General features: G+C 40.0%; 79 protein-coding genes, 1 tRNA gene and 1 pseudogene (1 of these 81 running past the window's edge). 40 read left to right on the top strand and 41 right to left on the bottom strand.

Features of this window, described 5'->3' with window-relative positions:
• The 5 genes from KSX81_RS00405 to KSX81_RS00385 form a co-directional block, all read left to right on the top strand.
• On the top strand, nucleotides 1-179 hold the 3' portion of the coding sequence (locus tag KSX81_RS00405; protein ID WP_060451175.1) for an RNA polymerase sigma factor. It extends 361 nt beyond the left edge of the window; only the last 179 of its 540 coding nucleotides appear in the window; its start codon lies off the left edge, out of view; the stop codon is at nucleotides 177-179.
• Nucleotides 180-183: 4 nt separating this feature from the next.
• Nucleotides 184-528, top strand: a complete 345-nt coding sequence (locus KSX81_RS00400; RefSeq protein ID WP_004316888.1) for a hypothetical protein — start codon at nucleotides 184-186, stop codon at nucleotides 526-528.
• A gap of 33 nt (nucleotides 529-561) precedes the next feature.
• Complete coding sequence (locus tag KSX81_RS00395) at nucleotides 562-1,119, top strand: hypothetical protein (RefSeq protein WP_004319869.1); 558 nt, start codon at nucleotides 562-564, stop codon at nucleotides 1,117-1,119.
• Between the two features lie 48 nt (nucleotides 1,120-1,167).
• The gene (locus KSX81_RS00390; RefSeq protein ID WP_004319867.1) at nucleotides 1,168-3,924 is read left to right on the top strand and encodes an outer membrane beta-barrel protein; all 2,757 of its coding nucleotides are present in this window, start codon (nucleotides 1,168-1,170) and stop codon (nucleotides 3,922-3,924) included.
• A gap of 90 nt (nucleotides 3,925-4,014) precedes the next feature.
• Nucleotides 4,015-5,586 carry a ClC family H(+)/Cl(-) exchange transporter gene (locus tag KSX81_RS00385; protein ID WP_004319865.1) on the top strand — a complete coding sequence of 524 codons (1,572 nt, stop codon included), beginning with the start codon at nucleotides 4,015-4,017 and terminating at the stop codon, nucleotides 5,584-5,586.
• An 85-nt stretch (nucleotides 5,587-5,671) separates the two neighbouring features.
• Here the strand turns inward: KSX81_RS00385 and KSX81_RS00380 are convergent, their stop codons facing one another.
• The 15 genes and pseudogenes from KSX81_RS00380 to KSX81_RS00310 all read right to left on the bottom strand — a co-directional run bounded on the left by KSX81_RS00380 (nucleotide 5,672) and on the right by KSX81_RS00310 (nucleotide 36,473).
• Nucleotides 5,672-7,624 (bottom strand): LruC domain-containing protein, encoded by a 1,953-nt coding sequence (locus KSX81_RS00380; RefSeq protein ID WP_004312484.1) that lies wholly within the window; start codon nucleotides 7,622-7,624, stop codon nucleotides 5,672-5,674.
• Nucleotides 7,625-7,811: 187 nt separating this feature from the next.
• Nucleotides 7,812-8,645, bottom strand: a complete 834-nt coding sequence (gene nfo / locus KSX81_RS00375) for a deoxyribonuclease IV (RefSeq protein ID WP_004312483.1) — start codon at nucleotides 8,643-8,645, stop codon at nucleotides 7,812-7,814.
• 200 nt (nucleotides 8,646-8,845) lie between these two features.
• A complete protein-coding gene (locus KSX81_RS00370; protein WP_004312482.1) occupies nucleotides 8,846-11,470 on the bottom strand; it encodes a DUF4962 domain-containing protein in 2,625 nt (874 codons plus the stop codon).
• 41 nt (nucleotides 11,471-11,511) lie between these two features.
• Nucleotides 11,512-12,780, bottom strand: a complete 1,269-nt coding sequence (locus KSX81_RS00365) for a sugar MFS transporter (protein WP_004319860.1) — start codon at nucleotides 12,778-12,780, stop codon at nucleotides 11,512-11,514.
• Nucleotides 12,777-13,748: an ROK family protein gene (locus tag KSX81_RS00360; RefSeq protein ID WP_004312480.1), complete on the bottom strand. Its 972-nt coding sequence runs from the start codon at nucleotides 13,746-13,748 to the stop codon at nucleotides 12,777-12,779. Before KSX81_RS00360 ends, KSX81_RS00365 begins: the two co-directional genes overlap by 4 nt.
• Nucleotides 13,749-13,790: 42 nt before the next feature.
• Nucleotides 13,791-15,419 (bottom strand): Tat pathway signal sequence, encoded by a 1,629-nt coding sequence (locus KSX81_RS00355; protein ID WP_004312479.1) that lies wholly within the window; start codon nucleotides 15,417-15,419, stop codon nucleotides 13,791-13,793.
• A gap of 156 nt (nucleotides 15,420-15,575) precedes the next feature.
• Complete coding sequence (locus KSX81_RS00350; RefSeq protein ID WP_217725661.1) at nucleotides 15,576-17,192, bottom strand: sulfatase; 1,617 nt, start codon at nucleotides 17,190-17,192, stop codon at nucleotides 15,576-15,578.
• Between the two features lie 101 nt (nucleotides 17,193-17,293).
• The gene (gene hepC / locus KSX81_RS00345) at nucleotides 17,294-19,294 is read right to left on the bottom strand and encodes a heparin-sulfate lyase HepC (protein ID WP_217725660.1); all 2,001 of its coding nucleotides are present in this window, start codon (nucleotides 19,292-19,294) and stop codon (nucleotides 17,294-17,296) included.
• 59 nt (nucleotides 19,295-19,353) lie between these two features.
• Nucleotides 19,354-20,658, bottom strand: coding sequence for a DUF4995 domain-containing protein (locus KSX81_RS00340; RefSeq protein ID WP_195646863.1), 1,305 nt, complete (start codon nucleotides 20,656-20,658; stop codon nucleotides 19,354-19,356).
• A 180-nt stretch (nucleotides 20,659-20,838) separates the two neighbouring features.
• The gene (locus KSX81_RS00335; RefSeq protein ID WP_008643031.1) at nucleotides 20,839-22,512 is read right to left on the bottom strand and encodes a RagB/SusD family nutrient uptake outer membrane protein; all 1,674 of its coding nucleotides are present in this window, start codon (nucleotides 22,510-22,512) and stop codon (nucleotides 20,839-20,841) included.
• Between the two features lie 16 nt (nucleotides 22,513-22,528).
• Nucleotides 22,529-25,701 (bottom strand): annotated as a pseudogene (locus tag KSX81_RS00330) (SusC/RagA family TonB-linked outer membrane protein).
• A complete protein-coding gene (locus KSX81_RS00325) occupies nucleotides 25,701-27,974 on the bottom strand; it encodes a surface glycan-binding family protein (RefSeq protein ID WP_118419045.1) in 2,274 nt (757 codons plus the stop codon). The pseudogene KSX81_RS00330 and the gene KSX81_RS00325 overlap by 1 nt, the downstream one beginning before the upstream one ends.
• 12 nt (nucleotides 27,975-27,986) lie before the next feature.
• Nucleotides 27,987-30,176: a heparin-sulfate lyase HepC gene (hepC, locus tag KSX81_RS00320; RefSeq protein WP_004302192.1), complete on the bottom strand. Its 2,190-nt coding sequence runs from the start codon at nucleotides 30,174-30,176 to the stop codon at nucleotides 27,987-27,989.
• Between the two features lie 653 nt (nucleotides 30,177-30,829).
• Nucleotides 30,830-34,891 carry a two-component regulator propeller domain-containing protein gene (locus tag KSX81_RS00315; RefSeq protein WP_004302193.1) on the bottom strand — a complete coding sequence of 1,354 codons (4,062 nt, stop codon included), beginning with the start codon at nucleotides 34,889-34,891 and terminating at the stop codon, nucleotides 30,830-30,832.
• Nucleotides 34,892-35,102: 211 nt separating this feature from the next.
• Nucleotides 35,103-36,473, bottom strand: a complete 1,371-nt coding sequence (locus tag KSX81_RS00310) for a TrpB-like pyridoxal phosphate-dependent enzyme (RefSeq protein WP_004302195.1) — start codon at nucleotides 36,471-36,473, stop codon at nucleotides 35,103-35,105.
• A gap of 132 nt (nucleotides 36,474-36,605) precedes the next feature.
• Here KSX81_RS00310 and KSX81_RS00305 point away from each other — a divergent pair, with 132 nt between their 5' ends.
• Together KSX81_RS00305 and KSX81_RS00300 are read left to right on the top strand one after the other, a co-directional pair.
• Nucleotides 36,606-38,435 (top strand): TrkH family potassium uptake protein, encoded by a 1,830-nt coding sequence (locus tag KSX81_RS00305; RefSeq protein ID WP_118407683.1) that lies wholly within the window; start codon nucleotides 36,606-36,608, stop codon nucleotides 38,433-38,435.
• A gap of 4 nt (nucleotides 38,436-38,439) precedes the next feature.
• Nucleotides 38,440-39,126 carry a potassium channel family protein gene (locus tag KSX81_RS00300; RefSeq protein WP_004302197.1) on the top strand — a complete coding sequence of 229 codons (687 nt, stop codon included), beginning with the start codon at nucleotides 38,440-38,442 and terminating at the stop codon, nucleotides 39,124-39,126.
• Nucleotide 39,127: 1 nt separating this feature from the next.
• Here the strand turns inward: KSX81_RS00300 and KSX81_RS00295 are convergent, their stop codons facing one another.
• From KSX81_RS00295 to KSX81_RS00240, 12 genes are all read right to left on the bottom strand, one after another.
• A complete protein-coding gene (locus tag KSX81_RS00295) occupies nucleotides 39,128-40,054 on the bottom strand; it encodes a CapA family protein (RefSeq protein ID WP_217725659.1) in 927 nt (308 codons plus the stop codon).
• Complete coding sequence (locus KSX81_RS00290) at nucleotides 40,048-42,483, bottom strand: DUF3160 domain-containing protein (RefSeq protein ID WP_022199929.1); 2,436 nt, start codon at nucleotides 42,481-42,483, stop codon at nucleotides 40,048-40,050. Before KSX81_RS00290 ends, KSX81_RS00295 begins: the two co-directional genes overlap by 7 nt.
• 49 nt (nucleotides 42,484-42,532) lie before the next feature.
• Nucleotides 42,533-42,982: a hypothetical protein gene (locus KSX81_RS00285; RefSeq protein WP_004302200.1), complete on the bottom strand. Its 450-nt coding sequence runs from the start codon at nucleotides 42,980-42,982 to the stop codon at nucleotides 42,533-42,535.
• A gap of 200 nt (nucleotides 42,983-43,182) precedes the next feature.
• Nucleotides 43,183-44,448 carry an ABC transporter permease gene (locus KSX81_RS00280; protein ID WP_022199928.1) on the bottom strand — a complete coding sequence of 422 codons (1,266 nt, stop codon included), beginning with the start codon at nucleotides 44,446-44,448 and terminating at the stop codon, nucleotides 43,183-43,185.
• A gap of 10 nt (nucleotides 44,449-44,458) precedes the next feature.
• Nucleotides 44,459-45,739, bottom strand: a complete 1,281-nt coding sequence (locus KSX81_RS00275; RefSeq protein ID WP_217725658.1) for an ABC transporter permease — start codon at nucleotides 45,737-45,739, stop codon at nucleotides 44,459-44,461.
• A 289-nt stretch (nucleotides 45,740-46,028) separates the two neighbouring features.
• Nucleotides 46,029-48,476: a beta-galactosidase GalB gene (gene galB, locus KSX81_RS00270; protein ID WP_217725657.1), complete on the bottom strand. Its 2,448-nt coding sequence runs from the start codon at nucleotides 48,474-48,476 to the stop codon at nucleotides 46,029-46,031.
• 65 nt (nucleotides 48,477-48,541) lie between these two features.
• Nucleotides 48,542-49,627, bottom strand: coding sequence for an arabinogalactan endo-beta-1,4-galactanase (locus KSX81_RS00265; protein ID WP_004312461.1), 1,086 nt, complete (start codon nucleotides 49,625-49,627; stop codon nucleotides 48,542-48,544).
• Between the two features lie 45 nt (nucleotides 49,628-49,672).
• Nucleotides 49,673-51,427 (bottom strand): DUF5114 domain-containing protein, encoded by a 1,755-nt coding sequence (locus KSX81_RS00260; RefSeq protein ID WP_004305744.1) that lies wholly within the window; start codon nucleotides 51,425-51,427, stop codon nucleotides 49,673-49,675.
• 23 nt (nucleotides 51,428-51,450) lie between these two features.
• On the bottom strand, nucleotides 51,451-53,031 hold the full coding sequence (locus tag KSX81_RS00255; RefSeq protein WP_004302204.1) for a RagB/SusD family nutrient uptake outer membrane protein: 1,581 nt from the start codon (nucleotides 53,029-53,031) through the stop codon (nucleotides 51,451-51,453).
• Nucleotides 53,032-53,049: 18 nt separating this feature from the next.
• On the bottom strand, nucleotides 53,050-56,025 hold the full coding sequence (locus tag KSX81_RS00250) for a SusC/RagA family TonB-linked outer membrane protein (RefSeq protein WP_004302205.1): 2,976 nt from the start codon (nucleotides 56,023-56,025) through the stop codon (nucleotides 53,050-53,052).
• Nucleotides 56,026-56,248: 223 nt separating this feature from the next.
• Nucleotides 56,249-58,858, bottom strand: coding sequence for a cellulase family glycosylhydrolase (locus tag KSX81_RS00245; protein ID WP_195646857.1), 2,610 nt, complete (start codon nucleotides 58,856-58,858; stop codon nucleotides 56,249-56,251).
• Nucleotides 58,859-58,973: 115 nt separating this feature from the next.
• On the bottom strand, nucleotides 58,974-62,498 hold the full coding sequence (locus tag KSX81_RS00240; RefSeq protein ID WP_004302208.1) for a two-component regulator propeller domain-containing protein: 3,525 nt from the start codon (nucleotides 62,496-62,498) through the stop codon (nucleotides 58,974-58,976).
• Nucleotides 62,499-62,645: 147 nt separating this feature from the next.
• Here KSX81_RS00240 and KSX81_RS00235 point away from each other — a divergent pair, with 147 nt between their 5' ends.
• Nucleotides 62,646-63,197, top strand: a complete 552-nt coding sequence (locus KSX81_RS00235; RefSeq protein ID WP_004312456.1) for a DUF4738 domain-containing protein — start codon at nucleotides 62,646-62,648, stop codon at nucleotides 63,195-63,197.
• 123 nt (nucleotides 63,198-63,320) lie between these two features.
• The gene (locus KSX81_RS00230; protein WP_217725656.1) at nucleotides 63,321-64,499 is read left to right on the top strand and encodes a heparin lyase I family protein; all 1,179 of its coding nucleotides are present in this window, start codon (nucleotides 63,321-63,323) and stop codon (nucleotides 64,497-64,499) included.
• Between the two features lie 106 nt (nucleotides 64,500-64,605).
• Here the strand turns inward: KSX81_RS00230 and KSX81_RS00225 are convergent, their stop codons facing one another.
• The 3 genes from KSX81_RS00225 to KSX81_RS00215 all read right to left on the bottom strand — a co-directional run bounded on the left by KSX81_RS00225 (nucleotide 64,606) and on the right by KSX81_RS00215 (nucleotide 66,353).
• Complete coding sequence (locus KSX81_RS00225) at nucleotides 64,606-65,382, bottom strand: DUF4373 domain-containing protein (RefSeq protein WP_004302212.1); 777 nt, start codon at nucleotides 65,380-65,382, stop codon at nucleotides 64,606-64,608.
• Nucleotides 65,383-65,404: 22 nt separating this feature from the next.
• Nucleotides 65,405-65,749 (bottom strand): SH3 beta-barrel fold-containing protein, encoded by a 345-nt coding sequence (locus tag KSX81_RS00220; protein WP_118419100.1) that lies wholly within the window; start codon nucleotides 65,747-65,749, stop codon nucleotides 65,405-65,407.
• A gap of 202 nt (nucleotides 65,750-65,951) precedes the next feature.
• The gene (locus KSX81_RS00215; protein WP_004302215.1) at nucleotides 65,952-66,353 is read right to left on the bottom strand and encodes a DUF4119 family protein; all 402 of its coding nucleotides are present in this window, start codon (nucleotides 66,351-66,353) and stop codon (nucleotides 65,952-65,954) included.
• Between the two features lie 137 nt (nucleotides 66,354-66,490).
• Between KSX81_RS00215 and KSX81_RS00210 the strand changes: the two genes are divergently transcribed.
• The 28 genes from KSX81_RS00210 (at nucleotide 66,491) to KSX81_RS00075 (ending at nucleotide 98,321) form a co-directional block, all read left to right on the top strand.
• A complete protein-coding gene (locus KSX81_RS00210) occupies nucleotides 66,491-67,456 on the top strand; it encodes a tyrosine-type DNA invertase cluster 3b (protein ID WP_004319832.1) in 966 nt (321 codons plus the stop codon).
• A 335-nt stretch (nucleotides 67,457-67,791) separates the two neighbouring features.
• Nucleotides 67,792-68,373, top strand: a complete 582-nt coding sequence (locus KSX81_RS00205; protein ID WP_004302218.1) for a UpxY family transcription antiterminator — start codon at nucleotides 67,792-67,794, stop codon at nucleotides 68,371-68,373.
• A gap of 22 nt (nucleotides 68,374-68,395) precedes the next feature.
• A complete protein-coding gene (locus KSX81_RS00200) occupies nucleotides 68,396-70,810 on the top strand; it encodes an SLBB domain-containing protein (protein ID WP_044917807.1) in 2,415 nt (804 codons plus the stop codon).
• Between the two features lie 21 nt (nucleotides 70,811-70,831).
• Complete coding sequence (locus tag KSX81_RS00195; protein WP_004302220.1) at nucleotides 70,832-71,950, top strand: chain-length determining protein; 1,119 nt, start codon at nucleotides 70,832-70,834, stop codon at nucleotides 71,948-71,950.
• A gap of 26 nt (nucleotides 71,951-71,976) precedes the next feature.
• Complete coding sequence (locus KSX81_RS00190) at nucleotides 71,977-73,383, top strand: undecaprenyl-phosphate glucose phosphotransferase (protein WP_004302221.1); 1,407 nt, start codon at nucleotides 71,977-71,979, stop codon at nucleotides 73,381-73,383.
• A gap of 193 nt (nucleotides 73,384-73,576) precedes the next feature.
• Nucleotides 73,577-75,106, top strand: coding sequence for a lipopolysaccharide biosynthesis protein (locus KSX81_RS00185; RefSeq protein ID WP_004302222.1), 1,530 nt, complete (start codon nucleotides 73,577-73,579; stop codon nucleotides 75,104-75,106).
• A gap of 4 nt (nucleotides 75,107-75,110) precedes the next feature.
• Nucleotides 75,111-76,652: a hypothetical protein gene (locus tag KSX81_RS00180; RefSeq protein ID WP_004302223.1), complete on the top strand. Its 1,542-nt coding sequence runs from the start codon at nucleotides 75,111-75,113 to the stop codon at nucleotides 76,650-76,652.
• Entirely contained in the window at nucleotides 76,645-77,799 is a 1,155-nt protein-coding gene (locus tag KSX81_RS00175; RefSeq protein WP_004302224.1) for a Coenzyme F420 hydrogenase/dehydrogenase, beta subunit C-terminal domain, read from the top strand. The genes KSX81_RS00180 and KSX81_RS00175 overlap by 8 nt, the downstream gene beginning before the upstream one ends.
• A 24-nt stretch (nucleotides 77,800-77,823) precedes the next feature.
• Nucleotides 77,824-78,150: an SDR family oxidoreductase gene (locus KSX81_RS00170; RefSeq protein ID WP_004302225.1), complete on the top strand. Its 327-nt coding sequence runs from the start codon at nucleotides 77,824-77,826 to the stop codon at nucleotides 78,148-78,150.
• Nucleotides 78,151-78,161: 11 nt separating this feature from the next.
• Nucleotides 78,162-78,764, top strand: a complete 603-nt coding sequence (locus KSX81_RS00165; protein ID WP_004319825.1) for a hypothetical protein — start codon at nucleotides 78,162-78,164, stop codon at nucleotides 78,762-78,764.
• Nucleotides 78,765-78,767: 3 nt separating this feature from the next.
• Nucleotides 78,768-79,712 carry a hypothetical protein gene (locus KSX81_RS00160; protein WP_004319823.1) on the top strand — a complete coding sequence of 315 codons (945 nt, stop codon included), beginning with the start codon at nucleotides 78,768-78,770 and terminating at the stop codon, nucleotides 79,710-79,712.
• 44 nt (nucleotides 79,713-79,756) lie between these two features.
• Complete coding sequence (locus tag KSX81_RS00155) at nucleotides 79,757-80,884, top strand: polysaccharide pyruvyl transferase family protein (protein ID WP_217725655.1); 1,128 nt, start codon at nucleotides 79,757-79,759, stop codon at nucleotides 80,882-80,884.
• 105 nt (nucleotides 80,885-80,989) lie between these two features.
• Complete coding sequence (locus tag KSX81_RS00150) at nucleotides 80,990-82,132, top strand: glycosyltransferase (protein WP_004302230.1); 1,143 nt, start codon at nucleotides 80,990-80,992, stop codon at nucleotides 82,130-82,132.
• Between the two features lie 34 nt (nucleotides 82,133-82,166).
• The gene (locus tag KSX81_RS00145) at nucleotides 82,167-83,345 is read left to right on the top strand and encodes a glycosyltransferase family 4 protein (protein ID WP_004302231.1); all 1,179 of its coding nucleotides are present in this window, start codon (nucleotides 82,167-82,169) and stop codon (nucleotides 83,343-83,345) included.
• A gap of 1 nt (nucleotide 83,346) precedes the next feature.
• The gene (locus KSX81_RS00140) at nucleotides 83,347-84,600 is read left to right on the top strand and encodes a protoporphyrinogen/coproporphyrinogen oxidase (protein ID WP_004302232.1); all 1,254 of its coding nucleotides are present in this window, start codon (nucleotides 83,347-83,349) and stop codon (nucleotides 84,598-84,600) included.
• A 1-nt stretch (nucleotide 84,601) separates the two neighbouring features.
• Entirely contained in the window at nucleotides 84,602-85,462 is an 861-nt protein-coding gene (locus tag KSX81_RS00135) for an alpha-1,2-fucosyltransferase (protein WP_004302233.1), read from the top strand.
• A 25-nt stretch (nucleotides 85,463-85,487) separates the two neighbouring features.
• Nucleotides 85,488-86,669, top strand: coding sequence for a hypothetical protein (locus tag KSX81_RS00130; protein WP_004302234.1), 1,182 nt, complete (start codon nucleotides 85,488-85,490; stop codon nucleotides 86,667-86,669).
• Nucleotides 86,666-87,382, top strand: coding sequence for an acyltransferase (locus tag KSX81_RS00125; RefSeq protein ID WP_004302235.1), 717 nt, complete (start codon nucleotides 86,666-86,668; stop codon nucleotides 87,380-87,382). The genes KSX81_RS00130 and KSX81_RS00125 overlap by 4 nt, the downstream gene beginning before the upstream one ends.
• Before the next feature lie 4 nt (nucleotides 87,383-87,386).
• Nucleotides 87,387-88,604: a glycosyltransferase gene (locus KSX81_RS00120; protein ID WP_004302236.1), complete on the top strand. Its 1,218-nt coding sequence runs from the start codon at nucleotides 87,387-87,389 to the stop codon at nucleotides 88,602-88,604.
• A gap of 53 nt (nucleotides 88,605-88,657) precedes the next feature.
• Nucleotides 88,658-89,716, top strand: a complete 1,059-nt coding sequence (locus KSX81_RS00115; protein WP_004302237.1) for a dehydrogenase — start codon at nucleotides 88,658-88,660, stop codon at nucleotides 89,714-89,716.
• An 8-nt stretch (nucleotides 89,717-89,724) separates the two neighbouring features.
• Nucleotides 89,725-90,384: an SIS domain-containing protein gene (locus tag KSX81_RS00110; RefSeq protein ID WP_004302238.1), complete on the top strand. Its 660-nt coding sequence runs from the start codon at nucleotides 89,725-89,727 to the stop codon at nucleotides 90,382-90,384.
• A 17-nt stretch (nucleotides 90,385-90,401) separates the two neighbouring features.
• On the top strand, nucleotides 90,402-91,712 hold the full coding sequence (locus tag KSX81_RS00105; RefSeq protein WP_004302239.1) for an HAD-IIIA family hydrolase: 1,311 nt from the start codon (nucleotides 90,402-90,404) through the stop codon (nucleotides 91,710-91,712).
• Between the two features lie 10 nt (nucleotides 91,713-91,722).
• Complete coding sequence (locus tag KSX81_RS00100; RefSeq protein WP_004302240.1) at nucleotides 91,723-92,847, top strand: glycosyltransferase family 4 protein; 1,125 nt, start codon at nucleotides 91,723-91,725, stop codon at nucleotides 92,845-92,847.
• Nucleotides 92,844-93,863, top strand: coding sequence for an NAD-dependent epimerase/dehydratase family protein (locus KSX81_RS00095; RefSeq protein ID WP_004302241.1), 1,020 nt, complete (start codon nucleotides 92,844-92,846; stop codon nucleotides 93,861-93,863). Before KSX81_RS00100 ends, KSX81_RS00095 begins: the two co-directional genes overlap by 4 nt.
• A 1,105-nt stretch (nucleotides 93,864-94,968) precedes the next feature.
• Complete coding sequence (locus tag KSX81_RS00090; RefSeq protein ID WP_004302245.1) at nucleotides 94,969-95,325, top strand: hypothetical protein; 357 nt, start codon at nucleotides 94,969-94,971, stop codon at nucleotides 95,323-95,325.
• 304 nt (nucleotides 95,326-95,629) lie between these two features.
• Nucleotides 95,630-97,204 (top strand): ATP-binding protein, encoded by a 1,575-nt coding sequence (locus tag KSX81_RS00085; protein WP_004302246.1) that lies wholly within the window; start codon nucleotides 95,630-95,632, stop codon nucleotides 97,202-97,204.
• A 132-nt stretch (nucleotides 97,205-97,336) separates the two neighbouring features.
• Nucleotides 97,337-97,783: a PepSY-like domain-containing protein gene (locus tag KSX81_RS00080; RefSeq protein ID WP_004302247.1), complete on the top strand. Its 447-nt coding sequence runs from the start codon at nucleotides 97,337-97,339 to the stop codon at nucleotides 97,781-97,783.
• Between the two features lie 37 nt (nucleotides 97,784-97,820).
• On the top strand, nucleotides 97,821-98,321 hold the full coding sequence (locus tag KSX81_RS00075; RefSeq protein WP_004302248.1) for a PepSY-like domain-containing protein: 501 nt from the start codon (nucleotides 97,821-97,823) through the stop codon (nucleotides 98,319-98,321).
• 64 nt (nucleotides 98,322-98,385) lie between these two features.
• Here the strand turns inward: KSX81_RS00075 and KSX81_RS00070 are convergent, their stop codons facing one another.
• From KSX81_RS00070 to KSX81_RS00060, 3 genes are all read right to left on the bottom strand, one after another.
• Nucleotides 98,386-99,594 carry an L-serine ammonia-lyase gene (locus KSX81_RS00070; RefSeq protein ID WP_004302249.1) on the bottom strand — a complete coding sequence of 403 codons (1,209 nt, stop codon included), beginning with the start codon at nucleotides 99,592-99,594 and terminating at the stop codon, nucleotides 98,386-98,388.
• Between the two features lie 19 nt (nucleotides 99,595-99,613).
• Nucleotides 99,614-100,666 (bottom strand): magnesium/cobalt transporter CorA, encoded by a 1,053-nt coding sequence (gene corA / locus KSX81_RS00065; RefSeq protein ID WP_004302250.1) that lies wholly within the window; start codon nucleotides 100,664-100,666, stop codon nucleotides 99,614-99,616.
• Nucleotides 100,667-100,752: 86 nt separating this feature from the next.
• Nucleotides 100,753-103,254 carry an endonuclease MutS2 gene (locus KSX81_RS00060; protein ID WP_059365530.1) on the bottom strand — a complete coding sequence of 834 codons (2,502 nt, stop codon included), beginning with the start codon at nucleotides 103,252-103,254 and terminating at the stop codon, nucleotides 100,753-100,755.
• Nucleotides 103,255-103,387: 133 nt separating this feature from the next.
• Between KSX81_RS00060 and KSX81_RS00055 the strand changes: the two genes are divergently transcribed.
• The 3 genes from KSX81_RS00055 (at nucleotide 103,388) to KSX81_RS00045 (ending at nucleotide 105,348) form a co-directional block, all read left to right on the top strand.
• A tRNA-Ser gene (locus KSX81_RS00055) sits at nucleotides 103,388-103,472 on the top strand.
• Nucleotides 103,473-103,752: 280 nt separating this feature from the next.
• Complete coding sequence (locus KSX81_RS00050; protein WP_136498342.1) at nucleotides 103,753-104,208, top strand: hypothetical protein; 456 nt, start codon at nucleotides 103,753-103,755, stop codon at nucleotides 104,206-104,208.
• Nucleotides 104,209-104,211: 3 nt separating this feature from the next.
• Nucleotides 104,212-105,348 (top strand): DUF4377 domain-containing protein, encoded by a 1,137-nt coding sequence (locus KSX81_RS00045; protein WP_136498341.1) that lies wholly within the window; start codon nucleotides 104,212-104,214, stop codon nucleotides 105,346-105,348.
• 85 nt (nucleotides 105,349-105,433) lie between these two features.
• On the opposite strand, the gene KSX81_RS00040 is transcribed toward KSX81_RS00045, so the two are convergent.
• The 8 genes from KSX81_RS00040 to KSX81_RS00005 all read right to left on the bottom strand — a co-directional run bounded on the left by KSX81_RS00040 (nucleotide 105,434) and on the right by KSX81_RS00005 (nucleotide 115,185).
• Entirely contained in the window at nucleotides 105,434-106,837 is a 1,404-nt protein-coding gene (locus KSX81_RS00040; RefSeq protein WP_136498340.1) for a mobilization protein, read from the bottom strand.
• A gap of 214 nt (nucleotides 106,838-107,051) precedes the next feature.
• The gene (locus KSX81_RS00035; protein ID WP_136498339.1) at nucleotides 107,052-108,008 is read right to left on the bottom strand and encodes a toprim domain-containing protein; all 957 of its coding nucleotides are present in this window, start codon (nucleotides 108,006-108,008) and stop codon (nucleotides 107,052-107,054) included.
• Between the two features lie 41 nt (nucleotides 108,009-108,049).
• Nucleotides 108,050-109,549, bottom strand: coding sequence for an IS110 family transposase (locus KSX81_RS00030; protein ID WP_117986235.1), 1,500 nt, complete (start codon nucleotides 109,547-109,549; stop codon nucleotides 108,050-108,052).
• A gap of 321 nt (nucleotides 109,550-109,870) precedes the next feature.
• Complete coding sequence (locus KSX81_RS00025) at nucleotides 109,871-110,947, bottom strand: AAA family ATPase (protein WP_136498338.1); 1,077 nt, start codon at nucleotides 110,945-110,947, stop codon at nucleotides 109,871-109,873.
• A gap of 14 nt (nucleotides 110,948-110,961) precedes the next feature.
• Nucleotides 110,962-111,270, bottom strand: a complete 309-nt coding sequence (locus tag KSX81_RS00020) for a DUF3853 family protein (protein ID WP_005856031.1) — start codon at nucleotides 111,268-111,270, stop codon at nucleotides 110,962-110,964.
• Between the two features lie 225 nt (nucleotides 111,271-111,495).
• Nucleotides 111,496-112,530 carry a hypothetical protein gene (locus KSX81_RS00015; protein ID WP_136498337.1) on the bottom strand — a complete coding sequence of 345 codons (1,035 nt, stop codon included), beginning with the start codon at nucleotides 112,528-112,530 and terminating at the stop codon, nucleotides 111,496-111,498.
• Nucleotides 112,531-112,535: 5 nt separating this feature from the next.
• Nucleotides 112,536-113,834 (bottom strand): YhcG family protein, encoded by a 1,299-nt coding sequence (locus tag KSX81_RS00010; protein ID WP_136498336.1) that lies wholly within the window; start codon nucleotides 113,832-113,834, stop codon nucleotides 112,536-112,538.
• 67 nt (nucleotides 113,835-113,901) lie between these two features.
• Nucleotides 113,902-115,185 carry a site-specific integrase gene (locus KSX81_RS00005; RefSeq protein WP_136498335.1) on the bottom strand — a complete coding sequence of 428 codons (1,284 nt, stop codon included), beginning with the start codon at nucleotides 115,183-115,185 and terminating at the stop codon, nucleotides 113,902-113,904.
• Nucleotides 115,186-115,343 lie beyond the last annotated feature (158 nt).

Below are 115,343 nucleotides of genomic sequence, written 5' to 3'. Positions count from 1 at the left end.
AGTTTCAGGAAGCTATTTTAAGTCTGCCGGAAAAGCAACGGCTGGTATTCAACTTGCGTTATTACGATGAACTTGAATATGAAGAGATCGCCCGTGTACTGGATAGTAAAGTGGATACACTAAAAGTGAATTACCACTATGCGAAAGAGAAGATAAAGGAATATATATTAAACAGATAGAACGATGAAAAAGGATTTTGATTTTGATGATATTGGAAAACGGACACCTTACCGTACCCCCGATGGATTCTTCGAGGACGTGCAACGAAAGGTGATGGAACGTGCCGGAGTGAAGCAACAGCGGAAGTCTCATACGAAGCTGATTATTTCTACGGTGATTACCATAGCAGCCGTATGGGTCGGATTTCTGTTTGTTCCGTCTTTGCGACAGGCAGATGAGGTGACAACATCTTCTTCGAAAGTATTAGCCAATGGTACGGAACCGGTAGATAAATGGATTAAAGAACTATCAGATGAGGAGTTGGAAGAGCTCGTCAGCTTCTCTGAAAATGATATATTTTTGAATTAAGTAACTCAATTAATTATTTTAAACGTGAAGATTATGAAGACTAAATTTATTTATGTAATTATGGCCGTTCTCCTGATGGGAAGCCAGATGACTTTGTCTGCACAGAATACGGATAACAAACAAAAAAAACAGCGTCCTACACCGGAACAAATGGTGCAGATGCAGACTAAACAAATAGTAAATACGTTGATGTTGGATGATGCAACGGCAGCTAAATTTACTCCGGTATACGAGAAGTATCTGAAAGAATTGCGTGAATGTCGTATGATGACTCATAAGGCGAGAACAGAGAAAACTAAAGGACAAGGCACAGACGCTAAGAAAGAACGTCCGTCCATGACTGATGACGAGATTGCGACCATGTTACGGAACCAGTTTACTCAAAGCCGTAAAATGCTGGATGTTCGTGAAAAGTATTACAATGAATTCAGCAAGATACTTTCGCAGAAGCAGATTTTGAAGATTTATCAGCAGGAGAAGATGAATGCTAATAAGTTTAAGAAAGAGTTTGACCGAAGAAAAGGACAGAAACCGGGACAGGGACATCACCAGGGGCAAAGATCTCGCGCTCCACGTCCGGACCAGAAATAAATATTAGGTTTATTTTATTATAGTTTTATTTTACTAAATCAACACAATTTGAACATAGACAGCCATATTTATTCTTTTCAGTACCGTTTGATTACTTGTTATGTCTTGTTACTGATTAGTTTGACTGTTTTTGCTCAGTCCGGCAAAGAGCGTTTTTCCGGTCGTGTGATTGATACTGAAACCTATCAGCCGGTACCGTTTGCTACGGTCCGGCTTTTAGCTTTACCGGATAGTACATTGTTGGGCGGCGGCGCTACGGATGCTATCGGTAAATTTCAACTTTCCGTTTCTATTCCTAATCATGCAATTAAAGCGAAGTCTTTATTATTACAGGTGTCATATGTCGGATATAAGCAGGTTTTTCATCCCATTTCCATTTCCAGCAAAAGCTCTTCTTACGAATTGGGGGATATAAATCTGACTCAGGAAAGTTATGCTTTGGATGAAGCAGTGGTAGTAGGGCAGGCTCCAATGGCGGTGACAGAGGGGGATACAACGGTATTCAACGCTTCTGCCTATCGTACTCCCGAAGGCTCAATGCTTGAAGAATTGGTAAAACAGCTTCCGGGAGGTGAAATAGATGCAGACGGTAAGTTGCTAATACATGGCAAGGAAGTAAAAAAGATTTTGGTGGACGGTAAAGAGTTTTTCTCTGATGATCCGAAAGCTGCTCTTAAAAATCTTCCTGTGGAGATGGTGGAGAAGTTAAAAGCGTATGAACGTCAATCGGATTTGGCACGTCTTACGGGAATAGATGACGGAGAGGAAGAGATGATTCTGGACTTGTCTGTGAAAAAAAATATGAAACGGGGCTGGATGGAGAATTTTATGGGAGGATATGGAAGTAAAGACCGTTATGAATTAGCCAATACCTTGAACCGTTTTCGTGAAAACTCTCAATTAACCATTATCGGGAATCTGAATAATACCAATAACCAGGGATTCTCGGAATTACAGAATGAATCTTCCAGTTCAACAGGCAATATCCGTAGCCGGATGGGACTGACTACCTCCCGCTCATTGGGGCTTAATGCGACTTATGATTGGAAGCGCGTTAAATTACGTTCAAATATTCAATATGTCGGCACCGATCGTTTGGAAGATAGCCGTACCACAGTCGACAACTTTCTCCGGGAAGATAAATCAATCAATCTGGGCACGAGTCATAGCCGACAACAGAATCACGAACTGGTAGCCAATGCTTCTCTTGAATGGAAAATGGATTCTGTTACTACATTGATTTTCCGTCCTCAATATCGTTTCTCAGCCAATGACAGAGAGAATAGTGGCTTTCAGGAAGGGTGGGGGAATGATGTCTTGTTGAATGAAAGAGAGTCCTCCGGCACCAATCATAATTCCCGGTATAATCTGACGATGATGTTGCAACTTAGCCGGAAATTGAGTCGTTTGGGGAGAAATGTTGCTTTGAAGGTAGACTATGGTACTAATGCTTCAGCTACAGACCGAAAGAGCCTTTCCACCACCCGGTACTTCAAAAATAATACGAAGAAGATTCAGAATCAGAAAATAGAGGATGATGTTGACGGCTATAATTACCGGGTGCAACTGGTGTATGTAGAACCATTGCCGTGGCGGCATTTCCTGCAACTTCGTTACAGCTATCAGTATAGAGTGAACAATTCGGATCGTTTTGTCTATGACTGGGATAAGGAACTGGAAGAGTTTGCTCCTGACTTTGATGAAGACTCTAGTAACCGTTTTGAAAATCAATACAGTAATCACTTAGTGAACCTTGCCATACGTACTTCACAAAAGAAGTATAATTATAATATTGGTGTTGATTTTGAACCTCAAAAGTCTGTTAGCCATTCATTGTTGAGTGATGCTCCCGAAGATCAGTTGGAAAGATCGGTCATGAATTTTTCGCCTACTGTCAATTTCCGCTATAAGTTTTCAAAACGCACCCGTTTGCAAATTGTGTATAGGGGAAAAGGGAAACAGCCTAATATACGTGATCTCCAACCTGTGACCGACCGTACCAACCCTTTGAATATCCGTGTCGGAAACCCTTCGTTGAAGCCTTCATATATGAATACTTTTACGCTGAATTTCAATTCTTATAATACCAAATATCAGCGAAATATGGTAGCTACCGCTTTGTTCGAGAATACCATTAACAATGTAACTAATCAGGTGACTTATGATAGTGAAACCGGTGTACGAACTACATCTCCGGTCAATATGAATGGTAATTGGCGGGCCATGGGTTCTTTTTCTCTCAATACCCCTTTTAAGAATCGTAACTGGATATTTCGTACTTACTCCTATCTGCAATACCGGAATCAGAATGGCTATACAACCTTGAATAAAGAAGAACCGGTGAAAACTTCCGTACAGCATTTAACGGGACGTGAACGTCTACGGATTACTTATCGTACCCGCCAAATGGAACTTACAGGGCTTGTTGGCCTGACTTATAACAATTCTTATAATGACGTACGGGAGAAACGTACTGAAACTTTTGATTATCAGGCAGGAACTGAATTGCAGCTTTATCTTCCCTGGGGGATGGAGTTATATAATGACCTGACTTATTTCCTTCGTACCGGATATGGTTATGAGGGTTATGCCAAAGCAAATTTCATGTGGAACTGTCAGCTGTCAAAAGCCTTTTTGAAGAGGAAACAGTTACTAATCCGCTTCAAAATATATGATATTCTTCATCAGGACATTTCTATGATTCGCACGATAACCGCTACTGCCATTCGTGACACTGATTATAATGCACTGGGTTCTTACTTTATGGTGCATGCTATCTTTCGTTTGAATATGATGGGAAAATAATTAGAAATTAAATCTTCATTAGTTTGAAAACCACAGCAGGGTTTTGATTGTTGTATGTCCTACGTATAAAAACAATGTAAGGCTGGCTGAATGTTTCGACTGATAAAAATGATAAAAGATAAAGGTCGTTGGCGCATTTTTAAACTGAAGTTGATTGATGCCCGACTGTACTTTGTCAGTATCTTCGTAGGATTACTGACAGGACTTGTGGCTGTGCCTTATCATTACCTATTACAGTTTTTCTTTAATCTCCGTCACGATTTCTTTGATTCTCGTCCCAAATGGTATTGGTACATACCTCTTTTTCTTTTGATGTGGGGAATACTTGTATTCGTATCCTGGTTGGTAAAGAAAATGCCGCTTATTACCGGTGGGGGTATTCCGCAAACACGTGGAGTTATCAATGGACGGGTTGATTATAAACATCCTTTTCTGGAATTGGTGGCAAAGTTTGTAGGTGGAATACTTGCATTAAGTACCGGATTGTCTTTGGGGCGTGAAGGACCTTCCGTGCAGATAGGTTCTTATGTGGGATATTTGGTCTCTAAATGGGGAAGAGTGCTTAGCGGCGAACGGAAACAATTATTGTCTGCCGGTGCTGGTGCTGGATTGGCAGCGGCTTTTGCTGCCCCATTAGCTTCTTCATTGTTGGTTATTGAATCTATTGAGCGGTTTGATGCGCCTAAAACGGCTATTACTACGCTTTTGGCAGGAGTTGTGGCAGGAGGGGTTGCCAGTTGGATTTTCCCCATCAATCCTTATTTTCATATAGATGCTATTGTACCGGGAATGACTTTTGGGGGCCAAGTGAAACTTTTCCTTTTGTTGGCAGCAGTGGTTTCTGTCTTTGGGAAGTTCTTTTCTGTCACCACTCTTCAGGTGAAACGTATTTACCCTGCTATTAAGCATCCGGAATACGTGAAGATGTTGTATTTGCTTTTTATAGCTTTTCTGATTTCTATGGCCGAGTTTAATCTGACCGGAGGAGGGGAGCAGTTCTTGTTATCACAAGCTATGCGTCCAGACACACATATTCTCTGGATTGTCGGCATGATGCTGTTGCATTTTGTTTTTAGCACTTTTTCTTTTTCTTCGGGTTTACCGGGAGGAAGTTTTATCCCGACGCTGGTGACGGGAGGACTTCTTGGACAAATCGTGGGATTAATTATGGTTCAACAGGATGTTATTGCTTATGAGAATATTAGCTATATCATGTTGATTTGTATGTCTGCATTCCTTGTAGCAGTAATCCGTACCCCTTTGACAGCTATTGTATTAATAACTGAAATTACGGGGCATTTGGAAGTCTTTTATCCTTCTATTGTTGTAGGAGGGTTAACTTATTACTTTACGGAAATGCTTCAAATCAAACCGTTCAATGTTATTTTATATGACGATATGATTCATTCGCCTGCATTTAAGGAAGAATCGCGTTACACATTGTCTGTAGAAATTATGAGCGGCTCTTATTTAGACGGGAAAATAGTAGATGAACTCCGTTTGCCTGAGCGTTGTGTGATAATTAATGTTCATCGTGACCGGGAGAACTTGCCTCCTAAAGGGCAAACATTAATGCCCGGCGATCAGGTGCAAATAGAGATGGATTCGCAGGATATAGAGAAACTGTATGAACCTTTAGTCAGTATGGCGAATATTTATTAATTGTCTGACTCTTATCCTTTGATATATACAAGAATAGCTGAAAGAATCTCTCTTTCAGCTATTCTTGTATTAGTATATTAAGTATTTATTTTTTCTTATACCAATCGGAGTTTGTACCATATTTAGCCCAATCTATAAATTTAGGATAGATTTCATTGATAGGCTTTTTCTCATTTTTATTGAAATTCTTTAATTCTGCAATATCATCAGCGTTGGCATTTGCCAAATAGAATGCAAAAGGATAAATATTCTCTTGATTAGATACATAATAAATACCTTCATTGGGCTTGGAACGGTCATCGTTTTGTCCAAAGAAAGAAGTGTCGACTTTGGAAGTCGGTTTTTGCATTGGGCAATGAATTTCCAAGCGATTACCTTCTTTACTGGGACGATAAATGAATGCGTCGATTGATGTTTCCTGTTTTTTATTTGAATTTTTATCTCCGTATTTGAACGTTACCTTATATTCGGCATTCGGGTTTGTTTTGACATTATCAGTCAATATGATTGCATTACTTTCACGGGTAAATTTATCAGTTCCCGAAGCTACAGTGAACCCTTTTTCACCTTCTTTCTTAATTAAGTATTCGGTTGACTGTGCATTTCCTGCATTTGAAAGGGTGAAACCTAATCCGTTAGTGAATACTGTATACTTATTATATAAAGTTTTAAACGTAAATGACTCGCTTAAGATTTCATTGTATATATTGAAAACTTTTTGATAAGTATACTGAACCAATACGTCATTCATGTCATAATCACCAGCTTTAGGCCATTCATCTTCAAATGCGTATACACCGGTTTTTTCGATGGTTGTATTCAAGTCTTCATCTACAGGAGGAACATTGGTTATTTCAGGATTAGCTTTTAATGAGAACACAACATCTGTAAAGTTTTGGTCGTCCATGAAATCTTCAAAAGCAATAGCAATGTTGTTGTTTTTATCTCTAAACATAGCTGTACGTACATCTATACCGCTATTAACTTTTGTGCTGAATCCTTTTGTGGAGCAAGCATAAAATCCATAGGTTAGAGTATGGCTATTGAAACCTGTAAAATAAGTGTTCCATGCGTTGCATGCGAGAACAAAACCGATGCTATATCCTTTGGGAAAGTTCGTCCCCTCCGGGTGTTCAGGATCATCAAAATATTTTAGTTGTACAGCTGTACCTTCTTCTATACCTTGAGGAGAAGCTTTGAGGCTCCCGTTATTCCACGTCATTTGGGTATTGGGGAATATAGCATATACCTTTACGTCTTTCAGGCTAGTAGGAAGCTGATCAGCTCGGTAATAGTAGTAGCCTAATGAGCTGTTCCAACATGTCCAACCTTTCAATGCTGTTAATACTACGGCTGTTTCATCTTTCTCTACATATAAATCTGCTTGAGTACGATAATCTTCAGGACAATCTTTAAAAGTATTCAATACTTTATTTACAGTAGTACGTAATTCATTCATTTCAGATTTACTCAATGTGAGTTTAGGGTCCTTACCTTTATAAGCGTAATAAATGACTCCACTGTACTCATCGTATTTACCTAGATTCGTCTTCCATCCTAGATTATCAAATCTATTCTCATCAAATTTTGTGGATTCTCTGTAGGATGCTCTAGTCGTAGGTTGCTCATCTGTGTCTGATACTTTCAAAACACCATTAACAATTTTCCCAGGTATTGCTCGTCTGGCGAAAGGTGATGTAGAAACGATATATACATCAGATACATAAGCTGGCAAATCAACCGTTGCGGTAAATTTACCTTGTTCGTCTGTCCATGCACCGTCTAATGCCTGAACATTTTCTTTTAAGGCAATAGTGTTTTCACCTTCAATTAATGGATTTCCATCATAAATGGAGAAAGGGACTCTTGATTCAGAATCGGAATAGTCAATTTCTACTTGTACTTTTTGTACGGTAGAGAAACTAGAGGGATTAGTACCAGTTCCTGGATCTTCCTGGTATAAGTCTTTGTCACTGTCTACACAACTGCTTACACCCATTGCAATAATCATTGTACATGCTAACCAAAACTTCTTCATATGCGTTGTTTTTTGTTTATGCGATAATTTAAGTCTGTTTTGTGTTTTAAAATAAACCCGTAAGTTCTTTGGAGGTCAAAGGCTTACGGGCACAAAGATATATATATTATTCAACACAATCATCGAAAAGTTGAATAATTTTTCGAAAATGTATTCTATAACTTGTATTTTTTATTCTTTTGTCTCATTATTCCATACTTCTTAGCCATGTAATTTCTTCTTTCCATTTACTTTCATCCGGAGTTTCGAGTATCAACGGTATATTATCAAATCTGGAATCTTGCATTAATCTTTCAAAAAAAGCTTTGCCAATCAATCCTTTACCAATGCTGTCGTGGCGGTCAACATGGGTGCCTAATGCTTTTTTAGAATCATTCAAGTGCATACCACGGAGGTAGTTGAATCCGACTTCTTTATCAAATTCATCAAATACTTTATCATATTCATTGACAATATCGTAACCAGCGGTATAGGTATGGCAGGTATCGAGACAAACACCTACCCGGTTCTTATCGTTTACCCGATCAATGATATATTTCAATTGCCAGAATTCGCTTCCTAAATTACTGCCTTGCCCGGCTGTGTTTTCAATAACAGCTGTTACTCCTTTTGTTTTTTCTAAAGCGAGATTAATGCTTTCTGCAATAAGCGACAGGCAATCTTCTGTTGATATTTTATTGAGAGAGCTACCGGGGTGGAAATTTAAAAGCTTCAATCCAAGTTGCTCACAACGTTGCATTTCATCCAGAAAAGCGGCACGACTTTTTTGAAGTCCCTCTTCCTCCGGATGCCCCAGATTGATAAGGTAACTGTCATGTGGAAGGATATATTCCGGTTGGAAAACATATTTCTCACAATTCTCTTTGAAGAGACTGATACTTTCTTCTGTTAGAGGTTTACTTACCCATTGACGTTGATTCTTGGTGAATAACGCAAAAGCATTTGCTCCTATTTCGTGCGCATTAATGGGTGCGAACTCTACGCCACCAGAGGCGCTAACATGTGCTCCGATATATTTCATTGTTCTTTCTTAATTTATTTTACTCTGCAAATATAACGTTTTTAAAGGAGTATATGTTTGTAGAGAGAACTCTTCTTGGTTACAATTCATAGGATCATGTACTTTATACTCTGTTCTTTATCTTTTATTCTCTATAAAAAATATCCCGTTATTCAATTTTCTATAAATTGAATAACGGGACAGTTTTTTGGGGGGAGAGATTAAATCTCAAAATCCGGTAAATAGTCTGTCAGGACTTTATTAACCTGTTTCCCTTTTACCTGATCTGTTACCGTCGTTGCACCTTCCTTTTTACCGGCATCGTAGTTTAAGGAAACTTTCTCCACTTTATTACTAACGTGAATAGCGGCTTTTCCTTTTTCCGTAAGGTTGCAAGTGATAGTCCAGTCACCTACTTGAATGATATTGCCTTTGCGAACTACCTGCATATCCGGACGGTTGTCTCCATGTGTATCCATCACAGTCAGGAAACGGGCGGTTTTGCAAGGAACAGTTGTAGAAGAGAAATGCCAGTGATTAGGATATTTCACTGCTTTTCCTTGTGCATTCGTCACATTTTTCCAGTTGGTCGGAGCACAGAAGAAAGTATCTACCATTGCCTGTTCCGTTTTTGCCGAACTGAAAAGATGGGCAACAGAGATACCGCCAGCTTTATTCCTTCCGGTTACTTTCACCTCATCGGTCAGTTCCTGTATTTCCATCGGTAATTCTACAGTATGTAAAAGGTAACTCCATGTAACAGCCTCCTTTCCTTCCAGTTCATCATAAATCACGAAAACTCCGGTACTTCCCAGTTGGATGATATGACGGCGGAACATATTCAGTTTGTTCTCATCCCATCCTTTTTCAGGCGTATATTGCGTACCGGATAGTTCTCCACGTTTCAGCCATAGGGGAGAAGTCACTTTACCATAAGCATTGGAAGCATCTCCTACCATATAAGCGATTTTTTCTCCTTCATACCAACGCGGAATCCAGCCATATCCTTCCGTTCCAATCTTTTGAGTCATTCCATTTACCAAAATGCTGTTGTGTGCACGGGTGTTACGGTAAGAATACATACAATGATCGTCCGTAAAACCTGTACGATGTCCGCTGCTGTAAAAAATGGCTTTACCTCCATAGAATGTATTAAAAGCATTCTGATTGGCCAGTGCATGGGAAGTGGAACCATAAGAACTGGAGCGGAACGATAACATGGCATTCTTATCTATATCTCCCAAAGAGGTATTCATCGTACCGATTCCCGTTTCATTGAATACTTTCGCCATGGGTAGTTCGGCAAGAGTATGTCCTTCTTTGGGGAGAACTTTCTTGGTTGTACAACGATACCAGGTCAAGTCTCCAGATTTTCCGAGGAAAGTTTTTTCCATGATATCCGGTTCCTTTTGCAGAATGGTACGTACATAAGCAGCCGCCCACGGATTATTACATTCACGTGCCAAGGCATCCGCATAACCTACTCGTGTACCGTTCGGCTTCATTTTGCTTTCATGTGAATTGCCTTGTCCTGCAGATTTTGAGAATGGAGGCTGCTGGTAGATGACGTAAAATGCATTGTTGTTATACCACGGATCGGCGAAGAAATCGAATCCGCTGATACGGGAGTAGAAAGCGGGAACTTCAATCAATGTGCGAAGATTGACCTGGAAATAAGAATCACCATTGTGCCATCCTCCATCCGCGTTGAGGCCCGGCAGACGGGATACCCATTCATTGTAGCAATAATCCACCCAGGTGGAAGCCATCGGGAGTTCGCCATACGTAGCAAATGCCGCCATATTCAAGATACGGAAAGTCATTTGCCAGACATGATTATCAGCAATGCGGTTTTCCAAGTGATTGACATATTCATGATAGAACTTCTTTCCATTGTCACGAATCGTTCTTAGGAGTAGTTTTCTCTCATTCGGAGTCAACAGATTGTACCATGCATCATACGCTGAAGTGCTCATGGACAGAATAGTAGAACGATTGAAATCTCCAGCAAAGTACTTACTTTTTTTCCAGGAAAGAATTTCGGAAAGACGCTTAATGCCTTCTTTGTAGTATACCTCATCTTTCGTTAGCAGGTAAGCGCGTACCATGGCTTCGATATTTGCTTCTTCACGGTCTACAATCTTACGACTTTCCCGAATCAGGGCAGAACGATATTGAACAATATTTGTCAACTTGACAACCTGGGTTGTATCAATTTCTTCTTCCAGATGTTTCAGCGGGTGGTTCAGGCATTTATCGGCTTTTCGGATATAAGCCTGTGCCTCCGGATTGTTTTTATTCCGTTCGATGATATTATCCCAATCTTCGGCATCAAGCAAGATGCGGGGATGAGTCTTGGGCAATTTGGTTAATACTTCCTGTAGAGAAGGAGGGTTGAATGTACGTATGTGTTCGTCTATATAAAAATGATAAACAGGTGACCATTCTTCTTTTCCTTCTTTGTTAACGTAGGCATGTTGCCAATACCATTTCCCTTTTTCAAAGAGTTTGAATGGGTTGAAAAATGCCCATTTTCTTTCGGCGGTAATCACTTCCGATTTAAATTCGGGGTCGCGTGCAATACGGATGCGGTAGGTTACTTCGGGTTTGTAGTCCTCTTCTTCAACTCCGTCCAATACAGCACCGAGGTGCGGGAACTTATCCGGCCACATAAAACGTGGGGGATTGACAGTAATATGCTGTCCGTTCAGGGGCGAAGGCGTTTCGCGGACCTCGTGCATCAATGTCTGTTGAGTCAGACGCATGATTCCTTTTTGCGCATACCCATTGGTGGATAGCAGAATACCGAGCAAAAGAGAAAATATAGACGTTCGTTGTTTCATCATCTTATTTTAATATTTATTATTCATCATGTATCATTCAGCGTTTATCGCTGTTTGAACAATTCTTTCAGACGGATGGTCTTGTTATTAATTAGTGGACGTGCCCAAAAACCGATAAAGGTTATGTAGCCTACGAAAACCAAGATAAATAACATTCCTGTGCGGAGCGATGTAGCATCTGCCAGTGTACTCACAATCATCGGACCACCCGCACCACCTACTATTGCAGAACATAGAATACCCGCAAAGGAGCCGTGATGTTGTGAGGCGGAGTTCAGTGCCAATGAGAATACGATGGAATACATCATTGAGATGCTGAATCCGACAGCGGGAAAGGCAATGATAGATACTTCTTTGCTTCCGAACAAAGCAGATAATAGTAGGATGATGGTCAATATTCCGGAGATTTGTAACAACCGTTTGCTGTCAATCAGCTTGAGTAGAATCATACCTACCAGACAACCGGCTGTCATCAGCCCCCAGAAGTAGCTTACAGCTTGTGCACCTTCAGTTTGCGGATTTACTCCATGATATTGTTCGAGGAATGTACTCATAAAAATAGAAGTTCCCTGTTCCGTACTTACATAACAGAAGATTCCCAAGAAAAACAACCATACATATTTCTGTTTAAACAAAGCGAGGTATGAATCTTTTGACCCGCTTTTTTCATCTTCTTTCAGTTCGATCTTGGGAAAGCGGGAGACACCGACGGCAATCAGCATTACTAATAATAGGATGGTGAATACCCAGTAAAGAGATACCCACGGCATTTCCCGTGGAGTGACATCGGCCAACAGGTCGATAAAGAAACCTTTACCTGCTGTATATGTTGCCGGATCAAGTTCACGAATCAGATAAGTATATACCAGAGGACTTAGGAAAGAAGCAATGCCAAACATGAACTGTGCCAGTTCGGCGATAAATGCATAGTTTTCTTCTCCTCCTACGGTACGTTGGAGCGGATTCAATACCGTTTGTAACATGGCCATTCCCAGTCCGATGATGAAAGAAGAAGCCAATAACATCGGATACGTGTGCATGCAGGCAAATAAGATGGTGCCGATGAACGGCATCAGAAATCCACCGAATAATACCGGCTTTTCACCGAAACGGTCGATGAGCAATCCGGCAGGGATAGACATGATAGCATAGGCCAGGAAAAAAGAGGTCGGGATAAATCCCGCCATTGCCAGGTCACTTAGATTGAAGTTGTGGATAATGTCCGGAATGAGTGGTCCCAGAATATTAGTAATAAAAGAGATGGTGAACCAAAACGCCATAATCAGCGTCAGCATTCCTAAATTCTTTTTCATAATTTAATCAGGTTTGGAGCAGATAATTGAGTAAATACAAGTGACGCAGCTCCAATACTTCCAGCCTTGTTTCCAAGAGCGGCAGCTATGATTTGGGTATTCACGGCACAGTCGGGGATGGCATAACTACGCGCTTTTTCGCTTACTTTCTGAATGTAAAAATCTCCGGCTTCGGAGAGTCCTCCGCCGATCACAATCTTTTGAGGACTAAAGATATTGATAAAGCCTGCAATTCCATGTCCTAAAAAGTCACAGTGTTCTTCCAGTGATACTTTTGCAATCTGATCCCCTTGTTTGTAAAGGCGGACAATCAATTCTCCGTTAATCTCCTCATTCGGGTAGGAGATACCTGCGTCTGCTATTCGTTGACTGAAGCGGCGTACCAAAGCGGAAGTGGAAGCATAGTGTTCCAGGCAGCCGACAGAACCGCAAGCACAAGGTTCACCATTGGCAATGAGAGGTACGTGTCCCAGTTCCGTTCCCCGGTTGGCATAACCGTTGAACAATTTGCCGTCGATGACTACTGCACCGCCAATACCCGTTCCTACTGTCAGGAAGACAACATGAGTAGCTCCCTGACCGGCCCCATACATTGTTTCTCCCAGTCCCATTAGATTGGCATCATTTCCCAATAAAGCAGAAAGTCCGGTTTCTGTTTCAATGTGGTCTGCCAAGTGAATGTTTTCCCAACCGTTGATGTTTTCCGCACCTCCTAAAACAACACGGTTCGTACAATCTACGATACCCGGTGTTCCGATTCCTATACCATCAATTTTGTAGCCTTTTTCTTGTGCAAAGGCTTTCGCTTCATTGATAGCAGTAACCAACTGTCCGATGACAGCTTCTGCTGATTCATCGGCTTTCGACGGTAACTTTCCTTGAAAGTAAAATACGCCTTCATTATCAATAAGGGCGTATTTTACTGAAGTTCCGCCAAGGTCAATTCCTATAGCGTATTCTTTTTCCATTTCTATTTAAGTACTAGATTATTCATTGCTTTTACTGTTTAACTACACTCTTTCCGCCCAAATCGGTGAACTCCAAGCCCATTGTCCGTCACGTTGGCGAACGCGTACATAGTAGTAATCCGTATCACGTTGCGGGTCTTTATCTTCCATGTAGTGTTCCAGAGTGAAACAGCTTTCCGGCATAGCACGATTGAAAAGGATCGCCTCGCTCAACCAACCGATCATGAAGTGTGAACGTGAACCTTCGAGCAACTCGCCCAACGTATGTTCAAACTTCTTGCCATTGAATTCGGCAATGATCTTACCGTCTTTGGGCATTTCCACATCCAGAATGACGGCTTGCATGGCTGCTGTAGTCGTATTCGGATTTTTGCTGCTATACATATCCAGTTCGGTTTCCTTGTTGCCAACGGATACGATACGGTTGACATGCGTGTGGAATTCAGTTTCACCTTCTTGCGGAGAAGTGAACGCTGCGCCACGGAAACAAGGAGTTACACTATGGATCTGTCCTTTGTCCACGGACAGTTTACCCTGCCAATGTACGTATTTCTCTTCACGATTCCAACCAAAATCAACTTTAACTTTGCAACGTACCGTATCACCTTCCGGGGCAATCGGAGTCAGCGGGCCATTCATGCGAGCTAAAATCTGTCCGTTCTTGACAATATCTACATAGTCGATACAGCTTTCACCTGTAACGTTCAGATAGATACGGCGGCTGTTACCGCGAACCACGTCACCCATGAAAGCGTCGTTGAGGCGGAAGTCGATAATAATTTTATCACCGGTTGCGGCACATACATGGCGGGTGCGGAGAGCTTCCCAAATAGCGTCGCGAGTCAATGACGGAGCCATGACACCGATACGACCGTCGCCATAGCTTCCCGGATAACCGGAATGTTGATCGGTAGAAGCCATGATACCGAATTTGTTGCCTAATTCAAGACCATATTGAATGGTTCCTTCCCATTGGCGCGGACCCATATCGTGTAGATAAGGATAATCTCCCTGATCGCTTTCTGCCAGACCATGACGGGAATACATTTCTACGAATGGGGTAATATCTCCTTCGGTAAAGCATTTCCAGTTGTAACCGCGATAGCCGCCCTGGTAACCCATGTGATGTGGAGTAATAAATACTTTGTGTCCTTTTGCCTTCTGTTTCCAGTCTTCGATAGAAGTACATTCTACAAGCGGTGCGTCAAGATCATAATTCAATGCAACATGGTCACCATGTTCCATACTGTGGGCCTCGTATCCGACAAAAGTAAGGAACTCACCTTCTTTATTATATTCATTCGTCATTTTTACGTACTTCTCATAACCGCCTTCACGCAAACGTTTGAAAGCTCCTGTGTGATAATCAATCACCCATTTCAGGCGGGGATCATCTGCTCCGGGAATATCCGGCCACATAGCATGAGGAGTGACACTGACAAAATCTAATTGTCCTTTCGCTGCTTCAAAAGCGTCGCGCATGTCGCCGTGTCCGTATGTGATGTTGCAATGGTTATGTAAGTCGCCCCAGTACATTTTGAGGTTACTGGCTGACGGCATAATCTTTTTTGCTTCTTTGCTTCCAGCTGCGCAAGAACCCAGCAAACTGCCTGAAGCTGCCAATCCGAGGAAAGACCAGCCTGTGTTTTTTAAAAACTTTCTTCTATCCATGGTTTTATCTAATTTATTCGGTTATTAGGCACGGATTACACGGATTTCACGGTTTTTAGAATGATGATGGGTAAAGCAACAGCGTTCATCCGTGTAATCCGTGCCTAATTTTATTATATAACTAACTATAAAGCATATTGGGGACACCTTGCCCTCTTAGCGGTTTTGCATTTGCCGGCGATCACCTTTAAAGAGGACTTTTTCCTTTTCATCCGGGTCAGTATCTTTGTACTGTTTTTGAGTGTCCTGAAGTAGCTCCATCAGTTCTTTTTGTACTTTAGCATACTCCGGTTTGCCGAAGACGCTGTTCATTTCTCTCGGATCAGCTTTCATGTCATACATTTCCCATTCGTCAATATCGTTGTAGAAATGAATCAGTTTGAAATCTTGTGTACGGATACCATAGTGACGTTTTACAGAGTGTTCTGCAGGGTACTCGTAATAATGGTAATAAGCAGCTTTACGCCAGTCGGCCGGGGTTTTGCCTTCGTTGACCAATATCGGTTTCAAAGAAGCTCCTTGAATATCTGACGGGATATCTACTCCGGCAAAGTCGAGGAAGGTAGGAGCAAAGTCTACATTCATGCTGATGGCGTTACTGGTACTTCCTGCTTTAATTGCTTTCGGATAACGGATAATAAGCGGCATGCGTTGACATTCTTCATACATGAAGCGTTTGTCAAACCAGCCATGTTCGCCAAGGAAGAAACCCTGGTCGGAGGTGTAGACAATAATTGTATTGTCCAGCTCACCAATTTTTTCGAGATAATTCAGCAGTCGGCCGATATTTTCGTCTACTGCCAGAACTGTCGCCAGATAATCACGCATATATTGCTGATATTTCCAGCTGATTAATGATTTGCCTTTCAGGTCACCTTTGCGGTATTCGGCAATGCGTCCGGCATATACAGAGTCCCATTTATCCTGAACTTCAACAGGCATACGTTTGTATACGCTGTAAAGACGGTTGGTGGTATCTTTCAGCATCTCTTCACGAGTCAGCAATTTGAGGTCCCAGTCGTTTGTCAGTGTATGTTCGATAGACATATCCTGTTCACGGGCTGCTCTTCCGCGGCCTTCATAGTCGTCGAACAGATTAGCCGGTTCCGGGAAAGTGGTATTGTTGAATATACCCAGATGGCGGGGAGCAGGCATCCAGTTGCGGTGCGGTGCTTTCTGATGATACATCATGCAGAAAGGCTTGTTCTTGTCGCGACTTTCGAGGAATTCAATGGCTTTATCAGTAATAATATCCGTAGCATATCCTTTTTCTACAATATGCTTCCCGTTTTCCCAAAAATCAGGATCATAATAGTCGCCTTGTTCGTGTTGACCACTAAGGATGCTCCAATGATCGAACCCTTGCGGTTCACTGATAAGATGCCATTTACCAATTATTGCAGTCTGATATCCGGCTTGTTGAAGCAGCTTGGGGAATGTCTGCTGGTCTCCGTTGAACGTACTGGCGTTATCGGTAAAACCATTCTCGTGGCTGAACTTACCGGTGAGGATGCAGGCGCGTGAAGGTCCTGAAAGAGCGTTGACAGCGTAGCAGTTGTCAAAACGGATACCTTCGTTGGCAATCCGGTCCATGTTAGGAGTCTGAATCAAATTTCCTCCGTAACAGGACATTGCTTGAGTGGTATGGTCATCCGTCATCATAAAGATGATGTTCGGTTGTCTGGTCTCTTCTTTCTTTTGATTGCCGCAGGAAGCGAGACTTAGTGCAGCTAGTGGGAGGAGTAGGGCAGAGGGGGTGTAATAGTTTTCCATAATGATGAAGGGGAGTGACTAAAAAGTCGGTTGCATCTCCAATTCCCTTCCTTCCGGAAGGAGGAGAAATTGAGATGCGACCGACTTTTTAGTCAGCTTTATTATAGTTTGTATTTTAATGACTGTTTCTTTCCGTTTACTTTCACTTCTACTTCCAGTCCGTTTTCATCGAACGCTTTGTTCTTGAACTTAGCTGCAAATTTAGGGGCATCTGCGCTCTTCTTAACTGGGTAGATAACTGTGATGTAACGTACAGCTTCTTCGCCGTCTTTCTTCACGTTGAAAGATACATTCATACGTTTGTAACGTTTGCGATAAGCAGTTGAGCACCATCCCGGTTCTTTCTTCATCGACATACCGTCGGGACCGAAACATTGCAGTTTCATGTTGCTTCCGTCTTCAAATTGTGTCAGGAACGTCATGTCTTCGCGGCTGTTGGCAATTTCTCCTTTTGGCATTTGATAGTGAAGATTGATGGAACCTTTGGCGCTACCGGTCATTTCGTCTACAATGACAAAGTAAGTGTTGTCAACAAAGAAAACAGAACGACGGTGTTTCAGGTTCTTGTAGCTAGGATTTTCGGTCACTAAAGTTTGGATAGCACCTTCTGGTTGCCACAATTTAGTCACAGATTCTGTCGTATCCAAGTTCTTGTTGTTCAGCGTTACTGTGTTGTGAACACAAGTCTGACGGTGCCAGTTGCGTTGTTCCATCACTTCGCCTTCACCGGCATAGACATACGAACCAGAATCCGGGAACAAATTCTTGCCGTTAAACCAAAGTTCAAACGTTCCGTTATCCGGCTGACAATGCCAGAATGCTTTCGGACCTGCTTTTACTACCATTTGCGTAGCATCCATTCCCCATGAGTTACGGAATACAAAGAAACCTGATTTCAAGAATCCTTTAGACATATAATCCGGCAATGCACCTTCTTTACCTTCGGTTGCGAAGTATTTGATAGCCTGGTTTTTCGGGAACAGTTTACTCCATGCTTTGTAGTTTTTCACCATTTCTTTCTTTGTTGTCAACTTAGCATCGCTGAAACATGGATTGGTATAATCAGGGAAAGAAATGTTTGCGTAGAACATAATCATGCTTTCGATTGTATCCAGATAATCCTGTGGGAATTCTTTACGGAATCCGTTTGCATCCGCGATACCTAATGCCTTGCAGAAAATGTTGATGGCTGCCAGATGATAATGTGGGTCGAGTTCGAACTGTCCGCCGTCTTCGTATACCTGTACATGAATTTCACGGTTCAGAATATCGATACCGCTTTTTCTCCATGCCGGAGCATCTTTGAATTCAGGAAAGAAAGCACCGGCGTAGATCATACGTTGAGCTTCAAACAGCAAGTGGTTACCTTGATCGGAGTAATTAGCAAGGATATGTATAGCATGTTTGTGATAGTTCGCCAGGAATTCTGTCAGGAAGTCCGGAGTGAAAGAAGGAGAAGGGAGGAATAACTGGAACTGTGAAGTCTGGTCCTGCAGACGATTACTAACTTCCAGCGGACGCCATGCGAAACGTACATTTTCTACTTCACCTTTGATTTTTCCATCACTTATCAGCTCATATTCTTTCTTGTTCATCTTTACCAACGGATTCTTTTTAATCCAGTCGATATACTGATGTGCCCATTCTTTAGCATATTTCTCGTCACCGGATATGCGATAAGCCTTTCCCATCGGAGTGAACCATTTGTGACGGTGCAACTGCCAACGGAGTTCATTGTCTTTCACCGGCCAGTATTGCCAGTTGATGTCTTCTCCATAGTTGTAAGAAGGTTGATAACCTTTATGTACGAAGAATGTATGTTTCAATCCGTCATCTGCCCACTGCTGTTCTTCTTTGCTGATAGTCACTTTGTTCAGATTGATATCCGGAGTTTTTACGTTGGTACGTGCACGGTAATAGTCTAGTAATGCTTTGGCAGCATCCTCATCTTTACCTTCCTGATGCAAAGCTTTCACTTTTTCCAATCCCGGATAGTCCAGGTTAAGAATTGAAAAGACTTCGCTTTTCAGTTCTTGGGCACTAGCTTTGCCTACAAAACAAGCGATTGCCAGCAGAACGATATACTTTAAAGTTTTATTCATGATATAATTTACGATTTTACGATTTACTATTTACGATTGAGAACACTCTTGCTTTTGTATTATTGGATCACTCTCAACTCTCCATTCTCAACTCTCAACTTCTTCAATTCCATGAATCTCTTCAATGCTTCAAGATAGTAATAGTCAGCATAGTTTAGTGGAGTGTCGATTTCAGAACCGTTGGGCAGTGAACCGACAGAGTGCATCAGAATGAAACCTTGATTGTCACCCACTTTTGCAAGATATGCGTCGCTTGACAAACTCTTCAGAATCTTTTCCGCATAATCCAGATATTTCTGTCCGTCGGGAACCATGGTGCTTAGCTCGATCATGGCAGAAGCAGTAACAGAAGCAGCAGATACATCGCGCGGAGTTTCTTTAGTTACAGGAGCATCATAATCCCAGTAGGGAATGGCATCCTCCGTTTTTACGCGGTCCATAATCATATCGGCTATATCCTTTGCAAAGTTTAGGAAAATGCTGTCATTGGTTTCACGGAAGCAAGCGGTATATCCATATATAGCCCACGCTTGTCCGCGTGCCCATGAAGAATCATCGTTCTTTCCTTGGAAAGTTTGTTTGCTTTCCACTGTGCCGTCGTTGTTATAGCTTATTACATGCCAGCAGGTATAATCCGGACGGAAGTGATTATGCATGGTGGTCATGGCATGCTTGATAGCAATGTCTTTGTATTTATTGTCACCTGTCGCTTTTGCTACGTTGAACAGAAGATCGAGGTTCATCATATTATCGATAATAACCGGGAAGTTCCATGTTCCGAAGTCCCATGAACGGATAGCGCTGATAGAGTCGTTGAAACGACCGCAGAGGTTATCGGCTGTTTCTCTCATCACAGCGGCAATGGTGTCGTTGGGTGAAAGACGTTCTGCATTGCCATAGCTGCAGTTGACCATGAATCCCAAATCATGTGTACCTTTATAATAGCGTACCGGATTCAGTAGATTTGTATATTGGATGGCTTGAGTTTTCAGTGTATCGTTTCCTGTCAGTTCGTATGCATACCACAATGAACCAGGGAAGAAACCACTCGTCCAGTCATAAACGTTGCAGAGGCGGCGTTTGCCTAGTTGGTCAGCAGTGGGTTGTGCGCGTAGTGAATCTTTGAATGTTAATGAATCTCTTTCCAACTGACGGCAAAGGAAATCCATGTTATAGCCGGTACGGATGGAGCGTGGCAACATTCCCGTACCACTAACCTCTTCAGCAGAAAGTTGTAATTGGGCAGAAGCTACATCCAGTCCTTTTTTTATCCAACTGTAGTCTTCCTTTGGGGTTGTCTGGCACGACGCGAGTGCAATACTAACCGAAGCAAAGAGAACAAGTTTCATTTTCATGTTATTCATTTTAAGTGATTGTTTTTAGAAGTTTTGTAACTGATGCAAAAGTAACTGAAAGGCAAAACTTTCCGTTGCAGGATTGTCCAAAAGGTGTTTGAACTCTGCTTTTTAAGTTTTGATTTTGTTGAAAAAGGTTTTAAATTTCTCCAATATGCCCTAATTAAGGCATATTGGAGAGAATGAGGACTATTCCCAATTCGGATTTTGATTAAATTTAATCATCAAGTCCATGTCTCTTTGTGGAATGGGAAATAGTTCATGCTTACCTTTTACAGTATGTCTGTAAACAACATAATTAAATTCAGTTTCCGCAGTCCACCAGTTAAGCAAATCATTGTATGTTTTTTGAATAGTTTCATAATATATTCCCCAGCGGATTAAATCCATGCGGCGGTGTCCTTCAAAAGCCAGCTCATAAGCTCTTTCTTGATAGACTGCTTTACGAAAATCTTCTTCATTTAAATCTTTTAAATCACAAATACTCGTCTTACTAGGATTACCAAATCCACGACGGCGCACCATATTGATCGCTTCATAAGCTTCATCAGTAGGTCCATGTTTCCATTCATTCAAAGCCTCTGCGTAAAGTAAAAGTACATCTGCATAACGTAGGAAATACCAATTAACATTTGATTTATCGTTATTGATTAATTTACTGGTGGTTACATATTTTTCAATGTCCCATTTAGCAGGTGTATAATTTTGTTTTTCTTTTTGTCCTTTAGTGGGGTCTTTGTCTTTTTCTTTAGCAGAATAATCGGTATCATTTTTTCCTTTTGTCCAAAGTACTTTATCATCATCGTATTTATAATTGGCAACGGAAAGATCGCAGCGTAAGTCTTGAGGATGTTCACGCCATTCTGTTACGAAAGTATGCACCACTTTCACATTTCCTGCGCAACTTCCACGCTGTCCTGCGATTGATGTGGTTTTAACTCCATTCCATTTTCCAATACGGCCTACAGGGTCACTGTTTCCTGAAACGGTAGGGGAGTAAAATGATATTTCGATCAAGCTTTCTGTTGGGTCCCAAACCCCGTTACAAGTGTTTTTCCATAATTGTTCGTAATCAGATAGAAGAGCATGTTTGCCGGATTCTATTAAAGTACGCGCGGTTTTAGCGGCTTCTTCCCATTTTGACTCATCATATACAGGATATCCTGCCCATGTGGCGTAAACTTTTGATAATAAGCCTAGAGCAGCCCCCCTGGAAAAACGATAGCTGTTATCGATGCGGTATTGGTCATCTTGTGCATAGGGCAGTATTCTACTAGCGTAAAGCAGGTCATCTTCGATGAATTCATACACTTTTTCCGGTTTTACTTGAACAAATGTTCTTGGATCTTGTTTCGACATTTCTGTATTGGTCATAAGAGCAATATTACCATATCTGCGCACTAATTCAAAGTAAAACATAGCTCTTAAAGCTCTTGCTTCAGCTATATATAAAGTGGCCAATTGACGGTCGGTATCTGAGTATGTATTTATTTTGCTTGAGATTCTTTCTAGAAAATCATTCGCATTATAGACACCGGCATACAAAGATGACCAAGTAGTTTGTACTTCCGATTGAGTGGTAGGAAATGCATTGGCTGGTATGATACGATAGTTCTCCGTACTATTTCCTTCTGCCTGCTCCATATCTGTTCCTAAATTAAACAATATAGATAAATGATAGCCATATTGTCCATCTTCTATGGTTGAACGATAAACACCTTGTAATACAATCTCTGCCTCTTTAGCATCTCGCATAAAGTTTTTCTTTTCTACATCGGTGCTGGTTTCTTCGTCTAATGTGCAAGAATTAAAAGGTAATGCACATATTACTGATATTGCTATATAGTATAGAATCTTTTTCATTGTACTTAATTTATTATTAAAATTGAATATCAAGCCCAAAAGTAAATACTTTACTCTTTGGATATGCACCCCAATCTAGTCCAGGAGTCATCGGATTGCTCCCTGCTGTACTTACTTCCGGATCATAACCACTATATCCTGTAACACAGAATAAGTTTTGTCCTGTAGCATAAACACGAAGTCTGGATACATAGAATTTACTTGTCCATTTTTTAGGTAAAGTATAACCTAATGTTATATTTTTCAAACGAAGGAATGAACCGTCTTCTACAAAACGTGAATAGACATCATTGGTAATGTATCCATTATATAAAGGTACTTTATTGGATGCATTGGTCGGACTCCAGCGATCCGCTACTTCAGCCAGCATATTTCTACGTCCGCTTCTTGATTGAGTTGAATATAGACGGGTTGCATTATAAACGTCATTGCCGTAATTGAATTGTAGCATGAAACTGAAGTCAATCCCTTTATAATTTAGTGTATTGGTGATACCTCCATACCATTTGGGGATTGCAGAACCGATGACAGTACGGTCTTTGGTTGTAATTTTACCATCTCCGTCTTGATCTTTATATTTTACTACACCCGGTCTTAAAGGCTCTTTTGTACTATAGCGCGGGTCATTAACGACTCCGTCTTTTAAATACAATGTAGGATCGCCTGGCTTTGTGTAAAAATCAGAACTTTGGTAGATCCCATCAAACTCATATCCGTAGATCAATCCTAAAGATTCACCAACTTTGGCTATGTAATCATATGCGGTGAAGTTGCTGTCGAATCCGGAACGTGCATACATCGCATCTACACCGGAAGCAAGTGACTTTAATGTATTTTTGATAAATGATATATTAAAGTTCGTATTCCAAGTAAAATCTCTTGTTTGTATGTTAATACTGTTCACATTTAATTCAAATCCTTTATTTTGGATCTTACCAATGTTCTGCATTTGTGAGTTAAAACCTGTAATGTGTGCAAGTGATTGAGCTAGCAAGAGATCTTTTGTATTTTTGATAAAGAAGTCTGCTGTAATATTTAGGCGACTATCAAAGAAACCAAGATCTACACCTAAGTTCACGGTATTGGAACCTTCCCATTTCAGGTTAGCGTTTTTGAGTTGTTTCGGTGTCAATACCGTTACTGTATTATTACCTACTCCATATTTACTAGCTTCATATAAATCTAATGATAAATAGTTTGAAATACGGTCATTACCGACAGTACCCCAACCGAAGCGAACTTTAAAGTTTGACAACCATTTTATATCTTTCATGAATGCTTCTTCAGAAACACGCCAAGCAGCTGAGAAAGAGGGAAAGTATCCCCATTTATTCTTTTGGGAGAATACAGTAGAACCATCTGCACGTATTGTCGCTGTTAATAAATAGCGATTGTCATAATTATAGTTACCACGGGCGAAGAAGGATAGTAGCATCTTGTCATTATAGCTGGAGCTCACTTTACTAGGAGTAGCTCCGATGCCTAAATTGTCATTGCCCAGATTATCAAATGGGAAATCCATCGCTTCTCCTAATAGATATTCGCTGCTTTTGAATGAAACTTCATGGCCTAACATCACATCATAAGTATGTTTTTTAATCTTTTGTTTCCATGTGAGGTTATTATAATTAGTCCAACGTACGTCGCGTCCCATTTGAGTTCGGCCATACGGCTTTTCTCCATTACGATATGCTTCTTTAGAACCTGTTTTGTAAAAAATGTCAGTTCTGCTGTCAGTTGTATTATAGGTACCAGCTGTCTTAAATGTTAATCCTTTAATAATTTGCCAGGTTATAGATGCATTGGCTGACCACATTTCTCCACGTTTATTATTAGTAACGGATTCGGTTTGCATGACAGGATTGACTTGAGCAAGGCTTTCTCCAGTCTCTAGCATTTCAGGGTCAATAGCAGAATTTAATAATTCTTCATCTGTCAGCTTCAGACCACCTGTTGGACGTGCACTTAGAATTTGTGCTAACATATTAAAACGTCCGGAGTCTGCGGAAGTTCCCACACCTTTACGGTTCGTTTGTGCGTAATTAACAGTTGTATCAAAAGTGATGTTTTTTGTTATCTTTTGATTAAAGCGAATTTTACCTGTCGTTTTATCAAATCCACTATTCTTAAAAATACCATTTTCAATATAACGGGAAAATGAAGCTGTATATTTGGTATTATCACTACCGCCTGAGATGGATAGATTATGGTCTTGTGACCATGTCGGATTGAAAGTCTCTTCTTGCCAGTCTACTCCTTTCATTCCGATATAATCTTCCGCTGATTGATAAAGATAAGGAATTCCATTATCATCATTTCCTGATTTATAGTAGGAATTTGCATATTCGGTTTTTATTTCTCCTTGCAATTTAACGAATTCATAAGGAGAAAGTACATCTAACATTTTTGAAATCTTACGATAACTTGCAGAGCCGTTGTAGTTAATTACAGGGCGTCCTACTTTACCTGACTTGGTGGAAACCATAACCACCCCATTGGCTGCGCGCGCACCGTAGATAGCGGCAGAGGAGGCATCTTTTAAAACTTCTATAGATTCAATATCGGAGTTCGATAAATAATCGATATTATCTACTTGAAAACCATCTACGATATAAAGTGGAGAAGCATCTCCTGTTAAAGTACCTACACCACGGATGTTGATATTAAATCCAGCTCCTGGTGTACCGTCAGTTTGGGTAATTTGTACTCCGGCAATTTGTCCTCCTAAAGCCCCCATAACAGAACTGCTTTTATAGCCTTCAATGTCTTTGGAAGCGACGGATGCAACAGAACCTGTCAAATCACCTCGCTTCATGGAACCATATCCGACAACAACAACTTCGTCTAAAGTTTTATTATCTGGTACCATTTTAACATTCATAGGAGATTGTCCGGTATATTTAATCTCTTGGGTTTTATATCCAATATATGAGAAAGATATTATTGAACCTTTTGAGGTTGTTAACGTAAAGTTTCCGTCGAAGTCAGTAATAGCTCCAGTAGATGCACCTTTTACCATAACTGTTGCTCCGATAAGCGGAGTGTCTGTTTCATCTACAACAACACCTTTTACAGTTATATTCTGGGCTTGTAGGCTGATTGTGAAAATCAGTGCTAAGGGGTGATATACCCTCTTAGTTTTATTGATTTAGTGATTGTATTATACATAGTTAATGATGTTTTGCTCATTATTTAATAAATTTTTTGTCAAACCATATAATGATAGGTGCTATTTTCTTTCCATTTTTTAATGATTCTCCGGTTTCTGTTGTATCAACGGTGACATTTGTAAGGAAAGTCATTTCTCCAACCATAATTCCATTAGCATATTCTCCATTACTATTTTTCCAGATATTCGGACTGATATGTATAGTCAGGTCATTAGGAACTACATAGGCTAATGCTACGGATAGTCTATCCGATTGATTAGGTAATTTCTTACTATGGCTCATATCGTATACGCTGCCGTAATATGACATCGGATTTCTAGACCCGGTTGATAGTTTTATATCCATAGCTTTATAATATGTAGTCCATAGTTCATTTAAGAATGAACCGGCAGTTCCGGGTGCTCCTTTTACTAAAGTGCCTTCTGTGGGATAGTAGTTAAATGAACGGCGGTAATCTAATGCGAAATTAGAAGTTGTAGTTGTTCCGTTAACTGTAACCAACGGAACAGTTGAATTACCACCATTTTTAGGATCAGCTTGGAAGACAAAAGGATTATAATGGATATGTACTCCATTATTTGCTTTTAAGTCATAATGAATAAATACAAGAGTTGTTTGAGATATTTGGCTATCTTTATCTGTTCCGGCTGTTGCTGTAACATAACAAAATCCTATTGTATTTGCTTTGACTCCATTTTTATCTGCGGGCCATGTAGCTTCTTGATTGAAACTGATTTTTCCTGTATTGCTATCGATTGTTAAGTTGTCACAATTATTTCCGTTCTTGATGCTCCATGCGACCGATACATTCCCTTTAAGCCCTGTTTGTGGACTTGGGAAAGTGAAGCTTTTTAATGTAGCATCCGCATTAGCTTCATTATCTTCTGTAATTCTAAATTGATTAGCATTATTTTCTTCTGGTACATCAATGTTGTTTCCATAACGAATATCAGTGAAGTAATTAGGATTCTCAATGATATTCAGAGTAAATGTCGCATCTGCAGGATTTTCTGCGTTTTTAGAGTTAGTCGCTCTCACGGTAAGAGGATAATTTCCTTGTGGAATAGTATTTCCCTTTTCTACAGAGATTGTTCCAGTTTGGGCGTCAAATTCTATCTGACCCTTTAATGCATCCGGTTCATTAATCAAGCTGAATTGGATATTATCTCCTTTCAACCCTTCCTTAGGACTAATGGTGAACTTTGAATATTGATATTTATCAATACTTGTTTCATATTCGAATCCTGAAATTGGCTCAATGTATTCTACGACTTGTAGTGTAAATGCATTATTGAAATCTTCTTCTCCAAAATTGTTTTTAACATGTATTGAGATGACATAGTTATTTCCACTTTGCAATCCGTGGTCTTTGTCAACGGAAAGAACTCCGGTAGTTGGATCTATTTTAATTTTATCTGTTGTAGGAGTAATATTTTTTATAGAATATTCTATTCCTTCTAATGAACCTTTAAGTGCAGGCGCATTACTCTGAAATGAGGTCTTTCCACTTTTGTCGTTTTCAGCTTCTAGCATATCTTCGTTAGGAGTGTACTCCAAACCAAAAGGTGCTGACGTGACATTTATTTCTAGTGCATTCTCAAATATTCCTTCATCTTCAGAAGAAGCTCCGGTTGTTAGTTTTAATGAGATGTTATAAATACCGGGAAGAAGTGCTGTGCTACCTTTGATAATACTTATTTTTCCACTTTTAGTGATGTCGAAGTATTTTGAATAGTCACTTTTTGCAATCTCATATTTGGTAATGGTTACATGATCTCCATCTGTCTTGACTTGCGCTGTTGGTAGTTCTACTTCACTTGTTTCATCAATAATATCATTATATTTGACTTGGAGTTTGTTGGGTTCCACTGTAATTCCATCGGGGACGGCCTTCAAGAAGTTTATTTCTACAATATCTTTAAATTCATAATAATTCCCTCCGGATATGCATGATATGGATAATTTATATAGGCCAACTTGCATATCTTTGGTGCTATTTATAGATATGAATCCATCATTTGGGTCGATAGTAAAACAATCTCCGGAATAGGCTTCACCTTTTAAAGTTACTTTGGTTATAGCAAAATCAGAAGGTGTATTTCCTTTATAAGTTGGGCTACTAATTCTTCCACTCATCGAAGGACCTATATCAGTCATACCTGAGTAGAATATTGTGAATTTAGTAGAATCGGTAGTTTCTGTATCATCACAAGATGTATAAACTACACTCATTATAACTATCATCAGACTCATTATAAGCCTTGATTTGGTTTTTAATAATGCATGTTTCATTTCTTAGATATATTAATTAAGTGTGTATGATAAATTATATTCTTTATTATCAATAATTACTTTTACTGATGTTCCATTTGCATGGAATGTTCCAGCGGCTTCATCATCTGCTATATCTGTAAATGTGGCTGTCATGTTGATGTTTGCTGCTTCCGCGCCATCATTAATTGGATAAATTATGCTAATGAATCTTGCAGCACCATTTACTATTTTAGGTTTACGTATGGTAACTTGATAACCTTTACGTTCGGTTTTTTGTCCTATATCATTAGAAGTATTAGTCGTTTTTACGGATGCGCTATAATCGTTGGCTGTTTCAACAAAGGTTCTAAGCATGATATTGTTATTGTCGCTAAAAGCCGTATGTGCACCGTAAATATGGCTGTCTTTTTGTCCTTCGTCTATTACGACATCGCTCGATGCGTTTTCAATAGGACATAAATGAAAATTCACATTGATGTTACTGTTATGGTCTGCTGTGGTATCATATCCTTCATCTACTATCACAAAGAACTTTTGATTAACAAAAAATACAGAACGGCGATGGGTCAAATTCAGATGTTTTTCACCTGAAACAGTATATGTCGGATTTTCAGTAACTAAGACATCGTAGGATGTTGCTTCATCCGTCTTTGTTGTTAATTGAAGCAATTTCCCTTTCATACTATCATCAGGTATTGTTTTACTCATTATGGTTAACGTGTTATGTCTGGCTGTTCCGCGATAGGTCTCTCTATCGCTCCCACTGTATGCGTATGACCCTGCGTCAGGGAAGAAATTACGTCCTTTTTTATATAAACTAAATGTACCGTTATCTGGTTGACAGTGATATTTATTATTAGGATTATTGTTGTTTTTTAGGATCATCATCATAGATTGGTCATCCCATTTATTACGCAGAATATAATATCCTCCATTTGTATAAGCTTTTTGTAAATAAGTAGGTGTGGATCCACTTTGCCTTTCTGAAGCCATCCATTGTATTTCTTGATCATCCGGGAACATTTCTGCATACTTTTTGAAATTTTTAATGAGTACACTTTTTCCTAAACGACTGGAACGGGTATCATTAAAGTTTTCTACACTGTAATTAGGATAAGTGATATCCATGACAAAATGAGCAGGTAATTTTAACTTCTCAAGGTATCCTGCCGGAAATCCGCCAGCTTTATTATTTAATTGAGCTACTCTGTAAGTTTCATAAAAATCAGAGATGGCACCAACGTGGTAGCTAATGTCAAATTCGTAATGTACTCCATCTGCAAGGAACTGTTTATCTATTTGTTCTCCTAGTTTCTGAGAACCTTCTGATAGCCATTCATTGGCATTCTTGAACTCAGGCATAAGTATGCCTGCCATTGCTACAGCTTGTGCTTGGGTAACCAGAATGTTACCTTCTTTATAATAATTCAAACGAATACATTCTACTTCTTTGGCAAATGCTGTCAAGAAGACAGAGAGCCATTCTGGCGTGAAATTTTTAGATTGAATGAAATAAGTCATGATATCTATCTGTGAGATAACTCTTTCAGCTACCTGTAAACCTTTCCATTGATAATCAACATCATTCTCTTTTCCTCCTTCTTCGGGGAATGTTGTTCCTTCTTCATAAGGAAAAGTCTTAAGCCAATCCGAGTAAACATTGATCCATGATTCTGCATATTTTTCATCACGACTTGTGCGATAGGCTTTTGCTTGTGGAAGCATCCATTGATGGCGATGAATCTGATATTTAAATTCTTGGTCAGTGACTTTACTGGGAATGAACGACCAGTCTATTTTATTATCTTTGGTAAAAGAATAATAGATCTCTTTTCCATCCTCAACTCGCTCTGCAAATCCTCTAACATAAAATCTGTTTTCTAATGCTTGGTCAGCTATATTTAGTTCAGATGCCGTAATTGGTGTGTTCATCAGTTGAATATTAGGGTTGATGACACTTGTCCGATTTCTGTAATATTCTAATAATTCATTTACTGCATAGTAGTATTTCCCTGAATTATAAAATTCTTTAGCTTTTTCCAGTCCTGGATAATCAAGATTGATAACTGCAAATAGTTTTTCATCGATCACATCATTAGGTTGATTAGGAGGAAGCATATCTATGTCTATATTGCCTCCGGTCAATATTTCCTCCTCGTTGTCTGAGCATCCGGCAAATGCTAGCAGACCGAACATACAAATAAAGAAGATGTTCTTCATACTTTATTAGGTTTTAATTATTAAAAGTTATATTTTACTGTTTGCAAATGTAATCTGTTTATTTAGAAATGATGATTTGTCCTGTTCACACTTTGTTCAAAAAATGATTTTTTGATATTAATATTGTTGAATCATATATTAATAATGTTTAGAAAAACGGTTTTTAGGCTGATATTAAGCTTTTTATACATCATAATGTAACTTTCATCCTATTCTTTTATGAAATGAACTAATTCATTTTGATACGGGAGGGAAACGGTACGGAGACGAACTAAACGCTAGTTGTCAATAAGAGATAAGCTGTCTTAATACTGTGTTTAGTTTCCTATCTTCTATAAATAATAATTAGCTCTACATTCTAGTTTGTGTTCCACTTAAGTCGAACTATCGCTCTACTTAAGTGGAACGCAAATTTATTAGGGAACGAAGAAAATAATAGCTCCAAGAAGAATTATTAAAAAGACTATTGTGCTAGATTAATCCTTGTAACTATGAATTTAGCTCAAAACCCTACTGAAAAAAAGAAAAGTACTGTTTTATACATTGGGGTTGTTTGTTATGTATAAACTCTCTTCCAATCCAAAAATATTATGATTTTTATGGATTAGATTCCGTAAAAATCATAATATTTTTGGATTTACCTCTCTAGTTGTTTATCCCTTTGCCTTCTTAATATACTCTGTAGGCAAACATCCGAAATACTTTTTGAAACTCGTAGCAAAGTAAGACGGCGTATTAAATCCTACCATTGTGCTGACTTCTGCTATTGTATAACGGCCATCCTTCAGTAGTTTTGCCGCTTCATTGAAACGAATCTTGCGTATAAAGTCGATAGTCGATTCACCTGTGATAGCTTTCAATTTGAGGTGCAGATTAGAACGGCTCATATTCATTTCTCTGGCGAACTCGTCGGTAGAGAATTCAATATTATCCATATTCTTTTCTACGATGGCAACGGCACGTTTCAACAAAGCTTCATCCATGGCGTTGAACGTAATCTTTTCCGGTTCCACTTCCAGAGATTTGGAATACCGTTCAAGCATACGCCTGCGGGTACGCATCATATTCTGTATCTTCGTAGTCAGGATAGCCAGCGAGAATGGTTTCGGGATATAATCATCTGCGCCCATTTGCAGGCCTTCCATCTGATCTTTGGTTTCGCTTTTGGCAGACAGGATAATCACAGGAATGTGACAGGTACGGATATTCTGCTTCACATTCTTGCATAGCTTGATACCATCCATCACAGGCATCATGACATCAGTCACAATAATGTCCACTTCATTCTCTTTCAGCTTTTCCAGGGCTTCTTCACCATTTCCGGCTTCCAGTGTATTAAAAAGTTCGGCAAGTCCGCTACTTAGATAATGGCGGATTTCATTATTGTCTTCTACGATAAGAATCGTACCACGTTTCTTGTCACCAGTTTCGATCGTTTCGTTTTCTACTTTTTCCGTATCAATGAAATACATCTCTTTCGAGTTGGTAGAATAAACTTGGTCCTCCTCATTTTTAGCGTCATTAGAAGCTAATTCGGAAGATTTATAGATATTTATATCCTGTGGCAGATAAACAGAGAAAGTACTGCCTTTGCCTTCTTCACTGTCTAACTCAATACGTCCGTGATGCAGTTCCACCAAACGTTGTACCAGTGACAGCCCGATACCACTTCCTACGTGCTCACTCTCTATCTGATAGAAACGTTCGAATATTTTCCCCTGCTTGTTGATAGGAATACCAATACCGGTGTCACTAACTTGCAGTACCAGCCAATTGTTTTCCTCTTTCAACGTAACAGTAATGCTTTGCCCGCTTTCTGTATATTTGAAAGCATTTGAAAGCAGGTTATTAACGATCAGTTCCAGATAATTCGGATCGAAAAGTTCCTCTTTTTCTTCCAGTTCGGAGTGGAGAGTATAAGTAATCTTCTTGTGGCGTGCCAGTTTATCGTAGAACAAGAAATTATCCTGTATCAGTTGATGCGCATTCTCTTTCTTCACTTTCAGCTCGAAAACTCCCAATTCGGCACGGCGATAATCCATCAACTGGTTGACAAGATGCAACAGACGATTGGCGTTGCGTTGGATATATTCCAGTTGGTTACGAGTCCAACGATCACTAATCTTATTGATTATTTCTTGTAAAGGAGCTAAGATGAGAGTTAATGGCGTGCGAAGCTCGTGCGAAATATTGATGAAGAAACGCATCTTCATCTGGTTGATTTCTTCTTGATGCTCCTTGTCCCTGCGTTCAAGTTCCAGTTCCGCTTCCATACTCTTACGCATCCAGAAGAAGCGGAAGACGAAAGTGATAAACCCGATAAAAGTGGCGAGGAAAATCATGATTGCCCACCAGGTCTTGTACCAGATAGGGAGAACTATGATTTCCAACATTGTAGGTACAGTATTCCATTTTCCGTCACTATTGGCAGCTTTTACCAAAAAGTGATAAGTGCCTTGTGGCAGGTTGGAGTAGGAGACAGTACGTTTATCTGTCAGATAATACCACTCTTTGTCATATCCTTCCAGTTTATAAGCGAAAGTATTATGTTGTCCGGAAATATAATTGGATACTACAAATTCAATCGTGAAAGCAGTTTGCCATGATTTCAGGGTAATACTTTCTGTCTCATTGATATTCTTAGTCAGGATACCGGTTTCATCATCCGGGCGAACTGTCTTGTTAAACAGTTGAAGTTTGGTGATAACTACCGGAGGCGTATAAGGGTTATCCAGCAACAGTTCCGGGCGGAAAGTAGTGATCCCGTTGATACCCCCGAAATACATTTGACCGCTTGAAGTACGGCAGAACGAAGAAGTATTAAACTGATTACTCTGTAATCCGTCGGATTCCGTAAAATTACGGAACCTCTCTGTTTCCGGATTGAAACAGGAAATACCACGGTTGGTACTTACCCAAAGACGTCCGAAAGTATCTTCCAGAATACCATATACCACATTGTTAGGTAAACCGTTAGCCGTAGTATATCGTTTGATTTTCTTTTCTTTCTCATTAAAACAGTAGAAGCCTTCACGCGTACCTACCCAAATGATACCGTTGGCAGCCTCGTAAATGCAATTGGTAAACGTCTTTGTTACAGATGATTCCGGCAGAATAGGCACCTTTTCTATCTCGATTCCTTCCTGCTGAAAGACAGATATACCTTCCTCACCCCCGACCCAAAGCCGTTTATGGGAATCTCTGAACAGGATTGTGATTCGTTGTGAAGTAAATGGAGTACCGTCCTTTTCCTTATCAATGGTGGTAAAACTCTTTTTTTCCGGGTTAAAACTAACCAGAGCACTTAATGTCCCCAATAAGAGATTCCCCCCTTTGTCAGGAAGAATTGCATATACATTCTCATTCACCAACTGGCTGTTCAGCTGATTGAAACTTTCCATTTTTCCACTGTTTCGATGGAGGACAGTCAGTCCGCCGGCATGTGTCCCTATATATACAAGTGATTTTTGTTCATCTACATATACGGCTTTGATATTGTTGGAACCAATACCGATTTCCCGTTCGTCTTCCTGTAAGATATAGTGCGTAAACTGTTGTGTCTTTGTATTATACAGATTCAAACCACCATCATTCGTTCCTATCCATAAATTCTTATCCTTATCTTCCGTAATGCAGCTGACTACGTTATCGCTTAGAGAATTCTTATAGGGAATACGCTGGATATTCTTGAATCTGTTGCGGATAGGATGGTAATAGTTCAATCCCCCGAAATAGGTTCCAAGCCACATACCTCCTTGCGAATCCATAAAGATACTGCGAACCGAACGTTGTGACAAACTGCCGTTTTCTACCGGACTGCTACTGTAGGAAACGAAAGAATCGCTTCCTTCATGATAAATGTTTAGATCATTGAACGTTCCTATCCATAAGCGGTTTTGCGAATCCAGTGCCAGAGAGCGGATATAATTGGAACTGATACTTTTAGGATTGGAAGAAGAATGATGATAAGCCTTGACCTCTTTCGTTTTCGGGTTGAGCAGAAGCAGACCGGCTCCTTCGGTAGCTACCCATATACGGGTAGGAGATTGCTGCAAAATGGCCTGAATCTGTTTCGTTTCCGTTATCGGAGTAATCTTTTCCAGTTTCTTTTGAGGAATGGAATAGCTGTAAAGCCCGTCAACCGGGGTACCGATATAGATAATATCCCCCTGTCTGTAAAGAGCTGAAGCTATAAGCTTGTGCATAGCGGTACTAAAAGAATCGTCTACAAACTTGGATTCTTTAATATCGAACATGGTCAGTCCTTCCTGTGTGCTTATAAGCAACTGTTCCGGTGAGATTTCTGCAATACCATTGATTTGTTGCCGTTTGCCCTTTTTCTCGTAGAAGAAATTTCTGAATTTGTCTTTTTCCTCGTCATAATATGACAAACCATCCCGCGTACCGATCCAGACACGTCCCTGACTGTCAGTTTTTACGATTCGTGAAATGTCATTAGCAATACTGTTCGGATCCTCTTCATTATGTTGATAAACTGTAAATGAATACCCGTCATACTTGTTTACTCCATCATAGGTAGCGAACCACATATTACCTCTTTGGTCCTGATCGATAGAAAATACGGTGCTTTGTGACAATCCTTCGTTAATAGAAATATAAGAGAAGTTAATTTGCTCCGGAACTTCAGAAAAAACGCAATTAACCCCTATACATAGAAAGAGTAGACAGATTGTTGTTTTTTTAAGGCTGTTCATTATTAGTTCATAAGATTAATAATGGCATCAAAGATAGCAAAATCTTTTATATGGAGGTATTCAATAGAGAGAAAGTAAATATAGGGAATGAAAAAATACCACCAATTATACAGATTAGCACGGATTTTTATATCGACAATCTTCGAATTACAATTAAATCTGTGTTAATCTGTGTAATCGGTGGTGAAACTTGAAACTGGTAGGTAATTTATTATTTAGCTAAATCTCCTATCTCATCTAAATTCTTCTGAATATCTTCGTCATTCAATGTATAATTCACCAGATCACCGGCCAAATACTTATCATAAGAAGTCATATCAATCAGACCATGTCCCGAAAGATTGAAAAGAATCACTTTTTCTTCTCCTGTCTCCTTACATTTGTTAGCTTCGCGGATAGCCGCTGCAATAGCGTGGCTGGATTCGGGAGCCGGAATAATACCTTCAGACTGCGCAAACAGACAACCGGCTTCGAAAGACTCCAATTGCTGTATATCTACCGCTTCCATCAGATTATCTTTGAGCAACTGTGAAACGATTACACCTGCGCCGTGATAACGAAGTCCACCGGCATGGATATGAGCAGGAGCAAAATTGTGCCCCAAAGTAAACATCGGCAGCAACGGAGTATACCCGGCTTCATCACCGAAGTCATACTGGAACTTACCACGTGTCAGTTTCGGACAAGAAGCTGGTTCGGCAGCAACGAAACGAGTCTTTTTTCCTTCCTGTATGGTGTGGCGCATGAATGGGAAAGAGATACCTCCGAAGTTGGAACCACCTCCGAAACAACCGATCACGATATCCGGATACTCGCCTGCCATTTCCATCTGTTTTTCAGCTTCCAGTCCGATAATAGTCTGGTGGAGAGTCACGTGGCTAAGTACGGAACCGAGCGTATATTTACAGTTAGGAGTCATTTGTGCCAGTTCGATAGCTTCCGAAATAGCAGTTCCCAATGAACCTTGATAAGTGGGGTGTTTAGTCAGAATATCCTTACCGGCACGGGTAGACATAGATGGAGAAGGAGTGACCTGTGCTCCGAAAGTCTGCATGATGCTGCGGCGGTATGGTTTTTGTTCATAACTGATTTTTACCTGATAAACGGCAGCTTCCAGACCGAAAACCTTGGCTGCGTAAGAAAGAGCGGCTCCCCATTGTCCGGCACCGGTTTCAGTGGTGATGTTGGTCACCCCTTCTTCTTTGCAATAATAAGCTTGTGCCAGTGCGGAATTCAACTTGTGTGAACCGATAGGGCTTACGCTCTCGTTCTTAAAATAGATATGAGCCGGAGTGCCGAGTGCTTTTTCCAAACCATAAGCACGAACCAGCGGAGTGCTGCGATAGTACTTGTACATTTCACGCACTTCTTCCGGTATTTCGATCCATGCATCCGTCTGATTCAGCTCCTGATGACACAGCTCTTTTGCGAAAATCGGATATAAATCTTCTGCTTTCAGCGGTTGTTTGGTTCCCGGGTGCAACGGAGGCATAGGCTTGTTCACCATATCAGCCTGAATGTTGTACCAGTAATGTGGAATTTCTTCTTCCGGTAGAATATACCGTTTTCTTTTTTCACTCATAATATTGTAGTTTTTTAGTTTTCTGTTGCCAAAAGTACTCAAATTTTTAATATTCGGAAAATTTTGTCAACAAAGAATCGCATTTGATTGTTATTTTAGTTAAGTTTGCACGACCCCGTTAAAAAAGATGATATGAAGATTTATCATAAGTTTTTATTGTATCAGAATAAACTGCTAAAACCCTATGTACGTATCTTGTTAGGGCTGGTAGAAGCACTCACCTATCTGGCGTCATTATTATTGATTGTCGGAGTAGTATATGAACATGGCTTTCCCTTGTCTATTGATGAAGTGGCGAATTTACAGACATTGTATAAAACTGTCTGGATCATCTTTCTGATTGATGTAACTTTACATATCTCGCTGGAATACCGGAATACCAAAAAGCAATACCGGCGATTAGCCTGGATCTTGAGTGGGTTGTTATATCTCACTTTAGTACCTGTTATATTCCATCGTCCGGAAGAAGAAGGAGCTATTTTGCATATTTGGGAATTCTTACATGGGAAGTTTTATCATCTTTTGTTATTGTTAGTTCTTTCTTTCCTCAATCTGTCCAATGGGCTGGTGCGTCTGTTGGGACGGCGTACCAATCCGTCTCTGATATTGGCAGTCAGTTTTATGGCTATTATTCTGATTGGAGCAGGCTTGTTGATGCTTCCGCGCTGCACGGTAAATGGTATCACCTGGGTAGACTCTTTATTTACGGCTACCAGTGCCGTATGCGTTACAGGCTTGGTACCGGTAGACGTGTCCACTACATTCACCACTTCGGGATTAGTTGTCATTATCCTGCTGATTCAGATTGGCGGATTGGGAGTGATGACATTAACCAGTTTCTTCGCCATGTTCTTTATGGGGAATACTTCCATTTATAACCAGCTTGTTGTGCGTGATATGGTTAGTTCCAATTCATTAGGTTCTTTGCTGTCTACTTTATTATATATATTAGGCTTCACCTTAGTGATTGAAGGGATCGGCATGGTTTCGATTTGGTTTAGTATTCACGGAACGTTGGGAATGACCCTGGAAGGAGAGTTGGGTTTTGCTGCTTTCCATTCTATTTCAGCTTTTTGCAATGCGGGTTTTTCTACGCTTTCCGGCAATTTAGGAAATCCGATGGTGATGACTAACCACAATTGGCTGTTTATTACTGTTTCTCTATTGATTATATTTGGTGGTATCGGTTTCCCCATCCTTGTCAATTTCAAGGATATTGTATTGTATCACCTCCGTCGTTTCTGGAAATTGATTCGTACCCGCAAACTGGATCGGCATAAAATGCAGCACCTCTATAACCTGAATACGAAAATCGTGTTAATCATGACTTTTCTGCTTTTATTAATCGGCACATTGGCTATTGCTGCTTTTGAGTGGAATGGTTCTTTTGCCGATATGCCTGTGGCAGATAAGTGGACACAAGCTTTCTTTAATGCCACTTGTCCGCGAACAGCCGGTTTCAGTAGTGTCGATCTGGCATCATTGAGTGTGCAGACGCTATTGGTTTATTTATTCCTGATGTGGGTTGGCGGTGGATCACAGTCCACGGCAGGTGGTGTGAAAGTGAATGCTTTTGCGGTCGTAGTTCTGAATCTTGTAGCCGTATTGCGTGGCACTGAACGAGTGGAAGTGTTCGGCAGAGAATTGTCTTACGATTCAATCCGGCGTTCCAATGCAACAGTAGTCATGTCATTGGGAGTCTTATTCATTTTTATTTTTACATTGAGCATACTCGAACCGGGTGTTTCCATTATGGCATTGACTTTCGAATGTGTCTCTGCGCTTAGTACCGTGGGTTCCAGTCTGAATCTGACCCCTCATTTGTGCGACGCGAGCAAACTATTGGTGTCTTTGTTGATGTTTATTGGTCGTGTGGGGTTAATAACATTGATGCTAGGAATCGTCAAACAGAAAAAGAATACAAAATACCGTTATCCGAGTGATAACATCATAATAAACTAAAGCTATGAAGTATATTATTATTGGTTTAGGAAATTACGGCCATGTGTTGGCGGAAGAACTGTCCGCCTTGGGACACGAAATTATAGGTGCGGATATAAGCGAAAGTCGTGTAGACTCCATCAAAGATAAGGTTGCTACAGCTTTTGTCATTGATGCCACTGACGAACAATCATTATCAGTGTTGCCATTGAATAGTGTGGATATAGTTATTGTAGCGATTGGAGAGAATTTTGGTGCGTCGATACGAGTCGTTGCCCTGTTGAAGCAGAAAAAGGTTCCCCGTATTTTTGCCCGTGCTATTGATGCCGTACATAAAGCGGTGCTTGAAGCTTTTGATCTGGAACGAATCCTGACTCCGGAAGAAGATGCTGCCCGCAGCCTGGTACAACTGCTCGATTTCGGTACTAACATGGAAGGATTCCGCATCGATCAGGATTATTATGTTGTGAAGTTCACGGTTCCGGAGAAATTTGTAGGATATTTTGTAAATGAGTTAAACTTGGATGAAGAGTTTCATTTAAAAATGATAGGCTTGAAACGGGCGAATAAGATCACCAACTGCCTGGGTATTTCTCTGACCGAGCTTCATGTGAAGAATGAATTACCGGAGAATGAGAAAGTGGAAGAAGGAGATGAACTGGTTTGTTACGGCAGATACCGAGATTTCCAAACTTTCTGGAAAGCTATTTAATTTATTGGATTTCCGGTTTGCATTGATGGATCGTTACGGGATGTGCTTTAACTTTGCATGCCGTAGATGTAAAATTGAGTTGCACAATCTGGCTTTGTGATGTTTCCGGTTTTCGTTGGTCGAATACAAAGTTGCCCAGACTATAAAAGATGGGCTTACCATTGAAATATTCCTCTTTCTGAATGACGTGCGGATGATGTCCGATGATAGCATCCGCACCTGCACGAACGAGTCGGTGTGCTCCCTTTCTTTGGTTCATAGTAGGAGAGGATTGGTACTCGATTCCCCAATGGAGAATAACGACCACATAACTTTCGGGATTCTCTTGCTTGAAGTCCTTGATTTCCTCTTCTATTTCTTCCGTGGTTTGCTGGCAAATACCGGGATCATTTTCTAAATATACCCAATTCTCCAAAGGAAGTGTAACTGAATTGAAGAGTGCTACTTTAATTTTTCCTTTCTTTATCACTACGGGTTGGCAACTCTCGGAAGAAGTATTACCATATCCTATCGGAGTGATTCCTGCCGATAAGAGATGCTGATAAGTATCTGTCAATCCGCTTCGTCCCTGATCCATAGTATGATTATTCGCTAAAGCCGCATGACTGATGCCGGCTTTAACCAATTCTTCCATCCATCTCGGTTCCGCGCGAAAGATATATTTCTTGTGTAGCGGCGAACGAACCGAAGTGACGGGACATTCCAGGTTGATTACCGTAGCGTCCATTTGATGAAAGAGAGGAGCTACCGACGCAAATAAATCTTCGACACCTCCCCGTTGAATCTGTTGGCGTACCCCTCTGTCCAGAAGAACATCTCCGGTGAAAGCGATAGAGAGACATTCTTCTGACGGGTGCTGGCAGGCAGTAAGCAGTAACAGACCTATACTACCTATAATCCGGTTAATTCGGGAAAAGGATATTAGCATCCTGAACTATAAAAAACTCTGTCATCTACTTTCGGTTCTTTCTCCAGCAGGATCTTTTTCATCCATTCCGGGACGGCAGGTGCTTTCTTTTCTTCCAGCATTTTCTGCCACTCTTCGTCCGTGAGCCGGGTATCCAGTGGCTGGACAAACTCGTAGTAACTAAATGTGGCACCACGGGTAAGATAGAGATTACCCTCTATTTCTACTACCACATAGATATTGTTGGCATTTCCTGTTGCCACATGCAGTACTCCATTCTTATCACATCCACTCACGTTGCGGGTATAAATATCAGCCACTACAGCTATCGACTTGTCCGGACCTTGCACTAATGACCAGTTATCCAGATGTAAATCCGGATCGAGCACAGACAGAGTGAAATATTCTATACTACTTCCCATATACTCAAGAGTGCGATATTCCTGTTCGGTCAGTTTTTCTCCCCGCAGTTCCTTTTCAGTTACTTGAATCAGAAAGCTGACATAGTCTTGCAACTGCTCTGTTTTTCCTTTCAAGTCATCCGTCAGGCAATTGCTTTGTTGCAGAACCAGTTGGGTGGCTTGCAGAATTCCTGACATTTTCTTCCAGAAAGGAAGATTCGGTTCTACATATCCCACTACGATCGGATCAGGAGGGCCGGCACCTCCACATTCTGCAGCCATGGGCTGTTCTCCGTAAAGGATCGCGTCATGCTTCAATTCAGCCCAAGATGCCAAAGCTGTATTCAGGTTCTTGTATCCCCATTCGGGTGTTTGCATAAATCCCGGCTGGCTCTTATCCGTTTTCTGCATGGTGAACAGACTTTTCATCCATAATTCGTAGACAGATACTTGCGCAGGCTGGGAAGCTTTGAATTTATCTTTCAGTTTTTGTAATTCTCCGGTATACTGGTTCCAGTTGCCCGGTTCTTTGTAAAAATCAGTCAGTAAAGTCTCGGCGGAGTTTACTCCGAAAGCGGCAAAGACATCCAATCCTTTCGGATAAGCACGTTTGCTGTTTGGGGTGACGTCTACCAATTCCTGAAGAACTTCATTATCTGCCAGATATCTTTGTGGCATAAAGTTGATTTTGTCCCGGCAGGAGATTTCTATTTTAGGTTTGATCCTGTTCTTGCTTTTTGCCAGTTCAATGAGCGCTTGATTCACCTTTTCTATTTGAACCGGAGTCAATGCATCTTCAGTATATTCTGCTTTATTTTTCTTCAGAATCTGTGCAATATCGAGAAGAGAAAGATTATCAGTCTCACCCATCAGGAAGGTAAGTGGTGTATAGACGCGTTGGTATAGTTCCATTAGTGGTGTCTCGGCCATATCCTTATAAGTGGATAGTACGGTAGCTTGAAAGATTGCTTGTTTGAGCTGTTCTTGTTGTTCTCTGCAAAAGCAGGCAGTTTGAAGCCACATCATAGCCTGAAAGTATGCCTGTAATTGGGGTTCACGGGTATAATGTCCGCGTGGTTTGAAAAGACTGTATGGGAAGTATGCCTCTTTGTATGAAAGAAATTCCGAGAAATCATCTTCTTGTGCATTAATATGTTCTATTTCCTGTTGATATGCTTTTTGATACTTAGCAGGGAGATTGGGCGTTTCCTTTGTCAGCAAATAATAAGGGATAGCATAGAAAGTAGCGGCATATTCTGCCATATCTTTCAGAGATTCGTCTTCTGTCTGGCGGGAGATGCTTATGCAAGTTGCGTTGAGTGATAGACATAGTCTTTCCAAAGTAGGAATGATGTGTTGTTTCTCCAGACTTTTCAGTACATAAGAGAAATACATGTGAAATGCCTGTAAATATAAGTCAGTGGTGATGAAATTGGGCACTTGGCGATAATCATTCTCTTCGTAAGCATGAAACAACTGTAAGTTACTTCCCTCTGTAATGGCAAAGTTGTTCTGTTGCAACTTGGCTAGTAATGCCTCGTCTATATCTTTAAATTGGAACAGGTTGACTATATTATTTGCATTTCCTAAATAATAAGAGTCTCGTTGAGTAAACTGTTGCTGACGCATTTCTGCCATGCGAGCATCGATGCGTTCTACAAAAGCCTTTTCTTCAGCCGTCAGTTTGACTTCATCATAGTTTTCCGGAAATTTATTCTCTCCGTTTGCCTCCGATTCTTCCCATAACTTCCAGACAAGATCATTATACCATTTCGTATTGGCCGAGAAGAAAGCATTGATGTCCGCTTCCATAAAATGATAACCGTGTATAGCGTATGGATAACTACGTAATAAACGTAACTCCTGAAAAGAGTAACGACTGATATCCTGCTTCAAATCAATAGATTGAGGTAGAACCGTATCGGTCAATAATGAAGTGGCAGTCGTAACAGTATCTTGTGCCAATGCCGTTGAGGTGTTTTTATTCTTGTTCTTGCATCCGCAAAGAATAAGAACTAGTGTACAGGACAGTAATAATAGTCGTCTCATGTTTTTCATTATTCTATAAATTGCCATATATAAATGATAGTATCTAACGTTAACGTTCAAGAATGCGTTTGGCCTCCTTTTCTTCTGTCTCGCGTTTCAGATATCCCTTAAAATCCAGACCAAAACCTCTCCATGCATATTCCGCTATCAGATATTTTCCACTTCGTTCCCGTTCCATGGTGCGTATCAACACAGAAGTATGTTCACGAATCACTCTGAAATCTTCCAAAGGTTGTGCTACCCTCGAACCTAACCAAAGTGGGCGGATATACGCTTCATCTGCAATCCGGTAAATGAATAACCGCTTGTCAGGTTTGGGATCGAATCGGGTAGGCTTGATAACCCCCACAATGATTTCCGGCATCCCGTCTCCTGTAACATCTCCATAATCAAACTGATAGACTGGATAAGGCAATTTCCAAACAGAGTGGGAGGGTTGGTCTGTATTCAAATGAATGACATAGAGCGAATCAGATTCTTTGTTCAGAGATACTTCCATGTGTCTTTGATTAACTTGCCATTCAAACCTGTTTTCTTTCCGGCATGAACAGAACATCAGTGAAAGACCTGTAAAAATAAGGAAGTGAATCCTGTGTGACATATCTGTAACGTTTTCTTTGGCAAAGATAGATATTAACCTGTATTTACCTACTTCTTTTCTCGTAAAAAATGAACAGTTCATTATTAGTTATAGATGCATTATTCATAGGATAACGCTTCCACCAATTTTAACCGCATAGCCAGATGGGCCGGATACCATATTCCTGATATAATCATAATTGCCATGAGTAGATAAGTGACAAATATACTGGTCAGAAAACGAACGGCTGTAAAGTCCATCCAATATGTGTCGATCAGTTCTGCCAGACAAATGTTGAAACACATGATGGTAGCAGGAATAGTTATAATCGTAAGCAGAAGGACCCCTTCACCAATTAATAAGATGTGTAAATTGTTACGATTAGCTCCAAAAGCCATCCGGATTCCTAATTCTTCGTGACGATGTTGTGTGCGATGCCAGAATACTCCGGAGATTCCCAAAAAGATATTTACTAACAGAAAAAACAACATCAGTAGCCGGGGGCGGAATTTACTAGTCATCGGACTGATAATTGTTTTTCGTATAACAGAGGTAGGAAGTACATCAATGACATATAAATTTCCAATATTAGTTTGCCATGTCAAATCATTTAGAAAGCAGGACGGAAATTCTGCATTGTCTTTTTCCGGTTTTACCCGTATGCATAGTTCCATCTCTCCCAGATTATTTGAATTTAGTTCAGAAGCAATATGTTCGTCTTGCAAAAGTATATAAAAACAAGGCTCCGCTTTGAAATATTCAGTATTACGTATCGGCGAACAAATGGCGGTGATTTGTCGGGATAAAGCATCCTTGTCAATATTTACCCATTTCCCAATGCCGGATGAACCTGGAATCAATCTTTTTTCTCCTTCTTGTGACAATATAATAGTTTGCGGAGACAGATTCTTTTCTAATTTTTCGATGCTTCCGGCTTGGGCACTTATCCTGAATACTCTGAAAAACGATGGTGAAATTTCGTATCGTTGCATAAATACCGACGAATCATTCAGGTGAATCTGACTGAATTTTCTTTTATTAGTATATTGTGTAGCAGCGTATGGTTGTGAATATTTAGAGATGGAAACGGCTTCTATATCCGGATGGAGACGGATATTCTTTTGTAAATTAAGTAAATCTTCACCGATAGTAGTATGCTTATTTTCAGATGAGATGTATTGTGCATTATCCGATGTATATTCATTTAGTGTCAGCTTATATGTATGCTCGATGTTGAATCCCACAGGTTGTCGGCGGATATACAGGTAAGTCCCCGTATAGTCTACTATGTACCATAGGCAAATAAATACAACTAATAGCTCAATGAGGATCCAAAGATAATTTTTGCGCTGATTTTTTATAATTGTGAGTATATGTTTTACCATGTTTTTATCTTTAAGTGTTTTTTAATGACTCGACAATAGGTTGGGATGTGATTCTCCATGCTGGTATTGCAGTACTCAACAGATTCAGAAGGGTGCAAAATAGAAAAGCAATGATGAATGTTCCCGGGTTGATGAGGACTTTAGTAGGGATATCTGGGTCAATATTCAAGCTAAAATAAGTAGTAGAGGTGAATACCCACTCTCTCACTATATACATGCCGAAATAGGATATGATCAGTCCGATCAACCCTCCTATCAGTGAAAGAATCATGTTTTCAAGAAGAATTTGTTTGATAATATTCCATCGAGTTCCACCAAATGCTTTTCGTATACCTAATTCTCCCATGCGATCTTTCAGACGGGAGGACGTCAGACCTGAAAGGTTAAGGGCCGGCACTAATAAAATAACCATTAGGGTGACAGCTAACTCAATATATTTCTCGCGCATGTGGGGATATCCTGATCCGAAACGCATTTCTTCTACATATTTTGTGTCCGGTTGGCGGTATAAAGTTATTTCATTTTCAGTAAGAGATGAGTTGTACCTGTTTATTTGTTGTTGTACTTCCTTTCGTATTTTTTCAAAATCATTGGAAGAGTGAGCGACAATCATACATTTATAATTACCGGTTATGTTTTCCGGGTCAGTGGGGGGCGCCGGAGGAACTGAAGTGAAAGGAACCCAGGCATTGGCAAATGAATAGGTGGCTCGAGTGGTTACATCTTTCACTATACCGCATATTGTATAGGGAATATGGTTGAACTCAATCGTGCTGCCTACAATGTTTTCCACAGTCCCGAAAAGGCTTAAGCAAAGACTCTCTCCAATAACTGTTTTTCGAATACCTGCATCAAATTCGGCTTTTGTATAAGGGATTCCATCTATGAACTTAAAATCCATAATTTTCCAGAACACATCATCTGTGAATAATATAAAACTTTTTTTTTGGAGGCCATTCTTGATAGAGCTTAATTCTAGCTTGATAGGAGAGATTATGCATATATTCTCGGCTGTTTTCAAAGATTGGAAACACTCACGTATTGTTTTCAGCGATAAATAACCATCTCCGACATGATGACCAGTTTCTTTGTTTATCATACCCACCCATTTTACATAAAGAGTACGCTCTCTGTTTACTTCAGGCTCGATATTGATCATAAAAGAACGATGTGCCATTACATACATCATGATCAGTGTTATGGCAAATGCCGTACCAAATATAGATACAAAACATAAATATGGTTTTGTTTTACATTCTTGAAAAAATTGCCTGATGTAAGTTGTATTCATAGCTTATCCAACGTTTGTTTTATTATTTATTTGCTGATATTGTCACAAATAATATGCCAAAGGGCTAATTGGTTGATAATTAGTAGTATATGCTACAATTACTTTGTCCGGTATCGAACAGGTTGTTCGTTTATATGATGAATTGGCAGTTCATTAAAATAAAATGCACTGTGACGACATAGCTGCCGTTACAGTGCAATCACGTTTTTAAATCTTATGACTTAATTACTATAATATGATTATATCTTTTATAATAGTAATAATTCCTATATGTCTTGATATAGAAGCCTTATTTCGTCTGAATACGGATATTTCCGGCTTTCACTCCGTTTGCTTTTGCTGTAAATACAATCTCTCCGGCAGTTTCACCGGCTTGCAGGATAGCTGTCAACATACCGTTGAAAGCATGCATTTTCGGAAGATGGAATTGTTCAAGGTTCGTCGGATCGCCATTGGCGGCGGCACGATATTTACCCGTTCCCTTTACCGAGAAATTTATCTGACGATTATCGGCTGGGCAGAGGTTACCGTCTTTGTCTACTACTTTAACAGTCACATAAGCCAGGTCTTTTCCGTCTGCAGTCAGTTCGTTACGGTTGCTTACCAGTTCGATGTGATGAGGCTTTCCGGCAGTACGGACTACTTTTTCAGCTACCGCTTTTCCGTTTTTGTCGTAGGCTACTACTTTCACTTCACCCGGTTCGTACTTTGTATCCATCCACATCAGGCGATAGCGGTTCTTTAGCGAACTATTATTCTTGCTTTGTTTTCCATAACTTTTGCCATTGATAAACAATTCGGCAGTAGGATAATTAGTGTACACAAAAATGGGAGTCACTTCACCTTCACGTCCCGGCCAGGTCCAGTGAGGCAGGATATGCAAGGTTTCCGCTTCCTTGTTCCATACGCTACGGTAAAGATAATAGCGGTCTTTTGGTAAACTGGCAAGGTCGATGATACCAAACATTGAACTGTGGTTAGGCCATGAATCCGTATCGTATGGTGACGGTTCGCCCAGATAATCGAATCCGGTCCATACGAACTGTCCGATGGTCCAATGATGATCGTCAGCTAATGCAAAATCCTCGTCCGGAATATTCGACCAGGGACAAACCTCCACATCGTATGAAGAGCATTGATGATCTTCATATTTTGCCCCTTTCTTATCCTCCACCGGGAACTTGTATACGCCACGTGAACTGACAGTAGAAGCCGTTTCGCTTCCCAAAATCAGATTCTGCGGGAGTTGGTCGTATGATTCCTGATAGCGTTGCGTACGGTAATTAAGTCCCGGAATGTCAATCATTGCTGCAAATCCGTTGGCAAGTACACAAGTCACTTGGTCCATTCCGCAAGTGACAGGGCGGGTCGGATCTTCACGATGGCAGATATCCTGCAGGAATTTGGCCACTTTATAACCGACAGGACTGCATTGAGTCGGTACTTCGTTACCGATACTCCACATCACGACGCAAGGGTTATTCCGGTAATTATGAAGCATATTTTTCATATCACGTTCCGCCCATTCATCGAAGTAGCGGTGATAACCATTTTCACATTTGGCGATGTCCCATTCGTCGAACGGTTCGATCATCATCATAAATCCCATTTCGTCACACAACGCAACGAGTTCGGGAGTCGGCATATTATGAGAAGTACGGATCGCGTCGCATCCCATATCTTTCAATAGCGTAAGCTGATGACGCAGTGCTGCTACATTGATAGCGGCGCCCAACGGACCTAAATCGTGGTGATTACATACACCCTGGAATTTGCGGTGCTCCCCGTTCAGGTAGAACCCTTTGTCGGCAATGTATTCAATGCTGCGGATACCGAAACGTGTGGTGTAAGTATCTACCAGTTTATCATCCGCATAAATTTTAGAGACAGCCTTGTAAAGCGACGGACTTTCCGGCGACCAGAGTTCGGGCGCGTTTACAATAAAGTTTTGTTCGAAAGGCTGTTCGTGATTGATGCGGCTTGTATTCTCTTTGCGGGTCACAACTTTACCTTCCGGAGAAAGAATTTCCGTCTCTACACGGATGGCTGTTTTCTCATCGGCGTTGTCTATCTTCGTTTGGAGACGTACTGCTGCAAAATCCTTGCTGACGTGAGGAGTCGTGATTTGCGTTCCCCATACAGGCACATGGATTTTGTCGGTCACAATCAGGTGTACATTGCGATACAAACCTGCACCCGGATACCAGCGCGAAGATTGCGGACGGTTTTCCAAACGCACGGCAAGCGTATTGTTTTTACCGTCTTTATTCAATAAAGAAGTCACATTACAGTGAAAAGAATTGTAGCCGAAAGGCCAGAAACAAGCTTCTTTTCCGTTGATGTAGACACGCGCTTCACTCATGGCACCGTCAAAAAGTAGTGTCACTTCTTTGTCGGCAGGAGCATCAAAACTGGTTCGATACCATCCGGTGCCTACATAAGGGAGCCCACCGGTACGTCCTGTCTTTAAGGAAGCTTTTTTCTCAAAGTTCTGTGTCACTGCCACGTTTTGGAGGTCATTGTTCATGTCGAATGGACCGAAAATCGCCCAGTCGTGTGGAATAACAACCGACTCCCATTGATTGTCATTAAACTCCGGCTGGCTAGCCTCTTTAAAATCTCCTTTACTGAATTTCCAGTTTTTCTCCAGCAGTGTCTCACTGCGTTGCGCTTGCATGGTGCAGGCGGCACCCATCAAAAGTACAGCTAATAACTGTTTTTGGTGTTTCATGTTCATTTTTACTTTTCAGGTATAAAATATTTTGGATTCGGCGTAAAGTTATAAAAAAGGATTCAATAATCTTATCTCTTGAAAGCATTAAATGCGCTGGTGGGTTTACCACTATCGTCAAACATGCCCTTTCCATAGTTCTTCCAACCACCATAACTCTGCGGTTCCCAGGAGAATACACCAAGACATTGTTCCACTTGTTTGGCTTTCGTCATAAAGTCTGTGAAAAAGTCTTCAGCTTCGGAATAGTCCCAGGGAATACCAATTTCGCACATCATCACCGGAGTGTTGTATTTGGCAATCAGACTTTTCATATTGGCAATACATTTGTTGTTCATATCTTCCCAATCATCGGCTGCTCCCTCTGTCGGGTACATATCCGGATAAAGAGACATACCGATGACGTCCCATTTGGCATTGTTGTCATGCAAATAACCGAAAATCCGGTTGTATAGATTGGCATCATTTCCCTGGTCGAGGTGTACAATCACTTTCGCATTCGGATAAATCTCTTTAACAGCATTGTAGCCGGAGTTAATGAATTTCGCAAAGTTTTTAATACCGTCACTACTCGTTGTTTGTCCAGTGGGGAATAGCATTCCCTGATGAGTTTCATTGCCTACTTGCACCCATTCCACATCAATGCCCATCTCTTTGATTGCACCGAGTACATCTTTGGTATGGTCGGCAATCGCCTGCTCCAGTTCTTCTACCGTATAGTTTTCCCAGGCTTTGGGTTTGGCTTGCTGAACAGGATCGGCCCATCTGTCACTGTAATGGAAGTCGATCATCAGGCGATAGCCCAAATTATGCGCTCTCCATGCTTTGAGCAATACGTCACCCTTATTGCACCAGCCTTTTACATCTTCCGTGTCATTTTCCGGGTTCACCCATACACGTAGACGAATTGCATTTATACCCAGGTCGCGAAGCAGAGACATACATTCCTGTTCTTTTCCATCGGAGGTATAGAATTTATATCCGGAACTTTCCATTTCCGACAGCCAACTGACATCAGCTCCCCGGGCGAAGCCGGACATATCATAAGTGGTTTCCGTCTTTTCCGGAAAAGTCGGAGTATCATTATCATCATCACAAGCGGTGAAGATGCTTCCGCAAAGTAGTGCGGAAGCTATCATTATATATTTTCGTATCATAGTGATTCTGTTGAAATTAATAATCATGTTGTTGAACTTAGAATGTTATTCAGTGATTTCAGTCATTGTAAACTCCATCTTGTTGAGATCCAGCGTAATGCGATATTTACCCTCCTTAGTGGGTTTAATGTTATCACCATTCTGATCACTTAGATAGAGCCCACTTTCAGAAGTATAGTACAATCTCCAGTCCCAGCTAATCTGATCGGGATCCGTATTCATGAGGAAGTAGAATCCGTCACCGATAGTGGTGATATCGCATTCTGCGCTCCATATTCCGGTTTCCTCATCATATATCATCAGGTCTTTAGCCGTTGACCAGCCATTGAAAGTTCCATATACATTGATTTGTTTGATTTCAGTAGGCTTCCAAGTCAAGTTGACGTAATCTACTTCGATTGTATAACTTTTCTTGCCGGAACCATCGAACCAGATGTTGTAATGCTCCCCTGTTGTAAGAGCAAGGCTATAAAGATTGTTGGGATCAGAGCCATACCATGTGTCTGTTGATGGGTCTACTATCTGGAAGTTTTCATCGCTGACGGTTTGGAATACAGTGCGATAAGTTCCTGCAGTTTTACCGGGTTCAAGTTTGCGGTATAACTTTCCCCACCATGAGTCGGCCCCTTGCATTTCCAGATAAGAGGGATAAGTCGGTTCTATACTTCCTCCTTCCGTCACTTCCACTTTCCATGCTTGCGGGTCGTTCAGGTCAATAATCAATGTACATTCTCCGGCTGCCGGTACGTTTACTGTAATATTTCCGGCAGAAACATTCGTCCCGGTATTGAATGTCAATTCATTAGCAGAACCACTAAAGGCGAAAGGAGTATCTTTGGCTTTCGTATCATCAATGCTGTTATCAGCTCCGCTGACGCTGGTGTTATCATATAGTTTACCTGTTCCATTCATCTGAATATTGATAGTGCCGGCTCCTGTAGCAGTAAATATGCCCTGCCATTGATTCTTGTCACGTTTGTATTCCATCGTGATACCTCCGTCGATGCCACTTACATTGAGTGTTGGCATCCATAAGGCAGTCCATAGTTTTTTGGTGGTATTGACATTCGTATAGTAACAGCCCGATTGACCGGGGAACCACAAATCCCACGTTCCTTCAGCAGCGTCAGTTGTCAGGAAGAACGGAGTAGCCGTACTGCCCGATTTGGCTGTGTGCCAAACAGTACCATCGGCTTCCTGTAGATAGAAACCTTCCCAAGAAGTGGCTCCCATAAAGCCGATATAGTTGCCATCCGCATTGGCTGCATACAGATCTTTTCCTGAATCCTTGCCGTCTCCCTTATTGATAATATTGGCAAATCGCATATCAATTTCATAAGGAGTAACCATGACTTTTACCACATTACTGTATACAGGAGCGATGTTACTTCCGTTTCTTCCGGCAAGCCGGAAATAGAGCGGCGCTTCTTCTTCGGGAGTAGCTTTCAACTGATAAGCGACGATATTTAAAGCGGAGACAGAGTACGTCTTTGATACTCCACTTTCGGTCGTTTCCAGAATCTGCCCGGAGAAATCTTCCGTGCGTGAAACCTGTACGGAAGTTTGTACACCGGTGGTAGGCTGGTATCTTGGATCGCTCACTTGCAGCGTCTGGTCAGTCCAGGCAAGCGACAAAGCATAAAACTTGGCTGTCTCCTTTGTCAGTACGACAGAATTGGCAGAAGCTATCAATTCGTTCTCTTCCGGGCTGGAGAGAAAATAGGTATCCCCATCTTTCTCGCAAGCACCTAGTAATAGGAGAGCGGAAAGTAAAGTGAATAGATTATTTAGTTTTTTCATATCGTTGTTCCGTATTAATATGATTAATAGTTTTCATTGTATAAGTTTGGATTGGCCGTCAGTTCGGTAGCAGGTATCGGATAGATATTGTATTTGCTCTCTACTGCCTTACCGTCTTTTACGCCACCTTTCCATTGCCATACATAGCTGTTGGTTGTAAATTGATTGAAGCGGATCAAGTCCGTACGGCGATACCCCTCCCAATACAGTTCACGGGCACGTTCGTTGATGATAAACAGTTCGTTGATTTCAGACTCGCTTTTGTTATGAGTGTTGTCGCCGAAAGCACGTTCCTGTAGCTCATTGATATAAGGCAGTACATTTGCCAGAGTCGCTTCCGTTCCTCCACGTACCACAGCTTCTGCCATCATTAAATATACATCGGCCAGACGGAATAGGGGATAATCTGTATTTACACCACCGTCTGCGGTGTTGGAAGCAGTCTGTCCGGCATCAGTCAGGTTAGTCCATTTTTCTACGAAATAGCCATTGCTTTGGTCATCTATCTTTTCCAGGTCCCGGGTTTGTCCGTCGGTAAAGAACATATATCGCTGGTCGGCTTCTTCGTTACCGGAGAAAAGTTGAGGAATTTCTCCGCGTACACGGAACATACCCCATCCTGATTTTACACCGTAATCTTCCGGTATCTGTTTTTCGGACGTGTTGCTCACTGCGCCACAAACAATGTAAGTGGATGATCCCCATGACACGAGATTGGTTGCGTCTACCGGGAGGGTGAAGATTATTTCGTTCGTACGTTTGTCATTGTCGGCATTAAACAGCTTGTAATAATCGCTTTCCAGTTGATAACCCTGTTCGATAACCTTTTTACAGGCTTTGATACATTCGTTGTATTTGGAAGTCTGGGTATAAACTTCCGCATTCAGATATAATTTGGCAAGTAATGTATATGCAGCTCCTTGGGAAGCGCGTCCGTAAGGACAGTTCGCTTTATTTAGCATTTCATCTTTAATGGCATTCAGTTCACTTTCAATATAATCGAAAATCTGTTGGGCTGTATAGCGGGGAGGCAGATATCCGACTAGCGGGTCATTTTCCGTCACAAACGGGATATTGCGGAACAGATCGAGTGCGTGATAGTAGAATAAAGCACGCATGAAACGGGCTTCGGCACGATAAATACGAATTTCAGTCTGCTCCTGGTCCGTGAACTGTGCTATCTTTTCATCGGTGGCATTGCGGAGAAACTCATTACATAAAGCAATGTTGTAATAGATACGGTAATACATATCCGATACCCAAGGATCATTAGCGTCCCAACTCAAATACGTCAGTCCCGTTACGTTGTCACCGGACAGCCAGGTAGAAGCCACTTCATCCGTTCCACATTCCTGCAAGTTGAAGAAACAGCGCATATAATCCTGTCCGCTGTTACTACTCAAATCGTTGTCACCATTCTTTTCCTGTCCGGTGGTCACCATGGCTGCATAGATTTTTCCCAGAACGGCTTTATAGTTTGCAGCACTGGTATATATGGTAGAAGATGTTTCTTCTTCGTGTGGATATTGGTCCAAGTCGCCTATGCAGGAACTCATCAGGAGTGCGCTGCAAAAATAAAGGGCTGTATAAAATATCTTTTTCATAATCGATGCTTTTAGTAATTAGAAGTTAATACCTATGTTGAGAGAGAAAGTACGTGGGCGTGGATAAAACGAATTATCCACACCGTCGGGAATTTCCGGGTCAACGCCGCTGTATTTGGTGATACAGAATACATTTTGCACCATGGCACTCACATTCAGACTGCATCCTTTATAAATAGTGCCGAAGTTGTAACCCAATGAGAGATTATCCATTTTCAGGAAAGAAGCATTCTCTACATAGTAGTCAGAGAGATATTGACGTGTCTGGAATCCTGTTTTCAGATAGGTTGATGACAGGTTGTTTAGCTGATAAGAGTTATAGCTGACAGTTTCCCAGGCACCGCTGTTCATAGCCATCGCATTATAGACATAGTTTCCGATATTGGCACGCAGGCTGGTGCTCAATGTCCACTTCTTGTAACGCAATGAGGTACTGAAACCGAGGATATAGTCGGGAGCCGGAGAGTGGTAGCGGTACAAGTCGTTCGAGTTGATTTGTCCGTCCCCGTCAAGGTCTACGTAAGCTCCTTCTATCGGTTTGCCGGTTTTTTCATCATACAGCTGATGGTAAACGTAGAACATATAAGGAGCATATCCCTCGCTCAATGTCTGTACCTGATAACTGTCGATATACGGACCTACAGAAGTGTTGGTGGCAGGCGTACCGGCTGTCAGTGATAAGTTTTTCACTTTCATCTTCTGCCATGTCATGTTGAAACTCAAGTCCCAGTTCCAGTCCTTGGTCTGTATGGGCGTTGCGTTCAGACTGAATTCCACACCCTGACTGTCCACATTTCCGACATTGGTCGTGATGTTACGATCGAATGTAGTACCGGCAGCAGCAGGTACGGTGGCAATCAGGTCTTTGGTCTGACGGGTGTAGTAGTCGAAACTACCGGTGATACGGTCTTTGAGGAAACCGAAATCAAAACCCATATTCCATGAAGTGGTTGTTTCCCATTTCAGGTTGGGTACATACGCTTTGGGGCGGTAAGTAGGAGTCGGGGTATCTCCGATAAGGGAACCGGCACCACTTTGGCTGATCGTATAGATAGGGAGGTAGTTGTAATTGCCTATACCGTCTTGCTGCCCGGTGACACCATAACTGGCACGCACTTTCAGCGTACTGATAACTTTATTGTCTTTCAGGAATGATTCTTCTGTCACTCTCCATCCTAATGCTACTGACGGGAACGTACCCCAACGTACATTTTTAGCGAAGCGCGAAGTGGCATCGCGACGTACAGTAGTAGTCAGCATATAGCGGGAGTTGAACGAGTAGTTCAAACGGCCATAATAAGAGAGTAATACATGGCGTTCGTCAGAGGCTTTCGATGTTTTCTGTATTTCTCCCAACGTGTTCATTTCGCTATAAAGCGGAGTCGTGGATTTCCAGTACTGATAATCGTAACCGGCTGTTACATCAAAACTACTCTTAATGGATTCCACCAATTTGTTGTAGTTGGCATACAGAGTCAACAGACGGTTTTCTTTTTTCTGTGGGCCATAGCTGTAATCCAAACCGGAAGTGGTGTAATTCTGTGCAGCTTCTGCCGGAACATATACACTTCCTTTACCTTGTGCATAGTCATAACCTAACGTAGCATGCAACTTCAAATCGGGGAAGAAGTGAAGACGATAGTCTGCATCAATGTTTCCGATAAAACGTTTTACTGTACTTTGTGAGTCATTCATATTGAGAAGTCCCACCGGATTCATGACTGCTCCGTTCACAGGAGCACCGGTGTTGTCAATTGCTTCCGTATATCCGCCGAATGTGTCTAGACCCGAATATACTGGAATGGTAGGATTCATGGTCGAAGCAGCCCAAATGGCACTTGTATTGGCAAATGTGTTCTTATTGATAGAACCTTTAGCATTGATATTCAGTTTTAAGTGGTCTTTAAAGAAAGACGGATTCAATGTAATGCTTCCGGTGTAACGCTCCGCGTTGTCAGTACGTAATAAACCACTCTGGTTGTAGTAACCGATAGATGCACGGAAAGGTAAGTTTTTGGTAATCTTTCCAGCAACACTTAGATTATTATCCGTACCGAAGGCATTTTGATAAATCTCATCGTTCCAGTCCGTATGTGTCGTGCCGAGTAACGCCCGTTGTGCATCGGTTCCTTTGCTTTGGATGGTATTGACAAATTCATCGTAACTCAACATATCTGCCAATTTGGTACGGGTTTGTACAGAGTTGGTCGTACTGAATGTAATCTTCAGTTTATCCGAACTTCCTTTCTTGGTAGTAATCAGAATAACCCCGTTGGATGCGCGCGAACCATAAATGGCAGTCGAAGAAGCATCTTTCAGAATGGTCATACTTTCAATATCGTTCGGGTTGATGAGGCTAAGGAAATTCCCGTCATTACCGCTGATGCCTCCCTGTTCCAAAGGAACGCCGTCCAGTACGATCAAAGGGTCATTACTAGCGTTCAGTGAAGCACCACCACGCACACGGATCGTACTTCCCGCAGTGGGAGAACCACTGTTGGACATGATTTGCACACCGGAAATCTTACCATTAATCAGTTGCTCGGGAGAGCTGACCAATCCCATGTTGAAGTCCTTGCTGCTGACGTTAGTTACCGAACCTGTCAGGTCGCTTTTACGCTGCGTACCATAGCCGATTACTACAACGTCGCTCAATACCTGTGAATCACTTTTCAACTGGATATTCAAAGTAGTACTGTTGGCAGGAACAGGTACTACCTTTGTTTCATATCCTACATAAGAGAATTGCAACTCTTTGCTGCCCTGTGGCACATTGAGTGTATAATTACCGTCGAAATCGGTCACTGTTCCGGTAGAAGTACCGACAATGAGGATACTTACTCCGATCATCGGTTCCTTGTTCTCGTCAATCACTTGTCCGGTGATTTTCTTGCCTCCTTGTTGGGCGAAGGCAGGAATGATGCCTCCTAAAAAGGCTGTACACAACATAAGTAGTACAGTCAGATGGCGTAGATTTAAGATATTCCTGTTCATAATTACTGTGTTATTGATAATAGATTTATTTTTACTTTTTATTTAAAAATCAGCGGCTTTTCCCTTTCTGTCTCTTCCGTTTGCTACCCTTTTTCAGAAGGCTTCAGACGTGGTTCAGACGAAAGATTTGTTCCTCACCGAGGAAGACCTTGTTCCTCACCGATGAACGACCCTTTCCTCACCGAGGAACAAAGGCTTCGACAACGGGGAACTTTAAGAACGATTATTCCAGCCAGATATTTCCTAGTTCAATCTCAACTAAACCTTTCTTGTTTCCTGACATTGATAGCTCCAGCTTTTCAATCCTTTCCGGTAAAAATGCGATTTCCGTTTCCGGATGGAAATACTGTTTCAAGAAGGTCGGATAAGCTATCGGCAGCAGTGCCGTGTCTGTCTGGCGTAAATCTTTCAACGGTATCCGTATGATTCCCTCCGATGATGGAGCAGGACAAGGGCTTTTATAAGTATATCCGTCTGACGTTACGAAACCGGCACTGAGTCCTTCCGGAAGTGCTTTCGTGCGATTTACCCGGATACAGAGAACGCTACAATCCTTTACTCTTTCTTTTCTTTCTTCAATCAGGTTCTTTACGAACGTGCGGAGGAAATAGTGCGGATTTTCTCCTTTAGGAGTAAACCGGAACCGGAGCAAAGGTTTTTCCACCGGAGAAGAATCAACCAAAGTACGTTGGAGATCATTCCATTCGGGAAGCGTGTATGCTTCTATCCGGCTATCTGCGTCCGTAATAGTCAATAGTGGTATCGCACTATCTGGGGCAATAACACGAGTAGTCCAATAGGCTCCGGAAGTATAATTCCAGTCCAGTGGATTTCCCTTTATTCCCGATGATGAATTCCTGTAACCGGAATTTCCTGTGGGATAAGTGCGAGTGCTGTTGCCCCGGCATACGATGATGTTATACCTGAAACAATCATCCTTTATTTTTGTAGCGGGTATCGTTGCTTGATAGGTATATCCGCCTGTACGTTTCATCTTGATATATGGATTATGCTCATTCCAAAAAGATATCTTATCGGTGTAGATAATCACAGAATCCGGGAATTCGGTTCCTACCACCTGTGCACTAATCGTCAAATCCTTATTTGCTTCAGTGGTTGCCGATGGAGTATGAACGACTTTATAATCCGTCACACGTGGAGCAGGAGCCACATACTCTCCGATGCGGATGGAATTCCATTGAGAGTCTGCCTGCCAGTTCTGTTTGGGCGTACAGTTTTTATGTTTCAGCAGATAGGTACCCGGACGAAGTCCGCGGATAATCCCGTCTGTCACATCTCCTTTCTGCTGATTTCCTTGATTGAGGGCCGTAAAGGTAAATTCCATCCCTAAATCAGGTATTTGCAAAGCCATGTCCCAAGCACCATAAGCGATGGTAACCACTTCTTTATCGAGTGACGGTTTGGCAAACGGATCGTTCACTACTACCGCGTCCGGCATCACTTCCAGTCTCCAGACTCCCGGTTCGAGGCAATCCATGAAATAAGCACCTGTTCCCTCATAATGAATGATCGGAGAACTGCCACAACCGGCAATGGAAACAAGTTGTGACGCATCTTTGGGCTGGGTGTTGGTATGATTGGAATAATAGAATTTCTTTCCATTATTTAATTCGCTCAAGTCCTCTGTATAACTGACACGAAAACCGTCACCAAATAAAGTGTCCTGTGGATAACTGCCGTATGATTCACCTCTTTTCAGACTGCGTGCAGCTTCGGCAGCTATCTTCATACTGATGGCTTTATGAGGCGTATAGGCAAGATTCAAGAAATGAGTCTGATATTCCGTATTGGCATAAGCGATATCCATCGGATCATACGCAAACTGGGTAATCCATTGAAAACCTGCTGTACGGAAAGTGCGTACCATGGCCGGATACATATAAGAATACATGATATCTGCCGGATCGAACTCATATACCATCCGTGTTTTCTTATCGAATCCTTTCACTTTATCGGAAAAGGGAATATCATAGCGGTCTATATAGGGAAGGAAATTTCCCTGCTGTGTCTGTCCAGATACCAGTCCGATGGGATACCATTGATAAGTAGTTCCCTGAATGGCAGTTTCGTAATAAGCCTCTACTACATATCCGTTGTGGCTTACATTATAGAATACAGGTTTGCGGTTTCCTGTTTTATTGATCGCTTTCAGCATCCGGTTGATATAGGCTTTTACCTCTTTCTTCGTACCGGAATGACAAGGTTCATTATTGATTTCGAACCCAACAATGGAGGGATCGTCTTTATAAGCTAACCCCGTATATGGATTGACGTGCTTCACCAAACCATGAAGATAGGTTTCTTGTGCAGCGATAGCTTCCGGGTGGGAGTGCATATCGCATTTATCATATTTATAGGAGAAGCCGCCCGTCTGTATGTTTCGTTCGGGATATCCGTTCCCGAAGTTGGTCTGCGCGGTAATCACAATATGAATATTGCGTTCTTTGAGTTTGGCAATCAGGTAGTCCATCAAGTCGAGATGCTCGTTTTCGAGGAGATTTCCCTGTCCGTCTGTCAGTTCCACATCCCATAAATGAATACGGTAAGCATTCAGTCCCAGACGGGAGATATGATATACATCTTTGTCTATAGCAGCTTTGCGGTCCAGTTCCAAATATCCAATGGCACGGTAAGCATGGGCGAAAGGCAGCGTATAATTAACACCGAAAAAGGAAGCCTCCCGGCGGGTGTCACTCCAACGCATCACCCCATTTCCATCTATATATATAATAGGTGTAGAGGATGATTTGCCTTGCACTTTGACAAAGGCAGATATCAAACAAATAAAGGTAAGGATCAACAGTCTTTTCATGCTATCAAATTTATCGGTTTATTGACAGCAACAAAAGTAATTTATTGGTCATTTCAATAAAAGCACAGATTGGACATATAAGGATAAAAATAGGACGAAATGCCCCAAAATGCCTCTACAGGTCTTCATTAAGGTACTGGCGTGGCGTTTTTCCGAATTCTGCCTGAAAACATTTGGAGAAGTAAGAGTGATTGGAAAAGCCTACCATGTACATCACTTCGGCAATGGTAAATTTCTTTTGTTGCAACAACATGGCCGCCTTTTTCATCCGGATCGATTTGATGTATTCCACTGGAGACATTCCGGTCAGCTGTTTGATTTTCCGGTAAATCTGCTTATTGCTGATACCGGATAATTCACAAAGTGCATTTACATTCAATTCCGATTCAGAAAGATGGTCCTCAATCAGGCGGATAATGTTCGACAGAAATTTCTCATCTTGAGATTCTGCTTCGATTGGTTTAAGAACAGGCAACGATTCCAACTGCTTTTTCACCTGTGTCGCCGGAATCTCTTCTTTCTCTACGGCGATGACAGGGATATTCAGGCCAATGGAAGTTCCTTTTCCTTCGTTCGAGGTGACTCCGTTGATGTGACCGCCATGAAGTTCCGTATAAGTCTTGACCAGATAAAGTCCGATACCTGTACCTTCCTTATTGCCGGAATGTGGAGACTGGAAAAAGCGCTGGAAGATATATGGAATATCTTGTTGCGGGATTCCGCTTCCTGTATCTGAAACACAGATATCCAACAATCCCGTTTCTTCACGATAGAAAAGAGACAGACGGACGCTTCCGCCATCCGGGGTGAATTTGACGGCATTTGAAAGCAGATTATCTAAAATCACTCCAAGTTTGATGGCATCCATATCAGCATAAATCTTGGCTTTATTCGTCTCGAAATGGAATGTGATCTGTTTGTTTTCCTCATAGACAGAAAACAGGCTACGGCTGAATGACACAAGTTCGATGCGCGACAAAATCAGCAGCGAATCTTTATTATCCTCTATCCGGTTGAAGTTTAATACCTGATGAATCAATGAGTTTATTTTCATTGCATTACGCTGTACCTCCTCCAGTGTCTGTTTCTCATGCACTTCTTCTGCAACGGGGAGCAATTGACTGACAGGAGCGATAATCCGGCTAAGCGGTGTCTTTAATTCATTAGACAAATTGGTAAAGAAAGCCATTTTCTGGCGTGATTGTTCCAGAATCTTCTCTTTTTCCATCCGTTCCATTTTTAGACGGTTCTTGACACGGAAAAAGTTGATAACCCAGGCAATGAGGCTCAAGAATAAAAGAATGTAGATTATCTTTGCCCAAAGTGTGTAATACCATGGAGGGAGAATTTTAATATTCAGGATATATGGATGCTCGGAAGGAGAACCGCTCTTTTCTACTTTGCTGATTACCAGCTGATAATCCCCATAACCCAGATTACTGTACGTAATGCGATTCGTGTTGGATTGCAGGAAATTCCATTCTTTGTCCATACCTTCCAGCCGGTAGACGAATTCATGTTTTTCTTCCAGCGAGTAGGGGAGGTCTGAAAGTTCGAAAGCCAGGTTGTTCTGGTCGTATTTTAGTTCGATAGCATCGGTATAACGGATGTTGGGAATATTCTCTCCAGTATGCGGAGACATCAGTTGATTGTTGATATATAAGGCAGTCAGTAAAATGGAGTGTTCCGGCTGACTCATGGCTTGTATTTCGGGACGGGATATGCCGAACCCGTCTGCACCTCCCAGATAGATATTTCCATCTTCCGGATCAAACATTAGACTGGTGAAACGTTTATCCGTCAGGCTTTGCTGGCGGGCATCCATTGTTCTCCGGTCGATGATCCAAAGTCCGTTAGTGGTGGAAACCCAGATGTGTTCTTTTACAGAGGTCATAGACAGAATCTCGTTATTGCTGAAATTGCCGAAAGAGATACTTTGCTGACTCGAGTCTTTGGGATTGATACGCATCACCCCTCCGTGAAATCCTACCCAAAGCATGCCGTCTTCATCCCGTAAAAGGTAGTTCGGGCTCTTCTCGCCACTTAATTCATCGGCAAACAGCTTTGTCACTTGCCGCGTACGGGCATTGATTTTGTCTATTCCTTTGCTGTTGTATAACAATACCCATACATTACCTTCCGCATCAGGGACAATCTGATTAATGAACATCCCCGACAGCCCATTATGAATGGAATAATTTTGATCGGCCACATACGATCTTCCGGCAGATTGTATCAGTTTATGTTTGTCCACAACAAAGATACCTCCGAGACAGGTGGCGATCCAAAGCTTCCCGTCAGTATCTTCAAACAGGTAATAAGCCCAGTTGGTATTATAAGTTCCTGTACTGTCTACGATGTTGTAGTGTACAAATTGATGGGTATTATAGTCATAGCGGTTGATACTTCCGTCTGTGGCTATCCATAACTGCTGTTCTCTATCCTCGTAGATGTGTCGTATCCGGTTGTGGGATAACGGATGGTTTTTATCCCCCATTCTATACCAGATAGCATCGTGTTTATTGCCTGCAGGATGGGTGAACCGGATCACTCCGTTTGTACCTCCGAACCAATAGAATCCTTTGGAATCCCGGAACAGGGAATAGAACTGATTTCCGTCTCCTGTGCCTGTGATTTGAGAAATCGGTACAAATTGCAGCGCACTGTTATAGCGTGATAGGGAAATGCCATAATCTGTTCCCAGCCAGATATTATGTTCCTGATCCGAGAATATGTTCCAGATAATATTGTTGGTTAGTGACTGGATATTGCGTGAATCGTGAATGATATGCTGCAAAGGTTCTTTGTCATTCTGGTACACATAAAGCCCGTTGTCTGTACCTGCCAGCAAATTTTCATCTCCGTCCAGTGCCAGTGATTTGATGGAGTTGTTATGAAATACCTCTATCGCCTTCATCTCTCCTATAGTGGGATTGTATTGGAAGAGATAACCTTCCATCCCGATCCAGATACATTGTCGGGTGGTGTCTTCCAACAGAGAATTGACAAACAAATTGCTGCCTCCCCGGTTAACGGGCAAAAGGATGTTTTCAAATTTTCCACTTGCCTGCACATAGCGGCATAATCCGTTGTAAGTACCTATATAAATTTGATTATCTTTTGTATGAATGATGGAATAGATGGTGTTATGAGGCAATCCGGTCTGTTTGCTGTCGAAATGATTCAGTTGACGGCTTTTTAACTGATAAGTATATAATCCGTTCAACGAACCTATCCACAATGTATCTCCCTGGAGTACCATGGTACGGACATCCGTTGGAAAATCAGTATCCGGTTGCTCATATTTGTCTGTTCGATAGTTATAAACAAGAATCCCGTTATCTGTTCCCAGATATAAATAAGTGTTATCTGCTATAATACCGCAGTAGATACGTGTGTTAGTACGTTCTCCATACGTGAAATGCTGTTGTGTGGAATAACCGTCATAACTGAATAACCCCTTGTTGGAACCCACCCATATCAGTCCCTCGCTATCTTGCAGGAAGCAACTAATCACCGAAGCTTCGGCCCCGAGATAGATGTTGTCGAATTGCTGGTAATTTACTTTTTGCCCATACACATTGCCACTGCTACAGTAGGCAAGGATGAGAAAAAGAATTGTTGTAATTCGTTCGCGCATGGTGTTAGGTTTGCAGGTTTTTAAATCTGTAATTGTTGTAAAAGTATTCCTTCTTTCCTGCAAATGTAGGAAAAATGTCGGTTACACTTGTAAATATCCCGCTCTTTTTGTTCCTTTGCTATCTATTTATAAACAGAAAACTTACGTATGAGAAAACTAATTTATTGGCTTTTATTGCCGTTGGCAGTGGCTGTGAGTGCATGTGGCGGTAAAAAAGGATCTTCAGATAATACGTCGACATTGGCGATGATAGACAGTGTGGATGCTCACGGATTGCAGCGTATGCAGACGTCTAAGAGCGAAACCGACTTTAAATTTAAGGGGAAAGATTATCATTCCCTCGTTTCGCGTACTCCGGATGAAAATCTGCCCCATGTGACAAACGAGCTGGGAGATACCTATGTCGACAATAAAATAGTGTTGCACCTGACGCGTGGTAATGAAACCGTGTTGAACAAGACCTTTACCAAGAATGATTTTTCATCGGTAGTCGATGCGAACTTCCTATCTAAGTCTATATTGGAAGGTATTGTATATGACAAGACTACTCCGCAGGGGATTGTCTATGCCGCAAGTGTTTGTTATCCGCAGACAGATTTGTATATGCCGCTTTCTATAACGATCACTGCCGATGGAAAAATGAGTATACAGAAAGTAGATATACTTGAAGAAGATTATGACGATGAAGCCCCCAATTAAGTTTGTAGGCGGGTGTTGACAGTAAAATTACACAAATGTGAAAACATTTGAGACAAAAGAAAGGCAGCCGATGAGGTTGCCTTTCGTATTTTTGCACCGTCAACGAACTTAATACCAAATAGAATGAAGAAAAACATTTTTGCTATCTGTGTGGTAGCAGTAGGATGTACGGCACTGACCGCTCAAACCCAAGATACACAAACGTTGGTTCCGCTTACGGAACGGGTAAACGTGCAGGCGGATTCGGCACGCGTCAATCAAATTATAGACGATTGTTGGGTAGCAGTAGGGACTAAAAAGCCTCATGCAATTCAACGCGACTTCACACGTATGTTCAACGGTAAGCCTTCCTATCGTTTTGAATTGAAGGAAGATGATAACACCCTGTCAGGATATGCCAAAGGGGAGACAAAAGGACGTGCGGAATTTTCTTATTGTTATGCAACTTCCGATGATTTCAAAGGCCTGCCTGCCGATGTTTATCAGAAAGCGCAGATTACCAAAACTGTATATCATCATGGGAAAGGTATTTGTCCGCAAGGAGCTTCCCGCGACTATGAGTTTTCCGTATATATTCCTTCTTCATTGGGTAGCGATGTCTCGACAATTTTTGCCCAATGGCATGGGATGCCGGATCGTACATTGGTACAAACTCCACAGGGCGAAGTGAAGAAACTGACGATTGACGAGTTCGTTGAACTGGAAAAGACTACAATCTTTAAAAAGAATGAAGGGCACGAGAAAGTAGCCAAGCTGGATAAACAAGGTAATCCGGTGAAGGACAAACAAGGAAATCCTGTATATCAGGCCGGAAAGGCCAACGGATGGCTCGTGGAACAAGGAGGCTATCCTCCATTGGCGTTCGGGTTCTCCGGTGGATGGTTCTATATCAAAGCAAATTCCGACCGTAAGTGGCTGACTGATAAAGACGACCGTTGCAACGCAAATCCCGAAAAAACACCGATCATGAAACCTGTAACATCAGACTATAAAGCATCGACCATTGCTTACAAAATGCCTTATGCCGATTTTCCGAAAGACTGCTGGATTACATTCCGCATTCATATCGACTGGACAGTCTATGGCAAAGAGGCGGAAACGATTGTAAAACCGGGTATGCTCGATGTGCAGATGGACTATCAGGAAAAGGGGAAAAAGGTTAGTAAACACATTGTAGACAATGAAAAAATCATGATTGGACGTAACGACGATGATGGTTATTACTTTAAGTTCGGTATCTACCGTGTAGGTAATAGCACGAAGCCGGTATGTTACAATCTGGCAAACTATTCAGAGAGGTAATTAGTCAGAAGGTAGAAAGAGAGTGATATCCGGATGTCCTTTTGTGAGCATCCGGATATTTCTTTTATTCTTCCCGTTTCGGGCATACTCTAATCGGCCTGTTTCTTCATCGCTTGTTCGTCAGCGCGGCAATGATATACTTCCCCGGCGCGCCGATCTTGCTCCAGCTGGTACTGGAAAACAGTCTCCATACCTGCGTGCCCTTTCTGCCGTAATCCGAGAGCCGTAGAATCGTCTGCTTCTCCTCCGGACTAGTCACTTTGTAGCGGTCCAGACTTTCAATCAGCCCGTTGATATTATGAGTAGCCTGATTGTATGCGTACCCCGGAATTTCAAACGAAGCATCGTGTTTATCTTCTTCTTCAGAATATAGTTTAGTTTGGTTTAGTTTAGTTTGTCGAAAAATGTCATCATTTTCCGGACTCACCTTCACTTGAGTCTGCAAAATGTCTACATTTTCTTTGTTCAACCCGCCTTTTTGTCTACCATTTTTTTCTTTGGGTGCTAATAAATAAGGTAACTGGGAGTAATCAATTTTTCTCCGTACCGTAGCTTCCATCCAAACTTTCTGAATCTGTTCCGAAGTCAACACTCCGTATTGGTCGTACGTCTCTTTATGGAAAAATTCCTTTTCCAGCAGTAACTCCACAATCTTTTCTATCATATCCTCCTTAATGCCTTCTCCTATTTTGCGTGCAAAAATCAGATTCTGTTCTTTTCCCCAAGAAATATAGTATCCTTCCTTGTAGATTTTACACAGTAATCTCAAGACGATATAAGAAGCTAATATTCCAAATTTGGCTTCTACTAATTCCATGACTTCTTCTTCGAAAAAGTTTGCAGATATAGGGAAATAGGGTATCCCTTTATTAATCATACTCATCGTTCAAATTCTTTTATTAACGTTACACAATCGCTTTCCATTCGAGCAGGTTCCCGATCATAAATCTTCTCCATGCATGCTGTTCCGTACTCCAGTAGACAACTGATTCTTGTCTTGCCGTGCTTTTATACTCCCGATGAAAGAATTTTTCATATCCTACCAATGTGCCTTTTTCCATGCAGAAGGTACCATCCTGTTTATAAAAAGCGATCATGGCATTTCCATACTGCATACGTTCTATCAAGTCTATGCACCTTTGTGCTATTCTTTCCGCACGTTTTTCTGAAAATCCTTTTTCGGATACGATACGTCTTTTCCATACTAACTTGCAAGAAACGGTCTTGTTTCTGTTGAATTTTATTTTCATTGAAAAAATAATTAAAATTAAAAATACATGTTTAGTGAAGTGAGAATAATCCCTTAAAGATAGTGACGCTATGTTGTCAGTATAGTGACGCCATCCCGACAGGATAGCGTCACTATTTTTCCGGGAACTGATTCTCTGTTTTTAGCCGGTTGAAAACGGCGTCAAAAGTATAGCTTGCATTTCATCCGCACAATTATTTTTGTCAATACTTGTTTATGGTCCTTTCTTTGGCCTGTCTTTCTTCCTCTTCCAACCGCTCTCTTCTGGCTCTTCTGATGACGCATAATTCAGTCTCTATACTGCTGACTTCCATAAGTTTATACCCACCGTGTTTGGGTATGTATAAAATTTCTTTCTCATGGATATGCTCCGCCAGATCCTTGAGCTTCCTGGAGTAGTGGATATGAGCTTCCCCTTCTTCAAACTTCTGCAGGTATACCGTGAGAAAAGCGGTTGCATCTCCGGTGAGCCCGCCCCTTTTTTCCAGTTCATCTCTACTGATGATTTCCCCTCTCTGATGTTCCCTCTCATTCTTTTTGGGGTTTTGAACGTTGTTCTTTGCTTGTGTTTTAGATTCTCCGTGAGTTGTCTTTTTGTTAGCCATGATTTGCTAATTTTTTAAGAGGTTAATAAAACTAAAAAATAATAGCGCATTTGGTTAGTGTGCGCCAAGTCTGCCAAAAGATTTGTTTTTTTGTCGCCTGCCAAATGGTATAATATATAAAATAACTAGTGATGCAAATGATGAACAGAAATGGATTTAGCCGGTGTGGTGAATTCTACATCGGTCGTTTGCGGAAGGAGGGACGGCATTCTACGGCGCATGTCTACAAGAATGCCCTCTTCTCTTTCAGCAAATTCTGCGGCACGTCCAATGTGTCGTTCAGACAGGTCACCCGTGAACGTTTACGACGTTACGGTCAGTATCTTTATGAGTATGGCTTGAAGCCCAACACGATTTCTACGTATATGCGTATGCTTCGTAGTATTTACAACCGGGGAGTGGAAGCGGGTAGTGCGCCTTATGTTCCGCGACTTTTTCATGATGTCTATACAGGTGTGGACGTCCGCCAGAAAAAGGCTTTGCCTGCTGCAGAATTGCATAAGCTTCTGTATGAAGATCCCCAATCGGAACGCTTACGCCGTACACAGGCTATTGCCGCCCTGATGTTCCAGTTTTGTGGAATGTCATTCGCGGATTTAGCCCACCTGGAGAAATCTGCACTCAATCAGAATGTGTTGCGGTATAATCGCATTAAGACCAAAACCCCGATGAGCGTGGAAGTGCTGAATACAGCAAAAGACATGATAAACCAGCTCCGCAGCAAGGAGAATTCTCACCCCGATTGTCCGGATTATCTGTTTGACATTCTTCGTGGGGATAAGAAGCGGACGGATGAAAGAGGTTATCGGGAATATCAGTCCGCTCTCCGCCGATTTAATAATAGCCTGAAGGACTTGGCAAGAGCCTTGCATTTGCAATCTCCCGTCACTTCTTACACGCTTCGCCATTCCTGGGCAACGACCGCGAAGTACCGGGGAGTCTCCATTGAAATGATTAGTGAATCATTGGGGCACAAATCTATAAAAACGACACAAATCTACTTGAAAGGCTTTGGACTTACAGAACGTACGGAGGTAAATAAAGGGAATTTATCTTACGTTAGAAACTGTTGTGTAGGCAGTGTAAAAACTGTAAAGTGTTAATAATCAGAATTAAACTATGTGTGTTACTTCTTAGGTAACGGAATTAAATTTGACGCAAAGATAGACAAAAACACAAATAGAAAACAAATATTCCTCCACTTTTTTTCGTTTTATCTGAAACATAAGGCAAAAAACTATCCGAACATGAAATAATCTTATTTTCATGCTCTATACTTTTTATAGCCTGCTCTCTTGGTTTTTCCCGTTGAGTATTAGGCCTTTCCAAATTTTACGCCTTTGTCATGTGTGTGATTTCTATTTTCATCGTAGTGTACGTTTCGTGTATGTATTATCCGTTACCTAAGAAGTAACGGAAGAACATGGGGTAAAAAAATATGATTTTAACGAAACCGAAATCAGTAAATGCCGGGCCTATTAGTGGGACAGGGGAAGGCGTAGCACACTCAAAACGCTGGTATGTAGCACTCGTTCGAATGCATCACGAGAAGAAAGTAGCGGAGCGTTTAGGGAAAATGGGAATCGAAAATTTTGTTCCTGTCCAGCAGGAAATTCATCAGTGGAGTGACCGACGTAAGGTGGTTGAGTCTGTTCTTCTTCCAATGATGGTTTTTGTACATGCTGATCCGAAGGAACGCAAAGAAGTTCTAAGTTTTTCTACAGTCAGCCGTTATATGGTGATGCGTGGTGAGAGTTCTCCGGCGGTAATTCCAGATGAGCAGATGGCCCGTTTCCGTTTCATGCTCGACTATTCAGAAGAAGCTATTTGTATGAACAGTTCTCCTTTGGCACGTGGTGAGAAAGTCCGTGTTGTGAAAGGCCCTTTGTCTGGTCTTGTAGGCGAACTGGTCAATGTTGATGGTAAAAGTAAGATTGCCGTTCGTTTAAATATGCTTGGCTGTGCCTGTGTGGATATGCCTATTGGGTATGTAGAATCGGCAGACGTTCATGTAGGCTAATTTTTCTAATTTGAATTGATCGATGAAAATACAAACGCTTTTTCGGACTCTTCTTCTATTTTTGTTGCTGGGAGTTTTTTCTCCCTTAATGGCTCAATCCATGAGTGACTCCCAGGTACTTGAATATGTCAAGGATGGTATCAAGCAAGGGAAAGAACAAAAACAACTTGCCTCTGAACTGGCACGCAAAGGTGTGACCAAAGAACAGGCTATGCGTGTAAAGCAGCTCTATGAGCAACAGAATAATGTAAATGCTTCCAATGCTACTGGTACTGACGTCAACGAATCACGCCTTCGTGAGGAAATGAAAGAAAACACTTCGGATATGTTGGAAGACCACCCGAGTACTCAAGACCTTGCACGTGGTAATCAGGTTTTCGGAAGAAACATTTTCAATACCCGCAATCTGACTTTTGAACCTAGTGTCAATCTTGCCACTCCTTCGAACTATCGTCTCGGTCCGGGTGACGAAGTGATAATCGACATTTGGGGAGCCAGCCAAAATACCATTCGCCAACAGATTTCTCCTGACGGTACCATCAATATTCAGAAAATAGGTCCCGTCAATCTGAACGGACTGACTATTTCGGAAGCTAACGACTATCTCAAGAAAACATTAAATAAAATATATAATGGTCTTAATAATACGAATGACCCCACTTCAGATATCCGTCTGACGCTTGGTAACATACGTACGATTCAGATCAATGTAATGGGTGAAGTAGTCCAGCCGGGTACTTACTCTCTATCATCCTTTTCTACTGTATTCCATGCACTTTATCGTGCCGGTGGAGTCAGTGACATAGGAAGCCTTCGCAATGTCCAGTTGGTACGTAATGGCAGAACGATTGCCACAATCGACGTCTACCAGTTTATCATGAAAGGAAACATTCAGGATGACGTTCGTCTTCAGGAAGGCGATGTTGTGATTGTTCCCGCTTATGACATATTGGTAAAGATCGACGGAAAAGTGAAACGTCCCATGCGCTTCGAAATGAAGAAGGATGAGAACCTGTCCACCCTTATTAGTTATGCTGGCGGCTTTGAAGCCGACGCCTACACCCGTTCCTTGCGTGTCGTACGCCAGAACGGGCAGGAATATGAAGTAAATACGGTCAAAGACCTTGACTATAGTGTCTATAAAATGCGAAACGGTGATGTTGTGACCGCCGAAGCCATCCTTAACCGCTTCATCAACAAACTTGAAATCCGTGGAGCCGTTTATCGTCCCGGCATCTACCAGTTGAATGGAAAACTGAATACTGTCCGTGAACTGGTAAACGAAGCCCAAGGCCTGACCGGTGATGCCTTCTTGAACCGTGCCGTTCTCTACCGCCAGCGTGAGGACTTGACTACCGAAGTTGTTCCAGTAGACATAAAAGCCATCATGGACGGTACTTCCCAAAACATCATCTTGATGAAAAATGACATCCTTTATATTCCGAGTATTCATGACCTGGAAGACAGAGGTAACGTCGTAATCCATGGTGAAGTAGCCAAACCGGATTCTTATCCTTATGCGGATAATATGACTCTTGAAGACTTGATTATTCAGGCGGGTGGCTTGCGTGAAGCCGCTTCTGTAGTTCGTGTAGATGTATCCCGTAGAATTAAGAATCCTCGTAGTACAGTAGATAACGATACTATCGGCCAGATATATACATTCTCCCTAAAAGAAGGTTTTATTGTAGATGGAACTCCCGGCTTTGTCCTTCAACCTTATGATGAAGTTTATGTACGTCGTAGTCCGGGGTATCAAGCTCAACAGAATGTGGTTGTTGAAGGTGAAATTCTGTTCGGAGGCTCTTATGCAATGACCAGTCGTGAAGAACGTCTTTCGGACTTAATCAATAAAGCGGGAGGTGCAACGAATTATGCCTACTTACGTGGTGCCAAATTGACTCGTGTGGCCAATGCAAGTGAAAAGAAACGCATGGGTGATGTGATCCGCTTGATGAGCAGACAGTTGGGTGAAGCTATGATGGACTCTTTAGGAGTTCGTGTGGAAAATACCTTTAGTGTTGGTATTGACTTGGAGAAAGCATTAGCTAATCCTGGTAGTACAGCAAATATTGTCTTGCGTGAAGGTGATGTGATTTCTATCCCGAAAAACAATAATACGGTTACAATTAATGGTGCCGTAATGGTTCCGAATACAGTTTCTTATATAAAGGGTGAAGATATAGATTATTACCTGAATCAGGCAGGTGGTTATTCTGAAAACGCGAAGAAGAGTAAGAAATTTATCGTATACATGAATGGGCAGGTTACTAAGGTGAAGGGTAGTGGTAAGAAACAGATCGAACCGGGTTGTGAGATAATTGTGCCTAGTAAAGTTAAGAAACGTACTAATATGGGTAATATCTTAGGTTATGCTACTACATTCAGTACTTTGGGAATGATGGTTGCTTCTATTGCTAATCTGATTAAGAAATAAAAGATAACAGTTTATACCACTATGATAGACGGGGAATCTGAAAAAGAAATAAAACTGAGACAGAGTAACCAAGGGGATCAAGAGATTGAAATTGATCTGATGGATATTCTTCGTAAGATTATAGGTATTCGTAAGAAAATCTATAAAGCCGCCGGCATTGGTTTGATAATTGGTATTATTATAGCAATAAGTATTCCAAAGCAATATACAGTTGAAGTAACTCTTTCTCCTGAGATGGGGAGTACTAAAGGTGGTGGTTTATCCGGTTTGGCTGCCTCTTTCTTGGGGAGTGGGGCTACTATGAGTGATGGTACTGATGCTTTGAACGCTTCTTTATCTGCCGATATTGTTTCTTCTACTCCTTTTTTATTAGAACTTTCTGTAATGGAAATCCCTGCATCGGAAAACAAAAAAATGACTTTGAATACTTATTTGGATGAAGAATCTTCCCCTTGGTGGAGTTATATTATCGGACTTCCGAGTATGGTGATTGGTGGAGTGAAGTCACTGTTTATTAAAGAAGATGAAGAAACAATTTCTGATAGGGGAAATCAAGGTACAATTGAATTATCTAAAAAGGAGTCGCAGAAGATTGAAACTCTAAAGAAAATGATTATTGCTAGTGTAGATAAGAAAACGTCTATGACCACGGTTGCCGTAACCTTGCAAAATCCCAAAGTCGCTGCGGTAGTTGCCGATTCTGTTGTAGGAAAGCTGCAGGAATATATTATAAACTATCGTACTTCCAAAGCAAAAGAAGATTGTATCTATTTGGAGAGACTATTCAAAGAACGCCAGCAAGAGTATTATGTCGCCCAGAAGAGATATGCTGATTATATGGATTCTCATGATAATATCATATTGCAAAGTGTACGTGCCGAGCAGGAACGATTGCAGAATGATATGAGTCTGGCTTATCAGGTGTACAGTCAGGTGGCTAGTCAACTTCAGGTCGCCAGGGCTAAAGTGCAGGAAGAGAAACCGGTATTTGCTGTTGTAGAGCCTGCTGTGGTACCATTGAACCCTTCGGGGACTAGTAAAAAAATATATGTTCTGGCATTTATCTTTCTTTCTGTTTGTATTGTCATATTTTGGAAGTTATTCGGAGAAAATATTCTGAATAAGTTCAAAGAAATATAGGCCTAAAATTAATAGATAACGTGATAATGGCATCAACTAACCAGATAAATAAAGTCGTAGAGCTGATTGTAGTTTTGGGAGATCTGATCATCCTGAACTTCTGTTTATTCCTGCTTCTTTTCTATTGGGAAAAAGCATTCAATTCTTTGCCTTTTTCTTGTACTGCTTCTTTGATGATGACTTCGCTTAGTCTCTGCTACTTAGCCTGTTCGGCATCTCGTGGAAGAGCCTGGAATAGCAGAGAAATTCGTGCCGACCAGCTTGTGTTACGTGTTTTGAAGAATGTCATAACCTTTTCGGTCTTTTGGGCTTGTATCATGGCTTTTAGTGGAATATCTATAATCTCTCCACTCTTTTTTGTTCTTTATTTTTTCATACTCTTTGTTATTCTAAGCATCTATCGTATCATAATTCGTCATTTGCTGATTAGTTATTGTGCGAAGGGTAAACACAAACGCTATGCTGTTTTTATAGGCGGAGGTAATAATATGCAGATGTTATATGAGGAAATGGAGAGTTCTTTGGCATCTATTTATGAAGTTGTAGGTTATTTCGATATTAAACCTAATGATGTTTTTTCCTCCCAATGTTCTTATTGTGGTAGTCCTGATGGTTTCTCTGAATTTATGTCCGGACACACAGGAATCAAGCATGTTTTTTGTTCTTTGTCAATGGAGGAGGGACGTTATAATTTTTCTATCATGAATTATTGTGAGAACCATTTGCTTTATTTTCATGGCGTTCCTAATATATGTAAGGGTTTTCCCCGACGTATTTGGCATAGCATGGTGGGTAATATGCCGATTTTGAATTTGCGGTACGAACCGCTTAGCAAAATGGAGAATCGTTTATTAAAGCGTATTTTCGATATAGTATTATCAGGTCTTTTTTTAGTTACTATTTTCCCGTTTATTTATCTTATTGTGGGAATTATCATAAAATTGACTTCTCCCGGTCCTATATTTTTTAAACAAATGCGAACCGGTTTGAATGGCAGGGAATTCAAATGCTATAAATTTCGTTCCATGCTGGTGAATGAAGAGGCTGATCGCAAGCAGGCAACAGCAGATGATCCGCGAAAGACCCGATTTGGAGATTTTCTTCGCCGTTCTAATATTGATGAGCTTCCGCAATTTATTAATGTATTCAAAGGTGAAATGTCGTTAGTCGGTCCCCGTCCCCACATGTTGGCTCATACGGAGGTCTACACACAATTGATTGATAAATATATGGTGCGCCATTTCATTAAACCCGGGATAACGGGTTGGGCGCAAACGAACGGATTCCGTGGTGAAACTAAAGAACTGTCACAGATGGAAGGTCGTGTGAAGGCTGACATTTGGTATATGGAGCATTGGACATTACTGCTTGATTTATATATCATTTATAAGACCATATTGAATATCGTTGTTGGTGAAAAGAATGCGTATTAGGGACAATGGTGCAATCTGTTTGTCTTTAAAAAATAATTTGTTTAATGAGAATATTATTACTGAATTGTCTATATCAGTTATTGTGGTATAATAATTCGATTTTTAATAAATAAATTAAAGTGGGGTACGAGTCTTTTTTAGTCAGAATGGCATAACACGAAGAGTATTTTCTTTAATTATCCTAACTGTTTTTATGCAAACATCCATCAATAATAAGCACATTGTCAAGAACACTGCGTACCTTTATGTACGATTAGTTGTATCCCTTGCTATAGGTCTGTTTACAAGCCGTATTATACTTTCCGCATTAGGAGTTTCTGACTATGGTATTTATAATATTGTGGGTGGATTCGTGTCGATGCTTTCACTTTTTACGATTTCATTAAGTGGTGCAACTTCCCGTTTTATCACTTTTGAATTAGGACGCGGAGATATGGAGCGTATGAAGAAGACATTTGCTACGCTTTCCACACTTGTCTACTTGCTAGCAGTTATAGTATTAATATTGGGTGAGACAGTCGGGTTATGGTTTGTTAAGGAATATCTTGTAATACCAGATGAGCGATGGAAGGCGGCGCTTTTTGTATATCATTGTTCTCTGTTGGCATTTATTGTTAATCTAATTGCATTGCCATATAATTCATGTGTTATTGCACATGAGAAGATGAACTTTTTTGCAATTGTTAGTGTATTAGACTCTGTATTGAAATTAGGGATAGTATATATGCTATATATATCACCTTTTGATCGTTTGAGAACTTATGCTGTATTGTTGGTTGCAATTGGTGTTATCATTCGTATAATATATATAATATATTGCAAACATACTTTTGAGGAGGCAAAAGTAAAGTGGGGTATTGATAAGAATATATTCAAAGATATTTTTTCCTATTCTGCATGGATAACTATTGGAGCTAGTTCCGCTATTTTTAAAGAGCAAGGTGTGAACGTGCTTGTCAATATGTTTTTCGGAGTATTGTTTAATGCTGCTAGAGGTATTAGTATGCAAGTCTATGGTGTAGTTAGTCAGTTCTCTTATAGTATCGGCCAAGCTATCACGCCGCAGATTACTAAGGAGTATGCAGTTGGGAATCTGCCACGTGCTATCAGTCTGACTTTTATATTGGCCAAGGTGCAAGGTATACTAATAATGACTTTGTCACTTCCTCTTTTATTGGAAACAAATTATGTACTAGGTTTATGGTTAGGAGAATTTCCTGATTATACGGTCGCTTTTATGCAATGGGCACTGATACTTTGCTATACTCGAACCTTGGAAGATACTCATGGTACACTCTATTTGGCAACGGGTAATGTCAAGTGCTTGCAGATTATAGGAGGAGGATTGATGTTGCTCAATATTCCTATTGATTATGTCTTTCTCAAACAGGGTTTCGAACCGATAATTACAATGATTATAGGTGCTGTTTTAGAAGTTGTGACAATGTTTGTTGCGTTCATGTATCTAAAGAAAATTGTGAAATTTCCTATACTATGTTTTTACAGAGAAGCTGTTCTTCCGCAATTGGTAGTATGCGGGCTTTCTTTAATTTTTCCTCTTCTGATATTATCTTTCTGGAAAGAGGCGTGTTTTCTGCGCTTTTGTTTGGTCAGTATCGTATCTGTATTTATGACAATTGGTTTGAGCTATTTGATTGTATTGAACATAAAAGAGAAAAACTTAATAATTGAAATAATAAAAAGTAAATTAAAAGGAAAATAGAAGGATGACATTTATTAATAAGATAAATAGAAAATTGCATACTCTGAGCGAAATTCGTGAGAGTAAGTATGTATTGAAGCAGATTGCCAATTACTTGTTGAACTTGGATGTACATATACTCTATGTACAACTTCCAAAAAGTAATAAAATTAAGGGACTTACAGAATTTGAACAAGAGCGTATAAAAAATTGGTGTTTCGATTTTAATAAATACAAAAAGGAGTTATCCAAGCTGAAGATGCTTTATGGCGAGGATATTACTCAGGAATATATACTTTCTGTTTTTGATGGTGGAGTAGTGGTAGATGGAGCAAAACGTAAAGTACTTCTTGATTTCCAGAGTGAACATCAGCACATAATTAATGGTCGTCGTATTACTGTTGGCCAACCTAAAAGATATCACAACACTATTTATACTCATGGAGCTTGTACGTGGCGTGGCACAGGCGTTGAAGATCAAGAAACTATAGCTTCATTTCTACAACAATTGATAAACATAGACTATCCATTGGCTTATCGCATTGTTAACAGTGCAATAGGTAGGGGGAGCAATATTAGGGATGATTTCGAAATGATTAAAGAACAAACATATTTTCCAGGAGATATTGTGATTCTTGGTTCTCATGGTGCTATAATGAATATTGGGCGTAGTTTCTTTGAGAAAATAGGAATTGTTTATCTTACAACATCGTCATTGTTTAACCGTCCACATAATTACGGCGAATGGTTTAATGATACAGTACTTCATACTAATAAACGAGGAAATAAAGTTCTAGCTGATGCCATTTATAAAGTTCTTAATGAAATGAAGTGGCTTACTTCTGGAGTTTTAATTGAAGAACATAAAAAACGGATATTGGGGAATAATAAATCTCTTACTAAGGGTGAACGTATTTATGGTGATAATCCTGAATTATTAAAATATATTGATTTGTTGCGGCAATACAAGCAAGGTGATGCAGAATCTAATATTGGTTGTATTGTGATGAACTGTAATCCGTTTACACTTGGACATCGTTATTTGATAGAATATGCTTCTTTGCGAGTGGACTATCTTTATATATTTGTGGTAGAAGAGAACCGCTCTTATTTTACATTTGATGATCGATTTGATCTTGTTTGTAAAGGTACAGCTGATTTGAAAAATGTTAGAGTGCTGCCTAGTGGGAACTTTATTATTTCCGCTATTACGTTTCCTGGTTATTTTTATAAGGACAATTTGAAGGAGGCGAAAATTGATTGTTCAAATGATCTTAACGTCTTTGCACAATATATTGCTCCAGCTTTGAATATAAAGAATCGTTTTGCAGGCGAAGAACCTTTGGATCCTGTCACCAATCAATATAATATGGCTATGGCAGAGATTTTGCCTCAATATGGTATACAATTTCATGTAATCCCTCGTAAAATAGAAGGGAAGGAGGTGATTAGTGCTTCTCGTGTTCGTCGTTACTTTGAAGCAGGTAAACTAGATGAAATAAAGGAGATTGTTCCGAATGCCACTTATAATTATCTAGTCAACCGATATAATAAAGAGCATGATTGAAATTAAGGATAAAAGTCAGTGTACAGGTTGTACAGCTTGTGCTAATGTTTGTACTCATCGTTTCATCACAATGTGTTTTGATGATGAAGGGCATTCTTATCCTTTGGTCGATACAGCTAATTGTGTGAATTGTGGCTTATGTGAGAAAGTTTGTCCTATGTTACATCAAGATGAGTTACCTAAAGATTATGATCTTGACCAACTTTCTGTTTATGCAGTTTACAATAAGGATGAGGTTATTCGAAACAGCAGTACATCTGGGGGGATTTTTACACTTCTTGCTGACTATGTTATAGATAAGGGAGGTATAGTTTATGCCGCTCGTTTTGATGAATACTATCATATTTATCATACATCGGTTGAATGTAAGGAGGAATTGCAAGCTTTTCGTGGAAGTAAGTATGCTCAAAGTGATTTGTCTGATGTTTTTTCTCAAATAAAACTCCAGTTGAGGAATGAACGCTATGTCTTGTTTGTTGGTACTCCTTGTCAGGTTGCAGGATTGAAAAGTTTTTTAATTAAGGAATATGATAAGCTTTATACCTGTGATTTTATTTGTATGTGTATATCTTCACCTAAGATATGGGAGGAATATCTTTCTGAGTATTGGGATAAGAATACTATTAAACGTATTGTATTTAAGGATAAACGTATAGGTTGGCATAGTTGGCGAATGTTGATTGAGGACGATAAGGGGGAGCATTTTTATCGAGGAATAGAAAATCCTTTTTTTTGTAGTTACTTGCAACATATAACTAATCGTCCCTCCTGTTTTTCTTGCCCATTCCGTCATATTCGTAGGGTGAGTGATATCACTATTGCAGATTGCTGGGGGATTGATAAAGTTAATAAAGAATTTGATGATGATAAAGGTTGTACTACAATGATACTTCAGTCACAAAAAGGTGTAGAAGTATTTAATTCTATAAAAGAGAAATTAGTTATTTCAAGTTATAATATAGGTTCAGTTATACAATACAATCCATACATTGTGAAACCAATAGAAAAAGCACCGGAATGTGATATCTTTTATCAGACTTATCGAGTATTGGGAATTCGAGCTGCGTTTGAAGAAATAAAGAGGCTTAATCACCCCTCGTTAATAAAGAAAATTATAAAAAAAATGAAAGGTGTATTTGAAGTATGAAGTTTACATTTAGACATCAGTGTTATGAATTATCCTTTTGGAAGAAAATTATTCCATATAGATTGCGTCCTTTTAGTAATTAAATGGGCATTGTATTCATTCACAAAGTCTTATGGGCAGAAGTGTTTTAATGAGGGAAAGAATATTAAAGTTAATGGTCTATGTCCTGGTCCAGTCAAGACATCGATGACAGTTAGCGAGAATTCTTCTCTATTACGTGGCGATATACCCAATAAACGAATAGGACTTCCTGAAGAAATAGCCGAATTAGCTTTAATGATAGTATACAGTTCAATGTATGGTATGAATGGACATATTATAGTGTGTGACGGTGGTGAGACATTAATATAAAAACATGTACGATGAAGGAGATTTCTTTGAATGTAGAAAATTATAATGAACATTTGTTTCATTATCCTTGTATAAATCCTATTGGAAAATATCTTGAAAATAAAATTGTTTGGGTATTAAACGACAATGAGAGTAATACTAAATATCTACGGTCCATAGTGGAGGCCGGTGCAAAAATTGAAAATATTTTAGAAATAGATCTTCTATGTAGTGTATTCACTCCTGAAATAGCTATTGTCTTTCCTCCAAAGCAATTAACGGATAATGTTCCTAGTGGTGATACACAAGAAGAATATTATCGTATTATGGAACATTATATACATTTTTCTCAGATGATGGTACATAGGATGAGTGACCAACCTACTACTTTCAATCATCTTCTTTTTGTCCTTCCACCATATGCCGATGAATATTCATGTGAGTTAGATAGAATGGCTTATTATGCTATCACTGGACTTGTAGCTGGGCTGGGTAAGATGTATGCTCCTAGAAGTATATTTGTAAATAGTGTAATACTGAATGATAATTTAGACATATTTTTAGTGTCCGACTGGATTGCTTATTTAGTGTCGGATAATTCAAATAATATTGTAGGTCAAAATATAAAACTATAATTTATGATTGCCTTTATATTGATTGTAACAGTAAATTTGATATTACTTTTAGTGGTCAATTACTACTATACTCATGTAGTAGTTCGTAACACACAGGAATATCACATAAAGCAAGTGGAACAAGGACAGTGGGATGCATTGGCCTTCGGCTCTGCCTATTGCCGTTTTGGTATAGATTTTTCTGGAACCGATATGAACGGTTATAATTTAGGTTTTGCTTCCCAGTTCTTCTATTATACCGATAAAATGTTACGTCAAAATGCTCGCTTTACGAAACGAGGTGGGCACATATTTTTAATATGTGCCCACCTCTGCTTTGCAGAGGTCGGCACAGGTTTATATGATGCAGATCGCTATATTAAGTTTCTTAAAAAAGAGTATCTTGGTTCGGAATATTCTTATTGGAAATATTTTAAGGAGGTTATTTTTCCTATATTTTTCCATCCCAAACGGACTGTAAGAGATATTTGGCATTCACTTAATAGACGTTTTGTTGATATGTATTCCTATAACCAAAATCCCCATGACGAACTGCAAGTGGATAAAGATGCTGAGAGGCGTTGTGCTGATTGGTGCTCTCAATTTGGTTTGAAAGATACTTTAACTGATGAAATCACTGATACTCTTGCTGATAAATTCAAGCAAACGAGTAAAATTCTAGAAGGTATGATAGATTTTTGTATTTCTCAAGGGTTACGTCCTATATTGGTATGTACTCCTATTAGTCACCATATGAATTTACGTCTTAGTGATCGATTTTTGGATAAAGTTCTTTTTTCTAATATTCGTAATGCCAATAAAGCTAATATTCCATTCCTAGACTATACCCGTGATGCTAGATTTCAAGATATTAAGTATTATTTTAATGCTGATATGATGAATGTTATAGGACGTAGGAAGTTTACAAAAATTTTGGTAGAAGATGTGAGAAAGCTGCGAAATGACTAAATTAATTATATAAAATTTCATATTTCTGAAAAAGAAGTATTATTATGAAGATAGGAATCTTGACATTTCATTATGCTCATAACTATGGGGCTATGTTACAAGCTTACGCACTTAGTACGTGGTTGAATAATAATGGATACGATGCTGTAATTATTGATTATCGATTACCTTTTATTTATGACAATCATCGAAAGTTTACATTTAGGCAGTTTGTAAAATATTATAGATCTAATAATAATTTGTTGTTTTCATTTTTGAAAGCTGCGAAGAATTATCGTACTCATAGAAATTTTTGTCGAATGGTCAAATGGACTCGTTTTGAAGACTTTTTAAATAATATACTGAGGAAAACAGATTATATTGAATCTATAGAACAGATTAATCAGCTGGGCTTGGACACAATTATTTGTGGTAGTGATCAAATATGGAATGAAAAGTTAACGGGAGGGTATATCCCTTTATATTTTGCCGAGGGTATTAAAAAGAGTATTAATAGAATTTCATATGCAGCTAGTACTGGAGATAATAGTGTAGAAAGCGACAAAGTTCATTGTTTTTGTAGTTTGTTGACTAATTTCGATCATATATCAGTTCGAGAAAAGGGGTTATCTGATTTTATGAATTTGAAGGGGGTAACTAACCAGTTAGTCCTTGATCCTATTTTTTTATTGGAAGATGTTCAATGGAAAAAAATAGAAAGGCTTCCGATAGAATCAGATTATGTAATGACTTATTCTTTTGGTGAGACTCCTCACTTTTTTGAAAAGGCACAGGATATATCTCGGCGTTTGAATAAGAAAATGATATGTTTCTTATTCTCTCCTCATAAAAATATACCAAAATCGGCAATACAGTACTATAGTGGCGGTCCGCAAGAATTTCTAGGTTATTTCAGTAAAGCTTCTTTTGTTATTACTAATTCTTTTCATGGTACTGCTTTTTCGATATTATATAAAAAACAATTTATTTGTATTCCTCCTCAACGAGGACGTGAGCGGACTGATTCTATATTAAGCTTATTAGGATTATGTGGAAGAATCATTGAAGATTATCAAGCTATAGGTGAATTGCGCCCTATAGACTATAAACAAGTTTATAGCACACTGGAACTGCTCCGTAATCAATCAAAATCTTACTTGGAAAAATCATTGCAGTTAGGAGGGGATAAGTGATTGTTTATGATTGAAAGAATGATGAAAATGTTTTGCAAATAATTTATGTTGTTAAATGTCTGTTTTGTGATCAATGTGTTTTTTGATAAAAAATGATTTTATCCTATGAATGTACTTTTTGTTGAAGAATCGTTGGATCCCTCGTTAGGAGGAATAGAACGAGTTACTTATTGCTTGTCTAAATATCTTACGAAAAGGGGTATTGGTTGTTATTTTATTTATTATCAAAATGATTATCCTAAAATCGAAAAGCAATATAAGCTGAAAGTAGATTTAAAACGGCAGGGTTGCAAAGAATTTAAAATCGAGGTTCTTTCTTTTGTTGAAAAGAATGAGATTGACGTAGTTATTAATCAAGATCAGTATCATTGGCGTTTAGAAATGATATATAGGGAATTGATAAATATTGGTAGTTGTAAAATTATTAATTGTTTTCATTTATCTCCTGACTATTTTAAATATAACAAACTGACCATAAAAGGAAAACTGAAAAATGTTGTTTATAAGCTTTTTACAGGTTATACGCCTGATGTTTATGTGAGGAAAAAAAATTACGAATTATGCGATCGTTTTGTGCTTTTATCCCAAAACTTCATGAACGATTTTATAAATCTTTATGGAGTGACTGATACTCATAAATTGATTTCTATTTCTAATCCTCTATCCTTTGATGAGAGTTTGGATATAAATGTTATTTCACAGAAAAAAAAGCAGGTTTTAATTATTTCTAGGTTGCAAGAAAGTCATAAAAATATTTGTTCTGCATTGCGTATATGGAAACGTATTGAGGATTATCAAATATTTGATTGGAAGTTAGTATTGGCTGGTTACGGGAGAGATGAGAAGTTGATTTTGGATTATATGAGCCAGCTTGAGTTGAAAAATGTTTGTTATGTAGGGAGGAGTAAGAATCCTCAAAAGTTATATCAAGAGTCGAAGATATTTATGATGACTTCTAATTTTGAAGGATTTGGAATGACCTTGACCGAAGCCTTACAAAATGCTTGTGTTCCTTTTGTTTTTAATACTTTTAGTTCTTTGCACGATATCATAGAGAGTGATTATAACGGTTTTATTATTCCGGCAAAAGACGAAATTTTATATGCAACAAAGATGATTGAATTTATGCAAGGGAAAAATCAAGATAAATACGCAGTTCAAGCTTTAGAGAGTAGTCGAAAATTTAGTATTGAAAATATAGGTTTGCAATGGATACATCTATTGAATGAACTTGTTGGATATAAGTAGAGATTTAAAGTTAAATGAAATTGAATGATAAATAATGAAACATCTTCTTCTAACAACAGATGACTATTATCCAAGAACTGGGGGAGTGCCAGCTGTAAGTCGATATCTTTGTGAAGGATTAGCACAAAAAGGGTATAAAGTAACAGTGGTAACTATTAAATATGGTTCATTACTTGCTAGAGAATCTTTTAATGGCGTTGATATTGTGAGATTTGAAATACATACTACTAGACTGAAATTTATATCAGGGGAAATTACAGAGTTTAAAAATTATATTCAACAGGCTAATGTAGATATACTTGTAAATGAATGTCCGGAGGCATTGACCTCTCGATGTCTATATCCTATTTTAGTAGATTTGAAAGATGTTATTAAAATACTGCACGTTCATGGTTTTGGTGGCCTTTTTCAATATCCATTAAAATTTGAAAGAAACAAATTATTAGATTCTTTAGGCAGGATATTGAAAGCTTTTAAATATCGCTTATTTTATTTTGTCTATTTGAGAAAATATCTGTCTTTATATGATTTATGTCTTTGTCTATCAGAAGTTGATAGTAGTAAAAAGACTTTGGAAAAATATGCTAAAAGGGTAAAAATCTTAAGGAATGCAGCGGATGATGTTTTTTTTAGGAATTTCAACCGTGAGAATCCGCTTTTTAAATATGTCCAGCTAGCTAATAAACGTTATTGTCTGAGCATTGCAAATTATTTTCCTTATAAAAATCAAAAAGGAATTTTACTAGAATTCTATAAATCTGTAAATGATGATATCTCAATTATATTTATAGGGAAGGGGTCTTTAGAATATCTCACAGAATTAATAGCTTATAATTTAGAATTAGAAAAGATTTATGGTAAAAAAGATGTGTTCTTTTTATCTGAAGTTGCTCGAGAAGATATTCCGGATATATTGTCAAATGCAACTTTATATTTGGTAGGAAGTCTTTTTGAAGAATTTTCTATTTCGATTATTGAGGCAATGGCAAAAGGAGTTCCATTTGTGAGTACCAATGTTGGAAATACAAGATTGTTGCCAGGAGGCATTATTGTTGAATCAATATCTCAGATGCATAAAAGTATAGATCTTTTATTAAATAATACTGAACTATATAAAGAATACTCACGTCAAGGTAGAGCTTATGCTATGCAAAATTGTCGAACGGAATATGCTGTGGATCAATTGGAAAAATATATTCAAGATTTAATGTAAGATGAAAAAAATTGTAGTTATTGGGGCTGGAGTCTCGGGTTTATCTATTGCACGTCTATTAGTTGATGGTGGAAACAAAGTAACTGTTATTGAAAAAGAGGATAAACCTGGTGGTTTGATCAAGTGTGATAATATAAATGGATGTTTGTATCATAAAGTGGGGGGACATGTATTTAATACCAAGCGGAAAGATGTATTGGAATGGTTTGAGAGTATCTTTGATAAAGAAAAGGATTTCTCAAAAGCAGATCGGAATTCCGTTGTTTCTATGCCGGATCGTAGATTAATTAATTATCCAGTAGAAAATCATGCTTATCAATTTACACCAGTTTTGTTAGACGAATTTATCGATAATTTGCAGGGGATGATTAAAAATGGGGATACAAAAGGTGAACCTACCAATTTTGCAGAATTTTTATATTTTCGTTTTGGAGCAATGCTTTATAGAGAGTATTTTCAACCCTATAATGAGAAAATATGGAAAAGAGACTTAACAACGGTTCCTTTGTCTTGGTTGGAAGGTAAACTCCCCATGCCAACTTTAAAAGAAATATTATATAATAATTTTATTCATTTAGAAGAGAAGAATTTTGTCCATAGTACTTTTTTCTATCCTCGATATGGCGGATCCCAATTTTTGGCTAATAAGTTGGCGGAAGAATTGGATATACGATATAATACACAAGTGGTTAGTCTAGAGAAAAGAAATGAATGTTGGTTGGTTAATAATGATTGTTTTGATCAGGTCATATTTTGTGGTAATATAAAAGATTTACCTGTACTTCTTAATAATGTAGTGGATATTTCAAGTTTTGAATCTATGATTGAGAAGTTGGAATATCATGGGACAACATCAGTTTTCTGTGAAATAGAGAAAAATCCATATAGCTGGATTTATTTACCATCAAGAGAGTATCAGGCACATCGTATTATATGTACAGGAAACTTTTCAGAAGCAAATAATACACCTGGGGTATTGACTGGTGTTGTAGAATTTACAGATCATATTTCTAAGGAAGATATTTTAAAAAATCTAGAAAAAATTCCTTTTTCTCCACGGTATCTTACTCATACTTATACAAAATATACTTATCCTATTCAAGATACTTTAACCAGAGAGATGATACTAAACTTGAAGAATATTTTAGAGAAGCAAGGACTTTATTTGTTAGGGCGATTTGCTGAATGGGAATATTATAATATGGATGCTGCAATGGGGGCGGCAATAGATATGTTTAATTCAAAATTGAAATAATATGATAGTTGTATATTCAAATGCGGGATTGGCAAATAGAATGTTTCATTATGCTTTATATAAAGCATTAGAAGTAAAAGGTATTGATGTCTATTTTGATGAAAAGAGCTATGTACCTGAATGGTCTTTTGAAACAACGACTTTGATGGATGTTTTTCCAAATATTCAATATCGTGAGTCTTTGCAATTTAAAAGAGCTTCTAAAAAAACGTTTTTAGATAAGATTGTAATACACTGTTCTAATTTATTTGGGGGGAGATATTATGTAAACTATCGATTTAAATATGATGATAAACTCTTTACTAAGTTAGAAACAAATCAAGATTTGTGTTTAATAGGTTTGTGGCAATCGGAAAAATATTTTATGGATGTGCGACAAGAAATACAAAAATGTTTTCAATATAGAAGTTTTGTGGATGATAAGAATGTGAAAACTGCTCAACAAATGCTGTCTGAAAATTCTGTCGCTATTCATGTGCGGAAAGGAGCAGATTATCAACAAAATAGAATATGGAAAAATACTTGTACGATAGATTATTATAGATTGGCTATAGACTATATACGTATGCATGTTCAAAATCCAGTTTTTTATGTGTTTACTGATAATAAAGACTGGGTAATTGAGAATTTTACTGATTTAGACTATACATTATGTGATTGGAATCCAACTTCTGGAAAACAAAATTATTTAGATATGCAATTGATGTCTTGCGCAAAACATAATGTTATAGCTAATAGTACGTATAGTTGGTGGGGAGCATGGCTAAATGAAAATTCAGATAAAATAGTAATAGCACCCAAACGTTGGTTTAATAAAATAGTAACACCGGATATTTTGCCAGAACAATGGATTAAGATATGATAAGTATAGAATGTAATATCATTTTATGAGAATAAATTTTGTTTCTTTCAGTCAATGGCTGATATTATGTGGTATAGTATGTGGAAAATATGGAGAGGTTATAATGCTGATTCTCTTTTTTTTCTTATTACTAACGTTCAAAAAGGGGCAAATATACAATTGTAAGGGAATTATTGTTTTTTTCTTTCTTTTGGGTTCATATACAATACCTCTATTATTATTCAATGGATATTCTCTAGCAAAGTTTATTCAACAGTATACTCTTCTTTTTTTCTGTGTGTTTATATATCGACAATTTTTTATATTGAATCGCACCAATTTAGATGCTTTATGGAATAAATATATACGTATCTCTTACTATGTCTCTGTCTTGGGAATCATTCAATTCATTATATGTTTGTTTATTGGTATAGATATATTTCCGAATGCATTTGTTCCAGATGGGAGAGTTATGCGTATTCATTCGATTTTTCAAGAGGCAGGGAATTTGGGGACATTCTTAATACCAGCAGTGGCGTATATTGTTTTTTCTCGGAATTTTTTTTTGACTCATATTCGTCTCTCTCTTATTGTATTAGTCGTTGAGTTATTAACATTTACAACTATTGCTTATACTGCTTTTCTCTTGATATTTGTAACTTGGTGTTATACATCTTTTAAATCTATACGTTATTTACTTATGGGTATAGTTGTTTTTGTGTTTTATTCGTTTATAACTTCTACACAGGTGTTGTCGGATAATGGAAATGATCTATTTTTAGTAATGAAAACAAAATTTATTCAAACGATTCCAAAAGCTGATAATTTTTCTCCTAATGATTTTGAAATGCTAAATTTAAGCTCTTATTCTATTTTATCTAATTTGTGGGTTGCTTCTCAAGCACCTATGCGGATGACAGGTACGGGATTGGGCAGTCATGAACTAAATTATGAACGTGTATATCAATCAGACGATCCAAAGTATGGTTCTAATAAAACTGATGCTTATTCTTTGTTGATTAGAATTTATTCAGAATTTGGCTACTTAGGACTATTCTTGTTTTTTGTTTTTCTCATTAAATTTTATAACCCTGCAAATGTAATGAGTAAATGTATGATCTTTCTTTTTATAAGTATGGGAGTTAGAGGGGGGCATTATACTTTATATGGAGTTGTTTTCTTTTCTTTTTTCTATTACTATTTACATAAAAAATTACAGCTGAAATGAAACTATTTATAAGATCTGTGATGTTTTTTCTGTTGCCTTCATTTATTCTTAATTTTTTCTTTTTTAAAACCTTCAAAAAAAGAATAAAAATAGGGTTCTCAATTGTGCTAGTAAAAGATATATCTTTATTAGATGGTTGTAAGATTGGACATTTTAATTTCATTAAATGTCCTTGCCTTAAAATGTCCGAGAGTGCAATGATCGGAAATTTAAACTTTATTAGAGGTAATTTTAGTTTGGAATTGAGAGAAGAATCAATGATTTATATGCAAAATAAAATTACTTCTTCAGGTTACTCTTTTCATGATGTTACTTTTGTATTAGGAAAATATGCTTCTATTCAAGTCGCTCATCTTTTTGATGTTACTGACAATATAAAAATAGGAGATAATACTCTTTTTGCTGGAGTTGGAACTCAAGTTTGGACTCATTCGTTCTATTTGGAAGACTCAGGAAAGGGGAGACACCGAATTGATGGTAGTGTTTCTATTGGAAATAATGTAAATATCAGTTCAAGATGTATTATATGCTGCGGGGTTAAAATTGCAGATTCTATAATTATTGGTGCAAACTCTTGTATATCTAAAGATTTAAAAAGTAAAGGATTGTATGTAAATCAGGAATTACGTTTCATTGAGTTTGATCCAGCAGAGAAAATGTCTTCTATGATTTGTCAGAAATCTATTGGTAAACTAAATATTTATAAAAAATAATAGTATGTTAGGCACAGTAGTGATAGTTAACGATTATGCTTACGTCAATGGAGGCGCAGGTTGGGTTGCGTTATCAACGGCAAAAGCTTTAAAAAAAAAAGGATATCGAGTTATATTATTTTCTGGAGTAGGTCCTATAGATGTCGGGCTTGTAGAACTTGGGATAGAGGTTGTCTGCTTGGGTATATCTGATATTTTACACGAAAAGAATAGACTGTATGCTTTTTGTCAAGGTTTATGGAATAAGAAAGCATATAATCTATTTTTAAATTTATTGAGTGCACTAAATAATAAAGAAACGATTATCCATTTTCACTCATGGAGTAAGTCTTTATCTCCCTCTGTTTTATATGCTACCAATAAGATGGGGTTTCATTCAGTTCTAACACTACATGATTTTTTTCTATATTGTCCTAATGGTGGTTTTTTTAATTATCAGAAGCAAAAGATTTGTTCTCTTAATCCTTTAAGTTTATCTTGTCTAGTATGTAATTGTGATGCAAGAAGTTATTCGCAAAAAGTTTGGAGGTGTATAAGGCAGTTCATTCAAAATAGAGTAGTTCGAAAGATGAATAATTTAACATGTATTTCTATATCAGATTTATCTTCTCGAATTTTTAATGAAAGTGATTGGCATGAGAAAGTTAGTAATATTCGAATAAATAATCCAATAGAGACAAAATTTACAACTGAATATGTATCAATAGAAAAAAATGAAACATATTTATTTATTGCTCGTCTTTCCTTAGAAAAAGGATTAGATTTATTTTGTGATGCTATATCTCAGTTAGGATTGAAAGGTTGTGTGTTAGGTGATGGCTATCTACTAGAGAGCTATCGACAGAAATATCCTACTATAGAATTTGCGGGTTGGGTATCAGGTGAAGATAAAAAATATTATTATCAAAGTGCTAAGGCTTTTATTTTTACGTCTAGATGGTATGAAACTTTTGGCTTGGTTGTTGCAGAAATGAAATCTTATGGTATTCCATGTATTGTCCCAGATAGGTGTGCAGCTAGTGAACAAATAGAGGAAGGAAAGACTGGTTACATATTTGAGAGTGGAAATTTAGAATCATTGAAAGAGTGTATTTGTAAATATGAGCAAACTGATATAATTAAACTTCAAAATAATATTTTAGATATATCTACTTCACAAAAATATTCAATGGAGGAGCATATTAAAGTGTTATTAAATGTTTATGAAGGAATTTTATTGTAAGGACTTACAGAATTTTGTATTTGTAAAATGACCATAACAAAACATATTCTAAAATGAAAATAAGAAGTAAAGCTCCATTACGTTTAGGTTTAGCTGGTGGCGGTTCGGATGTTTCACCATATAGTGATATTTATGGAGGGCTGATATTGAATGCAACTATTAATCTCTATGCATATTGTACCATAGAAGAAACGAATGACAACAAAATCGTAATCAATTCATATGATGTGTGTTGCCATAAAATCTATCCATTAGCAAAATGTTTGGATATTGATGGTGAAGCGAGTCTTGTCAAAGGTGTTTATAATAGAATAATGAGAGATTACGGTCTTGATGCGAAGTCTTTCAAAATTACAACCTATAACGATGCGCCGGCAGGTTCGGGTCTTGGCACGTCGTCAACAATGGTCGTATGTGTGTTGAAGGCATTTGTGGAATGGTTTAGCTTACCTCTTGGGGATTATGAGTTGTCTCGTCTTGCGTATGAAATTGAGCGTAAAGATTTAGGGTTATCTGGAGGTAGGCAGGATCAGTATGCTGCTGCATTTGGAGGGTTTAACTATATGGAGTTTCTTCAGAATGATCTGGTTATTGTTAACCCTTTGAAAATAAAACGGTGGATAATAGATGAACTTGAAGCTTCTATGATTCTTTATTTTACTGGTGCTTCTCGTAGTAGTGCCGCTATAATTGATGAGCAGAAGAAAAATACTTCGCAAGGTAATAGTGCCGCAATAGAAGCTATGCATAGAATAAAGCAGAGTGCGAGGGATATGAAACTTGCTCTTTTAAAAGGCGATATAGATAGTTTTGCAGATATACTTCGTGAGGGCTGGGAGAATAAAAAGAAAATGGCATCTCATATAACGAATCCTGTAATCCAAGAAGTAATGGATGTGGCTATGGAAGCTGGTGCAAAAGCAGGTAAAATATCTGGTGCTGGCGGTGGCGGATTTATAATGTTTATTGTTGAGCCGACTCGTAAGAAAGAGGTTATTGAGGCTCTTAAAAAAATGAGTGGCTTTGTTATGCCGTTCCAGTTTAGTGACGGAGGTGCTCACGGCTGGAAAATTTATTCTACAGATAACGTGCATTCGATGAATAATTTATAGTATAACCGATGAAAATTTTAGAAACAAGACTATACCAATACATAGACCTTCTTATTTTGAGATACCCTCAATTGATTGTTGCTAAGGATTGTATTGTTGAAGCGTATCAAATCCTTGAGGAGTCTTATACTAATGATGGAAAACTTTTAGTGGCAGGAAATGGTGGCTCTGCTGCTGATGCGGAACATATCGTTGGGGAATTGATGAAGGGCTTTGTTAATCCTAGAAAATTGGAAGCGGAGTATTCGGATGCATTGATTACTGTTAATAAAGAGCTGGGGAGAGTGTTGAGTGAGAATCTACAGGGTGCGCTCCCTGCTATTGCTTTAGATGGTCATTTAGCTCTAACTACTGCATATCTGAACGACTGTGAACCTTTACTTTGTTTTGCACAGCAAGTAAATGGATATGGAAGGAAAAGTGATGTGTTTCTTGGTATTTCTACTTCCGGGAATAGTAGAAATATACTGTATGCAGCGACTGTTGCAAAAGCTAAAGGGATGAAAGTAATTGGACTGACGGGTGAGAAAGATAGTAAATTATCAGAGATATCTGATACCTGTATTCAAGTTCCGGAGACAGAAACCTATAAGATACAGGAATTACATTTGCCTGTTTATCATTGCCTCTGTCTGATGCTGGAAGATACGTTTTTTGGAAAAGAATAATTTTTAGAATTAAATATATGAAGGTAGTAATAATGGCTGGTGGAAAAGGTACCCGTATTGCAACAGTTGCGGCTGATATACCTAAACCCATGATTAAAATATGTGGTAAACCTATCCTTGAACATCAGATAGAGAATCTTAAAGTTTGTGGACTCACCGATATTATTCTTGTTATAGGTCACTTGGGAGAAGTTATTCAGGAATATTTTGGAGATGGGGCAAAATGGGGAGTAAATATAGAGTATTTTGTAGAAGAACATCCACTGGGGACCGCTGGAGCATTGTTTATGATGCCACAATTGACAGACGATTTCTTATTGCTTTGTGGCGATGTTATAATAGATGTGAATTTCAACCGTTTTATTGCATTTCACAAGGCACATAAGGCATGGGCTAGTTTAATATCTCATCCTAACGGGCATCCTTATGATAGTTCTTTGTTGGTGACAGAGATTATGTCGCCAAAGGAGGTGGGAGGTATGCCGGAAGATACTCATAAAGTAATCCGCTGGATGAATAAAGAGGATGAGAGATTATACTATAAGAACAGAGTGAATGCTGGAGTCGAAATTGTTTCTCCTGAACTTCTAAAAGAAACAATGAAGAATTTTACTCCTCGTCACCCTGAGAATCCCAACAAGATAGATTTAGATCGTGATGTGCTGAAACCTAATATCAAAAGTGGTAGAATATATGCTTATGATACCCCTGAATATGTTAAAGATATGGGTACTCCTGATCGTTTTCATGAGGCTGAAACTGATATGTTGAAAGGGTTGGTATATGCAAGAAATCTCAAAAATAAGCAGAAAGCTATATTTCTTGATAGAGATGGAACGATAAATAAATTGGCAGGGTTTGTTACCAATCCGGAGCAGTTTGAACTGATACAGGATGTGACGGATGCAATTAAATTAATAAATAAATCAGGCTATCTGGCTATTGTTGTAACTAATCAGCCTGTGATTGCTCGTGGTGATTGTACTTTTGAAGAATTGCAGACTATTCATGACAAAATGGAAACGGAACTTGGGAAAAAGGGGGCTTTTGTTGATGCAATATATGTATGTCCTCATCACACGGACAAGGGGTTTGAAGGTGAACGACCTGAATATAAGTGTGACTGTAATTGTAGGAAACCGAAGCCGGGACTATTTTTACAGGCAGCTAAAGACTTTAATATAAATTTGTCACAATCCTATATGATAGGTGATAGTGATAGTGATATAGAAGCCGGTCAGAATGCCGGGGTACAGAAATCATTAAAAATAGGGACTAGTGAAGGAAAAACGTTATTGGATCTCGTAAATCTCGTCTTGTCATATTAAAGTTTTCTTAATGAAGAAAAGAGTTCTACAAATATCAAATTACTATACACCGCATATAGGTGGTATAGAACAAACATGCCAGTACTTATCTGAAGGTTTGAAAGATGAATATGAAGTAAAAGTTATTTGTTTCAGTGAGGATAAAGAAACAAAAGTTCAAGAAACCAATGGGATTCAAATAATAAAACCGGGAGTTTTTCTTAGTGTAGCTAGGCAAGATTTGTCTTTTTCATATTGGGGCCATTTATATAAGGTTATTAAAACGTGGAAGCCGGATGTGATTCATTTTCATTATCCTAATCCTTTTGTAACAGCACTTCTTCTTCCCATTATACCAAGAACCACGAAATTATATGTACAATGGCATCTTGATATAACAAAGCAAAAGAAGATATATCCTTTTATTAAGCCTTTTGAAACAATATTGCTAAAAAGAGCGGATCTGATTGCACCTACATCACCTAATTATCGCGATTCGTCCAAAACTTTATTCCCATTTAGAAATAAAACAACTATTCTTCCAAGTGCTATAGATATTCAAAAGTTAAATGTAAATACTGGAGATATAGAAATCATACAAAGAATAAAAGATAAAGCGAAAGGGCGAAAAATTGTTTTCTTTATTGGCAGGCATGTTCTTCATAAAGGAATCCAGGATTTGATTGAGGCTGAACAGCTGATAAAGAATGATTGCTATATTTTTATAGGAGGAGTGGGACCAATAACTGATGAAATGAAAGCTATTTGTAAATCAAATAGGGTTGAATTTGTGGGTAGACTATCCGATCAGGAGAAGAAATGTTATTATCATGCAGCTGACATTTTTGCATTTCCTTCTTATACAAAAGCAGAAGGTTTTGGCTTGACATTAGCAGAAGCAATGTATTGTAATGCTGTTCCTGTAACATATACGATAGAAGGCTCGGGAGTTAATTGGGTATCACTTCATGAAGTTACGGGTTTAGAGGTCCCCAATAGGAATGTTGCAGAATATGCTAAGGCGATAGATGAATTGTTGTCAGATGATAAAAAAAGAAATGATTTCGCGGAGACGGCTCATCAACGGATTGTCGAAAATTTCACCATTGAGAAAGAAATCTTGAATTTAAAAAAACAATATAAGGAATTACTATGAATTATATAATAATAGGTGGCACGGGGTTTATTGGTACACATCTTACAATTTTAATAAAACAACAGTATCCTGATGCTCAAGTATACAATCTTGATATTGTGAAGCCCGGTACTCCATTACTTACCGTAAAAAACTATGTGAGTCCACTGAAAGAAGAGCAGGTATTGCAGTCTGTATTTGTAGAGTGTGATGTCCGCAAGTCTATAGAACACCTTACTTTTACTCCCACTTCCGAAGACGTCATCTTTAACTTTGCAGCCGTTCATCGTACTCCGGGGCATCCGGATCAGGCTTATTTTGAGACGAATATTCGTGGTGCAGAGAATGTATGCGCTTTTGCAGAGAAGTTCGGAATAAAGAAAATAGTTTTTACCAGTTCCATAGCTCCTTATGGTGCAGCAGAAGATTTGAAAACAGAAGATACGCTTCCCACACCGAACACGCCTTATGGAATTTCTAAGTTAGTGGCTGAAAAAATACATACGATTTGGCAGGCAAAAAGGTCGAACGAACGACAACTTACTATTGTTCGTCCGGGTGTGGTATTCGGTAAAGGGGAAAATGGTAACTTTACCCGTTTGTATTGGGGGATCCGTGGTGGTAAGTTCTTCTATCCGGGTCGTAAAGATACGATTAAAGCTTGCATTTATGTGAAAGAATTGGTTCGCTTTATGCTTTACCGGTTGGAGAATCATAGCGAAGGAGTAGAGTTATATAACTGTACATTTGAACCGGCTTTTACTATCGAGCAAATAGTAGAAACGATGAAAAAGGCTACGGGATTACAACGTACCATTGTCAAGGTGCCGGGAAGTCTTCTAATGACAGTTGCAAGTATTGTCGGTCCGTTAGGGGGAAAGGCACTAGGTATTTGTCCGGCTCGTGTGAAGAAGTTAATGATCTCTACTAATATATGTGGAAAGAAACTGGCTGATTCGGGGTATAAGTTTCATTATACATTTGAAGAAGCTATTAAGGATTGGTATAGAGATAATGATGGTCAGTGTTTGAGATGATTTTTCTTAAACAATTTGGGTATATATAATAAATGTTGAAAATGTTGAGATGTAATAAACACGTGAGTGTTTCGTATGTGAGATGAAGAAAAATGTAGGTCCCTAGCTTCATGCTGTTTACAGCATGAAGCTCCTACATTGTGGATTAGAAATAGCGCGACGGCGCATTTCTAATCTACGCCCTGACATCGGAGGTTAAAGCCGATGTGAATTTCCCACTATATCAACTGTCTGTGAAGATCGTTGATATTTCCTGATTTTACGTATAGTGATGTATTTAGATACACAAATATAAAGAAAAAACATTGGGAGATTTGTATCGAAATATCCCAATGTTTGATTTCAATTATTGAGATGTTTTTTTCAAATCTCCCGATGTTTTTCCAGTTCTCCAAAAGGACAAAAGGACAAAAAGGACATATATGACTGTTATTATTCATCTTAGTATAAGAATCATGAGGTATATTGCTGATTTTTATTATGTTAAGTGATTTTGTAGACGTGTAACCTTACGAATATTGAAATCGTGTATTGCGCCAACCTGAATCGTTTTGTCTGTCATGAAATGATTGGGCAACTCTTGAACGAAATTACCTATATTGTCAGGATTATTTAGTGAAAGGGCTGTGCTTGGAAAGAAGAGCGACATCTTGTTCGCGTTTGCTTCCGTCTTCAGTAACACAATCATTCGACAATAAGGTAAGATTATTGTACGAATTTCGGGGAAATAAAGGAGCTCCTTTCTGGAATTCCTCTCCCAACTAATAGGCTTCGTCGTTGGCATTGGAATTTTTATAGTACCATAGGGGATTTTTGTCCTTATGTCCTTTTGGCCTTTTGAAAGGAGGGCACGTTGGTGGGGGAAAAAAGAGGTGTATGAGATTTATAACTTGCTTGTATCCAGACGATAAACTCTTGTTGTTTTTTTAGGGACGAAAATTTATATGCTCGAAAAAATGCAGGAAGCTCACGCAATATGCTTTTTTGCGAATAGTGTCAGTGACAGTTGATTTTAGCAGTGAATCGCTGATTGTTTCCCTATGTGGACAATGTTTGATAAAGTAATAAAAACTGAAATATTATAAATTATTAATCATAGAATGACATGGCAAAAGAAAAACAGAAACCATACGAGTTTTTAAGCAATTTGGTATTGGCTTTAATGGGAACGGATCGTATTTTCAGTAACAGTTTCTTTTCCAGCGAATTTGCTATCTCTCCCAGTACACTGAGTGAGATAAGACGGGGAGAGGATATGTGCATTTATCAGTATGTACGGGTGATACGGTGTATGATGAAGTATCTTCATTTAATTGTTCGGATGGATATGTTATTGAAGGAATTAAGAGCCGTATTAGCTTCTAATTGTGATTTGGTGGTTGCTACGATTCCGCACCGTTTTCACGGAACTTACCAACCGAAAGAGTGGGTGGTAGTAATGCATTGGGATGGTATAAGATAAATGTTGAAATGAAGAAATATGTAGGTCCCTAGATTCATGATAAACTCATGAAATCCCTACATTTTGCAGGTTAGAAATCGTACAGCGGTATATTTTTAACTTGGCCCTCATATCGGTGTAAAAACTGATATGTATCTATATGTGAAATATGCCAGCTGTCTGTGAGGATCGTTGGCATATTGTTTTTAGGGGAGATGTTGGTTAACGCTATCTTTTTGTCTGTTTAAGAAAAAATAATAATGTCTTGTATAATACCTGTTTTCGGATTTACTTGTTATCTTTGTGATGTATATATAATATATATATGATTGATATGGAAAATTTGCAAAGATTATATCCTATCGGGATACAGACATTCTCGAAGATACGGGAGGGAAATTACCTCTATATTGATAAAACAGAATATGTTTACCGGATGACACATTCGGCGTCTGACTATATGTTTTTAAGTCGCCCACGGCGTTTTGGAAAGTCATTGCTCACTTCTACGTTACACAGTTATTTTTCCGGTCATAAAGAACTGTTCAGAGGGTTGGCTATTGAGAAGCTGGAGAAAGAATGGATGGAGTACCCGGTACTACATTTCGATATGAGTACCGCCAAACATGTAGATGAGGAACAGTTATTTCAAGAATTGAATTTGAAATTGTTCAATTACGAAGAAATTTATGGAAGGTTAGAGGAGGAGATTAATCCCAATCAGCGTTTGATGGGGTTGATAAAGCGTGCTTATCAACAAACAGGTAAGAAAGTGGTCGTACTTATCGACGAATACGATGCTCCTTTGCTGGATGTGGCGCATGAACGGGAAAATCTTGATGTATTGCGCAACATCATGCGCAACTTCTACAGTCCATTGAAAGCGTGTGATCCTTATCTGCGATATGTGTTTCTGACTGGCATTACCAAATTCTCCCAACTCAGTATATTCAGCGAACTTAATAATATTGAGAATATTAGTATGGATGAACCTTATGCTGCCATCTGTGGTATTAGTGAGGATGAAATACGTTCTCAAATGAAAGAAGATGTGGAGGGGTTGGCGAAGAAGTTGGAGGTTACTCCAGAAGAAGCTTTGATGAAACTGAAAGAAAATTATGACGGGTATCACTTTACTTACCCGTCGCCTGACATATACAATCCATTCAGTCTGCTTACAGCTATGGAAAAAGGTAAGATTGGTTCTTATTGGTTTGGCAGTGGTACGCCTACATATCTGATAAAGATGCTGGATAAGTTTGGCGTAGTACCTTCCGAAATCGGGAAGAAAAAGGCCGCTGTAGAGGATTTTGATGCACCAACAGAAAGGATGACAAGCATTATTCCGTTGTTATATCAAAGTGGTTATATTACGATAAAGGACTATGATGAGGAATTGGACTTATATACATTGGATATCCCCAATAAGGAAGTAAGAATAGGCTTAATGAAAAGTCTTCTCCCATATTATGTTGCTAGTAAAGCACCGGAAACCAATACTATGGTGGCGTATCTTTCTCGAGATATCCGTAATGGGGATATAGATGCTGCATTGCGTCGTTTGCAAATGTTCTTGTCCACCATACCTCAGTGCGATAATACGAAATATGAGGGACATTATCAGCAGATATTTTATATCATATTCAGTTTATTGGGGTATTATGTGGATGTAGAAGTTCGTACTCCCCGTGGACGAGTGGATATGGTACTTCGTACAGAAACCACATTGTATGTGATGGAATTGAAGTTGGATAAAGGAGCGGATCGGGCGATGGAACAGATTAACTTGAAGAATTATCCCGAACGTTTTGCTTTGTGTGGGCTCCCGATTATAAAGATAGCTGTCAGTTTTGATAGTGAACGATGCACAATTGGGGAATGGAAGATTATGGAAGGATGATTATGTTTTTTAGGATGGTTAAAGAATATAAAAAAAGAGCAAACTCATAATATTCCTAAATCTTTCCGGAATCTGTATCGTTATTTGTAGCATAGAATAAAGTATAGTATTAACGCTAAAAGAATAACGATTATGAAGAAAATTCTATCTCTACTTGTACTGGCTCTGGTAGCCGTGCAGTTTTCATTCGCAAAAGATGTGATAACTAAAGACATGAATCAGTTGCCGCTTCCGGCGCGTAATTTTATCAATAGTAATTTTACAAAACCACAGGTTGCCCATATCAAAATTGATAAGGATATGATGGAATCTACCAAGTATGAAGTGGTATTGATGGATGGTACGGAAATTGATTTTGACAGTAAGGGAAACTGGGAAGAGGTAAGTGCTAAGAAAGGGCAGACTGTTCCTGTTAGTATTGTTCCGGGATTTGCTGTCAACTACCTGAAAGCGCATAATTTTGTGAATGAAGGAGTGACAAAAGTGGAACGTGACCGCAAGGGGTATGAGATTGAATTGTCTACCGGGCTTTCTTTCAAATTTGATAAGAAAGGAAAATTTATCAAGACCGATGATTAACTAGTTGCAGTAAATAGACCTAAACAAGAAGATAACTATGTGGAGATTTAAGTTTAGCGCATGGGTAGTAGTGTTGCTTATGGCTGCCTTTTCTTTCGGCGCATGTGATAATGACGATGATGATACTTTTGTTCCTCCCAGTAATATTACGGAGGCCTTGAAACAGGTATATCCGGCTGCCCAGAATATAGAATGGGAGATGAAAGGTGCTTATTATGTAGCTGACTGTTGGGTGAGTAATGATGAATTGGAAGTCTGGTTTGATGCTAATGCCAACTGGGTGATGACAGAAAATGAACTGAACAGTATTGATCAGTTGGTGCCGGCTGTTTATACGGCTTTTATGGATTCTAAATATAACGCGTGGGTAGTGACAGATGTATATGTGTTGACATTTCCACAGAATCCGATGGAATCTGTGATTCAGGTGAAACAAGGTAGCCAGCGCTACTCGCTTTATTTCACGCAGGATGGCGGATTGATACATGAAAAAGATATCAGTAATGGAGACGATACGAATTGGCCGCCAACTGAATAACTTTTAATCATAAAAATGACAACGGACTATTTCTATAAAAGGAATGGTCCGTTGCTTTTTATAATTACATTTGTTTGTAATCTTTGGCCAATCCTCCTTCACTTGTTTCTTTATAGAGTGACGGTAGGTCATGTCCGGTCTGTTTCATCACTTGCACTACTTTGTCGAAAGAGACACGGTGCATGCCATCGGTAAAAGCTGAATAAAGATTAGCATCCAGCGCACGTGCGGCGGCGTATGCATTTCGTTCGATACAGGGAATTTGTACCAATCCGCATACCGGGTCGCAAGTCATTCCCAAATGGTGTTCCAAGCCCATTTCTGCTGCATACTCAATTTGTGCAGGGCTGCCCCCGAACAATTGATTGGCGGCAGCCGAAGCCATTGCGCAGGCAACACCTACTTCTCCCTGACAACCTACTTCTGCTCCGGAAATGGATGCGTTGAATTTGACGATGTTGCCAAATAAACCGGCAGTGGCTAACGCACGTAAAATGCGCATATCGCTAAAGTCACGGCTTTTTTGAAGATGATAAAGTACGGCAGGCATAACTCCACAAGAACCACAGGTAGGTGCGGTTACTATTTTTCCACCGGAAGCATTTTCTTCACTTACCGCCAAAGCATAAGAGAAGACGAGTCCTCTGGATTGGAGGGATTGTTTATATCCGGTGGCACGTATATAATAGGTGGAGGCTTTTCGTCTAAGATTTAGTGGACCGGGCAGTACGCCTTCCGCTTCCAGTCCACGGTGAATGGCATCTTTCATGGTGGCCCATACTTCAGTCAGGTAGTCCCATATATCTTCTTCCTCACATTCCTTTACGTATTCCCAATAACTTTTTCCGGTATCTTCACACCATTGGAGTATTTCGGTCATGTTTTCCATACCGTATACATCAGGGCTTTCAATGGTTGGATTATCATTGTTTTCTGCTAGTGTACCGCCGCCAATACTGTAAACAGTCCAGTTTTCCTGCACTTTATCATTACTGTCCAGAGCTGCAAATGTCATTCCGTTGGGATGGAACGGTAGAAAGACTTTGGGTTGCCATACAATTTCTACCGGGGCGGTGGGTTGCAAGGTATCTATAATGGCTACATCCGTCATGTGTCCTTTGCCTGTAGCAGCTAAACTGCCGTAAAGGGTTACTTTAAAAGATGCAGCATCCGGATGACGTTCCAGAAACATTTCGGCAGCTTTGCGCGGTCCCATAGTGTGGCTACTGGAAGGTCCTGTACCTATCCTGTATAGCTCTTTAATCGATTTCATGACTGATGATGTGTTTTTGTTAATACCATTTCTTTTTTCTGAAGTACAAATATACAATAATACCGATAATTGCCATTATAATCCAGGCAAATAAATACCCGTACTGCCATTCCAGTTCCGGCATCCATTTGTAATTCATTCCCCATACTCCGACCAGAAATGTCAAAGGGATAAAGATGGTGGATACGATGGTTAATCTTTTCATGATATCGTTCATTCGTAAGTCATTGTTGGAGATGTATAGATCGACTAATGAAGAAAGGGTTTCCCGGCAGATTTCGATGGTTTGTAATACAAATTGCAAGTGGTCGTTTACATCATTGAAAAAGGCGCGGTTCACTTTATGGATGAGCAGATTTTCTGCTCGCAATAGCTTTATATATTGTTCTTTTAAGGGGAGGATTGCTTTTTTCATTAGCATATATTGGCGTCGTAATGCCTGAATCTGGATACCGATGTCGTCTCCGCTGGTGATGGTTAGCAATTCTTCTTCCAAATCTTCGAGTGCGTCATCGATGGAAGAGATGGTTGAAATGTAGTTTCCCATCACGCTGTTGAGCAGTACGCTAAGTAGATAATCTGTTTGACGGCTGCGTATCTTCAGAACATCATTACGCAAGGCAGAACTGACATCATCAAAGAAATCAGTTTCTTTTTCGAGGAAAGTCAGTACATAATTATTTCCTATGATAAGGCAGACTTGCTGTTGGAGCAGTTCATCCAGTTCATTTTCTTCTTTATGTTCGTTCGGATAGAATATCTTTAAGATCAGGACAATGTATTTATCATGTTCTTCTATCTTGGTCGGATGGTCCGCATTCAATATATCTTGTAAGACAAGGAAGTCTATTTCGAAATGACTGCAAATTTCCCGGATAGTTTCTGTGTTTTTCATTCCGTGTATCTGTAGCCAGTTGATTTGATCGTTGTTCAGCGTACCTTTGATGGCTTGAAAAGTATCACTAGAACTTTCCTGCATCTCGGTAGCATTGTAAGTACAAAGATGTAAATGGGTAGGAGTAAGACTTTCTCCTGTATAAATAAGCTTTTCGCTTAACAGATTATTTTTCATGCTTTATTCTCGTTTTAGAAAACCACTGTAACAAAGGTAGTGGTTTTCTAAATGAGAACAAGTTCTTTGAACGTTTTGTTTACGTGTTAGTCAAAATCGACTACTGTGATTCCGGCACCGCCAAACTGTACATGTTCGTCGGAATAGTGACTGACTCCCGGTACGGTGGCCAGATATTGGCGGATAAGTGTACGAAGTATTCCCGTTCCTGTGCCGTGAAGGATACGTACACGATCCATGCCGACTAATATGGCGTCATCAATAAAATAGGTGACTGCCTGTAAGGCTTCATCCCCACGCATTCCGCGTACATCAATGTCCTGTTTGAAGCTAAGCTTCTTTTCATACATCTGATCGTGTGTCTGGCTGCTGACAAAAGTGCTTTTTGCAATCCCTTCCGTCTTGGGCGTATGATTGGCACGTTCCAGACGGTCTATTTTTACGGTCGTTTTTATGCTTCCAAAAGCAACAGTCGCATTTTTACCACTGATTTCCATCACTTGGCCGACGCTTGTCTGTCCTTTGATTTTTACATTTTCTCCTATTGCAATCGGCACTATTTTAGGGGCACTTGATGGAGAAGAGACTGCAGCTTTCGGTTCACTCTTCTTGTTTTTCTTCCGTTCTTGCTTTTCCTTTAGTTTCTCCATTTTTTTTGCAATCTTCTCTTCATGCTCTTTAGATGCCAATGCATCCAGAGAAGTACGGAAGTCTGTCAGTTCCTGACGTGCCTGGCGCGTCTTTTCCTTTTCAGCTTGCGCTTCCTTTATTGTACGAATCGTATTTTCAATGCGGGCATTGGATTCCTGAAGCATGCGTTCCGCTTCTTCTTTTGCTTGCCGGATAATCTCTTTCCGGGATTTTTGCAATTCTTCCATCTCTGTCTGGTAACGGGCAATGGTTTCTTCCATGTGCTTTTCCCGTTGACGGATGGTTTGACGTTTCCCTTCCCAGTAACGCTTGTCGCGTACAATGTCCTGAAGGTATTTGTCTGCATTGATATATTCGCTTCCTACGATTTCCGAAGCATCTGCGATGACATCTTCCGGTAGTCCGATTTTTCGTGCAATTTCTACGGCGAACGAACTTCCCGGATTACCGATTTGTAATTGGAAAAGTGCTTGCATGAGATGACGGTCGTAAAGCATGGCTCCGTTCACTACTCCTTCATGATCTTCGGCAAAATGTTTCAGATTCTGGTAGTGGGTAGTGATGACTCCGAATGTTCCTTTCTGGTTGAAACGTTTCAGTACAGCTTCGGCAATAGCACCTCCGATTTGCGGCTCCGTACCTCCACCGAACTCGTCAATCAGGATGAGGCTCCGTTCGTTACAGCTCTTCATCATGATTTTCATATTGGTCAAGTGAGAAGAGTAGGTACTCAAATCATCTTCAATAGATTGCTCATCACCAATATCGATAAAGATGCTACTGAATATACCGGCATGACTACGTTCGTGCAAGGGAATCAGCATGCCGCATTGCAGCATATATTGTAGCAAACCGACTGTTTTCAAACAGACGGACTTACCTCCGGCATTCGGCCCGGATATAATAAGGATACGTTGTTTTTGATCGAGCTCTATATCCAGTGGTACGACTTTCTTTCCATGTTTGGCTAATGAAAGTTGTAATAAAGGATGCACTGCCATTGTCCAATCCAGTAGTTGCTCATTCTCTACGGTGGGTTTCAGACTATTGGTCTGTATGGCGAAGTAACTTTTCGCACGGATAAAATCTATCTCTGCCAGAAATTCGTATGATTGAAGAATTTCCGGAATAGATGGACGAAGGATATTCGAGAACTCGGTAAGGATACGAATGATCTCACGTCGTTCATCACCTTCGAGTTCACGGATGCGGTTGTTGGCTTCTACCACTTCCGCCGGTTCTATAAACACAGTTTTTCCGCTGGCAGATTCATCGTGTACGATACCTTTGATTTTTCGCTTGAGTCCAGGGGCAACTGGAATCACCAGACGTCCGTCACGCATGGTGGGAGCTACATCTTTGTCCACGTATCCTTCGGACTGCGCACTACGCAGGATGCTGTTTAATGAACGGGAAATATTTCCCATCGTACTGGCAAGTTCGCGACGTATGCGGGCTAATTCGGTAGAGGCATTATCCTTGATTTTTCCATATTTGTTAAGAATGCCGTCTATTTTTCCTATCAGTTGCGGGAACACGGCAATATCTCCTGCCAGTCGTTGCAGGCTGGGGTAGGGGGTATTGTTTCCTTCTTCATCTTCATTCCGATGCAGAAAGCGTACAATGTCACGGATGGTTTCTAATGAACGGCGTAGATCAAATAATTCTTGTTCGTCCAAATACATTCCTTCTATTCGCACACGTTTTAGCGAAGGACGGACATCAAAGAAAAATTGATCGGGAAATCCGTCCTCTTCCTGGATGATGCGGACAAACTCTGTTACTTGGTTTAATTTCTCCTCAACCTCTTCATGTTGCTCGGAAAAGTTCATGTCTGTAACTCTTTCTTCACCTAAAGTACTGAGGCACTTATCTTTTAGTAACTGTCTTATCTGGTCGAATCCTATCTTTTGCTCAAAGTTTTGAGGGTATATCATATTTCTGTTCTTACTAATGAACTGCAAAAATACGATTAATTCGCGAAAAAAATATCAGAATGTTTGCAGATTTAAAAATGATTCGTACCTTTGCACCGCTTTCAACGGAAAGCACTTCTGATAAAGGAGTTTTGGAGAGGTGGCAGAGTGGTCGATTGCGGCGGTCTTGAAAACCGTTGTACTGCGAGGTACCCGGGGTTCGAATCCCTGTCTCTCCGCAATAAACGCTGAAAATCAGTAAATTGCAAAACAAACACCCAATTTTACACCCAAAAATGTAAAGTTGGGTGTTTTTGTATTATTTAAGATGAATCAAGCATCCCTTATTCACACCAGTTTACTACTGTAACACTTTTCCAAATACAAGAGAGGCAAATCCTTAGAAATATCAAGGTTGTGAGTTATAAGTTAAAAATAGTGGTAATTGAATTGAAGTCTGAATATTATCGCTATTTTTGTAATTGTTTTAATAGCTTATTAACTTGCGTATGATAAATGATGAAAAAGTATATTTTTCTATTCAGTATGTTCTTGTCAATGGTTTTGGCAAGCTGTACGGTTTCTAAATCGGTGATTTCACAAGATACCGATTTGACAAAATACAAATATGTTACAGTCATTGATAATGACACGTACAGGATGCCGCCCGAACTCGTGCAGTATCAAATTCAATTGTACGATGCAGTGGGACAATCGGGCCTGACTATGGTGAGCCAGTATCGTATGGGTGATTTGACGCAGGAGGAACAATCTGCTTTATTGATAGCCAAATTCGGGGTCTCTGCCCGGCAAGAAGAAACTGTGGTCACAGTCAATTTTATAGATTTCAATACAGACCGCCCTTTAGTTTCCTGTCAAGGTGCTTATACTACGCTTGGATTCAGCGCAAATGCTGATATTAAGGGAGCTCTCAGACGTGTGGGTGAACAGATTTCAAAGACTTTTAATAGATAAACGATGATGACTAAATGTATTAAAACGGTTTTATTGGCACTGACAAGCATCGTCTTTTTGGTGAGTTGCGATGAAGACGAACTTACAGACAGAGTGGAAACAATAAAAATGTATGTGTCTGCCGAAACAGGTACGTATATGCCATGGGGAAGTGAAGTTCCTGTAGAGTGTATGCTTGTGAAAGAAGATGGTGATTTGGAATATTCCCATCTTGCCTTTGGCGGCATTCAGGGATTTGATTATGTACGCGGACATGAATATGAGTTGGAAGTACGTAAAACGACATTTGCCAATCCACCGGCTGACGGCTCGAATATAGCTTATGAGCTTCTTAAAATCATAAATGACATTCCTCCTGTCACTCCCAAACCGGAAGAACTGCCTGAAGAGGCTAAGTTTAAGTTGAAGATGGTGCAACTTGTTCCATTTATGGATTTGGACACCCCGTTGGCTGCTCCTTTTGATTTTCTGACATTTAGAATACTCAATCATAGAGACGAATACTCATTCCCCGTCACACCAGACTTCTTGAAATACTATGACCTGATTGAAATGTCTTCTCCGCTTTTACCTGATACTTATTGCGTTTACAGATATAGTACAGATGGGAACAGGACGGAGGAAAGTTTTACTTCCCAGTGGGGTTCTTATTTTTACGAGAAAACAGATTTCCCGATTTGTCTTAAAGGCTATAAAGATGGAAAGCTGATATACGAGTGTTCAACGACTCAGGTCATGCGTGAACGTGACTTCCTTGGGGTGGACTGGAAGAATGGAAGTTTTGCACTTGCCAACCCTAAGACTAATGGTATATATAATGTCCTTGATACCCGTTATGAGTTTCTATTGACAGATACTCAAAAAGCCAATGAGACTTGTTTCATAAAAATACAAGTATCTAATTCTTCGCATCTTGCTGATGCAGAATACCTCAAAGCGCAAGAAGAGGGATTGAAATGGCTGTTGGGAAAGCATTTAGGCGAAAAGTCTTCACTAACCGCGTCTGATTTCAAGACACTTCCCGAAGGTGCAGATGTGGTGGAAACTTATGAAAATAAGACTACGCGTGTGGCAATTGTTCACCAAAATGCGGATGACTTGCATGAAGAACGCTACTATGCCATAGCCGAATCCAAGTAAACTATTTGTTGACTTCATAAAATTAGTAAAAAGTACCATTCCCGTTGTCGGAAATGGTACTTTCGCACTCTAAAACAAAAGTATTTTACATTCTAAATCCTTTACTTTTTCTTGGTTCTTCTGCAGTGTTGCGTAAACCTTGCCGTAATTTCTCCACTTGTTCCTTGAACCATTCGCTTATTGGTTGTCTATTTATAGTCAGTACCAGTTTGCTATCATCGGTTGGATGTTTCTCTACCTTGAAGATGTCGTTTTTGATTTCAAATCTTCGTCTATGCTCTTCGGAATAGATTTTTCCATTACATCTGATGGCTTCTTTCTTTGTCAAAAGACAATCAATCATATCTTTAGTAAACCCAATGACAGCACATAGTTGTTCCATTCTCAACATTTCTCTAAGCATCGGAAACCACTTGAATGCCTTTTCAAGTAGGGTGTTCAATCGTGATATTTCCCTGTCTTTGGCTTCAAGTTCTTGGTTATGTATTCCTTGAAGATTGCGTATCTGTTTGTCATGTCGTTCTTGCATTTCCTGCATTTGGATTTTGAGGGTGTCAATACCTTTGTTTCGTTCGGCAATCTCTTGGTGCAAATTTTCGTTAGTTCGCTCCAGTTCTTTCAGCTTTCCACTTCCGAAAAGAGAACCAACTCCGCTTGCTATGGCGGTGGCAGCATCGGTGGCTACGCTTTTTAGTTTGTCCGTGCGTATTTCTGATTTTACCTGTCTGAGTTCCTGTTCGGCAAGACTTACCTGTTGTTCCTTGTGTCGTTTGGTTTCATCTATACGTTGCAGTTCGGCTTTCTGTTTCTCAATGATGAAATCGTTCCTTTCCAAATGTTCCTTGCCTGTCTCGGCTTTGGATTGCCCACGTTGCATGGAGAGGATGTCAGAAGCCAAAGTCTGCATTTCCATCATATCGTCATCGTTGAGCTTTTGGCTCTTGCCCGTGTCGTGGTTCATCCAGTCGAATACGATATGTGCATGGTAATTCGGCTTGAACCATCTTTCACCGACTTGGAAACTCTCTTTGTCCTCTGCATCAGGCTTTCCGTTCAGCCAATGCCCCTCGTCCTTGTGCAGGAAGATTTGAAGCGGAGTGATGCCCCAGCGTCTTTGACATTCCTCGCCAAATTTCTTCACGTCTGCCAGTGTGGTGTCCGGTTTGATAAGCAGCACACCCTCACGGATGGGTGAACACCCTGCCACTTTTATGATTTTTCCGTTCTTCCCTTTGCGCTCACGTTCTTTCTCCTGCATGGCACGACCAGTCTTTTCCTTTACCATTTGTTTGATGTGGTCGTAGTGCGTTTGCAGGTCGGGGCTGCCGAAGTCCGGGTTTATCCATCGTTCGTTGTCGGTGGATAGTTCGGGTACAATGTAGATTCTGGACTCTCCGATATTACGCATGTATTCGGCAGTCCTTCGGTTATGAGCCTCGCTTGATTTAGCGTTGCAAGGCTTGATATGTATGCTTGATTTTGTTGCCATGACTATTCTGATTTATTGTTTACGATAGATTGTTTTGCTCACTTTCACAGAGGGGTTCTTAGGGGTGCCACCCATAAGCGGAGTTTCCAAAGAGAGGGTCACTCTTTGGTCGGGTTGTATAGGGCTGACAGCCCTTGCCGGGTTCTTAGGGCAGAACCATAAGCCCCTCGGGAGAGCCCACAACTACGAAAGCGAAGCGTGTAGTTATAGTGGGCTATAACCAAAAGCCGTTTTTCTTTTTTGGTGGTTGGCTGCGCGTCCCTTTTGCTGATTGAACTTGCCTGTTTCTTTCAGCCTGTTTCTGTAAGTATTCGTTCAAGTCCTTGCATCCGCTGTATGTCTGCGAAGCGTCACGGATGTATAAGTCCCTGCCGTATTCCATACGGATTTGTTGGAGTGCTTCCATCCCTGCACGGTCATTGTCAAAGAAACAATGGATGCGCTCGTAGCTCCCCAAAGGATAGAGGGCTTTGGAAACATTGGCTACGGAATTCAGCACCATATAATCTTGCCTATCCAGTTCGGGATATTTCGGGCAATTCTCCAATCTCAAAGTGAGAAATGAAAGGTAGTCCATAAATCCCTCAAACACATAACACGTTTCCCTTGCTGTTCCTGATTGTCTGATGTGGGATATTTCCTTTGGGGAAATGCAGCCTTTGAAATATCTGTTGCGGATTTCATACCCACCCGACATGTTGGGAAAGGCGATGGCGAAATACCGTTTGCCTTTATGGGTGAAGTGCGCTTCCTTACATTCTCTTTTTGCCAGTGCAATGTTTATTCCCCTTTCCTGCAAATAGGTGAATAGGGCAGGAGAAGAAAGTGGTACAATCTCCAACTGCTGAAAACTCGGCTCGGAAGATGATTGCTTGCCAAAAGAAAAAGATACGGGACGAATGCCGGGTGCCAGCTCTCCGATTCTTTGCAGGAGGTATGGCACATGGTCTGAACTGTAAAGTTCCTGCGCAAGTGCGATGATGTTCCCACCCTTGCCGAGTGCAAAATCATACCATTGGTTACGTTCTGTATTCACCTTGAACGAGGCTTCCGTTTCTTCCCTTAGCGGTGACTTATACCACAGGTTTATTCCCTGCTGTTTAACCGGAGAAAAGCCCAAACTGTACAGATAATCTGCTATCTTGATTTGTTTCGCTGTCTGTATATCCATAAAACGATTGGTTTAATGATAATTGAATTGGTTTATTTCTTCTATGGAACACATGCATTGCCAATTTCTATATGTGTCCCTGTAATTCGTTCTAATTCACGTTTGTATCTTGTAATCCGTTTTTCGAGTAATACTTTCTCGTCTATACCTACTCTTTCCGGATTATAAGTTGTTTGGTTTGCAACCATGGCAAAGAATATCTCGGCTACCTTGTGGGCAGTGGCAATGACTGCGGCTTTACCTCCGGCCCGTGAACGTATTCTGCGGTAGAAGTTCCCCAATTGGTTCTTCGCATTGGCGAGCGAAGAAGCGATACTTCTAAAAATCAACCCGACATTGTTCCGACGGTGTGGCACGTGGCTTGATATTCTTTTTCCTCCTGATATCTTGGTGTTCGGTGAGATGTTGCACCAACAGCAGAACTGTTTGGAAGACGGGAACTTCCGGGTAAAGTCGTGCCCCAGTTCACTCATCAGTTCAAGTGCGGTCAGGTGGCTTATGCCCGGTATCTCAAAAACGTTCACTCCCCACATTTCGTATGCTTTCCTTTCCACGTCGAAGCCCACGGTATGCCTGGTCTTTTTATAATCGCGGCGTTTTTTTGCCGGGCTATATGAAGTATCTTCCACTTTGGCAACCTCCGCACGGTAGTTTTCCATGAGTTTCTCCAGTTCTGCATCGCACTCGCCAAGTTGGGTACAATAATGTTTGAAAGTATCATAGTTTTGCCTGAGGACAAACATGAGGTCTTCTTCCCAGTTGCCCTCAAGTGCCTTGGCTATTTCCTCTTTCGGAGTCTTGCACTGGATGTCAGCCAGGTCCGCAAGTCTCTTGGGGTCACGTTCACCTGCAAGAATGGCCTCGATGATACGTATGCCGGATTTTCCCGTAATGTCAGACAGGACAAGCGTAAGTTTTATGTTCATCTGCTGCATGGCTTTCTGCATACGCAGGACTATGCTTGAGGCCTCACGCGAGAGGGTGTCACGGTGACGGGTGAGTGTCCTCATCCGTTTGGCGTCGTTGTGCGGTTGGAAACTTGCCTTGAGCAACCCGTACTGGTGCAGCAACATCAGCCATTCGGCATCCGACTCGTCGGTTTTCCTCTCCGTTATGTTCTTCACGTCCCTTGCGTTGGTCAATACGACATCCAGTCCGTCTTCCTGAAGGCGGCAGAACAGCGGTATCCAGTAAACCCCGGTGGATTCCATTGCGACTGTCTTTATGCCGCACTCCCTGAGCCATGCCGAGATGGCATGCAGGTCGGATGTATATGCTCCGAACGCGCGGTTGTTGTCCTTGGATCGGTCGGCAGGGACGCAAACTTGCATGATACCGTCCGCGATGTCTATCCCCGCCGCATCGGGATTAACTATCCGAAGTTCCGCACCTTTGGCGGTCTTGACTTTTTTTGCTTTCTTTGCCATGGTAATATCGTTACTCTTGTTGATGGATAAATGGCATAAGCCATGTCCTGTCGATGAGCATTCTTCTATACGGCCTCTGACGACCAATCTTCGATTCGCAGGACAAGGAGCCATACTCTTTTGTGGGATTGAAAACCCAAGAAAAAAACGGCTTGCTTCTTATGCCTACAGCAAAGGTAACTAAAAACGTTTCTGCCGCCACAGGCGGCGGAAACGTTCTGTGTTCCACTCTGATTTCAATCAAGACAAAGGCTTGGCTTTACTCTTTTCGCCCGTACATCTTTATGAAGTACGGTCTATAATCACTTCACTTTATTTTCGTATATATAGGGTACGGTAATAAAGTGAAGCGGTTTTGTCACATTCCGCAACCACTTCGCTTTATCCCTAATATATAGACCCTCGGAATAAAGTGAAGCGATTACATGGTGTGGGCTAATAGTGGAAGTCGGGCATGAACGTGTACTTTCTGCCGTTCTCCTGTACTATCATCCGTTTGTTCCTAAGCATGGTGATGAGCGATACCGCCTTTTTATGGTTTAGCTTTACACCCACCGACACATAGGTCTTGATTAAGGTGTCTTCCAGTTCCTTGTAGCCGTATTCTTCTTTCAGTCCGAAAACGGCTTCCAGTGCGATTCGGTGTTGCTGTTCGGTGATATGCCTGTAAGGGTCGAACTTTTCTTCTTCGGGTCTTCCCGGTTTCTTGGCTTCCGGCTTGTAACCCTCCATCAGTTCAGGCAGGGCATTGTCATTGATACGGAATGAAAAAGGCTCGAAGTCCATTGCCCGTATGTGCATGGCTGAAACATTGCTTATATCCCCGTTGCCCTTGTCCTTTTCCACAAGGAGGACGGTTTCCGCCTTGTTGTTCAGTTCCGTGCCGATATGTCCCCTCGCGTTCTCATCGCCCTTGTTCTGGTGGAGTATCGTGTGGATATGTATCTGCCTGTCGTCCGTCCACTGCATCAGCTTGGATATGATGCGTGTCGATTCACCGGGACTGTTGATGTCATATACCATGTCACGGATGCCGTCTATGATTACAAGGGCTATGTCAGGCGTATTGTAGATAGCCTGTTCGACAATCCTGATACGCTGTTCGGGTGTGTATTTCCTCAAAGCGAGAAATTCAAGATTCTCATTGTCCCTGTCATCGGGAAGTCCTGCCATCCGCAAAATACGTTTCATGACTTTCAGGCAATGGTATGGGCTTTGCTCCGTGTCCACATAAAGGATTTTCCGTTTGTCTTCCGGAAGTTCCGCCACATATCGCAATGTCGTGCCGTTCTTCAATGCGGCAGCTACGATAGCCGACACATTGAAGGTCTTTTTACTCTTGGCTTTGCCGATGGATGCGCTGAAATTTCCCAATGTCCCTATGACGGAACCATGCACTTTAAGAATCTCAGGTGCTTTCTCGTAACTTTTCGACAGGCTCAAACGTGAGGCTTGCCAAAGGATTACGGCTTCTTCTGCCGATATATCCTTAATCTCTTTCATATAATCCATAAGTCTCCCTCCCGTTATTTTCGTCCTCCGGTTTTCTTTCCAGCCAGTTCAAGGGCAAGTTCCGCATCAACGATAATCTTGCGCCCTATTTGCGTAATGGCTTTGTCTATCTTTCCGCTTTTCTTTATACGGTTGGCGGTGGGCAGACTGCACCCGAACAATTTGGCAATGCCAAGTATTCCGTACACATATTTTCTTTCTGTGTCCGTGACGGGCTGCGGCTGCGCTTCCGTTTGGTTGGAAGCGTGCTTGCTTAGAAATATGAACTCTTCGCCTGTCATCTGCCAGACGGGTTTTAATAATAACTCTTGAAGATTTGTCATCGTCCAATCTATTTAGTCGTTAAACAATCAGCCCTGCGCACTGGCTGTTATTTCTGTTCTCGAACGATGCAAAATTAGGTATGGTTGTGAGTGGTAAGGATGTGGATGATATAATTTGGTGTTGTTGTATATCACTGAATATCAGATAATAAAAATACCACTCAAAAATTAATTTGAGTGGTAAAAGTGGTAATTTCGTAGAATGTCAGGTTATATCACGAATTATCAGAATATGCTTTCCATTTCTTTGGCGAATCTTTGGTTGCTGTCACTCGGAAAATCGGAAACAGGTTCTTTGTATTTCGACCTGTAATAGCTCTCGTCAATATCCAACAATTTTAATATTTGGCTTCTCCATTCATCCCTGTATTGCTTGGATAGTTTCTCGCTCATCAGGAACATCAGGTAACACACCCGTATCTTTTCCCTTGCCTTGATTTTTAGTTTGTTTTTGCAGGGGTACAGGTTTATATTGGCATAGAAGTCCGCTATGGTAATGGCTTCGAACTGTTCCCCGACACAAGTTTCATGAATGGGTGAAAGCGACTTCATGTCAAAATATTCATGTTGTCCCTCCGGTGTATTCTGTACTTCTTCTTGCTCGTTTTGCTTGACTGGTTCATCCTGCTGTTTTTCTTCCCCATCATCAGGAAGGTACTTTTTCAGAACTTCCATAAAAAGAAGGCTTAGGCGGTAAACATTACCGGAAAGGTTCTCTATATATTGAAAAGCCTCTTTCCTGTCTTGCTTTTGCAGTTCATATAGTTTATCCAGTTCCTTCTTTTCCTTGTCGTATTCAGCCTTGCAGCGTTCATATTCCTTTTCTGCCTGTATTTCTTCTTCGTCTGTATGCTCCCGAAAACCAATGAAATCATATCTGTGGTATGCGTCATTCAAAGGCTCGTGCAACTTGGTGGTAATCTCCAACTGGTCCTTGATTGCAGAATTATGCCTGTCTGCGTAGTGAAAACACACACGCTTTATGACGTCATCATTCAGCGGTTTTGTTTCATAAGCCCGTATATTCTTTTCTATTTCGATTTTCAGACTATTGAGAATCAATGTGTATTGTTCTTTTTGCTTGTCAAGTACCAACTCAAGGATGGCGGCTTCAAAAGCCTTTGTATCATTATGCTGCCGATAAAAGTCGGTAATGAATTTCTGCTTGTCAAAAGAAAAAGCATAATTGATTACCCAATCATTATATATTCTGTTGAGTTCTCCATATTGGGGAATCAGTTTGTTTATTTCTCCTGCCATAGACTTCAATTTTGGGGATTATTGTCCTTGTCAAGGAAAGATGCCAGTTCTTCTTCCACCTCTTCCACACTTGGCAAAGCTGATTTCAAGTTTTCGGGTATAGCCTTGCTCAACTGGTAATCACTGATACCTATTGGCTGGTCGTAGCCTGTCAAAGCGTATTGTGCCACAATCTCGTCTTTTCCCTTACACAGCAATAGCCCGATAGTCTTGTTGTCATTTTCTCCCCTCAGTTTGTCATCCACCACATTGATGTAGAAATTCAGTTGTCCTGCATACTCCGGTTTGAACGGGGTAGCTTTCAGTTCTACAACAATGTATGCGTGTAGCGGAATGGAATATAGAATCAGGTCGGCAAAGAAATCACTGTTACCAATTTGAAAATGCTTCTGCCGTGCAACGAAAGCAAAACCATTGCCCATTTCCAACAAGTAACGGGTGACGTGCTTTACCAGTTGCTCTTCAATGTCCCTTTCGTCTGCCTTTTCTTTCGCTCCAGCCAAATCGAAGATATATGGGTCTTTCAACAGGTAATTGGCAAGGTCGCTTTGTGGTGCCGGAAGTGTGGCTGTGAAATTGTTTACCTTGTTGCTGCTGATTTGTCTGTTATATAGATTGGTTTCAATTTGCATTTTAAGGACATTGCTGCTCCAGCCCATTTCTACAGACTGCTTCATGTACCAATACCCTATGCCTAACGGTAACGAACCGTCAAGTATGACCATTTGGCTTGCCCAGTTTATTTTGGCAACAGGGGATTTCAGGAAAACTTTTTCTATTTCCCTAATTTCCATCCTGTAAATGGCAGAAACTGTTTTCTCCACATCCTGAATTTGCGCAGGAACTTCCTGCGTAATTTCTAAAGATTGACAATCAGCGGATTGTATTTGCGCAGTAAGTTCCTGCGTAAATTGTCCGTTGTTCAGTTTCAATACTTCATCTGTAACATTCTGTATGCTTGGAACAGACAGCCTTGTATCTGTATCAATGAAACTTCGTAGCACGTTCAACGGATATGACCGTGCAAATTGGCACATATAAGTAAGGTTACGCTCCGAATAACCTTTCTTTTCGGGGTAATTGAACCGGATAGCCTTTGCCAGTTGCTTGATGATTTTGCTTCCCCAACCTTTCAAGTTCTGATGATACAGGATATAGTTGCCCATTTTCCAGTAATGGAACAGCATTTGCGCATTGGCAGCGGTAATCAGCCGGACTTGCGCTTGTTCTATTTCCGAACCAACGGCATGAACAAATGCGTCAAAGTCCGTTTTTCCTATATGATGTTCTCTGTTATTTTCCATTCTAATGTTTATTGTTGTCGCAAATATAATTCAAATAGCGGATAATCTATGAAACTGATTGATACTTTTATAGTTGGTTAAACTTGTTCATGGCGTTTGCCTTAATATCATCCGCAATATCAATGTAGGGTTTCATAGCTTTATAGTCGCTATGCCCCGTCCATTTCATTACCACCTGTGCCGGAATTCCGAGAGCCAGCGCATTACAGATGAATGTTCTTCTTCCTGCGTGGGTGCTTAGTAATGCGTATTTTGGGGTGACTTCATCTATACGCTCATTCCCTTTATAATATGTTTCCCGTACAGGTTCGTTGATTTCAGCCAGTTCCCCCAGTTCTTTCAGATAATCATTCATCTTCTGATTGCTGATAACGGGCAGTGCCATGTGGTCTTCAAAATGGACTTCCTTGTATTTTTCAAGTATGGCTTTGCTATGGTCGTTCAGTTCAATAATCAGACTGTCTGCCGTTTTGACTGTTGTAACTTCGATATGGTCGGGTTTCACATCACTTCTTTTCAGGTTACGAACATCTGAATATCGCAGGCTTGTGAAGCAACAGAACAGAAAAACGTCCCTGACACGCTCCAGATATTGTTTGTCTTTTGGTATCTGATAATCTTTCAGCCTGTTCAATTCGTCCCAAGTCAGGAATATCACCTTTTTAGAGGTGGTTTTCAATTTGGGTTTGAAAGTGTCGTATGCCATGTTTTGATGATGCCCTTTCTTGAAGCTCCAACGCAGGAACCATTTGAGGAATCCCATCTGCTTACCGATGGTGCTGTTCCTCATATCCTTTTTGTCACGCAGGAAATTCACATATTCGTTCAATCCGAACTCGTTGAAATATTCAAAGGTTGCATCTTCTTTGAACTCATTGAGGTGATTTCTTACCGCTGCAAATTTCTCATAGGTAGATGCCGTCCAATTATTTTGATTGCCACACTCGGTTACAAACTCATCGAATACCTCCCAAAAACTTATCTGTGTTTCTTCCTGCTGCTCTTCGTTGGCATCTTTCATCCGCAGGTTGAACGCATCTTTTAGCTGTTGGGTGGTCGGCATGGTTTCCTGTACCTCAAACTCCTTGAACACGTTTTGAATCTCGGCATAGTATTTCAGCAAGTCCGCATTGATTTCGGATGCGCTTTGTTTTAGTTTGTTGGTGCATCCGTTCTTTACCCGTTGTTTGTCGGCATCCCATTTGGCTACGTCAATCCGGTAGCCTGTTGTAAACTCGATGCGTTGGCTTGCATATATGACACGCATACGGATAGGCACGTTCTCCACGATTGGCACTCCGTTCTTCTTTCGGCTTTCCAATGCAAAAATGATGTTTCGTTTGATATTCATAATTGGGTGCGTTTGAAAATTACACCCAAATTTACACCCAATATTTGAGATAACAAAACATATTCAGAAAGATTTAGATTTACTCCATACATTTGATTATATATGATTATCAATGATTTGCAATTTTATGATATTTTCTGAAAGCATAGGTTCGAGAG

The organism is Bacteroides sp. MSK.18.37, from assembly GCF_019129155.2.
In the GTDB taxonomy this organism is placed as follows: domain Bacteria; phylum Bacteroidota; class Bacteroidia; order Bacteroidales; family Bacteroidaceae; genus Bacteroides; species Bacteroides ovatus.
This window is presented reverse-complemented; position numbering and strand designations above follow the sequence as displayed.

Coding starts and splice junctions, on each gene's coding strand:
- KSX81_RS00015 (WP_136498337.1), bottom strand. CDS start 112,530: ATGGCAGGAGAAATAAACAAACTGATTCCCCAATATGGAGAACTCAAC.
- KSX81_RS00070 (WP_004302249.1), bottom strand. CDS start 99,594: ATGAAATCGATTAAAGAGCTATACAGGATAGGTACAGGACCTTCCAGT.
- KSX81_RS00355 (WP_004312479.1), bottom strand. CDS start 15,419: ATGGATAGAAGAAAGTTTTTAAAAAACACAGGCTGGTCTTTCCTCGGA.
- KSX81_RS00385 (WP_004319865.1), top strand. CDS start 4,015: ATGTTTCGACTGATAAAAATGATAAAAGATAAAGGTCGTTGGCGCATT.
- KSX81_RS00280 (WP_022199928.1), bottom strand. CDS start 44,448: ATGGTAAAACATATACTCACAATTATAAAAAATCAGCGCAAAAATTAT.
- KSX81_RS00130 (WP_004302234.1), top strand. CDS start 85,488: ATGAGAATAAATTTTGTTTCTTTCAGTCAATGGCTGATATTATGTGGT.
- KSX81_RS00035 (WP_136498339.1), bottom strand. CDS start 108,008: ATGGATATACAGACAGCGAAACAAATCAAGATAGCAGATTATCTGTAC.
- hepC (WP_004302192.1), bottom strand. CDS start 30,176: ATGAAGAACATCTTCTTTATTTGTATGTTCGGTCTGCTAGCATTTGCC.
- KSX81_RS00350 (WP_217725661.1), bottom strand. CDS start 17,192: ATGGAAAACTATTACACCCCCTCTGCCCTACTCCTCCCACTAGCTGCA.
- KSX81_RS00295 (WP_217725659.1), bottom strand. CDS start 40,054: ATGCTAATATCCTTTTCCCGAATTAACCGGATTATAGGTAGTATAGGT.
- KSX81_RS00010 (WP_136498336.1), bottom strand. CDS start 113,834: ATGGAAAATAACAGAGAACATCATATAGGAAAAACGGACTTTGACGCA.
- KSX81_RS00165 (WP_004319825.1), top strand. CDS start 78,162: ATGAAGGAGATTTCTTTGAATGTAGAAAATTATAATGAACATTTGTTT.
- KSX81_RS00025 (WP_136498338.1), bottom strand. CDS start 110,947: ATGGATTATATGAAAGAGATTAAGGATATATCGGCAGAAGAAGCCGTA.
- KSX81_RS00240 (WP_004302208.1), bottom strand. CDS start 62,498: ATGCGCGAACGAATTACAACAATTCTTTTTCTCATCCTTGCCTACTGT.
- KSX81_RS00230 (WP_217725656.1), top strand. CDS start 63,321: ATGAAGAAAAACATTTTTGCTATCTGTGTGGTAGCAGTAGGATGTACG.
- KSX81_RS00275 (WP_217725658.1), bottom strand. CDS start 45,739: ATGAATACAACTTACATCAGGCAATTTTTTCAAGAATGTAAAACAAAA.
- KSX81_RS00140 (WP_004302232.1), top strand. CDS start 83,347: ATGAAAAAAATTGTAGTTATTGGGGCTGGAGTCTCGGGTTTATCTATT.
- KSX81_RS00235 (WP_004312456.1), top strand. CDS start 62,646: ATGAGAAAACTAATTTATTGGCTTTTATTGCCGTTGGCAGTGGCTGTG.
- KSX81_RS00200 (WP_044917807.1), top strand. CDS start 68,396: ATGAAAATACAAACGCTTTTTCGGACTCTTCTTCTATTTTTGTTGCTG.
- corA (WP_004302250.1), bottom strand. CDS start 100,666: ATGAAAAATAATCTGTTAAGCGAAAAGCTTATTTATACAGGAGAAAGT.
- KSX81_RS00300 (WP_004302197.1), top strand. CDS start 38,440: ATGAAGTATATTATTATTGGTTTAGGAAATTACGGCCATGTGTTGGCG.
- KSX81_RS00005 (WP_136498335.1), bottom strand. CDS start 115,185: ATGAATATCAAACGAAACATCATTTTTGCATTGGAAAGCCGAAAGAAG.
- KSX81_RS00085 (WP_004302246.1), top strand. CDS start 95,630: ATGATTGATATGGAAAATTTGCAAAGATTATATCCTATCGGGATACAG.
- KSX81_RS00105 (WP_004302239.1), top strand. CDS start 90,402: ATGAAGGTAGTAATAATGGCTGGTGGAAAAGGTACCCGTATTGCAACA.
- KSX81_RS00400 (WP_004316888.1), top strand. CDS start 184: ATGAAAAAGGATTTTGATTTTGATGATATTGGAAAACGGACACCTTAC.
- KSX81_RS00155 (WP_217725655.1), top strand. CDS start 79,757: ATGAAGATAGGAATCTTGACATTTCATTATGCTCATAACTATGGGGCT.
- KSX81_RS00360 (WP_004312480.1), bottom strand. CDS start 13,748: ATGGAAAAAGAATACGCTATAGGAATTGACCTTGGCGGAACTTCAGTA.
- KSX81_RS00220 (WP_118419100.1), bottom strand. CDS start 65,749: ATGAAAATAAAATTCAACAGAAACAAGACCGTTTCTTGCAAGTTAGTA.
- KSX81_RS00290 (WP_022199929.1), bottom strand. CDS start 42,483: ATGAGACGACTATTATTACTGTCCTGTACACTAGTTCTTATTCTTTGC.
- KSX81_RS00205 (WP_004302218.1), top strand. CDS start 67,792: ATGATTTTAACGAAACCGAAATCAGTAAATGCCGGGCCTATTAGTGGG.
- KSX81_RS00245 (WP_195646857.1), bottom strand. CDS start 58,858: ATGAAAAGACTGTTGATCCTTACCTTTATTTGTTTGATATCTGCCTTT.
- KSX81_RS00095 (WP_004302241.1), top strand. CDS start 92,844: ATGAATTATATAATAATAGGTGGCACGGGGTTTATTGGTACACATCTT.
- galB (WP_217725657.1), bottom strand. CDS start 48,476: ATGAACATGAAACACCAAAAACAGTTATTAGCTGTACTTTTGATGGGT.
- KSX81_RS00125 (WP_004302235.1), top strand. CDS start 86,666: ATGAAACTATTTATAAGATCTGTGATGTTTTTTCTGTTGCCTTCATTT.
- hepC (WP_217725660.1), bottom strand. CDS start 19,294: ATGAATAAAACTTTAAAGTATATCGTTCTGCTGGCAATCGCTTGTTTT.
- KSX81_RS00040 (WP_136498340.1), bottom strand. CDS start 106,837: ATGGCAACAAAATCAAGCATACATATCAAGCCTTGCAACGCTAAATCA.
- KSX81_RS00045 (WP_136498341.1), top strand. CDS start 104,212: ATGATGACTAAATGTATTAAAACGGTTTTATTGGCACTGACAAGCATC.
- nfo (WP_004312483.1), bottom strand. CDS start 8,645: ATGAAATATATCGGAGCACATGTTAGCGCCTCTGGTGGCGTAGAGTTC.
- KSX81_RS00215 (WP_004302215.1), bottom strand. CDS start 66,353: ATGGCTAACAAAAAGACAACTCACGGAGAATCTAAAACACAAGCAAAG.
- KSX81_RS00305 (WP_118407683.1), top strand. CDS start 36,606: ATGAAGATTTATCATAAGTTTTTATTGTATCAGAATAAACTGCTAAAA.
- KSX81_RS00195 (WP_004302220.1), top strand. CDS start 70,832: ATGATAGACGGGGAATCTGAAAAAGAAATAAAACTGAGACAGAGTAAC.
- KSX81_RS00030 (WP_117986235.1), bottom strand. CDS start 109,549: ATGGCTCCTTGTCCTGCGAATCGAAGATTGGTCGTCAGAGGCCGTATA.
- KSX81_RS00225 (WP_004302212.1), bottom strand. CDS start 65,382: ATGAGTATGATTAATAAAGGGATACCCTATTTCCCTATATCTGCAAAC.
- KSX81_RS00210 (WP_004319832.1), top strand. CDS start 66,491: ATGATGAACAGAAATGGATTTAGCCGGTGTGGTGAATTCTACATCGGT.
- KSX81_RS00255 (WP_004302204.1), bottom strand. CDS start 53,031: ATGAAAAAGATATTTTATACAGCCCTTTATTTTTGCAGCGCACTCCTG.
- KSX81_RS00170 (WP_004302225.1), top strand. CDS start 77,824: ATGAATTATCCTTTTGGAAGAAAATTATTCCATATAGATTGCGTCCTT.
- KSX81_RS00335 (WP_008643031.1), bottom strand. CDS start 22,512: ATGAAAAAGATTCTATACTATATAGCAATATCAGTAATATGTGCATTA.
- KSX81_RS00310 (WP_004302195.1), bottom strand. CDS start 36,473: ATGAGTGAAAAAAGAAAACGGTATATTCTACCGGAAGAAGAAATTCCA.
- KSX81_RS00060 (WP_059365530.1), bottom strand. CDS start 103,254: ATGATATACCCTCAAAACTTTGAGCAAAAGATAGGATTCGACCAGATA.
- KSX81_RS00150 (WP_004302230.1), top strand. CDS start 80,990: ATGAATGTACTTTTTGTTGAAGAATCGTTGGATCCCTCGTTAGGAGGA.
- KSX81_RS00100 (WP_004302240.1), top strand. CDS start 91,723: ATGAAGAAAAGAGTTCTACAAATATCAAATTACTATACACCGCATATA.
- KSX81_RS00180 (WP_004302223.1), top strand. CDS start 75,111: ATGACATTTATTAATAAGATAAATAGAAAATTGCATACTCTGAGCGAA.
- KSX81_RS00110 (WP_004302238.1), top strand. CDS start 89,725: ATGAAAATTTTAGAAACAAGACTATACCAATACATAGACCTTCTTATT.
- KSX81_RS00115 (WP_004302237.1), top strand. CDS start 88,658: ATGAAAATAAGAAGTAAAGCTCCATTACGTTTAGGTTTAGCTGGTGGC.
- KSX81_RS00370 (WP_004312482.1), bottom strand. CDS start 11,470: ATGATGAAACAACGAACGTCTATATTTTCTCTTTTGCTCGGTATTCTG.
- KSX81_RS00050 (WP_136498342.1), top strand. CDS start 103,753: ATGAAAAAGTATATTTTTCTATTCAGTATGTTCTTGTCAATGGTTTTG.
- KSX81_RS00080 (WP_004302247.1), top strand. CDS start 97,337: ATGAAGAAAATTCTATCTCTACTTGTACTGGCTCTGGTAGCCGTGCAG.
- KSX81_RS00075 (WP_004302248.1), top strand. CDS start 97,821: ATGTGGAGATTTAAGTTTAGCGCATGGGTAGTAGTGTTGCTTATGGCT.
- KSX81_RS00190 (WP_004302221.1), top strand. CDS start 71,977: ATGGCATCAACTAACCAGATAAATAAAGTCGTAGAGCTGATTGTAGTT.
- KSX81_RS00090 (WP_004302245.1), top strand. CDS start 94,969: ATGGCAAAAGAAAAACAGAAACCATACGAGTTTTTAAGCAATTTGGTA.
- KSX81_RS00315 (WP_004302193.1), bottom strand. CDS start 34,891: ATGAACAGCCTTAAAAAAACAACAATCTGTCTACTCTTTCTATGTATA.
- KSX81_RS00325 (WP_118419045.1), bottom strand. CDS start 27,974: ATGAAACATGCATTATTAAAAACCAAATCAAGGCTTATAATGAGTCTG.
- KSX81_RS00145 (WP_004302231.1), top strand. CDS start 82,167: ATGAAACATCTTCTTCTAACAACAGATGACTATTATCCAAGAACTGGG.
- KSX81_RS00340 (WP_195646863.1), bottom strand. CDS start 20,658: ATGAATAACATGAAAATGAAACTTGTTCTCTTTGCTTCGGTTAGTATT.
- KSX81_RS00265 (WP_004312461.1), bottom strand. CDS start 49,627: ATGATACGAAAATATATAATGATAGCTTCCGCACTACTTTGCGGAAGC.
- KSX81_RS00260 (WP_004305744.1), bottom strand. CDS start 51,427: ATGAAAAAACTAAATAATCTATTCACTTTACTTTCCGCTCTCCTATTA.
- KSX81_RS00020 (WP_005856031.1), bottom strand. CDS start 111,270: ATGACAAATCTTCAAGAGTTATTATTAAAACCCGTCTGGCAGATGACA.
- KSX81_RS00160 (WP_004319823.1), top strand. CDS start 78,768: ATGATTGCCTTTATATTGATTGTAACAGTAAATTTGATATTACTTTTA.
- KSX81_RS00365 (WP_004319860.1), bottom strand. CDS start 12,780: ATGAAAAAGAATTTAGGAATGCTGACGCTGATTATGGCGTTTTGGTTC.
- KSX81_RS00120 (WP_004302236.1), top strand. CDS start 87,387: ATGTTAGGCACAGTAGTGATAGTTAACGATTATGCTTACGTCAATGGA.
- KSX81_RS00175 (WP_004302224.1), top strand. CDS start 76,645: ATGATTGAAATTAAGGATAAAAGTCAGTGTACAGGTTGTACAGCTTGT.
- KSX81_RS00250 (WP_004302205.1), bottom strand. CDS start 56,025: ATGAACAGGAATATCTTAAATCTACGCCATCTGACTGTACTACTTATG.
- KSX81_RS00380 (WP_004312484.1), bottom strand. CDS start 7,624: ATGAAGAAGTTTTGGTTAGCATGTACAATGATTATTGCAATGGGTGTA.
- KSX81_RS00135 (WP_004302233.1), top strand. CDS start 84,602: ATGATAGTTGTATATTCAAATGCGGGATTGGCAAATAGAATGTTTCAT.
- KSX81_RS00185 (WP_004302222.1), top strand. CDS start 73,577: ATGCAAACATCCATCAATAATAAGCACATTGTCAAGAACACTGCGTAC.
- KSX81_RS00285 (WP_004302200.1), bottom strand. CDS start 42,982: ATGGAAGTATCTCTGAACAAAGAATCTGATTCGCTCTATGTCATTCAT.
- KSX81_RS00395 (WP_004319869.1), top strand. CDS start 562: ATGAAGACTAAATTTATTTATGTAATTATGGCCGTTCTCCTGATGGGA.